Here is a 110,891-nt window from a genome sequence, read left to right on the forward strand (position 1 = left end):
GGCACGCTGGAGGCGTTCCGGGACCAGACCGGCGGGGGCGCGCCGGTGGTGCTGTGCTCCAAGGGCATCGAGCGCGGTTCGCTGAAATTGATGACCGAGGTGCTGGCGGAAGTGCTGCCCGACACGCCGTCGGCGGTGCTGTCCGGCCCCAGTTTCGCCGGCGAGGTGGCGCGCGGCCTGCCCACCGCCGTGACCCTGGCCTGTGAGGACGAGGCGCTGGGCAAGGCCATCGCCGCGGCCATCGCCACCCCGACCTTCCGGCCCTATCTGGCCGACGATCTGGTGGGCGCCGAGATCGGCGGGGCCATCAAGAATGTGCTGGCCATCGCCTGCGGCATCGTCGAGGGCCGCGAGCTGGGCCGCAGCGCCCACGCCGCCCTGATCACCCGGGGCTTCGCCGAGATCACCCGCATCGCCGAGGCTCTGGGCGGGCGGCCCGAGACCGTGCGGGGTCTGTGCGGTCTGGGCGATCTGGTGCTGACCTGCTCCAGCCCCCAATCGCGCAACATGAGTCTGGGCCTGGCGCTGGGCCGGGGCCAGACGGTGACGGAGGCCCTGGCCGGCAAGCGGTCGGTGGCTGAGGGCTATGAGAGCGCCCCGGCCGTGCGCGACCTGTGCGAGAAGCTGGCGGTGGACGCGCCCATCTGCACCGCCACCGCCGAGGTTCTGGCCGGGCGCTGGAGCGTGGACCAGGCCATAGAGGATCTGCTGACCCGCCCGATCCGCGTCGAGGCGGACTAGGTGGCTGAAGCCCGACCGCCCGAACCCCCGACCGAGCGCAAGCGGGTGTGGAAGACGCCGCCCGGCGTGACCCTGTGCGCGGAGGCCGACATCGCCGATCCCGGCTCGCGCGCCTTCGTGCTGCAGATCGGCGAGGCCTATTTTCATGGCTTCGTGGTGCGCAAGGACGACCAGGTGGCCGGCTGGGTTGACCGCTGTCCGCACCAGGGCTTTCCGCTGGCCATCGAGCTGGACCGCTACCTGACCCGGGACGGAGAGTTGATCCTGTGCGGCTGGCACGGGGCGGTGTTCAAACCCCTGACCGGCGAATGCGTGGGCGGTCCCTGCGCCGGAGGGCGGCTGACGCCCTGGCCGGTGGAGGCCTCGGGCGGGGTCATCCGCACGGCCTGACGGCGGCCGGGTCAGCGCAGCCCGTCCTCGATGGCGTCGATGTCGTCGTCAGACAGGCCGAAGTGGTGACCGATCTCGTGGATCAGCACATGGGCGATGATCTCCGACAGGCCCACGTCGCCGCGCTCGCACCACTCGTCCAGAATCGGACGGCGATACAGATAGACCCGCGAGGGCGTCGGAGACGGATCAAAGCCGGTGCGCTGGGACAGATCGACCCCGTGATACAGGCCGGTCAGCTCGAACGGGTCCTGCATGCCCATTTCCGACAGGGTCTCGGAATCGGCGAAATCGAGGATGCGGAACTCCACATCGCCGGCGAAGGCGCGGAACCCCTCGGGCAGGCCGGCGAAGGCAGACTCGGCCAGACGGGCGAAGTCATCCAGGGAGGGGGCGGTCTGGTCGGTCCAGGCGGGTTCGGCATCGGTCATGGGGCTGATATCGGGCGTGCGGGCCGCCAAGGCAACGTGGCGGTCCGCACCGTGATGGATTTGGCCCGTTCCGGGTTATGGTGAACGCCGAATCGGCGGGTGAGGACCATGGCTGAGGCCGACATCGCTTTCGTGGCCGCCGCCGGGGCGGCAGGGCTGGCCCTGTCTGTCAGCGCCTGGGCCTGGCGGCTGAGAAACCGCATGCTGGCGCGCGCGTCGGCGGCGGATGCGCGTCAGACCGCCCTGGAATCGCGCCTGGCCGACCGCGACGCGGGTCTGGGCGCCTTCGGCGAAATCTATCTGGGCCTGACGGCGGATGGCGAAGGCGCGGAGCCCCAGGGCGAACCCGCCGACATCCGGCGGGTGCGCGCCGTGCTGCTGGGCGACGGGGAGGGTGATCTGCTGATGGCTCTGGTCGCCAGCGCGCCGGAGAACGCCGACCGGCTGGCGCGGCTGCAGACCCAGGGCGCGCCCTGCGACTTCCTGGCCCGCACGCCGCGCGGCATTCTCAGGGTCCAGGGCCGGGCCGCGGCGGGCGCCGCCTGGCTGAAGCTGTCCAGCGAAGTGCTTCGCGGCCATGACGGCGCGGACGAGGCTGAGCCCCTGACGGAGCTTTCGCCGGTTCCCTCCTGGCGCGTGGACGGGACCGGGCGGCTGGTCTGGGCCAACCGCGCCTGGCTGGAAGAGGTGAAGGCCGAGAGCGTGGCCGACGCCGTGGACCGGGGCCTGGGCTTTGACCGGGGCGCCGACGCCCTGATCGCCGAGGCCGCGCGGCTGGGCATGAGACAGGAAGGGTTCCGCTGGACCTCCGGCGGCGGCCGGCGGCGGGCGTGGCGCATCATCGCCGAACCGCTGGGCCGGGCGGAAAGCGGCGAGGCCCTGGGCGCGGCGGCCTTCGCCCTGGACGTGACCGAGGCCGAAGAGACCCGCGACACCCTGCGCCGCCATGTGGAGGGGCACGACGAGACCCTGAACCATCTGGCCGACGCGGTGGCCATCTTCGGCCCGTCCAAGCGGCTGGCCTATCACAACACCGCCTTCCAGCAGCTGTTCGGCATCGACCCGGCGTGGCTGGACGACCGCCCGACCCACGCCGAACTGCTGGATCGCCTGCGCCAGCGCCGCCAGCTGCCGGAGCGGGACGACTATCCGGCTTGGAAGGCGCACGAGCTGGAGTTCTACGGGGCCACCGAAGCCGCGCCGGACGACAGCTGGTCCCTGCCCGACGGGCGGACCCTGCGGGTGGTCCGCCAGCCGCATCCGCTGGGCGGGGTGCTGCTGCTGTTCTCGGACATCACCGGCGAGCTGGACCTGCGCAGCCGCTACAACGCCCAGATCCAGGTGCAGCGCGCCACCCTCGACAAGCTGAACGACGCGGTGGCGGTGTTCGGGTCGGACGGACGGCTGCGTCTGCACAACGAGGCCTTCGAGACCTTCTGGGGCGTGACCGCAGACCAGCTGGGCGAGGCCAGTGATTTCGATTCCCTGGCCGAGCTGTGCAAGCGCACCGCGCCCGACGCGGCCCTTTGGCTGGGCCTGAAGGCGCGGGTGGCCGATCCCGATCCCGAGAGCCGCGTGGCGGTGTCGGGCGAAACCCGCACCGAGGACGGCCGGCTGGCCGCCTGGCAGACGCGGCCCCTGCCCGACGGCGCGACCCTGGTGGCCTTCGCCGACGTGACCGCCCGGCGCGAGCTGGAGCAGGCCCTGACCGAGCGGGAGGCGGCCCTGCGCGAGAGTCAGGAGCTGAAACGCCAGTTCGTGGGCAGCGTCTCCTATGAACTGCGCACGCCCCTGACCACCATCGTCGGCTATTCCGAACTGCTGGAGGCGCAAGGCTTGCTGGACGAGCGGACGCGCCAGCACGCGGGGGCGATCCGGGTGGCGGCCAATCAGCTGGCCCGCTCCATCGACGACGTGCTGGACATGGCCCAGATCGACGCGGGCGAGATGGACCTGAGTCTGGGCGACGTGCAGGTCTGCGACGTGCTGGAGCAGTGCGCGGAGCGGGTGCGGGCGCGGGTCGAGGGCCGCGGCGGGGTGGTCGAGGTCGTCTGCCCGGACAAGATCGGCGCGGTGCGGGCGGATCAGAAGCGACTGGTCCAGGCGCTGGATCACCTGCTGGACAACGCCGCCCGCTCCATCAGCGAAGGCGGCCGCGTGACCCTGGAGGCCGCGCGCGGCGTCGGCGAGACGCGGTTCCGCGTCACCGACACGGGCCACGGCATCCCCTATCACCTGCAGGCCCACGTCTTTGACCGCTACATCCAGCGCGAGCGCGGCGGGCCCGGCGTGGCCTTGGCCCTGGTCAAGGCGCTGATCGAACTGCACGGGGGCTGGGCCGAGCTGGAGAGCGAGCCGGGCCGGGGCGCCAGCTTCATCCTGCACCTGCCGCACGACATCCAGCCGGCGGCCGCCCATCCGGAGCTGGGCCTCGAGCTTCAGGAAGGCCGGGCATGACGAAACGCCTCAAGACCGCCCTGATCTACGATTTCGACGGCACCCTGGCGCGGGGAAACATGCAGGAGGTGACCTTCATCCCCTCGGTCGGCATGGGCATCGGCGATTTCTGGGCCGAGGCGGACCGCCTGACCCGCGAGGCCGACGGCGACAACATCCTGATGTACATGCAGCTGATGCTGGCCCGGGCGCGCGAGAACGGCCAGCCGATCACGCGACGGGACCTGCTCGAGCACGGCCATGACGTGAAGCTGTTCGACGGGCTCAAGACCGACCTGACCGGACCCGGCTGGTTCACGCGCATCGACGCCTTCGGCGCCCGTTACGGCCTGGACATCGAGCACTACATCATCTCGGCCGGGCTGGAGGAGATGATCGAGGGCTGTCCCATCCGCGATGCCTTCCGCCACGTGTTCGCGTCCAAATTCGTCTATGATGACAAGGGCGTGGCCGTGTGGCCGGCGGTGGGAGTGAACTACACCACCAAGACCCAGTACCTGTTCCGCATCAACAAGGGCGTGCTGAACCACTACGAGCACGAGCGCATCAACCGCTTCATCCCCGATGACGAGCGGCCGATCCCGTTCGACCGCATGATCTTCCTGGGCGACGGCGACACCGACGTGCCCACCATGAAGATGATGCACACCAAGGGCGGCTTCTCCATCGCCGTCTATGACCCGCGCAATTCCGACCGCGACCAGCAGAAGATCTATTCGCTGATCTCGGAGGACCGGGTGAATTTCGTCGCCGCCGCCGACTATCGCGAGGGCTCGCCCCTCGATCTGATCGTCAAAGGGCTGATCGGCCGCATCGCGGTCAACGCCGGGACCCGTCCGGCGGATCAATAGGCCTGCGGCGCCGGTTCCGGTTGCACCTGTCGGCGGGATCGCTAGGGTTCGTCAGGAACCGCAACACCTGTGGAGACTGAACGCCCGTGCGATCGCTGTCGGCCGTCCTGATCGGTCTGTTTGTCTGGCTGGCGGCCCTGCCCGCCGACGCCCAGGTGCAGCGCACCGAGCGCATCGCCGCCGAACTGGTCCCCATGAGCCAGTGGGCCGCGCCGGGCTCCACCGCCGTGGTGGCCGTGCGGCAGGACATCGAGCCCGGCTGGCACACCTACTGGCGCAATCCGGGCGACTCCGGCGGACCCACCGAACTGGACTGGACCCTGCCCGGCGGGGTGGAGGCGGGCGACATCGTCTGGCCCCTGCCCGAGCGCCAGCGGCTGCAGAGCCTGATGAACTACGGCTATTCGGACCAGATCTATCTGCCGGTCCCCATCGAGATCCCGGCCGATGCGGCGCCGGGCTCGGTGCTGTCGCTGTCGGTGGACGCCCTGTTCATGGTGTGCAGCGACGAGATGTGCGTGCCGGACGAGCTGACCCTGACGCTGGACCTGCGCGTGGACGACGGGGAGGCCCCGCTGGACCGGGCGCACGGCGCGGCCATTTCCCGCATCCTCGAGACCGCCCCACGCCCCGGCGACCTGACCGCGCGGGTGACGCGTCAGGGCGAGACGGTGCTGCTGACCGTCACGGGCGAGGCCCTGTCGGGCGAAGATCTTTCCGACGTCTATTTCTTCCCCTTCGAGGGCGGGGTCATCGACCATCCGGCCGAACAGCCGGGCGAGCGGGGATCCGACGGCCTGTCGCTGACCCTGACGGCCGGTCGGGCCATTCTGACCGGCGGTCTGAACGGCCCGATGGCCGGGGTGCTGTCCACATCGGCGGGCGCCTGGGAGATCACCGCCGAGGTCGGCGAGCCGCTGGCGGGAACCACCGGCGAGGGCGCCCTGGCGGAGCGCGCGGCGCCGACAGGGGTCGGCCTGTTCCTGCAGGCGGCGCTGTTCGCCCTGATCGGCGGACTGATCCTGAACCTGATGCCGTGCGTGTTCCCGATCCTGGCCATGAAGGCGGCGGCGCTGTCGGCCTCGGCCCACGAGCCGGGCGAGGCGCGGCGGGACGGGCTGGCCTTCCTGGCCGGGGTGCTGACCACCTTCCTGATCCTGGCCGTCGCCCTGATCGCCTTGCGGGCCGCGGGGCAGGCCGTGGGCTGGGGCTTCCAGCTGCAGTCGCCCGGCGTGATTGCGGGCCTGGCCCTGCTGATGCTGGCGGTGGGTCTGAACCTGTCGGGCGTGTTCCATGTGGGCATGGCGGCGCAGGGCCTGGCCGAGGGCGGCGCGGGCGGACGCCTGTCGCGCCTGCCGGGCAGCGTGGGGGCCTTCTTCACCGGCGTTCTGGCGGTGGTGGTGGCGGCGCCGTGCACCGCGCCCTTCATGGCCTTTGCCCTCGGCGCCGCGCTCGTCATGCCCGCGCCCATGGCCGTGGCGGTGTTCCTGATGCTGGGGCTGGGTCTGGCCCTGCCCTATGTGGCGGTGAGCCTGTCGCCGGGCCTGCTGAAGCGGTTTCCGCGCCCCGGTCCGTGGATGGACCGGCTCAAGGGCGTGCTGGCCTTTCCCATGTACGGCGCGGCCCTGTGGCTGGTGTGGGTGTTCGCCCGTCAGGCCGGGGCGGAGTCCCTGGCCCTGCTGATGACCGGCGCCCTGATGCTGGCCCTGGGCCTGTTCCTGTGGGGCTGGCGGCAGGCGGCGCGGGCCGAGGGACGCGGCGGGGTGGTCAGCACCGTGGCCGCCGTCCTGTCCATCGTCGCGGCCATGGGGCTGGCGGGCGGCGGCGCCTCGCTGGCCCGCGCCCCTGAGGCAGCCGCCGGCGCAAGCGAAGGCGGGGCCCTGTCCTCCACGCCCTGGTCGCCCGCGGCGGTTCAGGCCGCCCGGGCCGAAGGCCGGGTGGTGTTCGTGAACTTCACCGCCGACTGGTGCGTGACCTGCAAGGTCAATGAGCGCGCCGCCCTGGCGTCGGACCGGGTGCGGAGCGCCGTCGAGACCACCGGCGCGGTCTATATGGTCGCGGACTGGACCCTGCGGGATGACGCCATCGCGCGGGAGCTGGAGCGGCACGGCCGCTCGGGCGTTCCGCTGTATCTGATCTATGGTTCCGGTTCCGACGCGCCGCGCATCCTGCCCCAGCTTCTGACCCCCGGCCTCGTGGCCGAGGCGCTCAACGACGCCGCCTGATCCCTTCGACCAACCAAGGAGCCCATCCCATGAAGATCCGCATCCTGGCCATGGCCGCCGCGTCCGCCCTCGCTCTGGCGGCCTGCAATCAACCGGCCGAGGCGCCCGCCGACGCACCCGAAACCACCGAGACCGCCGAGGCTGACGGCCAGATGGCGCCGGACTTCACCCTGGTCAGCGCCGAGGGCGAACAGGTTTCGTTGTCCGATTTCCGTGGCCGGGTGGTGGTTCTGGAATGGACCAATGAGGACTGCCCCTATGTGCGCAAGCACTACACCGGGCCGATGCAGGCGCTTCAGCAGGAGGCGACCCAGGACGGCGTGGTCTGGTTGACCATCATCTCGTCAGCCCCGGGCACCCAGGGCTATGTGGAGGGCGAGGACGCGCGCGGCTGGCGGGCCGAGTACGACGCGAGCTTCACCCACCTGCTGGCGGACCCCACCGGCGAGACAGGCCGGGCCTATGGCGCGGTCACCACGCCCGACATGCGCGTGATCGACGAGGAGGGCCGCATCATCTTCACCGGCGGCATCGACGACCGGCCCAGCGCCGACGTTGCGACGCTGGACGGCGCGACCAATTATGTGCGCGCAGCTCTGGAGGACCACGGAGCCGGCCGTCCCGTGGCGACTCCGTTCGCCCAGCCGTATGGCTGTTCGATCAAATACGCCGATGAGCTTGAAGAGGGCGCCGAGGCGGCCTGAGTCCTCAGGAGGCCGGTTGCGGCGGGGCGAGGATGACGGCGGCGTTGTCGTCCAGCAGGTGCGACAGCTCGCTGAGCGCCACGCCCCGCTCGCGGTCGTCGGGCGCATTCTGAATCGCGTCCAGACGGCCGGGCATGTCCTCGGCGATGCCGCGCAGGATGCACTTCAGGTCGCCGTCCACATTGCGGTCGCGCAGGGTGATGTGGCCCTGCATGTCCAGCGCGGCCAGGGCCTCGGCGTCCTGGCGGAAGCCGGCGAAGGCGGCGGCGTCGAAGCCGGTCTCGATCCAGCCGTCGACCACCCCTTTCAGGGTCTGTGAACGGGACACGATGTCCAGAAACAGGGACTCGCCCGCCACCGGCGTCTCGGCCGACGGTGTGACTGCAGACGCGGCCGCCACGGTGGGATCGGTCAGCATCAGGGCGGCGGCGATCATCAGTCCGCAGGACATGGCAGGCTCCTTCGGCGGCGATTCGACGGAATGCCGGTTGCCCCGGCTTACGCCTGCCCCGTAAACGATGTGTTGACCCTGTTCGATCGCGCCCGATTGCGAAGGAGCCCGCCATGGATCTCGACGCCGCCTGGACCGCCTTTGACTCCGTCGCCGCCCGGGATCGCGGCGTGCGCATCGTCGATCAGTTCGCCGCCGACCCGGACCGCCTGTCGCGCCTGACGGTGGAGGCCGCGGGCCTGACCATCGACCTGTCCAAGCAGAGCTGGACCCGGGAGGGGATGGAGGCGGCGCTGGGCCTGGCGCACGGGGCCGAGATCGAGGCGGCGCGGGCACGGCTGTTCGGCGGCGAGGCGGTCAATTTCACCGAAGGGCGCGCCGTGCTCCACGCCGCCCTGCGAGCGCGGCCCGGCGCCGACTATCGCGCCCTGGGCGAACCGGTGTCGCGGGAGGTGAAGGCGGTGCGCAAGGCCATGGCCGACTACGCCCGCGCGGTGCGTTCGGGCGATGAGGCAGGCGCCACGGGCAAGCCGTTCCGGACGGTGGTCCATGTGGGCATCGGCGGGTCGGATCTGGGGCCACGGCTGGTCTGGGACGCTTTGGCGCCGCGCACGCCGGATATCGAGGTCCGCTTCGTGGCCAACATCGACCGGGCCGAGATGGACCAGACCCTGACCGGGCTGGACCCCGAAACCACCCTGGTGATCGTGGTCTCCAAGACCTTCACCACCCAGGAGACCCTGGCCAACGCCGAGCTGGCCCGCCGGTGGCTGGCGGCCGCCCTGCCCGTCGACGGTCTGGACCGGCACTTCATCGGCGTCACCGCCGCGCCGCAACTGGCCGAGCGGTTCGGCTGCGGCCGCACCTTCGCCTTCCGGGACTGGGTGGGCGGGCGCTACTCCCTGTGGTCGGCGGTGGGACTGTCCTGCGCCATCGGCCTGGGGCCGGAGCTGTTCCAGCGCATGCTGGACGGGGCGGCGGACATGGACGCCCACTTCCGGGACGCGCCGCTGGAGCGGAACGCGCCGGTGCTGATGGCCGCCGCCGAAATCTGGAACGTCAACGGACTGGGCCGCAGCGCGCGCACGGTGGCGCCCTACGCCCACCGCCTGCGCCGTCTGGCCGCCTTCCTGCAGCAGCTGGAGATGGAGTCCAACGGCAAGCGCATCCGCGATGACGGGTCTCCCGTGCCGCGCCAGACCTGTCCGGTGGTGTTCGGCGAGCCCGGCACCAACGGCCAGCATGCCTTCTTCCAGCAGCTGCATCAGGGGCCGGAGACGGTGCCCGCCGACTTCGTGGTGGTCGCCCGCGACGAGGAGGACCGGCCCCAGCCCGCCCTCTGGGCCAACGCCCTGGCCCAGGCCGAGGCGCTGATGATGGGCAAGTCGCTGAAGGCGGCGCGGGACGAGCTGATCGCCGCCGGTCATGCGCCCGCCGAGGCCGACCGCCTGGCGCCCCACAAGACCTTCCCCGGCAACCGGCCGTCCACCGCCATCCTGATGGAGCGCCTGACGCCCGAGACCCTGGGCGCCCTGATCGCGCTTTACGAGCACAAGGTGTTCGTGGAGGGGGTCATCTGGCGCATCAACAGCTTCGACCAGTGGGGCGTGGAGTTGGGCAAGGCCATGGCTCGCACCATCCTGGGCGAGATCGAAAGCGGTCAGTCCCGCCCCCACGATCCCTCGACCACAGCCCTGATCGATCGCCTGTCCGAGTGACGGCAAGCGAAAGGGGCGGACCCTTCCGGATCCGCCCCTCAGAGAGAGAGAGAGAGAGAGACGATCTAGCGTCGTCCTGAATCCTTACCAGCGGCGGTAATCGCGGCGATCGTCCCGACGGTCGTGGCGCCAGTCGCGGCGGTCCTCACGACGGTCCTGTCGCCAGTCGCGGCGGTCGTCGCGGCGATCATGACGCCAGTCGCGGCGGTCCGCCCGCCGATCATAGCGACGGTCGTAGCGCTGGTTGTACCGGCGCCATTCGTCGGCGTTGCGATAGTAGCGGCCGTCCCGGTAGTAGCGCCCGTTCCTGTAATAGCGGCGGTCGTCATCGTCCGCGCTGGCGTAGCCCAGGGCCGCGCCGGCGATTGCGCCGCCGGCGATATAGCTGCCGTCGCCGTTGCCGATCAGGGCGCCGGCGATGGCGCCGATGCCCGCGCCGATCAGGGCGTCGCGCTCGCGGTCATCGGCCGACACGGGGGCGGCGGAGGCGGCGGTCAGGGCCAGGGCGCCCGCGGCGCCGGCGGCGAGGGTGCGGAAGTTCATCATGATGGGCTCCTTTCAGTCGCATCCGCCGAGATGGGCGGGATGTCTGGTGAGCCTTCATCCTGGCCAGCCGGGCTGAACGTCCCCGGAGGCCTCCGTTCATCCGCCGTTCAGGCTGAGGACGGCCTTGCGGCAGGACCGGCCAGGCCATACCGTCGTTACGGGAGGCGCCCATGGGGTTTCGCGTTCGGTCATTCTGCGTCCTGGCGGCGGCAGGTCTGCTGGCGTTGCCGGGGGCCCGCCCGGCTGTGGCCCAGACCGCAGCCCAGACCGGCGTGGGCTCGCGGGTGACCGTCTCGGCGGACCCGGAGGTTCTGGCCCGTTCGGCGCGGGACAGCCGTGACGCGGGCGACCATGCCGGCGCCGCCGAAGCCTTCGCGGAGGCCGGGCGGGCCCTGGTCCTGAACCATGATGCGGCGGGGGCGGCCGAGGCCTTCACGGATGCCGCCCGGTCCCGTCTGGCCCTGGGCGACGTGGACGGCGCCTATGCGGTGCTGGCCGAGGCTGCCCGGCGGCTGGAAGCCGCGGGGCCCGAAGCCCACGGGGCGGCTGGGCGGGCCACCGCATCCCTGGCGCGCATCCGCACCAATCAGGGCCGTTACGCCGAAGCCCTGGCCCTGCTGGACCGGTCCGAGGCGCTGGGCGGCGACGCCCTGGACGGGCCGGGACAGGCGGCCCTGGCCTATGACCGGGCGCGCATTCTGGACTTTCTGGGCCGGGCCGAAGAGTCCGAGGTCCACGCGCGCCGGGCCCTGACCCTGCGCCGCGAGCATCTGGGGGAGGCCGATTCCCTGACCGGCGACGCCCAGAACCAGCTGGCGGTCAGCCTGCAGGCGCAGGGCCGGTATGACGAGGCGGACCGGGCCTACCGTGGCGCCCTGACGGTCTACGAAGCGGTCAACGGGCCGGATCACCCCCACGTGGCCATCGCCCTGTCGAATCTGGGCAACATCCTGCGCCGCCGGGGTCGCGAACATGCGGCCGAGCCGGTCTATCGCCGCGCCGTGCGCATCGCCGAAAGTTCGGGCGACGATGAGCTTCTGGCCCAGTGCCTGACCAATCTGGGCTGGCACCTGCGCATGACCGGCCGCTCGCCCGAGGCCGATCCCGTCTTCCGCCGCGCCGCCGATCTGCTGGTGACGGTGGCCGGGCCGGATCATCCGTTCACCGGCATCGCCTTCGCCAACCTGGCCCTGATCCTGGGCGATCAGGACAGGCATGCGGAAGCAGAGCCCCTGTTCGTGCAGGCCCTGGCGGCGCTGGAGCCGGCCGTGGGGACGGACAGTCCCGACATTCTCGCCACCCTGGACGGCTACGCCCACACCCTGGCGAAGCTGGACCGCAAGGCGGAGGCGGACGCCGTCTACGGGCGCACCCTGGATATCGCCCGCTCGCGCCTGTCGCCGGGCCATCCCGAGGCCATGCGCCAGACCGTGGCCGTGGCCGACTTCCTGCTGGACGACGGCCGGGCCGCCGAGGCGCGGCGGCATCTGGACGAGGCGGAAGCCGCCCTGTTCCAGCGGATCGGCGCCGCAACCGACCCCCGGGCCGGCGCCCTGCGCCGCACCCAGGCCCTGTTCGAGCGTCAGGTTCGCGCCGACTGGAGCTTGGCCCACCCGGCCCGCGCAGAAAATTCTCTGACGCCAAACCCTTGACCCGCATGGGCCCGGGGCCTATCTCCCGGCTGCATTAGCACTCGGGCAGGGTGGCTGCTAACAGCCATGGCCCGGGCAGGAACTCGATCCTTTAAGGAGATCATACAGATGGCGTTTCGTCCTCTCGGCGATCGCGTGCTGGTCAAGCGCGTGGAAGAAGAATCCAAGACCAAGGGCGGGATCATCATCCCCGACACGGCCAAGGAAAAGCCCCAGGAAGGCGAAGTCGTCTCCGTCGGCCCCGGCGCCCGTGACGACAGCGGCAAGGTCAACGCCCTGGAGCTGAAGGCCGGCGACCGCATCCTGTTCGGCAAGTGGTCGGGCACGGAAGTGAAGATCGATGGCGACGACCTGATCATCATGAAGGAATCCGACGTTCTGGGCGTGCTGTCCTAAGCACCCGCGTCGACCACCTTCTTAAACGAAATCAATAGATAGGAGCTGCCGAACATGGCCGCCAAGATCGTACATTTCAACACCGACGCGCGCGACAAGATGCTGCGCGGCGTCAACGTCCTCGCCAATGCCGTGAAGGTGACCCTGGGGCCCAAGGGCCGCAACGTGGTCATCCAGAAGTCCTTCGGCGCCCCGCGCTCGACCAAGGACGGCGTTTCGGTGGCCAAGGAAATCGAGCTGGAAGACGCCTTCGAGAACATGGGCGCCCAGATGATCCGCGAAGTCGCTTCGAAGACGAACGACAAGGCGGGTGACGGCACCACCACCGCCACGGTTCTGGCCCAGTCCATCGTTCAGGAAGGCCTGAAGTCGGTCGCGGCCGGCATGAACCCGATGGACCTGAAGCGCGGCATCGACAAGGCGGTCACCGCCGTCCTCGCCGAGATCAAGGCCACCTCCAAGAAGGTTTCGGCCAACTCGGAAATCGCCCAGGTCGGCACCATCTCGGCCAACGGCGACGTGGAAGTCGGCGAGATGATCGCCAAGGCCATGGACAAGGTCGGCAACGAAGGCGTCATCACGGTTGAGGAAGCCAAGACCGCCGAGACCGAGCTGGACGTCGTGGAAGGCATGCAGTTCGACCGCGGCTACCTGTCGCCCTACTTCATCACCAACGCCGACAAGATGGAGGCCGATCTCGAGGAGCCCCTGATCCTGCTCCACGAGAAGAAGCTGTCCTCGCTGCAGGCCATGCTGCCGATCCTGGAAGCCGTGGTTCAGTCGGGTCGACCGCTGGTCATCATCGCCGAGGACATCGAGGGCGAGGCCCTGGCCACCCTGGTGGTCAACAAGCTGCGCGGCGGCCTGCGGGTCGCGGCGGTCAAGGCGCCGGGCTTCGGTGACCGCCGCAAGGCCATGCTGGAGGACATCGCCGTCCTGACCGGCGGCCAGGTGATCTCGGAAGACCTGGGCATCAAGCTGGAAAACGTCACCCTGGACATGCTGGGCAAGGCCAAGAAGGTCACCATCACCAAGGACGACACCACCATCGTTGACGGCGTCGGCGAGAAGGACGCGATCGAGGGCCGCATCGCCCAGATCAAGCGCCAGATCGAGGACACCACCTCGGACTACGACAAGGAGAAGCTGCAGGAGCGTCTGGCCAAGCTGGCCGGCGGCGTCGCGGTGATCCGCGTCGGCGGCTCGACCGAGGTCGAGGTCAAGGAGAAGAAGGATCGCGTCGACGACGCCCTGAACGCCACGCGTGCGGCGGTTGAAGAAGGCATCGTCCCCGGCGGCGGCATCGCGCTGCTGAAGGCGACCAAGGCGCTCGAAGGCCTGAAGGGCGACAACGCCGATCAGACCGCGGGCATCGCCATCATCCGCCGCGCCATCCAGGCCCCGATCCGGCAGATCGCCGAGAACGCGGGCGTCGAAGGCTCCATCGTGGTCGGCAAGGTGCTGGAGAACAAGGACGCCTCGTTCGGCTTCAACGCCCAGACCGAGGAGTACGGCGACCTGGTGAAGATGGGCGTGATCGACCCCGCCAAGGTGGTCCGCACCGCCCTGCAGGACGCCGCCTCCGTGGCCGGCATCCTGATCACCACCGAAGCCGCCGTGGCTGACGCTCCCAAGAAGTCCTCGGGCGGCGGCGCCCCGGACATGGGCGGCGGCATGGGCGGCATGGGCGGCATGGACTTTTAAGTCCGTCATCCCGGCCAACGAGCGGGTCGCCTAGCGGCCCGCGACGCCGAGCCGGGACCATTCAGCTCAGACTGAACAGAAGGGCGGGTCCAGCGATGGGCCCGCCCTTTTCCATGACCGATATTGACGCAACGATATGCAATCCTTGGAATACTGATGACATGGAGATGCAGATGTTTGAGATTGGAAAAACTTACAGTTTCACCGTCCACGATGATGGGCAGGTATCGCATTTCGCGGGCGAAATCGTCGATTGGCAGGCACCGCTCCTGAAGCTGACGACTTCGGGGGAGGCGGAAGTGATTCTCAACACATCCTCCTCGGCATTCATTCGGGCCAAGCCGTACGAGCCCTCGGTGTATGAGACGCGTGGGCTGATAACGCTGTAGCTAAATTAGTTGGCTCCTGATTCAGGTCATCTGAACTCCGCCTGATCGTCCCTCCCCGCTTGCCCCTCATGCGCGCCCGCCGTAAGTCGGGGCATGGTGAAAACTCCCCTGATCTGTCCGTCGATCCTGGCCAGCGATTTCGCGAAGCTGGGACAGGAAGTGGCGGCCATCGAGGCCGCGGGCGCCGACTGGGTGCATGTGGATGTGATGGACGGCCATTTCGTGCCGAACCTGACCATCGGCCCGGCGGTGGTGAAGGCCCTGCGGCCCCATTCGACCCTGCCGTTCGACGTGCACCTGATGGTGGCGCCGGTGGACCCGTGGCTGGAGGCCTACCGCGAGGCCGGCGCCGACATTCTGAGCGTCCATCCCGAGAGCGGACCGCACCTGCACCGCACCCTGGGCACGATCCGGGGCCTGGGAGCCAGGGCGGGCATCGTGTTCAACCCGGCCACGCCCCTGAGCATCCTTGAGGAGGTGGTGGATCTGGTGGACCTGGTGCTGATCATGTCGGTCAATCCGGGCTTTGGCGGCCAGAAATTCATCGACAGCGCCCTGACCAAGATCGAACGCGCCCGCGCCATCCTCGATCGCGCCGGCAGTCCCGCGCACCTTCAGGTGGACGGCGGGGTGGTGGCGGCCAATGCGGGCGCCTGCGTCTCCGCCGGCGCGGATGCGCTGGTGGCGGGGTCCTCGGTGTTCAAGGGGGGGGCGGACGCCTACGCCGACAACATAAAGGCTTTGAAGGCCGCCGCGTGAAACTGCCCAGCGCCCCCTTCGCCGATCCCTCGCGCCCCGCCGCGCCCGCGCCGGTGAAGCGCGCGCCCAGCCCCGGCGGCTGGAGCCTGGCCCCGGCCATCGCGGGACGCCTGCTGACCCGCCAGTCCTTCATCGAGCTGTACGGCCTGCCCGGCTATCACCAGACCCTGAAGTGGCCCCGCGCCGAGGGCTTCGCCGCCACGCCGCGCGACTTCCGGCCCAGCGACGCCGAGATCGGCCGCGCGCTGCTGGGCGGACGCATGATGCTGTCCGGCGTGTCCATGGACCTGAGAAGCCCCGAGGACCCCTGGAACCGGCCCAGCCCCAGCCGGTCGTTCGCCGTCGCCCTGCACGAGTTCGCCTGGCTGCCGTCGCTGATGCTGGCCGGAGAGAAGGGCGCGCGCGAGGCGCTGCGCCTGACCCTGGGCTGGCACGCGGTGTTCTCCCACTGGTCGCCGTTCTCATGGCAGCCCGACATTCTGGCCCGGCGGGTGTTCAACCTGGCCTGCGCGGCCCGGCGCATGGCGGCGGTGGCCAATGAGGCGGACCGCGCCCTGCTGGCCGACATCCTGGCCCGGCAGGCGCGGCAGCTTCTGCGCCCCCCCGGCGGACTGGCCGAGAACGCTGCCCAGCGCACGGCGGCGGCCGTGGCCGGGTGTGCACTGGGGGGCAAGGCGGGCGCGTCGCTGCGTCGCCGCGCCCTGAACAAGCTGGCGTCCGCCCTCAAGCACACGGTGCGCGAGGACGGCGCCCACGCCAGCCGCTCGCCCCAGGCGGGCCTGGAGCTGCTGCTGGACCTGCTGACCCTGGACGACGTGCTGCTGCAGCTGGCCGAGACGCCGCCGCCGGAGCTGGCGCTGGCCATCGGGCGGCTGACCATGGGGCTGCGCACCCTGACCCTGCCCGACGGGCGGCTGGCCGCATTCCAGGGCGGCGGGGCGCTGGACCCGGCCCTGGTCGCCGCCGCCCGCGCCCACGACGAGGACGATCCCGGCCCGGTGGAGGGCATGGGCCCCGGCGGCTACGCCCGGGTGCATACCCCGCTGCTGACCCTGATCGCCGATGCGGCGCCGCCCGCCACGGGCCCGTGGAGCGGCACGGCCTGCGCCCAGACCGGGGCCATGGAGATCATCTGCGGGCGGGACCGCATCGTCACCAACTGCGGCTGGACCCCGCGCGCCCATGAGCGGCAGGCCATGCGCCTGACCCCGGCCGGCTCGACCCTGTGTCTGGGCGACGGGGCCATGGCCCAGCCCCTGACCGGGTGGAAGGCGGACCTTCTGGGCACGCGCCTTGTGGGGCCCACGATCCATGTGGACGCCCAGCACCGCGCCGCCGAGGGCGCAGTATGGCTGGAGATCGAGCACGACGGTTGGGCCCCGCGCTTTGGCCTGAAGCATCAGCGCCGGCTGTATCTGGACCAGCGGCTGGACGAACTTCGGGCCGAGGAGCGGCTGTATCCGTGCGACGGGCACAAGGACGCGGCCCGCCCGCTGGCGGCGCCCTATGCGGTGCGCTTCCATCTGGAGCCGGGGGTTCAGGCGTCTCTGGCGCGGGACAAGCGCAGCATTCTGCTGCGCGGCGCTTCGGGCCGGGGCTGGTGGTTCCGGAGCGACGCGCCGGACGTGGACATCGAGCCCTCGGTCCATGTGGCGGACGGCCTGACCCGGCGCTCGCTGCAGCTGGTGCTGCGCGGCTCGGCCCGCACCGACGCCGAGACCAGGATCCGCTGGAAGATGAGCCCGGCCGGCGCCAGCGGCGAGACGGGGTAAGGCGCGCCGAAGGTGGCGGAACCGGGCGGCGCGTGTTAACGGCGCGCCGTTCCCGCCTCCCCCGCCCCAAGCCTGCCAGAACGGATTCCCATGCCCGCCGCGCCCGACTTTCCGCCTGCCCCCGACGCCGTCAAACCCGTCCGGGCGCTGATCTCCCTGTCCGACAAGTCGGGGCTCGAGGATGTGGCCCGCGCCCTGGCCGAGCTGGGGGTGGAGCTGGTGTCCACGGGCGGCACCCGGGCGGCTATCGAGAAAGCCGGCCTGCCGGTGAAGGACGTGGCCGATCTGACCGGCTTCCCGGAGATGATGGACGGGCGGGTCAAGACGCTGCATCCCGTGGTGCACGGCGGCCTGCTGGGCGTGCGCGATGCGCCGGAGCACGCGAAGGCCATGGCCGAGCACGGCATCGGCCCCATCGATCTGGTGTGGATCGACCTTTACCCCTTCGAAGCCACCATCGCGGGCGGGGGCGACTTCGCCTCGGCCGTGGAGAACATCGACATCGGCGGCCCGGCCATGATCCGGTCCTCGGCCAAGAACCACGGCTATGTGGCGGTCTGCGTGGACCGGGAGTCCATCGACGAGGCCGTGGCGGCCCTGAAGGCGGACGGGAGCACCAGCCTTGCCCTGCGCAAGCGACTGGCGGCGCGGGCCTTTGCGCGCACGGCCGCCTATGACGCGGCGGTGTCCGGCTGGTTCGCCGGTCAGGTGGAGGACGCCGCCCCGGCCCGCAAGACCATCGCCGGCAGCCTGGCCCAGACCCTGCGCTACGGCGAGAACCCGCACCAGGCGGGCGCCTTCTACCGCACCTCGGAGACCCGCCCCGGCGTGGCCAACGCCCGCCAGCTGCAGGGCAAGGAGCTCGGTTACAACAACATCGCCGACGCGGACGCGGCCTATGAGCTGGTGGCCGAGTTCGAGGAGCCCGCCTGCGTCATCGTCAAGCACGCCAACCCGTGCGGAGTGGCGGTGGGCAAGGACCTGTCGGAAGCCTACGCCCGGGCGCTGGAGTGCGACGCGGTGTCGGCCTTCGGCGGGGTGGTGGCGGTCAACCGGCCGCTGACGGCAGCCGACGCGACCCTGATCACCGGGATCTTCACCGAGGTGGTGATCGCGCCGGGCGCCGACGAAGCGGCGAAGGCGGTGTTCGCGGCGAAGAAGAACCTGCGCCTGCTGATCACCGACGGCCTGCCCGATCCCCTGCAGCCGGGGCAGGTGTTCCGCTCGGTGGCCGGGGGCCTGCTGGTGCAGTCGCGCGACCTGGCCCGCATCACGCCCGCGGACCTGAAGATCGTGACGAAGCGCCAGCCCACCGACGAGGAGGTGCGCGACATGCTGTTCGCCTTCACCGTGGCCAAGCACGTGAAGTCCAACGCCATCGTCTACGCCAGGGCCGGCCAGACGGCGGGCATCGGCGCGGGCCAGATGAACCGGCGCGACTCCGCCCGCATCGCCGCCATCCGGGCCAAGGAAGCGGGCGAGGCCCATGCCAAGCAATTTGGGGGACTGGCCCACTCGCTGGCGCAGGGCTCGGCCTGTGCGTCGGAGGCCTTCTTCCCCTTCGCCGACGGTCTGCTGGAGGCCGTGGCGGCGGGCGCCACCGCGGTGATCCAGCCCGGGGGCTCGATCCGCGACGACGAGGTCATCGCCGCCGCCGACGACAAGGGCGTGGCCATGGCCTTCACCGGGGTGCGGGTGTTCCGGCACTAGATTTCAGACTCCGGACTCAAAAAAACAGGGTCTGAATTGTCTGAATCGTCTGAAATCGTCCTCCCGCTCCATGTCCACCGGCGCCCAGTGTAAGGGCGCCGGGAGCAGTGGGATCAAAAAGATGCGGACGCAGCCGCATTTGGGAACCTCCGGACCCCGGGGACAAGGCCGGGGATGACGGACTAGGGTGGGCGGCGGCCTGCCGCTGTTGCTGAAGGAGCCCCCATGGACACCACCGCCGAGCGCTGGGCGATGCTGGAGCCGCACACGCAACATGTGGGGCCCGACGACGACCGGGCGCGGCCGGCGGTGCTGTTGTTCCACGGCTGCGGGGGGCTGAGGGCTCACCTGCCCCTGTACGCCGAGGCGGCGAAGGCGGCGGGGATACGCGCCTTCATCATCGACAGTTTCGGCGCGCGCGGATGGAGCCGGGCCTTCGCCCTGGCCACCGTCTGCACCGGGGTGCGCCTGCGCGGCTGGGCGCGGGCTGGGGATGTGATGGCGGCCATCCAGGGCCTGTCGCAACGGCCCGACGTGGATGGGTCCCGGCTGGGCCTGGCGGGCTGGAGCCACGGGGGCTGGGCCATCATGGAGGCCTTGAGCGCGCCGCGGGAGATGGCCGGCGAGATGCTGCTGCGCGATCCGGCGGCGGCCGACCTGTCTGGGGTGAAGGCGGTGTTTCTGGCCTATCCCTATGTGGGGGTGGCGGCGACGGGGCGGTTCCGGCCCTGGCGCCACTGTCCGAAAACCCTGGCCGTCATCGCCGCGCGCGATCACCTGACCACGGTGCGCAACGCCGAGCGAGTGCTGGACGTGGCCTGCGGCCATGTGGAGATCGAACGCTGGACCGTGGACGGCACCCACGCCTTCGACGAACCCACCGGCGCCGGCCCCATGCGCCACGACCAAGCCCTGACCGACGAGGCGCTGAAACGGTTTGCGGGGTTTCTGGGGGAGGCGCTGGGCGCCGAGGTTTGAGGTTCATGGCCCCCAAATCGTCATTCCCGGCCTTGTGCCGGGAATCCATACTCACTTGGCGTTCAGGGCTCGCCCGGACCCGTCCGAGGGTATGGATCGCCGGGACAAGCCCGGCGATGACGAATGGATGGGTTGGGCTGGAGTTCGCCCCGCCTTCACCACCTAGGCTGCTGATCGGCGCTCCTCCGGCCGAAGCGTCAGCACGTGCACGCCGGTTCCGGTGACGGCAACGGTGTGTTCGAACTGGGCGGAGAGCTTGCCGTCGGCGGTGACGACGGTCCAGCCGTCGTCCTCGGTGCAGACCGCCGCACGACCCTGATTGAGCATGGGCTCGATGGTGAAGGTCATGCCCTCCTTCAGGATCAGGCCGGTTCCGGGTTTTCCGAAATGCAGCACCTGGGGCGCCTCGTGCATCTCGCGACCGATGCCGTGGCCGCAGTACTCCCGCACCACCGAATAGCCCGCCCGCCTGGCATGCCGCTCGATGGCGTGGCCGATGTCGCCGAGGCGGGCGCCGGGGCGGACGGCGGAGACGCCCTTCCACAGGGCTTCGTATGTGGTGCGCACCAGCCGCCGGGCCGGGGCGGACACGGTTCCGATCAGGTATGTCTTGCTGGAATCGGCGATGAAGCCGTTCTTCTCCAGGGTGATGTCCAGATTGACGATGTCGCCGTCGCCGAGGACCTCATCGGCGGACGGCACGCCGTGGCAGACCACCGCATTGCGCGAGCTGTTCAGCACAAAGCCGTAGCCGTACTGACCCTTGCTGGCGGGCCGGGCGTTCAACTGATCCACGATGAAGGCCTCGACCCGGTCGTTGATCTCCAGCGTGCTCATGCCCGCCAGCGGCAGGCCGTCCAGATGGGTGAACACAGAGGCGAGCAGGCGGCCGGATTCGGCCATGAGCGCGACCTCGGCCGGGCTCTTGGTCATGCAGCGGCGGTCAGGCCGGGGGCCTCGACGCCCGCCGCCTTCAGCTCGCGCGCCACCAGTTCCTGAAAGGTGAGGCCGGGGTTCAGCTCGCACAGCATGCCCAGCCTGATCCAGAACGCGGCCTGGCCGTTGATTGATCGGCACGACGCCCGGCTGGCCCGGCGCAGCTGCTCGTGCAGCTCATCCTCGATGTTGACGATGCCCATGGGGAGCGCTCCGGAATATATGATTTATATGCGTATCATATATACGGGCTCAGGCTTGAGCAACGCCCCATCCGCCCCCACCTTAAATCCGCTCCGTTTCGTGCTATAGGGGCGGCCTCCCTCCAACGCATGGACCCTTGCCCGTGGGCGTGACCCTCGATCTTTCGCGTGTTTCAGGCGCGGCCGTCGCCGCCCCCGTCAATCTGTCCGGATTGACGCGCGCGGGCCTGCGTCAGGCCCTGATCGACGCCGACATCTGCCCGCCGGAGAAGGCGAAGATGCGCGCGAGCCAGATCTGGGGCTGGATCCACCACTACGGCGTCACCGACTTCGCGGCGATGAGCAATATCGCGAAGGACACCCAGGCCAAGCTGGCCGAGGCCTTCACCCTGGCCCGCCCCGAGATCGTAGAGCGTCAGGTGTCGAAGGACGGCACCCGCAAATGGCTGATCCGCACCGCGCCGGGCATCGAGATCGAGGCTGTCTACATTCCCGACGTGGGCCGGGCCGGGGCCCTGTGCGTCTCGTCGCAGGTCGGCTGCACCCTCAACTGCACCTTCTGCCACACCGGCACCCAGAAGCTGGTGCGCAACCTGACCGCCGCCGAGATCGTGGCCCAGGTGCAGGTGGCGCGGGACGATCTGGACGAATGGCCGTCCCCCAAGGAAGACCGCCGCCTGTCCAACATCGTGTTCATGGGCATGGGCGAGCCGCTCTACAATCTCGACCATGTCGCCGACGCCATCGACATCATCTCGGACAATGAGGGCATCGCCCTGTCGCGGCGCCGGATCACGGTCTCCACCTCCGGCGTCGTGCCGCAGCTGGACGCGCTGGGCACGCGGACCCAGGCCATGCTGGCCATCAGCCTGCACGCCACCAACGACGCCCTGCGCGATGTGCTGGTGCCGCTGAACAAGAAGTACGATCTCGAACAGCTGATGGCGGGCATCCGGGCCTATCCGGGCCTCTCCAACGCGCGGCGGGTGACGTTCGAATACGTCATGCTGAAGGGCGTCAACGACAGCCCCGAGGAGGCCTGGGCCCTGGTCAAGCTGATCCAGGGCATTCCGGCCAAGGTCAATCTGATCCCGTTCAATCCGTGGCCGGGGACCGATTACGAGTGCTCGGACTGGAAGACCATCGAGCGCTTCGCCGCCATCCTGAACAAGGCCGGTTACGCCAGCCCGATCCGCACCCCGCGCGGGCGCGACATCCTGGCCGCCTGCGGCCAGCTGAAGTCCGAAAGCGAGAAGCTGCGGGCCAGCGCGCGGCGCGCGGCCCCGGAGTCCGAAGCCGCGGCCTGAAACCGCGCACCTGACAACCCATCGGCGAATTCCTCGCCGTGTGACCCGTGTGCGCTTGCGGATTGGCCCGGGAGTCGGGCAAGGCTTTCCACACCCTTCGTCCCTATATGAAGCGCCATGGATCCGCAGTCGCTCGTTCCCAGTCTGTCCAGCCCGGAGGTCCAGGCCTTCGCCGCAGGGTTTCCCATCGCCCTGATGCATGCGGCGGTGACGCTCGGCCTGCTGTTCGCCGGGGTCACGGTCTATGCGCTGCTGACGCCGTGGAAGGAGATCGCCCTGATCCGCGAGGGCAATGCGGCCGCGGCCGTGGCCCTGGGCGGGGTGCTGGTGGGCCTGGCCATTCCCCTGTCGGTTTCGCTGTCGGTGTCCACCTCGGTGCGCGACATCGTCATCTGGGGCGTGGCCACCGTCGTCATGCAGCTGCTGGCGTTCCGCGTGGTGGACATGGTCCTGACCGGCCTGCCCCAGCGCATCCAGGACGGCGAGGTCCCCGCGGCGGCGCTGCTGGTCGCCGCCAAGGTCGCCACGGCCCTGATCCTGGCCGCGGCCCTGACCGGCTGAGGGAGGCCAGACCCGCCAAGTGCGCTTTCCCAGGGTTCCAGACTGGCTGATCTACGGGGTTGTCGTGCTGGCCCTGCTGATGGTCGCCACCACCCGGCGCGAGCGGGTCTACAATCCGCCCGCACCGCCTCCTCCGGACGAGGCCGAGGGCGCGTTGCTGGGCCCCGTCACCCCGTTCGATCCGATGGTGATGGTGGAGACCCCGCCCCATTTCCAGCCCTCCATGGGCACCGCCTTCGCCATTTCGTCGGAAGGCCGCTGGCTGACCGCGCGCCATGTGGTGGAGGGCTGCCCCCGGCCCGCCCTGATCATCGGCGGCGGGCGCGCGGTGGCGGCAGACGTGCGTCTGGCGCCGCGCGCGGACGTGGCCCTGCTGATCACCGACGGCGGCCCCACGGCCATGCCCCTGGCGCTGGAGGCGCCCCTGCGTCAGGGCCAGCGGGCGTTCCATCCCGGCTATCCGCAAGGAGGCCCGGGCGAGGTGACCTCGCGCCTTCTGGGCCGCGAGACCCTGCGCATCTCCGGGCGCGGCGCCCGGGACGAACCGGTGCTGGCCTGGGCCGAGGTGGGCCGCACCGACGGCCTGGCGGGCACCCTGTCGGGGTTGTCCGGCGCGCCGGCCATGGACCGGCAGGGCCGGGTGATCGGGGTGACCATCGCCGAGGCGCCGCGCCGGGGCCGCATCTACACCACCGCCCCCGACACCCTGGGCCCGGTGCTGCGCGGCACGGTGCGGGCGGGGGAACAGGCCATGGGCGAGCCGGTCACCATCGACAACTATTACCGCGTCGCCGACCGCCTGCGCCGCGATCTGCGCGTGGCCCAGGTGGTGTGCCTGGAGTGACGGCGGCTCAGGCCCGGTCGGGCTTGCCGTAGCGCGCCAGCACCGCATCCGTGTGTTCGCCCAGGGCGGGCGGCGGGCGGTCGCTGACCAGCGGCGCGCCGTCCATGCGGATAGGGCTGGCCACCGTGCGGACGGGGGCGTTCAGGTCGGGGCGGGTCTGTTCGACGGTCAGGCCCCGCGCCACGGCCTGGGGCTCGGCGAAGACCTGATCCACCGTATTGACGGGACCGCAGGGCACGCCCGCCTGCTCCAGCCGCTGCATCAGGGCGGCCATGGTCAGGGGCGCGGTCAGGGCCGACAGGATGGGGCCCAGCTGGTCGCGGTTGGCCACACGTCCGGCATTGGCGGCGAAGCGGTCGTCGGTCCCCAGATCCGGCTCGCCTAAGGCCTGGCACAGGGCGCGGAACTGGCCGTCATTGCCCACGGCGATCACCACCCTGCCGTCGCTGCAGGGGAACGGCTGATAGGGCGACAGATTGGGGTGGGCGTTGCCCATGCGGGTGGGGGCCGTCCCCGACACGAAATAATTGGTGGCCTGATTGGCCAGCATGGCCGCCTGCACGTCGAACAGGGCGATGTCGATGTGGCGGCCCTGGCCCGACGCGCGCGCTGCATGCAGGGCGGCGAGGATGGCGTTGGAGGCATACAGGCCGGTGAACAGGTCAGCCACCGCCACCCCAACCTTCATGGGCTCGGCGCCCGGCGCGCCGTCCGGCTGGCCGGTGACGGACATCAGCCCGCCCATGGCCTGGATCATGTAGTCATAGCCCGCCTGGCGGGCGCGGGGCCCGGTCTGGCCGAAGCCGGTGATGGAGCAATAGACCAGCTTCGGATTGACCGCTTTCAGGCTGTCGAAATCGAGGCCGTACTTCTTCAGGCCGCCGGTCTTGAAATTCTCGACCAGAACATCGGCGTCGACGGCCATGCGGCGGATGAGGTCCGCGCCCTCGGGGCTGGCGATGTCCAGGGCCACCGACTGCTTGCCCCGGTTGGCGCACAGGAAATAGGCGGCGTCGCCGGGCGCGCCGTCGGTGCGGGTGGTGAAGGGCGGGCCCCAGTGGCGGGTGTCGTCGCCCGCCCCCGGCCGCTCGATCTTGATCACCTCAGCGCCGAGATCGGCCAGCAGCTGCGTGGCCCAGGGTCCGGCCAGGACACGGGACAGGTCGAGGACTCGAACGCCGGCGAGGGGCGCGGAGGGGGCCATGGGATCGGTCATGACCCCGGTCTAGTCCGCGCCCGCTGCGGCGTGAAGGGCTCAGTCCCTGGGCAGGCTGCCGCCGGCGCCGCGAATTTCGCAGACATAGTCGGTGTTGGGCCGTCCGCTCTGGGTGCCGGCGGGGGTGAGGATGCCGCCCCGCTCCTGGCAGGACTGGCTGAGGCGGTCCAGTTCGTCGTTATAGCGGTCCCCGCCGGCGCCGGTGGCGCAGGCCGTCAGGGTGATGGCGGCGAGGGCAAGCAACGCGATGCGCATGTCAGTCTCCCGAGATTGTTCATACGGCTCAAACACGTCGCGGAAGCGGCGGTTCATCCGGAGCCCATGATACCATGTTCCGCGCGCCGGCTCACCGGGTCCGGAACTGCAGATCCGCCAGCCGGGCGTACAGGCCCCGTTGGGCCATCAGCTCGGCATGGGTCCCCTCCTCCACCACCTTGCCCCCGTCCATGACCACGATGCGGTCCGCGCGCAGGACCGTGGCCAAGCGGTGGGCGATGACCAGGGTGGTGCGGCCCTCCATGGCCTGATCGAGGGCGGCCTGGACCAGACGTTCGTTCTCGGCGTCCAGGGCGCTGGTGGCCTCGTCCAGCAGCAGGATAGGGGCGTTCCGGACCAGCGCGCGGGCGATGGCCAGACGCTGGCGCTGGCCGCCGGACAGGGAACGGCCGCGCTCGCCCAGCGGCGTGTCGAAGCCCTCCGGCAAGGCGTCCAGGAAGGTCAGGGCCTGGGCCCGCTCGGCGGCGTCGCGGGCCTCCTCAAGGCGCACGTCCTCGCGGCCGAAGCGGATGTTCTCGATCGCCGATTCCGAGAACAGCGGGGCTTCCTGGGAGACCCAGGCGAAGCGCTCGCGCACGGCGCCGGGATCGGCCTCGCGCACATCAACCCCGTCGACCCGCACGGTCCCGGTCTGGGGATCGTAGAACCGCAGCAGCAGGCGGAACACCGTGGACTTGCCGGCGCCCGAGGGGCCCACCAGGGCCACGGTCTCGCCGGGGCGCACCGTCAGGTCGAAGCCTTCCAGGGCCGGCAGATCCGGCCGTCCCGGATAGGCGAAGGACACGCCGCTCATGGAGACCTCGCCGCGCGGCGGGTCGGGCAGGGGCGAGGGGTGGGGCGGCGTGGCGATGGAGGGCTCGGCCTTCATCAGCTCGTCGATGCGGTCCATGGCCCCGGCGGCCTTCTGAACGTCGCCCCAGCTCTCGCCCAGGGCGCCGACGGCCCCGGCGGCGAACACCGACAGCAGGACGAACTGCAACAGCGCGCCGGGCGTCATAACCCCCGCCACCACGTCGCGCGCGCCGAGCCAGAGGACCAGGCTGACGCCGCCAAACATGACCACGATGACCAGGGCCGTCATCCAGGCGCGGGCGTTCATGCGCCGCAGGGAGGCGGCGAAGGCGGATTCCACGGCGCGATCGAAGCGGGCGCGGGCTGACGCCTCGCGGCCGAACGCCTGGACCGTCTCGATGGCGTCGACGCTCTCGCCCGCGAAGCCCACGGCGCCGGCGAACCGGTCCTGGGACTCCACGGTCAGGGCCCGGACCTTGCGGCCGAACAGGAACAGCGGGCCGAGCAGCAACGGCGTGATCAGCATGACCATGCCGGTCAGCTTGGGACTGACGATGAGCAGCAGGATGGTCGCCCCGATCAGGGTCAGCACGTTCCTGAGCGCATAGGAGACCGAGGTGGTCAGAAGCGAGTCCACCATCTGGATGTCGGTGGTCAGGCGCGACAGCACCTCGCCGGTGCGCATGTGGGTGAAGAAGGCGGGATCCAGCCTCAGGATGCGGCCGAACAGGGCCTGGCGCAGGTCGGCGATCATGCGCTCGCCGGTCTTGGTGACGTAGAAATAGCGCAGGGCCGTGGCCAGCCCCAGACCCACCGCATTGGCGCCCAGCACCAGGAACCAGACGTCCAGGTCCGCGCCGCCCTGGGCGAAGCCGTTGTCGATGGCCCCCCGCGCGGTGATGGTCAGGCCGAGCGAGGCCATGGTGGACACCGCCAGCCAGAATCCGGCGATCAGGGCGCTGCCCTTGTGGCGCACCAGGAACGGCAGAAGCCGCCCCAGGGGACGAACGTCGCGCCGCCGTCCGCGTCGTTCGGCGGCCTCGGTCATGGATTCGGCCAGGACCGCGCCTGGGCTGGGACGGTCGAGGTCGGCGCGGGATGGCGGCGGCGTGGCGGTCATGGCCGCGCCTCTTGCCTCATAAGGCCCATGGGTGTAAACGCCGCCCCTCTCCCGCCGGGGCTTCCGGCGGGTTTCCATTTTTTGCGCGCGGACGGTCGGTATCGTCCCGACCCAGTCACGGGGCGCTAATCAGGACACGCCGGACCGATGAAAAAGGACACCCATCCCGACTATCACTTCATCACCGTGGTGATGACCGACGGGACCACCTACCAGACGCGCTCGACCTACGGCAAGGAAGGCGCGACCCTGAACCTGGACATCGATCCGTCCACCCACCCGGCCTGGACCGGCGGCAACCAGACCCTGCTGGACCGCGGCGGCCGCGTGTCGCGCTTCACCAACAAGTACGGCGGCTTCCTCAAGAAGTAAGGCGCGGCCTTCGGGCCACAGCCGCGACCAACAAGAGCGCCGGTCAGCCGACCGGCGCTTTTTGTTTGGCCGGAACGCCGGTAAGCTTGGGGTGTTGGAATAAATGGGGGCGTCCCGGCGGACGGCGCCGGACTGGACTGGGCTCTTGATGGTTATGAATCGACGGCAATTGACCCTGGCGGCGGCCGCCTCGGCCCTGGCTTCGGCCGTTCAGGCCCAGACGCCCTATACGAGCCAGCCGGGCGTGACGGTTGAGCCTCAGCCGCCGCGCGACCCCGCGGCGCGCGCCTTCTATGACAGCTTCAACAGCCAGCTGACCCGCGCCCCCGCCGCGCTTCAGCCGGAACTGCGCCGGCTTTACGAGATGGCCGGCTGGCGGCCGATCTGGACGGCGCCCCGCCTGCGCACCCTGGGTCAGGTGGCCGAGCGGTCCGAGCGTCACGGCCTGTCCGGCGCGGACCATTTCGACTTCGCCGGTCTGGCCTCCGATCCGGCCAGCGCCGATATCCGCACCTCGATCGCAGCGCTCGGATACGCCCGGGTTCTGGCCGAAGGCGCGGTGCGCCCCGAGACGGTCGAGAACCTCTGGGAGATGCAGAAGAACCGGGTCGATCTGGCCGCAGGCCTGCACGACGCCGTGTCGCGGGACCGGCTTCTGGACTGGTTCGAGGCCCTGGCCCCCACCGACATCGGCTACACCAATCTGTCGGCGGGCTATGTGCGCTATCGCCGCCTGATCCGCGAAACCGGCGGCTGGCCGGCGTTCGCACAAGGAGGCACCATCGAACCGGGCGCCTCGGACCGGCGCATCCCGGCCCTGCGCGCCCGGCTTGTGGCCGAGGGCGACCTGACCGAGGGGCAGGGACGCACCCTGGCCCTGAACGGCGACGTCTACGGCCCCGAACTGGAGGAGGCGGTGCGCGGCTTCCAGCTGCGGCATGGCCTGGGCGTGGACGGGCGCATCGGCCCGGCGACCCAGCGCTCCCTGTCGGCCTCGGCCGAGGACCGGGCCCGCCAGATCGCCCTGAACCTGGAGCGCCGCCGCTGGCTCAAGCGCGAACTGTCGCCCGAGCGCATCGAGGTGAACACCGCGGCCGCCATCATGGTCTACTGGAAGGACGACCGTCCGGTGCACTCCAACCGGGTCGTGGTCGGCACCGCCAACAACCAGACGCCCAGCCTGGAGAAGCCCTTCGCCTCGGTGGTGGCCAATCCGCCCTGGTATGTGCCGGCCTCCATCGCCAGGAACGAAATCCTGCCCCGCGGCCCGGCCTATCTGGCGTCCCAGAACATGTACATCGCCCCGGCGGGCAATGTGGTCCAGCGCGCCGGGCCCAACGCGGCCCTGGGCTATGTGAAGTTCGAGCTGCGCGACAGCCACGCCATCTTCCTGCACGACACCCCGTCCAAGGCCGCCTTCAACAGCGCCTTCCGCCATCGCAGCCACGGCTGCGTGCGGGTCCAGAATGCGGTGGATTTCGCGCGGCTTCTGCTGGCGCCGGATCCCTCGCGCCTGTCGCAGTTCGACACGGCACTGGACAGCCGCCGCACCCAGCGGGTGGAGACGGGCCGCGAGATCAGCGTGCGCCTGCTGTACTGGACCGCCTTCGTGGACGGGCAGGGCCGGGTGGCGTTCCGCGAGGACGTCTACAACCGCGACGCCCGTCTGGCCGAGGCCCTGGGCATCCACCTCAGCCTGCCGCAGCCGGTCTCCGCCGCCCAGCCGGATGAAGAGGACGTGGGTCCGTAAGACCGGGGTTCAGCCGCCGAAGGCTGCGGCCAGCCGGTCGATCTGGCTCTGGACGGGATTGGGGCCGGCGGTGACGGCGTCTTCGCCGTACATGCGCCGGTCCAGATACAGCACCCGGTCGTACAGCTTCTCGGACCGGACCAGATACTCCACCAGGGCGATGGGCAGCTCCGCGTGGGTGGGGGTGCTCTCGATCCTGCGCTCGGCCAGCCGGTGCCGGCGCTCGCCCGCCGCCTGGGGCGTCATGTCGCCCTCGCGCACCGCCCGCTGGACCAGCAGCCAGGACGCGACCTGCATCAGACGCGTGGTCAGCTTCATGCTCTCGGCCGCATAGGCCAGAGCCGCCGCGCGGGACAGGAGCTTGGATTCACGCCGCCCGTCCCCATCCAGATAGGCGGCGGTGTCCTCCACCAGCTCCATGCCTTCCTGGAAGGTGCGGTCGAACAGCTCCGAGCGCGAAAAATCGCCCCCGGATCCGCCCTGTACGGCGACGCCCGTCATGGAGTCCTCGGCGGTCAACTCAGACATGCACAATTCCCGGACGGCGCCCGATTACGGCGCCCATGCTGGCGCCCTCATGGCCTGCTTTGCAACCCATGTGCCAATAAAGCCCACACAGGCGGTCCGATTTCAGGATTTGAAGCTGAACAGGGCGTCGGCGGCGCTCTTTTGCGACTGCTTGCCTTCGCGCGCCCGCTCACAGCGTGCGATCTCGACTTTCAGCCCCTCGATGCGCTCATCGAGCTCCTCGACGGAATAGAGGTCCAGGTCCTCGCGGCCCAGGGCGGCCACAGCCGCGCCACGGGCCGGCCGGGGGTCCAGATCATCGAAAACCATCGCCGTCTCCCTCGCCTTGCGCTCATCCCCTGACCCCCTATGAAAGCGCCGGGGCGCTCGGGATTGCAAGGGAGCATGCATGCGCGTGATCGAGATCAGGGGCGGCGCGGGCGAGGCCGAAGCGCTGGTCGTCGGCGAGCGGCCGACGCCCGAACCGGGGCCGGGACAGGTCCGGATCCGTGTGCGGGCGGCCGGGGTGAACCGTCCCGACATCCTGCAGCGCAAGGGTCTGTATCCGCCGCCCGAGGGCGCGTCCGACATCCTCGGGCTGGAAGTCGCCGGCGAGATCGAGGCCGTGGGGGCGGATGTGACCCGCTGGCGGCCCGGCGACCGGGTCTGCGCCCTTCTGGGCGGCGGCGGCTATGCGGACCATGCGGTGGTCGATGCGCGCCATGTGCTGCCCGTTCCGGCGGGTCTGGATTTCATCCAGGCCGCGGCCCTGCCCGAAACCGCCTTCACCGTCTTCACCAATGTGTTCGAGGACGGACGCCTGACGGCGGGCGAGACCCTGCTGGTGCACGGCGCCACCTCGGGCATCGGGGTCATGGCGATCCAGGCGGCCCGGGCGGCGGGCGCGCGGGTCATCGCCACCTCGCGCGGCGCCGACAAGGCGAGGGCGTCCCGGGATCTGGGCGCCGATGTCTCCATCGACGCCTCGGACGGCCGGTTCCTCGAGGCGGTCCAGGAGGCGGGCGGGGCGGACGTGGTGCTGGACATGGTGGGCGCCGCCTATGCGGAGCAGAACCTGAAGGCGCTGAAGCCGGGCGGCCGCTGGGTGGTCATCGCCTTCCAGTCGGGGAATCTGGCCCAGGTGGACCTGTCCCGCCTGATGCGGAGCCGTCTGACCCTGACCGGGTCCACGCTCAGGGCGCGCGCCGCGGACGAGAAGGCCCGCCTGGCCGAGGCGGTCGAGGCCACGCTCTGGCCGTGGGTCGCGGACGGGCGGATCAAGCCGATCGTGGACAGGGTCTTTCCGCTGGAGGAGGCGGCGGCGGCGCACCGGCGCCTGGAGTCCGGCTCGCACACCGGCAAGGTGGTTCTGACGACCTGACGGCCTAGAATTCCCACCAGCTTTCGCCGGGGTCCTGCTCGCCCGGCTCGGCGTACTGCTGGCCCCAGGTCATCATCATCAGCAGGCGGTGGCTGCGGATCGTGTACTGGCCGATCATGGGGGCCACGGCGGCGATGGGGGCCCCGTCCTCGGCTCGGTAGACGAAGCCGGAGAACTCCGCCACGCCGGTGCGGTCCCGGCGGCTGTAGAGCGACAGCTCCGGGAAGGACACCACCCGGTAGTCGGACAGGGGCACGCTCATGGCCGGAACGCCCAGAAGCCGCCGCATCTGCTCCAGCGACAGTGCGCCGGCGCGGATCTCGAAGATCACATCGGCCTGGTCGCGGTTGCGGGCCAGGGCGTAGCCGGCCTCCGACAGGGCGGCGCGAATGGCGCTGACGGCGTAGGGGGCCGCCTCGGCGCGGAAATAGGTTTCGTCCACGAACACCACGGCGCCGTCGGGGATCGGCAGTGTCAGATTGTCCACCGCCCGGTCCGTCGCCCGCGCCACCAGAAGCTGCTCGGTCGCCGTGCGCGAGGGATTGGTCTCGGTGGTGGAGGCGCAGGCGGCCGTCAGCGCCGCCCCGAGGACGGCGGCGAGGATCGGCGCTGTGCGGTTGGGGAGGACCGTTCGCGTCATTGCGGGCAGGGTATCACCAGCTGCCCGTATTGGACATGGAGGCCCACGGTTCGGCTGGGGCGAGGGGTTCGCCCTCCTGCAGCAGCTCGATGGAGATGCCGTCCGGGGAGCGGACGAAGGCCATGTTGCCGTCGCGCGGGGGGCGATTGATGACGACGCCGCCGTCCATGAGCCGCCGGCAGGCCGCATAGACGTCGTCGACCTTGTAGGCCAGGTGGCCGAAATTGCGGCCGCCGGCGTACTCCTCGGGATCCCAGTTGAACGTCAGCTCCAGTTCGGGCGCGCGTTCGGCGGCCGAGCGCGTCTTGTCCCTGGGTGCGGACAGGAACACCAGGGTGAAGCGGCCCTTCTCATTGTCCATGCGTCGCACCTCCTCGAGGCCCAGCAGGTCGCAGTAGAAGCGCAGCGAGGCGTCGAGATCCTTCACCCGGACCATGGTGTGCAGATAGCGCATGCTCAGTGCGCCTCGTCGTGGCGCGGCGCCGGATCCAGATATTCGTTCTCAGGCGCCGGATGGGCGCTGAGCACGAAGCGGCGGTCGCAATAGCCGCATTCCACGAAGTTTTCGTCGCCCATGTCCATATAGACCAGCGGGTGGCCGAGCGCCCCGCCCCCGCCGTCACAGGCCACGCGCCTGGTGCTGACCACGATCTGTTCGGGCGGCGGAACGGCGATGTCGGGGTGGCGCGGGGGCATAATCGGGCTCATGACCTTGGCGTGGGGAGGAAGGCGGCATACCTACGGCCCACGCCTTAAGCCGTCAATTTTACGCGAACGCTAACGATTTCCCTCTCGCGACCGAGCCGACACCGCCCATGACCCGATCCGACGCCCCCCTGCCCGACAACGCCATCGAGGTCCGGGGGCTTGAGAAGACCTACGCCGGCAACCGCAAATCGCCGCCCAAGACGGCGCTGCACGGCGTGGACCTGGTGGTGCCGCGCGGCGCCATGTTCGGCCTGCTGGGCCCGAACGGGGCGGGCAAATCGACCCTGATCAACATCCTGGCCGGGGTGGTGAAGAAATCCGGCGGGACCGTCGCCATCTGGGGCCGCGACATCGACGAGCGCCCCCGCGACGCCCGCGCGGCCCTGGGCGTGGTGCCGCAGGAGATCGTGGCGGACGTGTTCTTCACGCCCCGGGAGGCGCTGGAGGTGCAGGCTGGATTCTACGGCGTGCCGGCGAATGAGCGGCGCTCGGACGAGCTGCTGGCGGCGCTGGGCCTGTCGGACAAGGCCAATGCCTATGTACGCGCGCTGTCGGGCGGCATGAAGCGGCGGCTGATGGTGGCCAAGGCCCTGGTGCACAATCCGCCGATCCTGATCCTGGACGAACCCACCGCCGGGGTGGACGTGGAGCTGCGCCGCCAGCTCTGGGAATATGTCCGCAGAATCAACGCCGAGGGCGTGACCATCCTGCTGACCACCCACTATCTGGAGGAGGCCCAGGAGCTTTGCGACACCATCGCCATCGTCAATCGGGGCCGGGTGGTGGCGTGCGAGCCGACGGCGCAGCTGCTGACCCGGCTGGACACCCGCAATGTGGTGGTGACGCCGGTGGATCCTTCGGCCACGGCGCCGACGCTCAAGGGCTTTGAGGTGAAGGGGCGGCCCAACGGCGCCTTCGCCGTCACCTACCGCACCGGCGAATCCAGCGTCGAGCAGGTGCTGGCGGCGGTGAGGAAGGCGGGCGTGGCCATCCGCGACATCGCCACCGAGGATCCGGATCTGGAGGACGTCTTCCTGTCCCTGACCTACGGCGACGCCGACCAGCCCGACCCCACCCGGGACTAGGTTCGAGCGCCTGAATCACGGCCTCGTTGAATCGCTTCGGGATTCGGTCCCGGCCGATCAGGCTCTGACCGATCACTGATCACCCTGTCCCGATTCCGCACAGCCTCTTGTGACGCAATCGCGACCGTGCTCGTTATGCGCCTTCGCGCGCCATGTCGGCGCGAGGCTTAGGGAGCTACGCCGTTGAGCACGACGGATGGGGGAGGCGCGCTTTCGGCGCCCCGTAAAGAATTCCTGGGACACCCGCGGGGGCTGGTGATCCTTTTCCTGACCGAGATGTGGGAGCGCTTCTCCTTCTACGGAATGCGCGCAATGCTGACCATCTACCTGGTCCAGCATTTCCTTTTCGGACCGGCCGAAGCCGCGGGCATCTACGCCGCCTACGGCGCTCTGGTCTATTTGATGCCGGTCGTCGGCGGCATGATCGCCGATAAATATCTGGGCCAGCGCAAGGCCGTGATGATCGGCGCCGTGCTTCTGGTGCTCGGCCACTTCACCATGGCCTTCGAGGGCCAGGGAGGTCGTGACCGGATCATCATCGGCGACCAATCCTATCAGGTGGAAGTTGAGGGCCGTGACACCGACCGACGCCAGTTCGTCGTCGTCGGCGACGAGCGCGTCGAAATCAGCATCACGGCCGAAGGCATTTCCACCGTGGGGGCGGAACCCGCGGCGGCCGCGGCCGCCGATGTCGCCGTCCCGACGGTGGGAGAGAGCCTCGGCACGCCGCCGGCCGCCGCCGCCGACTCTCCGGTTCCGGCTACGCCCCAGGCGGCCGCCGCCGGTTTCCCGGCCTTCGTCGCTTCGGGCGACTACAGTCTGGAGACGACCCGCGACACCGGGTTCGGCGAGCCGACGCTCTTTCTGGCCCTTTCGCTGATCATCGTCGGCGTCGGGTTCCTGAAGGCGAACATCTCGACGGTCGTGGGCTCGCTCTATGAAAAGAACGATCCCCGTCGTGACGCGGGCTTCACGCTTTTCTACGTCGGCATCAACCTTGGCGCCGTTCTGGCCACGGGCCTGTGCTCGTACCTCGGGTTCACCTATGGCTGGGCATACGGTTTCGGCCTCGCCGGCTTCGGCATGTTGCTGGGTCTGGCCACCTTCATCCTCGGCAAGCCCTGGCTCGAGGGCCGGGGCGGCCCGCCGAACCCGGAGAAACTGGCCGGCACGCGCGTCCTGGGCGTTCCCCTTGAAGCGGTGTTCTGGATCGGGGGCCTGATCGCCGTGTTCCCGACCTGGCTCCTGCTGCAGCGCCATGAACTGATCTCGGCCGTCCTGCCCTGGGCCGCAGGCCTGATCTTCGTGGCCGTGGTCGGTTACACCGTCGTGAAGTTGAACGGCGCTGAACGCAGCCGCATGCTGGTCGCCCAGGTGCTGATCTTCTTCTCGGTGCTGTTCTGGGCGCTGTTTGAACAGGCGGGCTCGTCCCTCACCCTGTTTGCGGACCAGTCGACGGAGATGCCGGGCTGGTTCAACGTCGGTTACACGCAGATGTTCAACCCGGCGATCATTGTCATCTTCGGACCGATTTTCGCGGGGCTGTGGGTGTGGCTGGCCCGGCGCAACATGGAGCCGTCGACCCCGGTCAAGTTCTCCATGGGCCTGATGCTGGTCGGCGCGGGCTTCCTGTTGCTGGCATGGGCTGCGGCCAACGCCTTCAACATGGACTTCCGGGTCCCGCTGATGTTCCTGTTCTTCACCTATTTCCTGCACACCATGGGCGAGCTCTGCCTGTCCCCGGTGGGCCTGTCGATGATCACCAAGCTGTCGGTCGACCGGGTTGTGGGCCTGATGATGGGCGTCTGGTTCCTGTCGTCCTCGGTTGCGCACATCGTGGCCGGCATGATCGCCCAGGCGACTGCGACCGACACTGTCGCCGGGGTGGTGACCAACCGCGCCCTCGCTCTCGAGACCTATGGCTCCATCTTCGGGACCATCGGCTGGACCGGCGTCGGAGTGGGGGTGCTGCTGCTGCTTGCTTCGCCCCTTCTCAAGAAGGGCATGGCCGGAGTCCGGTAGGGCTCGGCCAGGTTCAGAAAGACGAAGGCCCCGGGATCGCTCCCGGGGCCTTTTCTCTTGCGGGCGGCAGGGACGGACGCGCCCGCCAGAGGTTCGCTCGGCTCAGAAGGTCTTCCTCAGCCGGATCGACATGAAGGTGCGCGGGTCGATGTCGCGGGTCTCGACGAAGTCGATCGGCCGGGGCGGGGCGCGGTCGGCGTAGACCGTGCGCTCCACCAGGAAGTCGTTCCAGATGTTCACCTGGGCCCGGATCGACAGGGTGGCGGTCGGCTTGTACTCGGCCGCCAGTTCGAAATAGTCCTCGCCGCGCCAGGCGAAGGTCTGGTCCGGATCAAAGGTGGACTGGCCCAGGCGCGGGATCCACGCCACGCTCCAGTTCAGCCGCCATGAGGGGATGTCCTGCTCGAAGGACACCACCGCCTGGCGGGCGCGCACCCCCGAGATGGGACGGGTTTCGCCGGTGGTGGGATCGGTGACCTCGGTCGAGTTCCAGTCATTGCGGAAGCTGAACTGGCCGCCGGCGACGCCCAGCCGGTCGGTGGGGATGGTCAGGTTGACCGACAGCTGGTCCAGGGTGGCGTCGCCGATGTTGCCCACCGCCGACAGACCGCCATCCAGCGGGATGCGGTCGATGACGTTGGCGATCTCGTCGTGGCGATAGCCGATGCTGACCACGCCGTCGCCCCAGAAGCGGCGCTCATAGGTGATCTCGCTGATCCAGCGGTCCTCCGGCTCCAGGTCGACGTTGCCGCCCAGCACGTTCTGGTCGCTGAGCTCGGCGCTGGCGGCGAAATCGCCGAAATCCAGCTGGCCCACCTCCCGCTCGAAACGCAGGCGCAGCTGATTGTCGGCCATGGGGGTCCAGGTCAGCTGCAGGCGCGGCTTGGCGAAGTAGAAGGATTCCTCGTGCTGCGCATCGCCGGACTGGCTGATGGTGGAGGCCTCCAGCCGCAGGCCGCCTTCCAGCGACAGGTCGGGCGTCATGCGCCAGGTGGTCTTGCCGAACAGCTCGCCGCGCGTCTCCTCCACCGTCACCGAGGCCGAGGGCAGGGGCACGGGCGCGCCGCCGACGGAGAACGCCTGGGTGGTGTCGAGGCGATTGTAGGCGACCTCGCCGCCGCCCTCGAAGGTCAGGGTCTCGCTGCGCTCCCAGCGAAGCAGACTGCGCAGGATGGTCTCCGAGGCGTCGCCCACGGACTCGAACCTCTGTTCGGGCGCGGGGCCGGAGCCCGTGTCGGCGTTGTAGGTCGAGACGCTGTCGAAGTCGGAAAACTCGTGGATGAAGCGGCTTTCGACGCTCAGGCCCTCGCCGAGGGGGCGGGTGTAGACCACCCCGAACTCGCCCGATGAGCCGTCATTGTCATAGCGGCTTTCACGGCGCGACCCGGGCGCGGTGAGCAGGGTGATGGAATGCCAGTCATTGACCCCGTAGCGGGCGGTCAGATCGATCTTTCCGCCCAGCATCGGCGTCGCGTAGTTGCCGCGGATGGAGGTGCCGCCGCCATAGCCGTCATTGTAGAAATCCTCGGCCCTCAGCACGGTCCCGTCAGGCGCGCGGCTCACGGACGGGCCGATCCCGTTGGAATCGCTCATGCCGATGCCGTCTGAAAGGGTCACGCCCCAGGTCCTTTCGCCTTCGCGCGCCGTGAACTGGTAGCTGCCGCCGAAGACGTTCTGGCCGCCGTCGAACAGGGTGGCGTTGGCGCTCAGGATGTGTTCGCGGCTGCTTTCGCGTGAGGTGATGACGTTCACCACCACCGGATAGCCCTGCATGTCGATGCCCGGCGCGCCGCCCCGGATCAGCTCGATGCGCACCACCTGCGTGGCCAGGGTGCGCGACAGGACGGACGAGCCCAGGTCGTTCTTGGAGGCGGGCCGCGAGCCGTTGATGAGCACATTGCCCACCGCGCCCTCGAAGCCGCGGCTGCCGTCGCCGTCATCCAGGCTGAAGCCCGGAACGCGGTTGACCATGTCCAGGGCGGTGTTGGGGTTCTGGTCGGCGAAGAAGTCGGGCGTGAAGGTCAGCACCTGTCGACCGTTCCCCGCCTGGGGCGCCGGGGCCGCCTCGGCCTCCTGGGCAAGGGCGGGCGACACGGCCGTCAGGGCCAGGGCGAAGGCGAAGGCGGAAGTGGCCGCCAGAAGCGTGGAACGCATGATATCCTCCCGAAACTCTCGGGAGGAGGTGTGCCTGACCCACACCTGAATGGACCAGTTACATCGTTGAAATGTAGATTAAATTACGGACACATGATTACAGCGACGTAATCAGCCGGCTAAGGGTTCGACAAGATGATCCGAGCGTTTCTTGTGTTGATGCTGGCGATTTCGATCGTCCCGTCAAAGGCTGCGGCCCAGGCCGGCGAAGCGTCGGTGGTCGAGGAGATCGTGATCACCGCCCGGCGCGCCGATGCACCCATCTGGGAGATCACGGTCGGCGACGGCTCCCTGATCCTGGTCGGCGCGATCAGCGGCGTGCCGCGCGACCTGCCCTGGCGGCCCGAGGCCCTGGAGGCCGCCACACGGCGTTCGGACCGCATCCTGTTCCCACAGATCGGACAGGCGTCTCCGGCCGACGTGATGCGGCTGATCTGGCGGTCGCGGACCATTACGCGCCTGCCGGACGGAACCACCACGGCGGACTATCTCCCGCCCGAGGTCCAGGAGCGTCTGGAGGTGGTGATGGAGGGCGACAGCGACCGGTGGCGGAGAGAAAGCCTGGTGATGCTCGGCCTGAACCTGATCACCGACAAGACCGGGCATCAGCGCCGCCGCACGCGCGGCGCGGTCGAGGTCATCGAGGACGCAGCGCGCCAGGCGGACGTGCCGGTGCGGCGGGTGGGGGTCCTGCGCGGCGACGCCCTGGTGGAGAATCTGATCACCCAGCCGCCCGAGACCTATCTGGCCTGCATCGAGGCGGCCGTCTCGGCGGCGGAGGCCGGGCCGGAGGGCGCGGCGCGCCGGATCGAGGCCTGGCGGGGACGGCGGGTTCCCGACGTGCTGGCCGAGCCCCTGGATGAGGCGCTCAACCTGTGCTGGCCCTCCGGCGACCCGGACGTCGCCCCGTTGCTGCGGGCCCAGTGGGCCGAGGCCATCGAGGCCGCGCTGGACGAGCCGGGGGTCACCCTGGCGGTCGCCCAATTGCGTCTGCTGGCCGAACCGGGCGGCGTTCTGGACATGCTGGAGGCCCGGGGCTTCGACATCGTCGGGCCGCGGTGGCGGGCGGAGTGATCAGACCGCCGTGCCGCCGACCGTCAGGCCGCTGATCTTCAGGCTGGGCTGGCCGATGCCCACGGGCACGCCCTGACCGGCCTTGCCGCAGGTGCCGACGCCCGGATCGAAGGCGAAGTCGTTTCCGATCATGGTGATGTTCTGCATCACCGTGGCGCCGTCGCCGATCAGGGTGGCGCCGCGCACGGGGGCGGTGACCTTGCCGTCCTCGATCAGATAGGCCTCGGTGCACTGGAACACGAACTTGCCGTTGGTGATGTCCACCTGGCCGCCGCCGAAGTTCACGGCGTAGAGACCGCGTTTCGTTGAGGCGATCATCTCCGCCAGGGTGTGGGAGCCCCCCTCCATGAAGGTGTTGGTCATGCGCGGCATGGGGGTGTGGGCGTAGGACTGGCGCCGCCCGTTGCCGGTGGCCGCCATGCCCAGCTGGCGCGCCGACAGCCGGTCCTGCATCAGCCCGACCATGATGCCGTCCTCGATCAGGACCGTGCGCCCCGTGGGCGTGCCTTCATCGTCGATGCTGAGGGAGCCGCGCCGTCCGGCGATGGCGCCGTCGTCCACCACGGTCACCCCGGGCGCCGCCACGCGCCGGCCCATCATGCCGTTGAAGACCGAGGATCCCTTGCGGTGGAAATCGCCCTCGAAGCCGTGGCCCACCGCCTCGTGCAGCAGGACGCCGGGCCAGCCGGGGCCGAGCACCACGTCCATCTCGCCGGCCGGGCAATCCACCGCGTCCAGATTGACCAGGGCCTGGCGCAGGGCCTCGTCGGTCTGGGCGCGCCAGCGGTCGGGCGTGATCCAGGTCTCGAAACCGGTGCGGCCGCCCGCGCCCGCGCCCGCCGACTCGCGCCTGCCGTCCCGCTCGACGGTGACGGAGACGTTCAGGCGCACCAGGGGCCGCACGTCGCGCAGCAGACGGCCGTCGGCCCGCAGGATCTCGATGTCGCGGCGCTCGCCGGACAGGGAGGCCGAGACCTGCACCACACGCGGGTCGGCGGCGCGGGCGTAGGCGTCGATCTCCTGCAGCAGGGCGATCTTTTCGGCGAAGGCGGGCGAGGCGAGGGGATCATCCTCGCCATAGAGCTTCTGATTGGTGGCGCGGGGCGCCTCGGCCGTCACGCCCGCATGGCCGCGCTTGGCCAGGGCGGCGCTGTCGGCCGCGCGCCGCAGGGCCGCGTCGGAGATTTCATTGGCGTGGCTGTAGCCGGCGGTCTCGCCCGCCACGACGCGCAGGCCGAACCCCTCGCCCGCATCGTAGGACGCGCCCTTGAGCCGCCCGTCGTCGAACACCAGGCTTTCGCTTTCAGTCCGCTCCAGGAACAGCTCGCCGTCGTCGGCCCCGCTCAGGGCCTCGCCCAGGATGGTCCGCGCGCGCTCGGCGCCAACGCCGGACTGGTCGAGCAGGGACGGAATGGCGGGGGCGACGGTCATGGGCGGTCCTTCGAGAGCATCTTGCGCCCTAGATAGGGCTTCGGACCGCCCCTTGGAACCGTCAGTCCGCCTGGCGGACCCGGCCAGACCCCATGACCTGGCTGTTCAGCCGGGCGGGGCGGGTGGTCAGCTCCACGTCGCCCGAGCCGCGGATGGTCACATCGGCCTGGCCGGACGGCGCGGCCTCCACGTCCCCGGAGCCGTTGATCTCGATGACCGCGTCGGTGGACGGCAGGCCCTCGAGGTCCACGTCGCCCGATCCGTCGATGGTGACGGTCAGGGCGTCGGTGCGGCCATAGCCTTCGATGTCGCCGCTGCCCGACACGGCCAGGGCGAGCGTCGGCTGGTCATAGTCGCGGATCTCCAGATCCTGGGACCCGTTCAGGGTGAAGCGGGTCACCGCCGGGGCGACGATGGTGATGCGCGGCCGGGAATGGCGGCCTGTGCGGGTTCCTTCCTCCATGTCGAAGCGGCCGTCGGCGAAGGTGACGCGGTCCACGACCTCGGCGGGGCCGGCCACCGTGATCGAGGGTTCGTCCCCCTGGGCGTAGATCACCCGGGCCGACAGGTCGAAGGTCAGGGCCTCGCCGCCCTCCCAGGCGATCTCGCGGGTGACGATGTTCTCGTCGGTCGATTCCCATTCGAAATCGCTCTGGACGATGGTCCAGCCGTCGCCGGTGATATTCCAGCCGTCGCGGCTGATCTCCCGCCCGCCGATCGCGGCGGCGCCGGCCAGGCAGACGATGGTCAGCACCAGGCTGGCCGCGGCGATGATGAACAGTGAGCGGATCATGACAGCCCCCTTTCGCTGTAGTCGGGTTCAGGCTGGATGGCGGGCTTGATCAGGCGGTAGTGAAGACGCCCGAACCAGACCAGGCCGTTGACCAGCCAGATGGTGATGATGGTCAGAAGGGCTGCGCCGGTCACCGAGGCGCCCATCAGGCCGAGGCCCAGCAGGACCGGGAACAGGGGCCCGCCCGGCGGGTCGAAGAACGGTCCGGCCACCAGTATCCCGCCGCCCGAAATGAAGACGGCGATGACCGCGACATAAAGACCCGCGATGGCGCTGACCACGCCGGTCAGCAACGGCAGAAGGATCAGGATGTCGATGGCGCCCAGGCCCACCAGGGCCATGACCGCGCCGGCGGCGGAGGACGGATTGCGCGCCTCCTCCCACCGCTTGAGACCGGCCTCGAGCCTCAGTTCGCGGGCCAGCCGTCCCGGATCGCCCAGGGCGGCGGCCACTTCGGCCTCGCTGCGGCCCTCCGCGGCGCCGTCGGCGAAGTGGGTGTCGTAGTCGGCCAGGATCTCCTCCTGCGCCGCCGGCGGCAACCCGGCCAGCCCGCGGCGCAGGCGGCCCATGAATTCGACGCGCGTCATGCCGTCTCTCCCGTTTCGGCTTGAGGTGGGGCCTCACGCTCCAGAATGCCGTTCACGGCCCGCACGAAGGCGTCCCATTCGGTCTTCTGCGAGGCCAGGCTGGCGCGCCCGGCGTCGGTGAGGCGATAGTATTTGCGCGAGGGGCCGGAGGCGGATTCGACCATGTAGGTCTCCACCAGCCCGTCGGACTGCATCCGGCGCATCAGGGGATAGACCGTGCCCTCGCCCATATCGACCGCCTCGGCCATGTGGCTGGCGATCTCGTAGGCGTAGGAGTCTCCCCGCTCCAGGAGGGCGAGCACGCACAGCGCCAGCACCCCCTTCTTCAACTGTATTTCGATGGCTTCAGGCACCGTGGGCCCTCCGTGTGACAGAGATTGTCTATCGCAAGGTATCTGTCATCACAAGGTAGCTGTCGTAACATGACAGCGATTTAATCGTCCGGCGCCGAGGCCCTGCGACCCTGTGTTGCGCTCCACATGCTTGGCAAGCGCGAGGGGAGCCGATATGGACCGGCCTGAACACCGCGACGCCCTCGGGCCCGCGACTTCTGTTTGCGAACGGCTCGCAACAGGTTGCTGCAGAACGGATTATGAGGATTTCTGGAATGGGGATGGGCAAGCGGGCCAGGGCGATGATCGCCTCTACGGTTCTCGCCTCCACGGCGCTGTTCGCCGCCGCGCCGGGCTGGGCGCAGGAGCTGGTGGGACAGCCGACGCCGGGAGGTCTCGGGCTTCAACAGTCGGCGTCGCCGCTGAAGGTCGAAGCCACGATGTTCCACGACGCCATCCTGATGCCGATCATCACGGCCATCTGCCTGCTGGTGCTGGGCCTGCTGCTGTGGATCGTGTTCCGCTACAACAAGCGCCGCAATCCGGTGCCGGCCAAGTGGAGCCACAACACCACCATCGAGATCATCTGGACCGTGGTGCCGGTGCTGATCCTGATGGTGATCGCCCTGTTCTCGTTCCGCCTGCTGTTCAACTACCATGACATGCCCGAGCCGGACGTGACCGTTAAGGTGACGGGCAACCAGTGGAACTGGACCTATGAATACCCCGACCACGGCGTCGGCGAGTACGTCTCGAACATGATGCCGGAAGACGAAGCCCGGGGTCAGGGCCTGCCGTATCTGCTCGCCGCTGACGAGCCCATGGTCGTGCCGGTGGGCCAGACCGTTCAACTGCTGGTGACGGCCTCGGACGTGATCCACTCGGTCGCCCTGCCCGCCTTCGGCCTGAAGACCGACGCCATCCCCGGCCGGGTCAACGAGACCTGGTTCCGCGCAGACCGCACCGGCGTCTTCTACGGCCAGTGCTCGGAGCTGTGCGGCGTCGATCACGCCTTCATGCCCCTGCAGATCAATGTGGTGACCCAGGCCGAGTTCGAGGCGTGGATCGCAGAGCGCGGCGGGGCCATGCCGGGCGCCGAGTCCGCTGAAGACGCCGCGACCGAGGCCTCGACCGCCGAAGCCGAAGTCACTGAAACCGAAGACGCTCCGGCCGCCGACGCGGCCGAAGCGGTCCAGTAAGAGAACGCGAGCCCGACACTCATGGCCACCGCAACCGCTCATCACGACGATCATGACCACAAGCCGGGCTTCTTCGCCCGCTGGTTCCTGTCCACCAATCACAAGGACATCGGCACGCTCTACATCCTGTTCGCCATCATGGCGGGCGTGGTGGGCGGCGCCCTGTCCGGCCTGATCCGCTGGGAGCTGGCCGAGCCGGGCATCCAGGTGTTCACCGAAGGCACCCTGGTGCACCAGCTGGGCATCATCGAAGCCTCCAAGCACGGCTACAACGTCACCGTCACCGCCCACGCCCTGATCATGATCTTCTTCATGGTCATGCCGGCCATGATCGGCGGCTTCGGCAACTGGTTCGTGCCTATCATGATCGGTGCGCCGGACATGGCGTTCCCGCGCATGAACAACGTCTCGTTCTGGCTGCTGGTGGCGGCCTGGGTGCTGCTGTGCATCTCCATGTTCGTGGACGGCGGACCGGGCAAGGGCTTCGGCGGCGGCTGGACCATCTATCCGCCCCTGTCGACCATGGGCCACACGGGTCCATCCATGGATCTGGCCATCTTCTCGCTGCACGTGGCCGGCGCCTCCTCGATCCTCGGCGCCATCAACTTCATCACCACCATCTTCAACATGCGCGCGCCGGGCATGACCCTGCACCGCATGCCGCTGTTCGCCTGGTCGGTGCTGGTGACCGCCTTCCTGCTGCTGCTGTCGCTGCCGGTCCTGGCCGCGGCCATCACCATGCTGCTGACCGACCGCAACTTCGGCACCGCCTTCTTCGATCCGGCGGGCGGCGGCGACCCGGTGATGTTCCAGCACCTGTTCTGGTTCTTCGGTCACCCCGAGGTGTACATCCTGATCCTGCCGGGCTTCGGCATCATCAGCCACATCGTCTCGACCTTCTCGAAGAAGCCCATCTTCGGCTATCTGGCCATGGCCTACGCCATGGTGGCCATCGGCTTCATCGGCTTCGTGGTGTGGGCCCACCACATGTACACCGTGGGCATGCCGATCAATCTGCGCGCCTATTTCGTGGCCGCGACCATGATCATCGCGGTGCCCACGGGCATCAAGATCTTCAGCTGGATCGCCACCATGTGGGGCGGCTCCATCGACTTCAAGACGCCCATGCTGTGGGCCATCGGCTTCATCTTCCTGTTCACCGTCGGCGGCGTGACCGGCGTGGTCCTGTCCAACGCGGGCATCGATTACAGCCTGCACGACACCTACTATGTGGTGGCGCACTTCCACTATGTGCTGTCGCTGGGCGCCGTGTTCGCCATCTTCGCGGGCTTCTACTACTGGTTCGAGAAGATGTGGGGCGTGAAGTACAACGAGTTCCTGGGCGCGACCCACTTCTGGATCATGTTCGTCGGCGTGAACGTGATCTTCTTCCCCCAGCACTTCCTGGGCCTGCAGGGCATGCCGCGTCGCTACATCGACTATCCGGACGCCTACACCCTGTGGAACCAGGTCTCCACGGTGGGCTATCTCATCACCCTGGTGGGCGTGGTCGTGTTCTTCATCGTCCTGATCGAGGCCGCCGTGCGTCGCCGCAAGGCCGAGGCCAACCCCTGGGGCGAAGGCGCCACGACGCTGGAGTGGACCCTGTCCTCGCCCCCGCCGCACCACCAGTTCAACGAGCTGCCGGTGGTGAAGGAAGACGACCATCACTGATCCGGTCCACACCGGACCTCAAACAGACTAGGATGGGGGGCCGCCGATCACGCGGCCCCCTTTTCGCATCATGACCGACCATTCAGAGATCAAGGCCGCGCCGTCCCCGACCGTCGCCCAGCCGGAAGACTACTTCCAGCTGCTGAAGCCGCGCGTCATGTCGCTGGTGGTGTTCACGGCCATCACCGGCCTGGTGGCGGCGCCGGGCGACATCAACCCCTTCCTGGCCGCCATCGCCGTGCTGTGCATCGCCGTGGGCGCCGGCGCGGCGGGGGCCCTGAACATGGCGCTGGAGGGCGAGACCGACGCCCTGATGCGGCGCACGCGCGGCCGCCCCGTGGCGGCGGGCCGGGTCAGCGCCAATGACGCCATGACCTATGGCGTGGTGCTGTCGCTGTTCTCGGTCATGCTGCTGGGCATGGCGGTGAACTGGTTCGCCGCCGGCCTGCTGGCCCTGACCATCGTCTATTACGCGGGCTTCTACACCCTGCTGCTGAAGCGGCGGACGCCCCAGAACATCGTCATCGGCGGCGCGGCGGGCGCCCTTCCCCCGGTGATCGGCTGGGCGGCGGTGACCGGCGACGCCCCGTGGCAGGCGTGGCTGCTGTTCCTGATCATTTTCCTGTGGACCCCGCCGCACAGCTGGGCCCTGGCGCTGTATTCGGCCGGGGACTACGCCCGGGCGGGCATTCCCATGATGCCGGTGGCCAGGGGCGCGAAGTCCACCCGCCTGCAGATCCTGATCTACAGCCTGATCTTCGTGCCCGTGGCCATCGCGCCGGCGCTGCTGGGCATGGCGGGAACGGCCTATCTGGTCGTCTCGACCCTCGGCGGCCTGTTCTTCATCGCCCTGGCGGTGCGTCTGTGGCGCTCGCGCGCGGGCGATCAGCCCGACAAGGCCGAGGCGGTGGGGCGAGAGGCCGCATTGTATGATGTGCGCGCCGAGGCCAAACCAGCACGGAACCTGTTCGCCTACTCGATCCTGTATCTGATGGCCCTGTTCGCCGTCCTGCTGGTCGAGAACGCGCCCGTCATCGGAGCCTGCCCCTCATGCGCCTGACGCCCGAAGAACTGAAGGCCAGAAAACGCCGCAACATCGCCATCGCCCTCGGGCTGGTGGCCTTCATGGTGCTGGTGTTCGTCACCACCCTGCTTCGGCTTCAGGCCAACGTGGGGGGCTGACCGGCATGGCCATGAACCGGAACACGAAAGTCGCCCTGATCTGCGTCGGCGCCCTGTCGCTGATGACCGGCGCCGCCTTCGCCGCCGTGCCGCTGTATCAGCTGTTCTGCCAGGTCACCGGTTTCAACGGCACGGTGATGCGCGCCGACGCCGCGCCGGACACGGTTCTGGACGAGACCGTCCGGGTCCGCTTCGACACCAATGTGCGGGGCCTGCCCTGGGACTTCGAGGCCGAGGAGACCCGCCAGACGGTGCGCATCGGCGATACGGGCATCGCCTATTTCCGCGTCACCAACACCTCGGACCGGCCGATCAGCGGCACCGCCGCCTACAATGTGGTTCCCGAGCGCGCCGGCCCCTATTTCCAGAAGCTGCAGTGCTTCTGCTTCGAGGCCCAGACGGTCCAGCCCGGCGAGACCGTCGAGTTCCCGATCCAGTATTTCATCGCCCCCGAAATGGCCACCGATCCCGAGGGCCGGGGCGTGCACGACATCACCCTGTCCTACACCTTCTATCCCACCGACCGCTTCGAACAGCGCGCAGCTATTGGCGGACAGGGGTAGCGAGGCTATAGCCCCTTCAACGACCACGCGCTGACGCATTCAAGAGACGCATCCATGGCCGACCACGCCGTCCACCACGACTATCACATCCTTCCGCCCAGCCCGTGGCCGCTGGTGGCCTCGGTCGCCGCCACAATCATGATGATCGGCGCGGTCATGTGGATGAAGGGCCTGTTCGGCCTGCCCGCGGGCACCAGCTGGGTGTTCTTCGCGGGTCTGGCCGGGGTGCTGTTCTCCATGGTCGGCTGGTGGGCCGATGTGATCAAGGAGAGCCATGCGGGCGATCACACCCCCGTGGTGTCGCTGGGCCTGCGCTACGGCATGGTCCTGTTCATCGCCTCGGAGATCATGTTCTTCGCCGGATTCTTCTGGATGTTCTTCGAAATGGCCATCTTCAACGAGGCCAGGACGCTGATCCCGGAATTCGGCAACTGGACCGACACGGCCGCGGCCTGGTCCACCTGGCCCCCGCGCGGCATCGAGGTTCTGGACGCCTGGCAGCTGCCGCTGCTGAACACCGTGATCCTGCTGCTGTCGGGCACCACCGTGACCTGGGCGCACCACGCCCTGCAGGTGGGCGACCGCAAGGCCGCCAAGATCGGCCTGGGCCTCACCATCGCCTTGGGCGCCCTGTTCACCGCCGTGCAAGCCTATGAATATTATCACATTCTGCACGAGAACCTGTTCTTCAACGAAGAGGCCCTGAACTCGACGCTGTACGGCTCGATCTTCTTCATGGCCACGGGTTTCCACGGCTTCCACGTGCTGGTGGGCACCATCTTCCTGGCCGTCTGCCTGATCCGCCTGATGGTGGGCCAGATGTCGGCCCAGAAGCATTTCGGCTTCGAGGCGGCGGCCTGGTACTGGCACTTCGTGGACGTGGTGTGGCTGTTCCTGTTCGCCTTCGTCTACGTCGTCTTCGGCTGATCTTGGTCGATCATCCCCAGCCTTCTGAGCCCGCCCGGATCAACCCGATCCGGGCGGGTTTGCTTTGCCGGTGCCCCAACTGCGGCAAGGGCCCCCTGTTCGAGGGCTTTCTGAAGATCCGGCCGGTCTGCGAGACGTGCGGCTATGATCTGGCCTCGGTGGCCACCGGCGACGGGGCGGCCAGCTTCATCATGCAGATCGCCGGCGCCCTGGTCGGGTTTTCCGCCCTCTATGTTGAAATCGTCTTCAGCCCGCCCATGTGGCTGCATCTGATCGTGTGGCTGCCGCTGGTGGCCGCTCTGTCGCTGGGCCTGATGCGGCCGGGCAAGGGACTGATGACGGCCCTGCACATGAAAAACATGGCGCGCGAGGTGCGCAATGACGAGCTCTGAACGCCGCTTTCCCTGGATTCTGACCGTGCTGTCGGCGGCCCTGCTGGCGGTGCTGATCGGCCTGGGCGTCTGGCAGGTCCAGCGGATGGCCTGGAAGCACGGCCTGATCGATCAGGCCGAGGCCGCCGTCGCCATGGCGCCGGTCCCGGCGTCCGAGGTGCTGACCCAGCCGGGCGGCGAGTTCCGGCGGGTGATCCTGGATTGCCCGGGCCTCAACGCCGCGCCCTATGTCGAGCTTCAGTCCATCCATGACGGCGACGCGGGCGTCCGCCTGATCTCGCCCTGTCGGCCCGCCGGCGTCGAGGCGGCCTTCCTGATCGATCGCGGCTTCGTGGCCGACGAGATCTCCGCCCGGCCACCCGTCGATCCGGCGGCCGCCGGGTCGGTCCGCGTCACCGCCGTGGTGCGCGCGGCGCCGGAGCCCAACTGGATGAGCCCGCCGCCCCAGAACGGCCGCTTCTACGCCCGCGACCATGAAGCCATGGCCCAGGCGCTGGAGGTCGCAGGCCCGGTGGATTCCCGGGTCCTGTTCGCGGAGACCTCGACCAATCCCGAATGGGGCGTCCTCACCCCGGCGGTTCCGCCCGCCGCCTTCTCCAACAACCACCTGGGCTACGCCATCACCTGGTTCGGCCTCGCCGCGGCCCTGATGGTCTTCTATGGCCTGATGCTGAAACGGCGGCTGCGCCCGCCTCCGACACAGGGCTCCGCAACGAGCCAGGATCACGATTGACCCGCGTCCACACCCTTTCCAACGGCGTCCGCGTCGTGGCCGACCCCCTGCCGGGCCTCAAGACCTTCGCCCTGACCGTGGCCGTGCGCGGCGGCGCGCGCTGGGAGGACGAGCACCGCTCGGGCTGGTCGCACCTGCTTGAGCATCTGGTGTTCAAGGGCGCCGGCGAGATGAGCGCCCGCGACATCGTCCAGCGCATCGAGGCCGAGGGCGGCTCCATCAACGCCGCCACCGGCCAGGAGCGCACCAGCTTCGAGGTGCGGGCCATGGAGCGCTCGCTGCCCCTGGCCATGCAGGTGGTCTCGGATCTGGTGTTCCGCCCGACCCTGAGCGAGGCGGAGATCACCCGCGAGAAGGATGTGGTGGCCCAGGAGATCGCCGAGGCCTTCGACACCCCCGACGACCATGTGTTCGAAATGGCCGGCGAGCAGGCCTTTTCCGGTCAGCCGCTGGGACGGCCCATTCTCGGGTCGGTCGACAGCATCGGCCGCGCGGACCGGGCGGGCATGGAGGCCTGGCGCGCGACCCTTTATGCGCCCGAGCGCATGGTGGTGGCGGTGTCCGGCGCTGTGGACGAGGCGCGGCTGATCGATCTGGCCGAGGCCTGGTTCGGCCTGGCGACGTCTGCGCCCGGCCAGGAGCCCGAGCCGGCCGCCTTCGTCGGCGGAAACGCGGCCCTGACCCGCCGCATCGAACAGGCCAATCTGGTGTTCGAGATCCCCGGCCTGTCCGCCCACGACGTCGACACCCCCGCGCTGCGGCTGTTCGCCGAGATCCTCGGCGGCGGCATGGCCTCGCGCCTGTTCCAGAGCGCGCGCGAGGAGCGGGGCCTGGCCTATGCCGTGGACGCCTGGTTCGAGGGCTATGAGGACACGGGCGTGCTGGGCATCTATGCGGGCGCCGCCCCGGGCCGGTCCGAGGAGCTGGCCCGCGTGGCCGCCGCCGAACTGCGGACCCTGGCCCGGGACGGCCCGACCGAAGAGGAGCTGGCGCGGGCCAAGGCGATCCTGAGCGCCAGCCTGTGGATGGCGGACGAGAGCCTCGTGTCCCGGGCGGGACGCAATGCGGCCCAGACCCTGTTGTTCGGCGCGCCGATCCCGTCCGAAACCCTGACCGCCCGCGTCGAGGCGGTGACGGCGGAAGACATGCGCCGTCTGGGTGCGCGTCTGCTGACCCCCGCCCGAAGCGCCACCGCCGTGCTGGGGCCGAAGGCCGCAGGGGCGGCGGGGCGCGTCTTCGCCGACGCGCTTCACGCCTGACGGCGCGCGGCGGACGCGGTATAAGCCCCCCATGGCCCTTCTGGACTGGATGTCGGAACCGGTCGGCCCCGTGCTGCGGGGCCAGGGGGTGATCCTGCGCTCGCCCCATGCCTCGGACTACGCCGCCTGGTCGGCCCTGCGGGGCCTGTCCCGCGGCCATCTCCAGCCCTGGGAGCCCGCCTGGCCCGAGGACGACCTGACCCGGGCCGCCTTTCGCCGCCGGCTGTCGATCTATGAGCGCGAGCGCGAGCTGGGCAACGCCTGGCCGTTCTTCATCTTCGATCATCAGGACCGGCTGGCGGGGGGGATCACCCTGTCCAACATCCGACGCGGCGTGGCCGAGACCGGGACCGTGGGCTACTGGATCGGCCTGCCCCACGCGGGCCAGGGGCTGGCCACGGCCTCGGTGCGGGCCCTGACGACCCACGCCTTCGGCGCCCTGAGGCTTCATCGGCTGGAGGCGGCCTGCGTGCCGCACAACCACGCCTCGCGCCGGGTGCTGGAGAAATCGGGCTTTCGACAAGAGGGTCAGGCGCGGGCTTATTTGAAAATTAACGGGAGTTGGGCAGACCATCTGCTGTTCGGCCTTCTTGCTGAGGAAGCCGATGCAGGCGGACGCCCGACGTCCTGACCGGAGGGCGAGAAGCCTTGAACAGCCGATCCAGAGCCCTGGCGTGGGACCCCACCACCGCGATCGAGGCGCTCGCCGCCGCCGATGCGGCGCTGTGGGTGTGGACGCCGGCGCTTGATCAGCTTCAGTTCACCGGTTCGACCCGCTCCCTGGGTCTGGGGCCGCTGGCGCCGGAATGCACCGCTGCGGCCTTCACCGCCCTGGCCATGCCCCAGGACCGCGCCCTGGCCGAACGCATCCTCAAACCCCAGGACGAAGGCGGCGAGATCGCCGTCCGTCTGCGCATGCGCGGCGGCGACCTGGGCATCTGGCGCGGCGTCTGGCTCGAGGACGGGCTGCGCGCCGCCGGGGTCGTGGCGCTTGAAAGCAAATTCACCGGCTCGTCGGCCGACGCCCTGACCGGGCTGCTGGACCGCCGGGCCTTCCTGTCGCGGGTCAGGGACGCCCTGACGGCGCCGGGCGACTATGATCTGGTGGTGGCCGACGTGGACCGTCTGCGCCGCCTGAACGAGGCCCTGGGCCACGAACGGGCCGACATGGTCCTGTCGGCGCTGGGCTCGCGCCTTGCCGCCGCCTTCTCCGGCGATGCGGCCCCCGCGCGCATCGGCGAGGACGAGTTCGCCATCTTCGTCCGCGCCGAGGAGGGCGACGCCTGCGGCCGCGTGCGTCAGGCGCTGGAGCAGCCCCTGCGGGTCGCCGGCTTCGACATCTATCCCACCGTCTCCATCGGCGCCGTGCGCGCCGAGGGCGGTCCGGACGCCGCCGACGCGGCCGAGCTGCTGCGTCGCGCCGAACTGGCCGTGGAATCCGCCAAGGGCGCGGGGCGCGGGGGCATGGCCGCCTATGGCCGCACCCTGGAATCCGACAGCCTGTCGCGTCTGGCGCTGGAGAGCGATCTCAGGAACGCCTTCGTGCGCGGCGAGATCGAGCCCTTCTATCAGCCCATCGTGAACCTGGAGACCGGCGCCGTGGCCGGGTTCGAGGCGCTGGCGCGCTGGCGCCACCCCCGCCGCGGCCTGGTGCCGCCCGACGAATTCCTGGGCCTGGCCGACGAGATGGGCCTGATGAACGACCTGGGCCTGATGATGATGCGGCAGGCGGCGTCACAGCTGGCGGAATGGCTCAAGCGCCACCCGTCGGCGGGCAAGCTGTTCTGCAGCGTGAACCTATCCACCAACGAGCTGGAGCGGGACGGCCTGGTGGAGGACGTGCGCCGCATCCGCGCCGAGACGGGCCTGCCCGTGGGCGCCCTGAAGCTGGAAGTCACCGAGAGCGACATCATGCGCGACCCCGAGCGGGCCGCCGAGGTGCTGAAGTCCCTGCGCGAAGCGGGCGCCAGCCTGGCGCTGGACGATTTCGGCACCGGGTTCTCGTCCCTGTCCTATCTGGCGCGCCTGCCCTTCGACACCCTGAAGATCGACCGCTATTTCGTTCTCACCATGGGTCAGGACGAGGGCTCGGCCAAGATCGTCAAGTCGGTGGTCAATCTGGGCCGCGATCTGTCGCTGGAGGTTGTGGCCGAAGGCGTCGAGAACGCCGACCTGGCGCGCCTGCTGCTGGCGGCCAACTGCCACTACGGCCAGGGCTTCGGCTATGCCCCCGCCCTGCCGGCCCAGGAGGCCGAGGTCTATCTCAACGAATCCCTCGCCGACGGATCCGCCCCCATCAAGGCCCGTTCGGCCTGACCTTGCGGGGCGTTAAGCCTGTCGCCATGCTTTGGGCTGAAACATCGCGCAGGTTCGCGTCTTTGACGTGGGGCGTTTCGCCGGTCCGTTTCGCGGGCTATGAGCGACATCGAACGGGCTAGAGGATTTCCATGGCGGGTCCATCATCGGGACGCGGCGCGTCCGGCGCCGGCGCGGGCGGCGGACGCACCCTGCTGCAGCGGCTGATCTACTGGACGGCGGTGCTGGCCGTGTGGGGCCTGATCTTCCTCACGGTGTTCTTCCTGGTGTTCGCCCGGGGCCTGCCCGACACCTCGGCGCTCTACGATGTGGAGCGCCAGCCCTCCATCACCTATCTGGACCGGTCCGGCGCCCTGATTGCGGTGCGCGGCAGCCAGCACGCCCCGCCGGTGGAGCTGGACACCCTGCCCGATTATGTGCCCGCCGCCTTCATCGCCATCGAGGACCGGCGCTTCTATCACCACCCCGGCTTCGACCCCATCGGCATGATGCGCGCGGCCCTGGCCAACATGCGCGCCGGGCGGGTTGTCCAGGGCGGTTCGACCCTGACCCAGCAGCTGGCCAAGAACCTGTTCCTGACCCCGGACCAGAACGTCCGCCGCAAGGTGCAGGAGCTGATGCTGGCGGTGTGGCTGGAGATGAAATTCTCCAAGGACGAGATCCTCGCCCTGTATCTGAACCGGGTCTATTTCGGCGCCGGCGCCTACGGTATCGAGGCGGCGTCCCAGCGCTATTTCGACAAGTCGGCCGATGAGCTGACCGTGGGCGAGGCGGCCCTGCTGGCGGGCCTGCTCAAGGCGCCGTCCCGCTACAGCCCGCTGGGCGAGAGCGAGCGGGCGGCCGGACGCGCCACCGTGGTGCTGGACGAGATGGAGGAGTCCGGCGTCATCACCGCCGAGCAGCGCAACGCCGCCGTGCTCGAGCCCGTGCGCGTGTCGCGCACCCTGGCCACCCAGCACGCCCAGTATTTCGTCGACTGGCTGGACAAGGACATCCGCCGTCTGGTGGGCGAGCCCACCGAGGACATGATCGTCGAGACGACCCTGGATCTGACCCTGCAGACCGCCGCCGAGCGGTCCACGCGCCAGATCCTGGACCGGGACGCCTCGCGGGGCGTCGAACAGGCCGCCCTGGTGGCCGTGGACGGCGAGGGCCGCGTGCGGGCCATGATCGGCGGGGCGTCCTACGCCGACAGCCAGTTCAACCGCGCGGTGGACGCGCGTCGTCAGGCGGGTTCGGCCTGGAAGCCGTTCGTCTATCTGGCGGCGCTGGAGGCGGGCTACACCCCCGACACCCCGGTGATCGACCAGCCCATCACCATCGGCAACTGGTCGCCGCGCAACTATTCCGGCAACCACATCGGCCAGACGACCCTGGCCAATGCGGTGGCCCAGTCCACCAACACCATCGCCGCAGGCATCGCCGACCAGATCGGCCGCGACAGCGTGGCCCGCGCCGCGCGGCGGCTGGGCATCACCTCGCGCGTCGGCCTGGAGCCCGCCATGGCCCTGGGCGCCGTCGAGGTCAGCCCGCTTGAGATGGCCCAGGCCTATGCGGCCTTTTCCAATGGCGGCCGCCGCGCCGAGGCCCACGGCATCACCCGCATCCGCACGCCCGAGGGCCGCGTGATCTATCAGCGCCAGGCCGAGGACCGCCGCGCCGATCAGGTGATCCAGAACCCGTCGCTCTACTACCTGAACCAGATGCTGCGCGGGGTCATCACCTCGGGCACGGCGCGCTCGGTGGCCATTTCGGGCCGCGATCTGGCGGGGAAGACCGGCACCACCTCGGACTACAAGGACGCCTGGTTCGCGGGCTACACCGGCGGCTTCGTCACCGTGGTCTGGGTCGGCAAGGACGACAACACCGCCATGCGCGGCGTCACCGGCGGCTCGTCACCCGCCGCCATCTGGCGCGGCTTCATGCAGGCGGCCCTGCCGCGGCTGAACGTTCAGGACATCCCCAACGGCCCGCCCCTGCCCGAGGGCTGGATGCCCCCGGCCCCTCCGGGGGCCGACCCGGCGGGCGATCTGCTGGGCGGTCTGGGCGACCTGTTCGGCGACGGCGATCTGCCGCCGCTGGGAGACGACCCTCTGGGCGCCGGCCCCGCGCCCACGCGCCCGTCCGAACCGCGCCCAGCGCCCCAGCAGCCGGCCGTTCGCCCGCCCGAGCCCATCCGCACCGAGCCCCCGGCCCAGAATCCCGAGCCGGACCGCGAAGCGGACCGACGTCCGGACCCGCTGTTCTTCTAGAGCCTAGACCCGCCCCGCGGCGTGTAACGCCGGGCCGTGGTCGCGCAGCCATTTGCGGAACGGCCGATGGTCACCCACCAGTCCGTGCACCACGGACCAGTAGGCCGGGCTGTGGTCCGCGTGGACCAGATGCGCCACCTCGTGGGCGGCCAGATAGTCCAGCACCTCGGGCGGGGCCATGACCACGCGCCAGGAATAGCGGATCGAGCGATTGTGCGGGCTGCATGAGCCCCAGCGCGAGGCCGGATCGCCGATGCTGACGCGGACGGGCTTGAGGTCCAGACGCTCCAGATGGACCTGGGTGCGCGCGGTCAGGGCCGCCTTGGCCTCGGCGCGCAGCAGGCGCTCGACCCGGCGATGGAAGGCGTCATCCTCGCCGCCGGAGATGATCGCGGGGCCGTCCGGGTGTTCCGGGACCAGCCGCGCGGCGGCGGCGTTGCCCGACGCAATCAGACGGACCGGGCGGCCGCCGAACAGGATTTCGGCGCCCGGGGCGAAGGGGGCGCTGTCGGTGCGTTTCGCCAGATGCTCGGCGATCCAGGTGCGGCGGCTGAGCGCGAAGTCGATGGCCTGGGGCATGGCCCGCTCGCTGGGGGCGGTGACCACCGCCTCGCCGGCGCGGGCGTCGATGCGGACGCTGACCCGCCGCGCCCGCCGGTTGACCGACAGACGTAGGCGAAGGCCGTCAATCTCCAGCTTTTCGCCGTGCCTTGGGCGCGGTTTTGCGAACAACGCGGTCCTCGTTGGCGGCGATGAAGTCGCGGGCCCGGGTGTAGATCTCGTCCCGGAACCGGCGGCCGTTGAAGACCCCGTAGTGCCCCACCTGCGGCTGGACGTAAAGCAGGCGCTGGTCGTCGGGGATGTTGGGGCACAGGCCGTGGGCGGCCTGGGTCTGGCCGACGCCGGAGATGTCGTCGTTCTCGCCCTCCACCGTCATCAGGCCGATGTCGGTGATGGCCTCGGGCCGCACCAGCCGGTCGCCGTGCTTGAGCAGGCCGCGCGGCAGCAGATGGCTCTGGAACACGATGTCGATGGTCTGGAGATAGAACTCCTCGGTCAGGTCCAGCACCGACAGATACTCGTCGTAGAATTCCTGGTGTTTCTGGATGCTGTCCCCGTCGCCCTCGACCAGATGCTCGAAATAGCGGCGATGGGCGTCCATGTGCCGTTCCTCGTTCATGGACATGAAGGAGTACAGCTGCACGAAGCCCGGATAGACCCGCCGCCCGGCGCCCGGATAGGGCAGGGGCGTGGTGTGGATCATGTTGGAGCGGAACCAGGCGAAGGGCTTTTCCTCGGCCAGCTGGTTGGTGACCGTGGGCGACAGGCGCGCGTCGATGGGCGAGCCCATGTGGATCATGGAGGCGGGGCGGGCCGGGTCCTCGTCCTCGGCCATCAGGGCGGCGGCGGCCAGAACTGGCGGGCCGGGCTGGCACACGGCGACCACGTGGGCGCGCGGGCCGATCTGGCCCAGCATGGCGCGCACGTGGTCCATGTAGTCGAAGAAGTCGAAACGGCCTTCCAGCACCGGGGTCTGGCGGGCGTTGGTCCAGTCGGTGACGTGGACGTCGAAGTCCTGCAGGAAGGTCTCCACGGTGCCGCGCAGCAGGGTGGCGTAGTGGCCGGACAGGGGCGCCACGATCATCACGGCGGGCGCCTTGACGGGCTTTCCGGCGCGCTTGAGATCGGTCTCGTTGCGGGTGAAGCGGATCAGGCGGCACCAGGGCGAGGACCAGACCACCTCCTGCACCGTGCGGACCGGATGGCCGTCCACATTGATCACGTCCAGGTTCCAGTCCGGCTTGCCGTAGCGCCGCGTCAGGCTCTCGAACATCTCGGCCGAGGCGTAGGCGGTGCGGCCCATGGCCGTCTGGGACGCCGGATTGAAGGGCGAGGACCAGAACTCCCGCATCATCTGGGCCCCCAGACGCATGGGGGCGGCGGACTGATAGGCGAGTTCGTGAAGCGTATAGAGCATGGACTCGAACAGGTGGCGGCCGGATCAGGCCAGACAGGTCAGCGGAGCATTAAACGCGCTGCACTGCAAAAAGATTATCAGTGATCAGGAATCGTTCCCGCGCGCCTCATACGGCGCCCCGGCCGCCTGGCGCGGAACCAGCCGCCACATGCGCAGGGGATGCCGCACGGTCCCCGCCTCCTCGCCCGCCTCGTCGCCGCGACCCATGTAGAAATCCGCGCGAACCCGGCCCCGGATGGCGCTGCCGGTGTCCAGGGCGGACATCAGGCCGAAATAGCTGTCGCGGGCGCCGATCAGCCCGGCGCCGTTGGCCGCGATCCAGACCGGCTCGCCATAGCGCCAGTGGGCCGGGTCCACGGCGATGGCGCGGCGCTCGGGCAGGGGAATTCCCGCCGCCCCGGCCGGACCCTTGCCGTCGTCGGGCTCCAGCCGGAAGAAGATGTAGCGCGGGTTCAGGCGCATGACCCGGTCCGCCTCCGGCCCCCGGTTGTCCGCCAGCCAGCGGCGGATGGCCTCGCCGGAGGTGCCGTCGCGGGGCAGCAGGCCCTCGTCAGCCATGGGCCGGGCGATGCCCAGGAATCTCAGCCCATTGTCGGCCGCATAGGCCGCCCGCGCCGTGCTGCCGTCCAGGAAGGTCAGATAGCCCGAGCCCTGGATCTGCAGGAAGAACAGGTCCTCCGGCTTCAGCCAGGCCATCACCAGGGCAGGATCATGAGACGTCTCGATGGCGGCCCGGTCGGGATAGTCCCTGACCGTGCCGTCCGGCAGGCGTTGGCGGTACAAGGCCCGTCCGTCGGGCCCTTGCGTCCGCGTCAGGTCCGGCGGGGGCGCCAGCAACGGGGCCGAGAATTCCGCGTCCCGCACGGCGCGGGCCTCGTACTCGGGGGCGAAATAGGCGGTCAGCAGGCCCGTTTCGTCACCGCCCTCGGGGCGGAAGCGGGTCTCGAAGAACAGGCGGGCGTTCTCGCCGGTCACGCCGGGTGAGGCCGCCAGCAGCCTGGCCGCCTCACACACGCCCCAGGCGCGGCTGTCGGCGTCGCAGCCCTCGGCATAGCCGCGCAGGGCCGCCAGATGGTCCTCCTCGGCCCAGCCGGGCAGGGCGGCGAAGGCGGGATCGGACGGCCCCGGCGTCCAAGGCGCCGGCTCGCCGGGGACCGGCGGGGCAGGCTGGGGTTGGGGCGTCGGCTCCGTCACGGGCGCCGGCGACGGGGCGGTGGCGCAGGCGGCGGCCGTCAGGGCCAGGACCGCGGCCAGGAGGACGCCCCGCATCAGGCGCTGGCCGCCTCGACCCGGGTCAGCACCCAGTTGGGGTCGCTGGCCCCGATAGAGCGCTCGAAAGTCCACAGCTCGGCGGTGCGGCGCTCGTCCACGGTCTCCTCGCCCGAACCGCTGGTGGCGGTGCTGCGCAACTCGGCCAGGAACAGCACCTTGGCCCGGGCCCGGTCGCCCTCGGCCGTGGCCAGCTCCAGATCGGCGCGGGGCGGGTGCACGAATTCGACCGTTTCGCGCTCCCCCCGGCCCTCGCGGGCGGTGATGCCGGCTTCGAACGAGGTCAGCACGGTGGGGGCCAGCAAGGGCTTGAGCGCCTCGCGGTCGCCGGAGGCGTAGGCCCGCACGATGGTCTCATAGGCCCCGCGCGCCCCGTCCAGGAACCTGACGGCGTCGAACGAGGGGTCGCGCGCCTTCAGCCCTGCGGCGGCGGCGGCGGTGGCGGCGTCCACGGGAGTCTCCGGACGCGCATCCGGTTCGGGTGCGGCCGGGGCGCCGGGGATGCGGGGCGGCTTCTTGACCCCGTCCTCGGGCTGGCGGCCCACCTTCTTGCCCAGCACATTGTAGAGCTGGAACAGGACGAAGGCGGCGATGGCCGCCATCAGAAGGAGTTCGTAGGGAAAGGAGGACACGGCGTTTTCCTGAAAGGCGTCGTTCGGGCTTAAGGGCTCATATAGGGACGCGCAAGGCGAGCGCGAGCCTCTCCTGCGCGGCGACGGGCGTTGCGGGCGGCGTCCGCCGATGCTAGCAGCCCCGCGAACGTCCTTTCGGGCGAAACCTTGGCGTTTGCCCCAAACCGGAACCTTTCCTGCTCATGACCGACACCAACCCCGACAACGGCGCGTCCAATCCCGTCCCCCAGGGCGCCCAGCCGCCCGCCGGCCCGCACTTCCGCGTCCTGACCCAGTACGTGCGCGATTTCTCGTTCGAGAACCCCAAGGCGCCGGAAAGCCTGCGCTTCGAGGGCAAGCCCCAGATCGACATGGGCGTGGAGATGAACGCCCAGGGCCGCGCCGACGGCCTGTTCGAGATCGATCTGAAGCTGTCGGTCAAGGCCGCCTCGGGCGACCAGCCCATGTTCCAGATCGAGCTGCTCTACGGCGGCCTGTTCCAGATCGGCGGCGTCGAGGAGAAAGACATCGAGAAGATGCTCCTGATCGAGTGCCCGCGCTATCTGTTCCCCTTCGCGCGCCAGATCATCGCCACAGCCACCAGCGACGGCGGCTTCTATCCGCCCTTCCTGCTGGAGCCGCTGGACTTCGCCGCCATCTACGCCGCCCGCAAGGCCCAGCAGAACGGCGCCCCGGCCATCCCGCCGGCCCAGGGCCAGGCCTGAACTGAGTCAGGAGGCGGCTGAAGCCGCCGCCTCCAGCCCATAGCCGCGCCACAGGGACAGGTCCTTGAACTGGCTCTGCAGGAAGGCGGCGTGGGCCGCCGCCTCCTCGGGCGAGACGCGGTCGGGCAGGGGGCGGGGCCGTTCGCCGTGGCTGACCGGCTTGAACCCCGGCGCCATGGGGCCGCGCGCGGCGCTGAGATCCAGCACCCGCTCCTTGCCGCCCTTCAGCTCGAGATAGACCGAGGCCAGCAGGCGGGCGTCGATCAGGGCCCCGTGCAGGGTGCGCTCGGCAAGGGAGATCTTGAAGCGCTTGCACAGGGCGTCCAGCGAATTGGCCATGCCCGGGAACCGCGTCTGGGCCAGGCCCAGGGTGTCGATCCAGCGCACTTCCTCCACCAGCAGCCGGCCGCACAGGCCCAGCTCGTGGTTGATGAAGGCCCGGTCAAAGGCGGCGTTGTGGGCGATCACCGGCGCGTCGCCGATGAATTCCAGCAGTTCGTCCGCCATCTCGGCGAATTTGGGCGCGCCGCGCACCTTGTCGTCGGTGATGCCGTGCACGCGGATGGCGTCGGGCGGGATCAGCCGCTCGGGATTGACCAGCCGGTGATAGGTGCGCCCGGTGGGCAGCAGGTCGTCGATCTCGATGCAGCCCACCTCGATCAACCGGTCGCCCGTCTTCGGATCAAAGCCGGTGGTTTCGGTGTCGAGGACGATTTCGCGGGCCATGGCCCACTATTGCGGGGTTTCGGCGCCCTTTGGAATCCCCCGGCGGCCCGCCCAGCCGGGTTTCAGCACCGTATCCACAACCGCGCGCACCTGATCCCGGGCATGATCCAGCCCCTTGTGGCTTTCGATGATGAAATCGGCCCGGGCGCGCTTGTCCGCATCGGGCGTCTGGCGTGCCAGAATCTCGGCGAAGCGCTCCGGGGTCATGCCCGGCCGCGACAGGACCCGTTCGCGCTGCACCTCGGCCGGCGCCGTGACCACCACCACCGCGTCCACCTCCGCGTCGCCCCCGGTCTCCATCAACAGGGGAATGTCCAGCACCAGTAACCGCGCCCCGGCGGCGCGGGCCTCGGCCATCAGGTCCGCCCGGTGTTCGCGCACCAGCGGATGGACGATGGCCTCCAGACGGGCGTAGCCGTCCGCGTCTTCGCGCAGGGCCGCGGCCAGTTTCGTCCGGTCGATCCCTTCCGGCCCCGTGACCCCCGGAAAGGCCGCCTCCACCGCCGCGACCGCCGCCCCGCCCCAGGCGTAGAGATCATGCACCGCCGCGTCCGCGTCCCACACGAGCGCGCCTTCCTCGGCGAACAGGGCCGCAGTGGTGGACTTGCCCATGCCGATGGAGCCGGTCAGGCCCAACACAATCACGGCTCAAGCCCCTGAAGGTGCGCCAGCACCACCGCGCGTGGGTCCAGAGTCGGCGGCGGGCGATCAAAAATAAACGCGAACGAGGGCCCGGCCTGTCCGGTCAGCATGCCCAGCCCGTCCACACCGATCAGGCCCCCCGCGCGCGCCGCCATCAGAAACGGCGTCTCCAGCGGCTTGTAGGTCATGTCCAGAGCCGCCTCGGCGTTCGGCGTGCGCCCGAAATCGAACGTCATGGGCCCCGCCACCGCATTGATCACCAGCCGCGCCCCGGCGATCTCGCCCGGATCGTCTCCCGCGACCCGCACCCGGTCGTCGAAGGTCTCCGCCAGCGCCTGCGCCCGGTCCCGGGTCCGGTTCAGGATCACCACCTCCGGCGCGCCCCCGGCCAGCAGGGCGGCCACCGACGCCCGCGCCGCGCCGCCCGCACCCAGAAACAGCACCGGCCCCGCCGTCAGGTCGACGTCGGGCGCCTGTTCAGCCAGCGCCTTCAGCAGCCCCTCCCCATCGGTGCTTTGCGCCCGCACCCGGCCGTCCCGGAAGGCCAGAACATTGGCCGAGCCGCAGGCCCGCGCGGTGTCACTGGCCTCGTCAGCCCGGGCCAGCGCCTGGCCCTTGAAGGGGGCGGTGACGTTCAGCCCGTGGATCATGCCCGCCCGGCCCGCCTCGATCAGCAGGTCGAAGGCCGCCTCGTCGGGCGGGGCGAAGGCGGCGTAGACCGCATCCATGCCCGCCGCTTCGATCCACGCGTTGTGGATGACCGGGCTGAGCGAATGGGCCACGGGCCGCCCCACGATCCCGGCCAGCAAGGCCGCGCCGGTGATGGTCATGACGCCAGAATCCCCCGCGTCCGCAGTTCCGCCAGCACCGGCCACAGGGGCATGCCCAGCACGGTGAAATAGTCCCCCTCGATGCGCTCGAACAGCTGGGCGCCCAGACCCTCCAGCCGGTAACAGCCCACGCTGGACAGGATTCCCTCGCCCTCCGCCGCCAGATAGGCGTCCAGAAAGGCGTCGGAGAACGCCCGCACCTGCATGCGCGCCGAAGCCGCCGCGCTCCACACGGTCTCCCCGCCCACCGCCAGGGCGGCGGCGGAATGCAGCACATGGCCCTTGCCGCGGAAGGCGCGCAGCCGCGCCCGGGCCTCGTCCAGGCTGTCGGCCTTGTCGATCAGGGCCCCGTCCAGATCCAGCGTCTGGTCCGATCCCAGCACCAGCCCGGCATGCTCCCGCGAGGCCGCCTCCGCCTTGGCCCGGGCCAGCGCCAGCGCCACGCCCGCCGGGTCCGCGCCCTCGGCCAGCAGGCCGACCTTCAACGCCCCTTCGTCCACATCCGCCGATGTGGCCTGGTGGGGCACCCCCGCGCCGGTCAGCATGGCGCGCCGCGCCGCGCTCTTTGACGCCAGGATCAGGGTTCCGGTCATGACTGCGCCCCGCCCGCGTCCGGCTCGCCGGTCTTCGCCCGGCGCTCATTCAGCAGATTGATGACCTGGGCCGCCGTCTCCTCGATGGAACGACGGGTCACGTCGATAGTGGGCCAGCCGCGCCGTTCGAACATGCGGCGGGCCTTCACGGTCTCGTCGCGCACCGCCTCATGATCCACATAGGTGGAGCCGCGCACCTCCCCCAGACCCTCCAGCCGGTTGCGGCGGATCTGCACCAGACGGTCCGGAGACACGGTCAGGCCCACGACCAGCGGGTGTTTCAGCCCGTCCAGACGCTCGGGCGCCTCCTGGCCCGGCACCAGAGGCACATTGGCCGCCCGCACGCCCCGATGGGCCAGATAGATGCAGGTGGGCGTCTTGGAGGTGCGGCTGACCCCCACCAGCACCACGTCGGCGTTCTCCAGATCGTTCTGGCTCTGCCCGTCATCGTGGGAAATGGCGTAGTCCAGCGCCCCGATGCGGTTGAAATAGTCGGTGTCCAGGGCGTGCTGGGCGCCCACCCGGGTCGAGATGGCGGCGCCCAGATAGCGCGACAGGGCCCCCACCAGCGGGTCCAGCGCCCCGATCTGGGGCATGCCCATGCGCCGGCAGCCGTCCTCCAGCGCGGTGCGCAGCTCCCGGTCCACAATGGTGTGCAGCACCACCCCCGGCGAGGCGTCGATGGACTCCAGCACCTTGTCCAGCTGCTTGTGGGAGCGCACCAGGGCGTAGATGTGCTCGATGGGGATGACACCGTCGAAACGGGCCACCACGGCCTTGGCCATGGCGTTCAGGGTCTCGCCGGTGGAGTCCGACACCAGGTGCACATGGAAATAGGTGGCCAGACGGCCCGGCTTGGCGATCATCGGGGGGCGAACCTGTGGGCGGCGCCCCGAATGGCTGGGGACGGTTTCATGACTTTTCCATAGCGTCTCGAGCGGCCGGGCGCATCCTTCGGGATTACGGGGACGATCCCGAGAGTTGGGGTCATTCCGTCCCGCGTGTGTGATCCGACGGCGCCCAGCATGGGGATGGACAGGTGAAGACCCCACTTATCCCCGCCGCCCCGGAGTCCGCGACGGCCGTTCCGCAAAGGGTTGGTAAGGTTTTGTTAACACTATCCCGCCTGATCATCCCCACGGGCCCGCCCGGTGGATGATCGGCGACCGGCGGGGGAGGAACCCGGCGCCGTCTGGCGGGGACCTCAAAACTGTCCCCGTCGTCCCCCGTCCAAGACTCTACTCCCATCCCTCAAGACTCTAATTCATGAGTAAGGATTGAGTGGGACGGTCTGGCCCCGTAAACGCTCGGCATGGCCAGTCCCGACCCCGTTTTCCTTCGCGCCCTTCGGGGAGAGACCCTCGAGCGCCCCCCGGTATGGTTCATGCGTCAGGCCGGGCGCTACCTGCCGGAGTACCGGGCCTTGCGGGCCCGGTCGCCCGATTTCATCGCCTTCTGCCTGAATCCCGAGATGGCCGCCGAAGTGACCCTGCAGCCCATGCGGCGGTTCGGCTTCGATGCGGCCATCGTCTTCGCGGACATCCTGTTGATCCCCCGCGCCCTGGGCCAGGAGGTCTGGTTCGAGGCTGGCGAGGGACCCCGCCTGGGCGCCCTGCCGGATGTGGCGTCCATGCGCGATCTGGCCGAAGGAGCGGGCGCGGCCCTGTCCGAGGTGGGCGAGACCCTGTCCCGGGTCCGCGACGCCCTGGAGCCCGAGCGCGCCCTCATCGGCTTTGCGGGGGCTCCCTGGACCGTGGCCACCTACATGCTGGACGGCGAGGCCCGCACCATCGGCAAGGGCGAGCGGGCCCAGGCGCGCACCTATGCCTATGCGGAGCCGGAGAAGGTGGACGCCCTTCTGGACGTGCTGGTGGAATCCAGCGCCTGGTATCTGAAGATGCAGGCGGACGCCGGCGCCCAGGCCCTGAAGATCTTCGAGAGCTGGGCCGAGGGCCTGCCCGACGACCTGTTCGATCGTCTGGTCCTGAAGCCGCATCAGAAGCTTGTTGCCCGCCTGCGCGAGCTGGGCGTCACCGTACCCCTGATCGGCTTTCCGCGGGGTTCGGCGGCGCTTGCGGAGGGCTATGCGCGGGATGTGGACGTCCAAGCCGTGGCGCTGGACACCGCCTGTCCGCTGGCCGTCGGCCGCCGGGTCCAGACCATCAAGCCCATCCAGGGCGCGCTGGACCCCCTCCTGCTTCGGGCGGGGGGTGCGGCGCTGGATCGCAGGGTGGATCAGCTGATGGAAGCCTGGGGGCAGGGCCCCTGGGTCTTCAATCTGGGTCACGGCATCCTACCTGATGTGCCCATCGCCCATGTGGAGCAGGTGCTCCGACGGATCGGAGCCCAATGACCGACGCCTCCACACCTCGCCGCATCGCCGTGGTCCTGATGAATCTGGGCGGGCCCGATGGTCAGGAGTCCGTCAGGCCGTTCCTGTTCAACCTGTTCAACGACCCGGCCATCATCGGCCTGCCCGGCATCGTTCGCACGCCGCTGGCGAAATTCATCTCCTCCAAGCGCGAGGAGGAAGCCAAGGCCAACTATGCGATGATGGGCGGCGGCTCGCCCCTGCTGCCCGAGACCGAAAAACAGGCCGCGGCCCTGACCGAACGTCTGCGGCGGGACTGGCCCGGCGACGATGTGCGGGTGTTCATCGCCATGCGGTACTGGAACCCCCTGACGCCTGAGACGGCAAAGGCGGTCGAGGCGTTCGGCCCCGATCAGGTGGTGCTGCTGCCGCTATATCCGCAGTTCTCCACCACCACCACCCAGTCGTCCCTGAAGGCCTGGCGCGAGCATTATCGCGGGTCGGGCCGGATCAGCGCCGTGTGTTGCTATCCCGAGGCCACCGGCTGGATCGAGGCCCAGGCGGCCCTGATCACCGCGCAGCTGGAGAAGGCCGGGGACAAGCCTGTCCGGGTGCTGTTCTCCGCCCACGGCATCCCCGAAAACCTGGTCCACAGGAAGGGCGATCCCTATCAGGAGCAGGTGGAGCGCACCGTCTTCGCCGTGGTCGAGCGCCTCGGCCTGCAGGACTGGACCATCTGTTATCAGAGCCGGGTCGGGCCGCTGAAATGGCTGGGCCCGTCCACGCCGGACGCCATCGAACAAGCCGGTCGTGACGGCGTCGGGGCCGTGCTGGTGCCCATCGCCTTCGTCTCCGAACACGTGGAGACCCTCGTGGAGCTGGACGTGGAGTACGGCCATCTGGCCGAAGAGAAGGGTGTGAGTCCCTATCTGCGCGCCCCGGCCGTGGGCGTGACGGATGCGTTCATCGAGGCCCTGTCGGAAGCGGTGGGCTCGGCCGTGGACCGCACCGGCATCGCGCCCTACGGCCCCGGCTGTCAGGGCGACTGGAAGGCCTGTCCCTGCCGCGGGATCGCCGCATGAACGCCTATGATCTGGCGCGCGCCCTGCACATCCTGGCGGTGATCGCCTGGATGGCGGGCCTGCTCTATCTGCCGCGCCTCTACATCTACCACGTCAAGGCGGCGCCGGGCGGCGAGATGGACCTGACGTTCCAGACCATGGAACGCAAGTTGCTGAAATTGATCATGAATCCGTCCATGATCGCGGCCTGGGTCTTCGGTCTGTGGCTGTTCTGGCTGCGCAGCGGCTCCGGTGCGGACTGGTCCTTCGCCCACCAGCCCTGGATGATCGCCAAGATCGCCGGCATCCTGTTCCTGACCGGCTGGCATCACTATCTGGGCGTGGCCCGCAAGCGGTTCGCCGCCGGGACCAACCAGAGGTCCGAGCGCTACTGGCGCATGACCAACGAACTGCCCTTCATCGCCGCCATCGTCATGGTCCTGTCCGTGACTCTGGAATGGGCCTTCTGAGCCGTTCCGCTTGACGTCGCCGCCGGCCTGTGGTGTCGCTGGCGACGAGGCGCAGAAATGCGCTGCCCTTCTCTCAAGACGACCCGACCGTTCCGCTTGACGCCCGGGTGCCCGTCTTTCCCCTCCGGCCTTGCGGCCAGACATCGCCTTTTCCTCCCCCGTCCGCCCGGCCCTCGCCGCGCGGCCTCTTCGCGATACGCTCATGACCGACACCGAAAACCAGACCCCCGCCGACGACGCCACGGTCGAGGATCAGACCGCCGACACCCCGTCCGACGCCGATGGGGATTCCGACAGTGAGTCCGAAAACGGCGATGACGAGCGCGGCGCCGGTCTCGGCGAGCGCATCTCGCTTGAGGAGCTGAAGGAGAAGTCGGCCGCCGACCTGGTCGCCTTCGCCGAGGGTCTGGAGATCGAGAACGCCTCGAACCTGCGCAAGCAGGATCTGCTGTTCGCCATCCTCAAGGTTCTGGCCGACGAGGAGGTGGAGATCTCCGCCGACGGCGTGCTTGAGGTTCTACCCGACGGCTTCGGCTTCCTGCGCAGCCCCGACGCCAACTATCTGCCCGGTCCCGACGATATCTATGTCAGCCCGTCCCAGATCCGCCGCTTCGGCCTGCGCTCGGGCGACACGGTCCACGGCACGGTGCGCGGCCCCCGGGAGGGCGAGCGCTATTTCGCCCTGCTCAAGGTCGACACCATCAATTTCGAGGACCCGGAGACGGTCCGCACCAAGGTCAATTTCGACAACCTGACGCCGCTCTATCCCGACTCCCGCCTGAACATGGAGATCGAGGATCCGACGCTGAAGGACCGCTCGGGCCGGGTCATCGACATCGTCGCGCCCCTGGGCAAGGGCCAGCGCTGCCTGATCGTCGCCCCGCCGCGGGTCGGCAAGACGGTGATGCTGCAGAACATCGCCAAGTCCATCGAGCAGAACCACCCCGAGGTCTATCTGATCGTCCTGCTGATCGACGAGCGCCCCGAGGAAGTCACCGACATGCAGCGCACGGTGAAGGGCGAGGTGGTGGCCTCCACCTTCGACGAGCCCTCGACCCGTCACGTGGCGGTGGCCGAAATGGTCATCGAAAAGGCCAAGCGCCTGGTCGAGCACAAGCGCGACGTGGTCATCCTGCTGGACTCCGTCACCCGCCTGGGCCGCGCCTACAACGCCACGGTGCCGTCGTCGGGCAAGGTCCTGACCGGCGGCGTGGACGCCAACGCCCTGCAGAAGCCCAAGCGCTTCTTCGGCGCCGCGCGCAATGTGGAGGAGGGCGGCAGCCTGACCATCATCGCCACGGCCCTGATCGACACCGGCAGCCGCATGGACGAGGTGATCTTCGAAGAGTTCAAGGGCACCGGCAACTCCGAGATCGTGCTGGACCGCAAGGTGGCCGACAAGCGCATCTTCCCGGCCATCGACGTGCTGAAGTCCGGCACCCGCAAGGAAGACCTGATCGTGCCCAAGGATCAGCTGGCCAAGACCTATGTGCTGCGCCGTATCCTCAACCCCATGGGCCCCCAGGACGCCATCGAGTTCCTGCTGGACAAGCTGCGCCAGTCCAAGAACAACGGCGACTTCTTCCAGTCCATGAACACATAATCCGGCCCTAACGCCTCGCACGCGGTGCGAGGCTGCTTGAGGGCTGTTTCACGTGAAACACGGGAGCCTGCGATGAAGGTCAAGATCGAGATCGATTGCGAACCGGCCGAGGCCCGGGCCTTCCTCGGCCTGCCCAATGTGGAGCCGCTCAACGAGCACATGGTGGCCGAGATGCAGCGCCGCATGGACGAGAACATCGCCGCCATGCAGCCGGACGAACTGATGAAAACCTGGACCAGCTTCGGCCTCCAGGCCCAGGACCATTTCCGCCGCCTCATGGAAAGCGCGACGAAGCCATGATGTTTCTCCTCCCCCATCGGGGGAGGGGGACCGCGAAGCGGTGGAGGGGGCCCGTCCGCTTCGCCGTCGCTTGCCTTTCCGATCCCGAGACTAAACCGCCCCCTCCACCATGCTTCGCATGGTCCCCCTCCCCCGGTGGGGGAGGATTTCCATGACCGACACCCTCTACGCCCTCGCCACCCCGCCCGGCCGCGGCGCCATAGCGGTGGTCCGGCTGTCCGGCCCGGCCACCGAGGCGACTCTGACAGCCCTCGGCGCCGGCGGCCTCGAGCCCCGCCGCGCCTCGCTCCGCACCCTGTGGGACCCCTCGGGCGAAGCCTTCGACCAGGCCCTGGTCCTGTGGATGCCCGGCCCCGCCAGCTTCACCGGCGAGGACTGCGCCGAGCTGCACCTGCATGGCGGCCGGGCGGTGTTCGAGGCCTGCGCCCGCGCCCTGTCCGATCTGGGCCTGCGCCCCGCCGAGCCCGGCGAATTCTCCCGCCGCGCCTTCCAGAACGGCCGCATGGACCTGACCCAGGCCGAGGCGGTGGCCGATCTGGTGGACGCCGAATCTGACGCCCAGCGCCGTCAGGCCCTCGGCCAGCTGGGCGGCGCCCTGTCAGAGCGCTACGCCGGGTTCCGCGCGTCCCTGTTGTCCATCCTCGCCCTGCTGGAGGCCGAGATCGACTTCCCCGACGAGGAGGGCGTGCCCGGCGGGCTGTCGGACCGCGTCGGCCCCATGATCGCCGCCCTGTCCGCCGACATTGACGCGGCCCTCGGCCAAGCCCGGCGTGGGGAACGTATCCGCGAGGGCTACCGCATCGTCCTGATCGGCGACACCAATGCGGGCAAGTCGACCCTGTTCAACCGGCTGGCGGGCCGTGAGGCCGCCATCGTCACCCCGACGCCCGGCACCACCCGCGACGTGCTGGAGGCCCATCTGACTCTCGGCGGCTATGCGGTCACCCTGATGGACACCGCCGGCCTGCGCGACACCGCCGACCCCATCGAGGCCGAGGGCGTGCGCCGCGCCCGCGCCCGGGCCGCCGAAGCCGAGTTGCGCCTGTGGGTCCGCGCCCCCGGCTTCGACGGCGCCGCCGTTGCCGATCTGGTCCAGCCGGGCGATCTGGCGGTGCTGAACAAGGCCGACCTCGAGGCCCAGACGCCGCCCGAGGGCATGGCGCATCTGGCGATCAGCGCCGGGCGGGGGGAGGGGCTGGAGGCTCTGGAAGCCCGGCTGGCCCGTCGCATCGCCGACGATCTGTCCGGCGCCGACTTCCCCGCCGTGACCCGGGAGCGGCACCGCATCCGGCTGGAGCGGGCGCGGGATCATCTGGCCTCGGCCCGGACCGCCATGGCTATCGGTCCCGAGGTGGCGGCCGAGGATGTGCGGCAGGCCGCCAACGCCCTGGCCGAGATCGTGGGCGAGGTGGGGGTCGAGGATGTGCTGGGCGAGGTCTTCGCCAGCTTCTGCATCGGCAAATAGGCCTGTTTCACGTGAAACATCGCCCGCCTGCCCACCGACCCTCGCGCAAGGATGACCGGGCGCCCATCTGATGCTATAGGCCCCGCCCCGAGTTCAGAGTCTCCACCCGTGACCCAATCGCCTGAAAACACAGTCTGGGACGTCATCGTCGTCGGCGGCGGCCACGCGGGCTGCGAGGCGGCGACGGCGGCTGCGCGCATGGGGGCGGCCACCCTGCTGCTGACCCACAAGCTCGATACCATCGGCGAGATGTCGTGCAACCCGGCCATCGGCGGCCTGGGCAAGGGTCATCTAGTGCGCGAGATCGACGCCCTGGCCGGGGTCATGGGCCGTCTGGCCGACCGCTCGGGCATCCAGTTCCGTCTGCTGAACCGCTCCAAGGGCGCCGCCGTGCGCGGCCCGCGCGCCCAGATCGACCGCAGGCTCTATCGCGAGGCCATGCAGGCTGAACTGGCCGAGACCCCGAACCTGACGATCGTCGCTGCGGCGGTGGAGGATCTGGTCATAGAGCACGGCCGGGTGGTCGGCGCCGTGGCCGACGATGGCCGGCTGTTCCGCGCCGCCGCCGTGGTCCTGACCACGGGCACCTTCCTGAACGGCGTCATCCACCGGGGCGACGAGCGCATCCCCGCCGGCCGCCACGGCGACCAGCCCGCCATCGGCCTGTCGCAGCGCCTCTACGGGCTGGACCTGAACATGGGTCGCCTCAAGACCGGCACCCCTGCGCGTCTGGACGGGCGCACCATCGCCTGGGAGCGGCTGGAGATGCAGCAGGCCGACGAGACCCCGGTCCCGTTCTCCTTCCTCACCGACCGGATCACCGTTCCCCAGATCGCCTGCGGCATCACCGCCACCAACGCCCGCACCCACGAGATCATCGCCGCCAATCTGGGCCAGTCCGCCGTCTATGGCGGTCACCTGTCCGGGCGCGGCCCCCGCTATTGCCCGTCCATCGAGGACAAGGTGGTGCGCTTCGCCGACAAGGACAGCCACCAGGTCTTCCTTGAGCCCGAAGGGCTCGACGACCCCACGGTCTATCCCAACGGCATCTCCACCTCGGTGGCGCCGGACACCCAGCTGGCCTTCCTGCGCACCATGGCCGGGCTCGAGGCTGTGGAGGTGATCCGCTACGGCTACGCCATCGAATATGACTACATCGACCCGCGCGAGCTGGACCCGTCGCTGCAGATGAAGCGCCTGCCGGGCCTGTGGTGCGCCGGACAGATCAACGGCACCACGGGATACGAGGAGGCGGGGGCCCAGGGCCTCGTGGCCGGGCTGAACGCCGCTCGCGCGGCGTCCGGCGCAGACGCCGTGACCTTCGGCCGGGACGAAGCCTATATCGGCGTCATGATCGACGACCTGGTGACGCGCGGTGTGACCGAGCCCTACCGCATGTTCACCAGCCGGGCCGAGTACAGATTGACTCTGCGGGCCGACAACGCCGATCAACGCTTGACTGGCCGGGGTGTGGAGCTGGGTCTGGTGGGCCCCGAGCGGGCCGCCGCTTTTGCCCACAAGGCTCTCCTGCTGAAGGCTGCGGACGAGGTGGTCCGCACGGTCACCTTCACCCCCAATGAGGCCAAGGCTCTGGGCGTCACGGTCAATGCGGATGGCCAGCGCCGGTCCATCCGCGACCTGCTGGCCTACCCGGGTGTGACTCTGGACGCCTTCGCTGCGGTCGTCCCCGCCATGGCCGACTGGCCCGAGGTGGTGCGGGAGCAGGTGGTGATCGACGCGGGCTATGCCGGCTATATCGACCGCCAGCGCATCGAGGCCGAGTCCCTGCAACGGGAAGAGGCCCTGATCCTGCCCGCCGAGCTTGACTACGCCACGGTCGGCGGCCTCTCCAACGAGGTGCGTGAGAAGCTGGAGCGCATCCGCCCCCGCACCCTCGGTCAGGCCGGGCGCATCGAGGGTATGACCCCCGGCGCCCTGACGGCCCTGCTGTTTCACGTGAAACATCGCCGGACCGTGGCGGCGTGAGCCTTACCGCGGCGCAGTTTCAGGCCCTCAGCGGCGCGACCGACGCCCAGATCGCGGATCTGGAGCGCTTCCGCGTCCTGCTGACCGAAGCCAATCAGGTCATGAACCTGGTCGGACCCTCCACCTTGCCCGATTACTGGTCCCGGCATGTGCTGGACAGCTGGCAGCTGATCGACCACGCGCCCGACGCCCTGACCTGGGCCGATCTGGGGGCGGGGGCGGGCGTGCCCGGCGTGGTTCTGGCCATCTTCCTGAAAGGCCGTCCGGGCGCCCACGTCCATCTGATCGACAGCCTCGGCAAGCGCTGCCGCTTTCTGGAACAGGTGAAGACCGAACTGGATCTGCCCGCCACCGTCATCAATGGCCGGGCCGAGGAGCAGGCGATCACCGTCGATGTGGTCACCGCCCGCGCCGTAGCCCCCATGGACAAGCTGCTCGGTTATGCACAGCCCTACATGGATCGCGGTGCACAAGGTCTGTTCCTCAAGGGAGAAAAGGCCCCCGACGAGTTGAAGTCGGCGCGCTTATCCTGGCATTTCAAGGCTCAGCTCCATCCGTCGCGTCTCACCGACGGCCGGGGCCATGTTGTTCAAGTCCGGGGATTGCGCCGTGCCCGCTGATCGTCACCAGACCCGCGTCCTCGCGGTCTCCAACCAGAAGGGCGGGGTGGGCAAGACCACCACGGCCATCAATCTGGGCACCGCCCTGGCCGCCATCGGCCAGCGTTGCCTGATCGTGGACATGGATCCCCAGGGCAACGCCTCCACCGGTCTGGGCGTGGCGCGGGAATCCCGCACCGTCACCATCTATGACGTGGTGGTGGACGGCCGCTCCATCGACGACGCGGCGGTGAAGACTGCCGTGCCCGGCCTCGACATCGTGCCCGCCGATGCGGACATGTCCGGGGTCGAGATCGAGCTCAGCCAGGCCGATCGCCGCGCCTATCGCCTGCGCGACGCCCTTCGTGCGCAAGGCGAGGGCGGCCATACCCGGTATGACTATGTGCTCATCGACTGCCCGCCGTCCCTGAACCTGCTGACCCTCAACGCCATGAGCGCGGCGGACGCGGTGCTGGTGCCGCTGCAGTGCGAATTCTTCGCCCTGGAAGGCCTGACCCAGCTCATGAAGACCGTTGAGATGGTCCGCCAAAGCCTTAATCCGGCTCTGGAAATTCAGGGACTGGTGCTGACCATGTACGATCGGCGCAACAGCCTGTCGTCCCAGGTGGAGGCCGATGTGCGGTCCCATTTCGGCGACAAGGTCTATGACGCCGTGATCCCCCGCAACGTCCGGGTGTCCGAGGCGCCGTCCTTCGGCAAGCCGGCCCTGATTTATGACCTGAAGTGTGCGGGCAGCCAGGCGTATCTGCGTCTGGCGCGCGAACTGGTGGCCCGGGAGAAGTCCCGCCGCCAGGCCATCGCTGCCTGATTAGTGTAACGGAATCAAACAAGTGGCTGAACGTCAAAGAGGATTGGGCCGGGGTCTGTCGGCCCTGATCGGGGACACCGCCGAGGCCGTGGCCGCCGACATCGAGGCGCGGGTGGGCGTGCGCGACATCCCCATCGAGCAGCTGCATCCCAACCCGGACCAGCCCCGCACCCATTTCTCGGACGACGAGATCGCCGAGCTGTCCGCCTCCATCCGCGACAAAGGCGTGCTCCAGCCCCTGCTGGTGCGCCCGGCGCCCGGCGGCGACGGCTGGCAGATCATCGCCGGCGAGCGCCGCTGGCGCGCCTCCCAGAAGGCGGGCCTGAAGACCATTCCCGTGCTGGTGCGCGAGCTGGACGACGCCCAGGTGCTGGAAATCGCCATCGTCGAGAACGTCCAGCGCGAGGACCTGAACCCGGTGGAGGAGGCGCGCGCCTACCGCACCCTGATGGAGCGCTTCAACCGCACCCAGGACGTGGTGGCCGGGGTGGTGGGCAAGAGCCGCAGCCATGTGGCCAACACCCTGCGCCTGCTGGCCCTGCCGGACCCGGTGCTGGACCATGTGCTGGCCGGACGCCTGTCCGCCGGCCACGCCCGCGCCCTGATCACCGCGCCCAACCCGGACGAACTGGCCGACACCATCATCAAGAGCGGCCTGTCGGTGCGCCAGACCGAGGCCCTGGCCCGTCAGGCGGCCGACGGGCCCAAACCGGCGAAGGCGAAGCCCGCCATCGACCGCTCCGCCGACACGGTGGCCCTTGAACAGGATCTGGGCGACGCCCTGGGCCTCAAGGTCGAGGTCCGCGACAAGGGCGGCAAGGGCGAACTGGTCATCCGCTACGGCGCCCTCGAGCAGCTGGACGACCTCTGCCGCCGCCTGACCCGGTCCTAGAGCCCCAGACGCCGGGCCCGGCCCGCCACCTCGAGCAGCAGGCGCTCGGCCAGCAGGGCGTCGGGAGAGCCCGCGGTCTTGCAGGCCTTCTCACATTCCAGAGTATTATCAAGGACTTGCGACAAATCCTCGTGCCGCCAGGCGCGCATCTGGCGCAGCACCTCGGCTTCCTGCTTCCAGAACACGCCCGCGGCCTTGGTCGCTTCCTTGGGCCCGGCGCCGTTGTCGGTCAGGGCGCGGATCTTCCTCAGACGGTTCAGGTGGCCGCTGACCGCGCGCACGGCGGCCACCGGGCTCTCGCCCTCCGCAAAGGCGCGGCGCACATTGGCCTGGGCCTGCGCCGCCCGTCCGCCGAAGGCCTGCAGCGCCGCCTCGAACAGGGACGCGTCCGGCTCCACCCCCAGATGCAGCTCCAGTTCGTCGGGACCCAGGGTCCGGTCGCTGCCGGGGCCGATGAACAGGGCCAGCCGCTCGATCTCCTGCCGCATCAGGCCCCGTTCGCGGGGCAGGCGGGCGGTGAATTGGGCCAGGGCGTCCGACGTCAGGCCCACCCGGTCTTTCGCGAGGGCCTCGCGCACCATCCGGGCCACGTCGCCCACCTCGTCCTCGTAACAGGCGATGCTGACTGCCGCTTTCGAGGCTTCGGCCGCCTTCCGCAGCGCGGAATCGCGGCCCAGCGCCCCGGCCTCCACCACGAACATGGCGTCGGGGTTGAAGCCGCCGTCGGTGTGGGTCTTGAGCGCCGCGGCCACGGCCTTGTCGGTGGACGCCTTGTCGGTGGACAGCCGCAGCCGCACCAGCCGCCGGCCGCCGGTCATGGACTGGGCCGACAGGGCGTCGTCCAGCGCCGCGCCGTCAGCCTCCACATCGCTGTCGGTCAGCAGGGTGACGTCGAAGGGGTCGTTCAGGTCGGGCACGATCTTCAGGCACAGGGCCTGGCCCCGCTCGCCGACGCCGCCCCGGTCCTTGCCGTGGATCACCACCGCCCGCACCGCCGGGTCCGGCGCGGCCAGGAACCGCTCGACCTCGGGGCGCTTGGCCAGAATCATTGGAAAAGGATCATGCGGGACGCCCGGCCGAGCCGGTCAGTCCCAGCGGGTGAAGACGCCGCCGCCCTCGTCCCATTCGCCGCCGGCGTCAAAGGCGTCGTCGAAATTCAGCAGCCGGTCCAGCACCACCCCGGCGATCAGTCCCAGCCCCGCCACGGCGATCAGGGTCGCGGCCGACCCGATGCCCGCCTTCTGAAGCCCGGTCAGAGGCTTGCGCACGGCGCGGACGGCCTTGCGACGGGCGTTGGCGCGGGCCATCAGGCCGCCACCCGCTCGCGCATGACCTTCTTGACCCGGGTCATGGCCCGGTCCCGGCGCAGCCGGGACAGGTGGTCGATGAACAGCACCCCGTTGAGGTGGTCGATCTCGTGCTGGACGCAGACGGCGTAAAGGCCCTCGGCCTCTTCCTCCACCGTCTCGCCATCACGGTTCAGATAGCGCAGCCTGATCCGCGCCGGGCGCTGGACCTCGTCGAAATACTCGGGGATCGACAGGCAGCCTTCCTCGTAGGGCGCGGTCTCTTCCGAGGCCCACAGGATCTCCGGATTGATGAAGAAGCGGGGGTTGGGCTTGCGCGCGTCCTCGCTCTCCGGGGCCTCGCCGTCCTCGCCGCCGTCGCCCAGATCCATGACCACGATCCGGCGCGTGTCGCCGACCTGAACGGCGGCCAGGCCGATGCCCGGGGCGTCGTACATGGTCTCCAGCATGTCATCCATCAGGGCGCGCACGTCGTCGGTCACAGCCTCCACGGGGGTGCAGACGGTCTTGAGCACCGCCAGGTCGGCGGGATTGTTCACGGTCAGGATGCGACGAATGGCCATGTCCCGGAGGTAGGCGCAAAGGCCCCTCCGGTCAAGAATTCCGACCGCCGGGCGGGGTCAGTCGCGGTCGGGCAGGGGCCGGGGCTTCCGGTCCTGATCGATGGCCACATAGGTGAACACGCCCTCGGTCACCCGCACCATCTCATCCTGACCGCGGCCCCGCTTCCACGCCTCGACCCGCACGCCGATGGAGGTGCGGCCGGTGCGGATCACCGTCGCATAGATGCTGACCTCGTCGCCCACGGACACCGGCTGGTGAAACACCATGGAGTCCACCGCCACCGTGGCGCAGCGGCCGCGCGCCAGATTGAAGGCCGGCGAGGACCCGGCCAGGTCCATCTGGGCCAGCAGCCAGCCGCCGAAGATGTCGCCCTCGGGATTGGCGTCGGCGGGCATGGCGATCATGCGGCCCACGGGCTGGTCGTCGGGCGGGCAGGGGGACAGGGCGTCGGTCATGGGCGCCGATTAGCCGCCGATGCGGCGCAAGTCTATTGCGCCTTGTCGCCGTCCGGCGCGCTGTCGATCAGTTCGGGCCGGCTCAGGGTGCGCGTGGATTGCTCCACCGGCGCCAGTTCGGGCAGATCCTTGCCCTCGTGGTCCACCTGCAGGTCCTCGAAGCGGCGGGCCTGCACCATCACCTGGCTCTCCAGCGAGCCCACGAACTGGTTGTAGCGCTTCACCGCCCGGTCCAGGTCCGCCCCCAGCGAGGAGGCGTATCCGCCCATGGTGGCCAGGCGCTTGTAGAGCTCCTTGCCCAGCCGGGCCACGTGTTCGGCGTTGGCGCTCTGCTCCTCGGCCCGCCAGCCGTAGGCCACCGCCTTGCACAGGGCGAACAGGGTGGTGGGGGTGACGATGACCACCCGGCAATCCATGGCGTGGGTCATGATGTCCGGCGCATGGTCCAGGGCCGAGGACAGGAAGGCGTCGCCGGGCACGAACAGGGCCACGAAATCGGGGCTGGGCTTGAACTGGTCCTGATAGGCCTTGGACGCCAGCTGGCGCACATGGGTCTTCAGACTGGCGGCGATCCTCAGCGAGCGAGCCTGGGCCCGGCTGTCCTCGTCGCCCTCCTCGTCGGCGTCGAAGGCCAGCGGCACCTTGGCGTCGATCACGAACATGCCGCCGCCGGGCAGGCGCACGATGAAATCCGGCCGGGACTGGCGGCCCTCGTCGTCGGCCTGCGACGTCTGCTCCTGAAAATCGAAGCGGCCCGCCATGCCGGCGGCCTCCAGCACATTGCGGCAGGTCTGTTCGCCCCAGCGGCCGCGCCGCCCGGTGTTGCCGCGCAGGGCCTCGGTCAGCTTGCGGGTCTCGTCCCGGGTCGAGGTGTGGGCGGTCATCAGCAGGGCCAGCTGCTCCTTGAGCCCGCCGGTCTCCTCGGACCGCACCTTCTCCAGCGCCTGCACATGCTCCTGAAACTTGGCCAGGGTCTCGCTGACCGGCTTCAGCTGGGCCTCCATGCGCTCGCGGGCCACCCGGTCCTGGGCCTGAAAGGTCTCGGTGGCGCGGGCCACCATCTGGTTGGCCACCGATTGGGCCGATTCCGCCGCCTGGGCGCGCAGATAGTCGGCCATGGAGGCGCGGGCGTCCTCGATCACCTCGATCTTGTGATGGGCGGCGTCGGCGGCGGATTTCGCCTTCTGCCAGCCCATGAAGGCCCAGACAAAGGCGGCCGAGGCCGCCACGAAAAGCCCGGCGAAGACGAGGATCAAGGTGTTCATGCTCCGTTCCTAGCCGGAGTCGCCCAGGCTGGCAAAAGCCGTGTGGGTCCATCCCTTGGGATACCTACGCGCCTTGGAAGTCGTGCTCAGCGCGCTGGGGTCGATGACGAGTCCGCGGCTGAGGATGGGGGGACGAGGACTAGCCGTCCCAGTCCTCGTAAATGGGCGGTCCGAGGCGGTGATAATGAAACCGCGCGTCACGGCCGTTGTAGGATGTGATGAAGTGGCGGAGAAATGATCGACCGAGAAGCACCCTGTTGCTCGGGTGTTCCATTTCGATGGCCGCCACGCGTTCCCAGTCATTGAATCCAAGTTCGGGTATGGTCACGCGCGCGGCATAAATGGTCGATGGAATGCGCGATCCATCAGCCACCTCCATCGTTGTCTGATCGACTGATTGCAGCCCCAGGCGCAGAGCCACCCTCCGATCAATGCAGATGGTGGAGGCTCCGGTGTCTATGAGCGCTTCGAGACTTTCGGAGGCTTCACCAGGGCCAGACATGCCGATTTGTATGATCGGCCCCGAAACCCAGATTTCCGGCCCCACCTAGCGGCAAACCGCCAGAAACGGGGCGCTGTCCACCACGCCTTCCGTATGCCGGATGAGAACCTGTTCTCCACGATGGTGGCTATCGGCGTAGCGAGCGGCTTCGCTGAAATCGGTGAACATTTTTACGAACTGCTCGTGGACCATCAGCACCCAACCGGAACCATGCTGTTCCCGAAGTTGCGAGGCTATCCCCTCATAAGCGACAATCTCACGCTCTAGACTGGCATTGGTCATGGCGATGTTACCGGCTTGAGTCACAGCGAATCGTAACACACTGAGATTCACGCCGGAAGGTTAACCGGCCCTTTCGATGGGCCTACGCCCCCGCATCGGCGCCCTAGTCCTTCAGCCGCCAGGTGGCGCCCGTGGGGCCGTCCATGACCACCACCTTCAGCTCGGTCAGGCGGTCGCGGATGCGGTCGGCCTCGGGCCAGTTCTTTTCGGTGCGGGCCTGCAGCCGCTGCTCCAGCAGGGCCTCCACCTCGGCCTTCAGGGCGTCGTCGGCCCCGCCCTCGAACCAGGCGTCGGGATCAGCCTGCAGCACCCCCAGCAGGGCCCCGCCCGCCAGCAGCCGGCCCTTGGCGGCGGCCACGGCGCCCTCGTCGCCGGCGGTCATGGCCCGCTCGATCTCGCTGGACAGGGCGAACAGGGCGGCGGCGGCGCCGGGGGTGTTCAGGTCGTCCTCGATCGCAGTCAGGAAGTCCTCGGACGGCTCATCGTCCGCCGCCGGAATGGCCGAGGCGCGGCGCAGGGCCTGATACAGACGGTCCAGATTCTTGCGCGACTGGTCCAGCAGCGCCTGGTTCCAGTCCAGCGGCTGGCGGTAGTGGGCGCTCAGCAGGGCCCAGCGCACCACCTCCCCCGGCACATGCTGCACCAGATCGTGCAGCAGCAGCACATTGCCGACCGACTTGGACATCTTCTCCGCGTCCACGGTCAGGAAGCCGTTGTGCATCCAGTATCGGGCGTATTCCTCATGGGCGTCCGGGCCATGGGCATGGCCGTGGGCGCAGACTCCCTGGGCGATCTCGTTCTCGTGGTGGGGAAACACCAGATCGATGCCCCCGCCATGGATGTCGATGGGCAGGCCCAGATTGGCCTCGATCATGGCCGAGCATTCGATGTGCCAGCCGGGACGCCCCGCGCCCCAGGGCGACTCCCAGGACGGCTCGCCCTCTTTCGACGGCTTCCACAGCACGAAATCGTGGGGATTGCGCTTGTAGGGGGCCACCTCGACCCGGGCCCCGGCCACCATCTCGTCCAGATCCCGGCCGGACAGGCGGCCATAGTTCTCATAGGCCGAGACGTCGAACAGCACATGGCCCTCGGCGGCGTAGGCGCAGCCCTTGTCCATGATGGCCCCGATCTGGGCGATGATGGCGTCCATGTGGGCGGTGACGTGGGGGGCCATCGTCGGCGCCAGCACGTTCAGGGCCGCCATGTCCTCCAGATAGGCCGCCTCGTAGCGGGCCGTGACCTCGCCGATGGGCGTGCCTTCCTTCGTCGCCTTCGCATTGATCTTGTCGTCCACGTCGGTGACGTTGCGGGCGTAGATCACCGCCCCGTCGCCGTACGCGCGGCGCAGCAGGCGGAACAGCACGTCGAACACCACCGGCGGGCGCGCATTGCCGATATGGGCGAAGTCATAGACCGTCGGCCCGCACACATAGAGCGTCACCCGGTTCGGATCGCGGGGCTCGAAGGGCCGCTTCTTGCGGGCCAGGGTGTCGTGCAGGTGGAGCGTCATGGGGTCGCGTGGTATCCGTTTTCTTGCGGGACGCACCGGTCGTCCCATATAGGCGTGACGCGGTGCAATAAACCGTCGGCGTCACGATTGGGAGCGTCTTGGGCTCCCGCCCTTTAGAAAGCGTGTCATGGACCTCCAAGCCAAGCCCGTCCTGGTCAGCAACGACGGCGACATCAAGCGCCCCAGCCGCGAGCAGGCCATGGACGCCGTGCGCACCCTTATCGCCTGGGCCGGCGACAATCCCGAGCGCGAGGGCCTGATCGACACGCCGAAACGTGTGGTGGACGCCTATGGCGACTGGTTCCAGGGCTATGACGCCGACGCCGCGAAGGAGCTGAGCCGCACCTTCGAGGACGTGCAGGGCTATGACGACATGGTCCTGCTGCGCGATATCGAGGTGGAGAGCCACTGCGAGCACCACATGGCCCCGTTCCTGGGCAAGGCCTATGTGGCCTATGTGCCGGCCGAGAAGGTGGTGGGCATCTCCAAGCTGGCGCGGGTGGTGGAGATCTTCTCCAAACGCCTGCAGACCCAGGAGACCCTGACCCAGCTGATCGCCCAGGCCATCGAGGACAACCTCCTGCCCGCCGGGACAGCCGTGCTGATCGACGCCGAGCACCAGTGCATGACCACCCGCGGCGTGCACCACCGCCATGTCTCCACCATCACCACCCGCTTCACCGGCGTGTTCAAGTCCGACCCGACACTGCAGGACCGCTTCCTGAAACTGGCCCGCGGCTGATCCATCCTTCTCCCATTGGGAGAAGGTGGCCGCGCAGCGGCCGGATGAGGGTCGGGCCGTCCGCCCCCGGCGCGAACATTAAATTTGCGCCCACCCCTTCCGGCCGCCCGTATGATGGACCTCCATCACCAGACGACGGAGGGGCGATTTCGGACAATTCGCACTATTCAGACCCTGTTTTTTTCGGCTCGGGGTCTGGATTTCGTACAATTCGCATTATTCGCACCCTGTTTTTTGTCCCGCCGGAGTCTGAAATCCGTCCTCAGTAGCCCCCCGCCCGGGCCACCCGGTTGGCGTGGAAGCCATGGTCGCCCATGAGCTCGTTCAGGACGCGGACCCGCTTCATGTACAGGCCCACGTCGTACTCGTCGGTCATGCCGACGCCGCCGTGCATCTGCACCGCCTCCTGCACGCACAGCTCGGCCACGCGCCCGGCCTTGGCCTTGGCCACCGACACGGCGAAGGCGGCGTCCTCGTCGCCCGCGTCCAGCTTCTGCAGGGCGGCCAGGGTCGCGGCGCGCACGATCTCCAGCTCGGTGAAGACATGGGCGGCGCGGTGCTGCAGGGCCTGGAACTCGCCGATCAGCTTGCCGAACTGCTTGCGGGTCTTCAGGTACTCGGCGGTGATCTTGAACGCCTGATCCCCCGCTCCCAGCAGGGACGAGGCGGCGCAGGCTCGCCCCAGGTTCAGGACGCGCTCGAGGATCTCGCCGCCCCCGTCCACCGGCCCCAGCACGGCGTCGGCGGTGACCTCCACGTCGGTCAGGGTCACCCGGGCGGCGTTGTGGGCGTCCACCATGGCGGTGCGCTCGATCTGAAGCCCTGCGGTCTTGGGGTCGATCAGGAACAGGGTCAGGCCGTCCATGCCCTCTCCCGATGTGCGGGCCGCCACGATCACGGCGTCAGCCACATGGCCGTCCAGCACGAAGCCCTTGTTTCCATTCAGTTTGAAGCCGTTGCCGGAGCGCTCGGCGGTGGTCCGGATGCGGTGCGGGGCGTGCTTGCCGGCCTCGTCCACGGCCAGCGAAACCATGGCCTCGCCCGCCGCGATCCTCGGCAGCCAGGCCGCCTGCTGCTCGCCCGATCCGGCCTTCAGGGCCGTGGCCGCCAGCACGCCGGACGACAGGAAGGGCGAGGGCGTCAGGGTCCGCCCCAGCGCCTCGGCCACCACCCCGGCCTCCACCGCGCCCAGGCCCGACCCGCCCTGGTCCTCGGGGATCAGCACGCCGGAGAAGCCCATCTCGCCGAAGGATCGCCACAGGTCCCGCGAGACCCCGTCGGCGTCATGGCTGTCGCGCAGCTTGCGCAGGTGGGCGATGGGCGCGTGCTCGTTGAGGAAGCCGTCGGCGGCCTCCGCCAGCATCTGCTGTTCGTCGGAAAGGATCAGGGGCATGGGTCAGGCTCCCGGCAGCTGAAGCAGATGCTTGGCGATGATGTTGAGCTGGATCTCGGAGGTCCCGCCCTCGATGGAATTGGCCTTGGTGCGCAGCCAGTCGCGGGCCGCGGCGCCGTCGCGGGACCGCTCGCCTTCCCACTCCAGCGCATCGGCCCCGCCTGCGGCCATCAGCAGCTCGTGGCGGCGCTTGTTCAGCTCCGAGCCGTAATACTTCAGCACCGAGGACAGGGCCGGATGGGCGCGCCCCGCCTTGGCCAGATCGCCGGTGCGCTCCAGCGCCAGACGGAAGGCCGCGCCGTCCACGTCCAGCTCGGCGATGCGGGCGCGCAGCATGGGGTCGTCCAGCCGCCCGGCCTCGTCCAGTCCCACCGCCTTGGCCGCCGTCCGGCCCAGGGCGGCCCCACCCATGACCTCGCCCATGGCGCCGATCATGGTCCGTTCGTGGGCCAGCAGATATTTGGCCACGTCCCAGCCCCGGTTCAGCTCGCCAACGAGGTTCGCCTTCTCCACCCGCACGTCGTCGAAGAAGGTCTCGCAGAAGGGCGACTTGCCCGAAATCAGGGTGATGGGCCGGGTCGAGACGCCCGGCGTGGTCATGTCGAACAGCACGAAGGAGATGCCCTTGTGCTTGGGCGCCTCGGGGTCGGTGCGCACCAGGCAGAAGATCCAGTCCGCCTTGTCGGCGTAGGAGGTCCACACCTTCTGCCCGTTGACGATCCAGTGGTCGCCCCGGTCCTCCGCCCGCGTCTGGATCCCCGCCAGGTCCGACCCGGCGCCCGGCTCCGAATACCCCTGGCACCAGCGGATCTCGCCGCGCACGATCTCGGGCAGGAAGCGCTTCTTCTGCTCCTCCGTGCCGAAGGCCAGCAGGGCCGGGCCCAGCATCCAGACGCCGAAGCTGTTCAGGGCCGGCTGGGCCTTGATGCGGCGCAGCTCCGAGGCCAGCACCTTGGCCTGCTCACGGCTCAGCCCGCCGCCGCCGTATTCGCGGGGCCACTCCGGCGCCGTCCAGCCGCGCTCGCCCATGGTCCGCATCCAGCGCTCGTGGGCCGGGGTGGCGAAGACGGCGTTGCGGCCGCCCCAGATCATGTCCGCCTCGGACGGCATGGGTTCGCGCACCTCGGCCGGGCAGTTCGCCTCCAGCCAGGCGCGGGTCTCGGCGCGGAATGTCTCCAGATCGGATGCGGGTTCGCTCATGGGGTCCTCCGTGACCGCTCGACCGGCGGCCTTCGTCCTGAAGCCTAGCGGGTCGGTGGTCAAAAGCTACCCTCTACGAATGATCGGGAGAAACGCGGTGTGATCCATCGGTGCTTGACGCAACCGTTCAATCCGGCGACCTGATCCCGCCACAGAACAAGGAAACCGGTCCCATGCGTCACGATCGTCTGAGCGTCCTGCAGCAGCTTGAGCGCCAGGGCGTGGTGCCGGTGTTCTATCACCCGGACGTGGAGACCTGCATCGCGGTCATCGAGGCCTGCGCCAAGGGCGGCGCCCCGGCCGTGGAGTTCACCAACCGCGGAGACTTCGCGGCTCACGTGTTCCTCGAGGTCAGCCGTCATTTCGCCAAGGCGAACCCCGATGTGATCATGGGCGTAGGCTCCATCGTCGACGCCCCCACCGCCGGGCTCTACATCGCCGGCGGCGCGCGCTTCATCGTCGGGCCGATGCTGAACCCCGAGGTGGCGCGCCTGTGCAACCGTCGCATGATCGCCTATTCGCCCGGCTGCGGCTCGGCCACCGAGATCTCCGACGCCCAGGAGTTGGGCTGCGACATCGTCAAGGTGTTCCCCGGCTCGTCCGTGGGCGGCCCGGACTTCGTCAAGGCGGTGCGCGGCCCCATGCCCTGGACCAAGATCATGCCCACCGGCGGCGTGGACCCGGACGCGGCCTCCATCGAAAAATGGTTCGGCGCCGGCATCGTGGCGGCGGGCATGGGCTCCAAGCTGATCACCGACGCCGCCGTGAAGTCCGGCGACTGGGCCGGCATCGAGGCCAAGGTGCGCGAGACCGTCACCGCCATCGCCGACTTCCGCCGCAAGGCCTGAAACAAGCCGCGTGACAGAGGGCCCGTTTGGCGCATATTGGCGCAATCTCCCCCAGGATTGCGTTCATGACCGCCCAACGAATCGAAGCCGGTCGACAGCCCTTGCTGATCACGCGTTGCTGTCCGCTGTGCGGCCGCGACAACGCAGACCAACCGACCCTGGACATCGCGCCGGACGAGTGGCGCATGAAGACCTGTCCGGACTGCGACATGACCTATCTGGAGGTCGCCCCGGACATCTCGGAGCTGTTCGAGACCTTCGCCTGGGAGAAGCAACACCACATCGAAAACGCGCGCCGTCACGCGGGCCTGGGTCCGGTCGCGCTCAAGACCCGCAACGCCTGGCGCAAATTCCGGCCCCTGCCGCGCAAGAACGTGGCGGCCCTGCTGGACCACTATGCCGAGCCGGGCGCCGTGGTGGACGTGGGCTGCGGCGGCGGCAAGCAGCTGGCCGAGCTGGGGCCGCAGTTCTCCCCCGTCGGCATCGAGATTTCACCCGCCATCTGCCGCGAGGCCGAGGAACGGCTGGCGGACCGCGACGTGCGCATTGTCAACGCCGACGCCCTTAACGGCCTCAAGCAGATCGAGGAACAGTCGCTGACCGGAGTGGTGATGCGCTCGTTCCTGGAGCACGACGTCACCCCCGTGCCGGTGCTGGAACAGACCTTCCGGGTGCTGAAGCCCGGCGGCGTGGCCATCCTCAAGGTGCCCAACTTCGCCAGCTGGAACGCCAAGGTGCGCGGCGCCAAATGGTGCGGCCTGCGCTTCCCCGATCACGTCAACTACTTCACCCCCGAGACCCTGTCCCGGGCCGTGGAGCAGGCCGGCCTGACCATCCGCGCCTTCGGCCCCAGCTACCGCCTTCCCACCAGCGACAACATGTGGATGGTGGCGGTCCGTCCGGCCTGAACCGCATCCTTCGCGGATTTGAACCGTTCGAGCGCCACGCCTAAGACAGACCATCACGACGCCCTGAAGGGCGCGCCGTTCAGGAACTCCACATGATCCGCCCCTCCGCCCTCGCCATCGCGGCCGCCCTGGCCCTGTCCGGCGGCCTGTCCGCCTGCGCCAACATGCCCATGACCGAGGTCGCCGGGCCGCAGGTCCCCACACAGGTGCAATACGTGGCCGACGCCCACTCCCACGCCCGGCCCGAGATCGCGCGCGTCCATCACGTGGACCTGAACCTGACGGCGGACTTCGACCGGCGCATGCTGGCGGGCACAGCCAGCCTCGACATCACGGCCGAACCGGGCGCGGGCGAGATCATCCTGGACATCCGCGACCTGGACATCCACGGCGTGCGCTCCGACGACGGCCCGCTGGACTACACCATCGGCGACGAAAGCCCCTTCATGGGCAAACCGCTGACCATCGCGATCCCCTTCACCGAAGGGCGCATCCACATCGATTACTCCACCCGGCCCGAGGCGGCGGCCCTGCAATGGCTGACGCCGCAACAGACCGCGGGCGGCCAGCTGCCCTATCTGTTCAGCCAGGGCCAGGCGATCCTGACCCGCACCTGGATCCCGACCCAGGACAGCCCCGGCATCCGCCAGACCTATTCCGCCCGCATCACCGTGCCCGAGGACATGAAGGCGGTGATGAGCGCCGAGATGCTGACGCCCGGGGGCGAGAGGACGCCGGACGGCCGCCGCGCCTTCCGCTTCCGCCTGGACAACCCGGTGCCGCCCTATCTGATCGCCATCGGCGTGGGCGACATCGCCTTCCAGCCGCTGGGCGCGCGCACCGGCGTCTACACCGAGCCCTCCATGCTGGAGCGCTCCGCCGCCGAGTTCCCCGAGGTCGAGGCCATGGTCGAGGCGGCCGAGGAACTCTACGGTCCCTACATCTGGGGCCGTTATGACCTGCTGGTGCTGCCGCCCAGCTTCCCGTTCGGCGGCATGGAGAACCCGCGCCTGACCTTCGCCACCCCGACCATCATCGCGGGCGACCGCTCGCTGGTGTCGCTGGTGGCGCACGAGCTGGCCCACAGCTGGTCCGGCAATCTGGTCACCAACGCCACCTGGGACGATTTCTGGCTCAACGAGGGCTTCACGGTCTATTTCGAGAACCGGATCATGGAGGCCATCTACGGTCCCGAGAGGGCCGAGATGCTGCGGGCGCTGGAGTGGACCTCGCTGCAGGCCGAGATGGCCGAACTGCCGCCCGAGGATCAGAGCCTGCACCTGAACCTGGCCGGCCGCGACCCGGACGAGGGCATGACCGCCATCGCCTATGACAAGGGCGCCTTCTTCCTGCGCACCATCGAGCGGACCGTGGGTCGTGACCGGTTCGACGGCTGGCTGCGCGGCTATTTCGACCGCAACGCCTACCGCCCCATGACCACGGCCATGTTCTTGGCCGACATCCGCGAGCATCTGATCGCCGGAGATGCCGCGCTGGAGGCCGCGCTTCAGATGGACGCCTGGATCTATGGTCCCGGCCTGCCGTCCAACGCGGTCCAGCCCGCCTCGAACGCCTTCACCGAGGTCGAGGCCCAGGTCCAGGCCTTCGTGAATGGAACCCCGGCGGCGCAGCTGAACACCGGCGACTGGGTCACGCAGGAGTGGCAGCACTTCCTGGGCACCCTGCCCGAGATCATGACCGACGCCCAGCTGGCCGATCTGGACCGCGCCTTCGGCCTGTCGGAAGCGGGCAACAGCGAGATCCTGTTCGCCTGGCTGATGATCGCGGTGCGCCATCAGTACGACCCGGCGGTTCCCGCGCTGGAGCAGTTCCTGACCGGCATGGGACGCCGTAAATTCACCCAGCCGCTGTACGTGGCCCTGATGGCGGAGGGCGACTGGGGCCGTCCGCTGGCCCAGCGCATCTACGAAGAAGCCCGCTCCGGCTACCACCCCATCACCACCGGTTCGGCCGATCCGGTGGTCCGGGCGGAATAACTCTAGAGGTTCACCACCTCGAAGCCGTCCTCGCGCGCCAGCCGCTCGGCCAGAACCGAGCGGTGGCAACCCGCGTGGTCCGCCTCGAAGCACAGCAGGGCGACGGGCCGCTCGCGCGCCAGATCGCGTAGCTGCTCGAACGCCAGCTGGCTGTCCGGCTCGGCCATGTGATCGGCGAAGATGGCGCGCATCTCGCCGATCCGGCCCTTGCGGGCGGCGTCGCGGCCCGACTTGGGCGTGCCCAGGGCGCGCAGGTGGACATAGTCGATGCCCGCCGCCCTCAGGCTCTCGTCCAGCACGGTCTTGGAAAACCCGGCCCGTCGCGAGGCGGCCACGGCCCGCACGTCGATCAGACGCTGGACCCCGGCCGCCTTCAGCCGCTCGATCACGGCGGCCTGGGGCTCGCCCTCATATCCGATGGTGAACAGTTGCATGCCGTCAATATGGAGGGTTCCGCGCTTGACGCCAGCGGCGCCGAGGGCTCCCCTGCGCCGAAAGGGAGGCTCTTCATGAAACCCATCATCCTCGCCGGCGCGCTGGCGCTGATGGCGCAGGCCGCCGCCGCCCAGGACATGATGATCCACGGCGGGCCGATCCACACGGGCGTGGAGGACGCCCCCGCCGCCGAGGCGGTGATCGTGCGCGACGGCCGCATCGCCTGGGTCGGCCGCCGCGCCGACGCGCCCCCGACCCCGGCGGACATGGCGGTGATCGACCTGAGGGGCGCCAGCCTCTATCCGGGCTTCACCGACGGCCACGGCCATCTGGCGGGCATCGGCGCGCGCGAACTGACCCTGAACCTGGAGGGGGCTGCCTCCATCGCCGAGGCCATGGCGCGCCTGTCGGCCTGGGCCGAGGCCAACCCGGAGGGCCCCATCACCGGGCGCGGCTGGATCGAGACCCACTGGCCCGAGGGCCGGATGCTGGAGCGGACCGATCTGGACGCCGCCGCTCCGGGCCGCGTCGTGCTGCTGGGCCGGTCCGACGGCCACGCCCTGGTCGCCTCCACCGCCGCCCTGGAGGCCGCCGGGATTACGGCCGACACCGAGGCGCCCTTCGGCGGCGACATCCTGACCGACGCGGCCGGGACGCCCAACGGCCTGCTCATCGACGCGGCCATGGCGTTGGTGGATGATCTGCGCCCGGCCGACAGCGAGGCGTTCCGCCGCCAGGCCTATGAGGCGGGGTTCGAGGTCTACGCCCGCTACGGCTGGACCGGCATCCATTCCATGAGCGTGCCCATCGCGGACATCCCCTTGATGGAGGCCATGGCCGGGGCGGGCGAGGCCCCCTTGCGGGTCTACAACTCGATTACCCCGGAGGGCGCCGAGGCCCTTTTCGTCCATGGCCCGCGCGCCGTGGCCGACGGAAGGATCATCACCCGCGCCATCAAGCTCTACGCCGACGGCGCGCTGGGCTCTCGCGGCGCGGCCCTGTTCCAGCCCTATGCGGATGCAGCCCACACCTCCGGCCTGATGCAGATGACCGATGAGGACGCCCTGCCGCTGTATCGCGCCGCGCTCCGGAACGGCGTCCAGATCACCACCCACGCCATCGGAGACCGGGGCAACGCCCAGGTGCTGGACTGGTACGCCGAGGTGCTGGGCGAGGCGGAGGCGGGCGCCGACCCGCGCTGGCGCATCGAGCACGCCCAGGTGCTGCGCCCGGCCGACTTCACGCGATTCCACGACATCCCTGTCATCGCCTCCATGCAGCCCAGCCACGCCATCGGCGACCTGCACTTCGCGCCGGACCGTCTGGGCGACGCCCGGCTGGACGGCGCCTACGCCTGGCGCTCGCTGATGGACGCGGGCGTGACGGTGGTGGGCGGGACCGACGCGCCGGTGGAGCGGGGCGATCCCCTGATCGAATTCTACGCCGCTGTGGCCCGCCGCGACCTGAACGGTTTCCAGGGCCCGGACTGGCGGCCGGACGAGGCCTTGGATCGGGCCGACGCCCTTCGGATGTTCACCCTCGGCCCGGCCTACGCCTCGTTCCGCGAGGACGAGCTGGGGACCATCGAGGTGGGCAAGCGCGCCGATTTCACCGTCTTCGACATCAATCTGATGACCGTCCCGGCCGAGGACATCCCCGGGGGCCGCGCCCTGATGACCGTGCTGGACGGCGAGATCGCCTGGCGCGCGGACGGCTGGTGAGAACTCCGCCCTTTCACCAAGCTGATCAGGCCGCCATATAGGCCCCATGGCGATGCGTGGTGAGCGCTCGGGCCGTCGACGCGCCGACCCGGAGGTCCGCGCGCAGCTGGCCGGGGTCGAGACGAGGACAGAAGGACCGGGGACGCTGGGCGCGCTCATGGATCTGGCGCGTCTGGTGAGCCGTTCGCGAGCGCCCTGGCTCAGGACCCGCCTGACCGGCGCCATTCTTCTGACCCTGATCGGCAAGGCGTTGGGCGTGCTGGCGCCCCTGGCCCTGGGCGCGGCGGTCAACCGTCTGGCGGCCGATCAGGGCGCCGCCGTCGGTGTGGCGGCGGGCTTTGTGGCTTTTGCGCTGGGCTGGGCGGTGATCCGGTTTCTGTCCTCCGCCGCGCCCCAGCTTTCGGACATGGTGTTCGCCCCGGTGCGTCAGGCGGCCCAGCGGACCACGGCGGCCGAGACCTTCGCCCACGCCCTGAACCTGTCGCTGGACTTCCATCAGACCAAGCGGTCCGGCTCCCTGTCGCGCACGGTCGAGCGGGGCTCGCGCGCCGTGGACTTTCTGCTGCGCATCCTGGCCTTCAACCTGATCCCCACCGGGCTTGAGCTGATCCTGGCGGCCGGCGTGCTGGCGGGCGCCTATGACTGGCGTTTCGGGGCCGTGGCCGTGGCGGTGGTGGTGATCTATGCGGTGATCACCTTCGCCATCTCCAACTGGCGGCTGGAGCATCGCCGCATCATGAACGCGGCGGATTCCGAGGCCGCGGGTCAGGCGGTGGACGCCCTGCTCAACTACGAGACGGTCAAGGCCTTCGGGGCCGAGGCCCGCGCCGCCGACAGCTATGAGCGTGCGCTGGGCGTCTATGGCGACGCGGCGGTCAAGGCCAACAACTCCCTGGCGGTCCTGAACATGACCCAGGGCCTGATCATGAACGTCGGCCTCGGCGTCATGGCGGTCATGGCCGGGTTCGAGGCGGCGGCCGGGCGCATGGGGCCGGGCGACGTGACCGCCGCGGTCCTGATCCTGATTTCCCTCTACGCCCCCCTGAACATCCTGGGCTTCGCCTATCGGGAGATCCGCCAGTCCTTCATCGACATGGAGGAGATGCTGAAGGTCACGCGCCAGTCCCCCCAGGTGGCCGATGCGCCGGACGCCCTGGACCTGCCACCCCCCGCTGACGACCGGGGCGGGGCCGTGGCCTTTGAGGGCGTAGGCTTCCAGCACTCCTCGCGCGCCACGGGTCTGGACGACATCAGCTTCATCGCCGCGCCGGGAACGACTACAGCGCTGGTAGGTCCGTCGGGGGCGGGCAAGTCCACCATCGTCAAATTGGCCCTGCGCCTGCTCGACCCCCAGGTCGGCCGGGTGCTGATCGACGGGCTGGATGCCCGGGCGGTGACCCAGGCGTCCCTGCGCCGCGCCGTCGCCCTCGTTCCCCAGGACGTGGCCCTGTTCAACGACAGCCTCGCGGTCAACATCGCCTTTGCCCGCCCGGGCGCGTCGGAGGCCGAGGTCTGGGCCGCCGCCGACGCCGCCGAGCTGGGCGACTTCATCCGGGGCCTGCCCGAGGGCATGGAGACGCGGGTCGGTGAACGCGGCCTGAAGCTGTCCGGCGGCGAGCGCCAGCGGGTGGGCATCGCCCGCGCCCTGCTGGCCGACCCGCGCATTCTGATCCTGGACGAGGCCACCAGCGCCCTGGACAGCCGCACCGAACAGGCCATCCAGAAGACCCTGCGCAAGGCCCGCGCCGGGCGGACAACGCTGGTGGTCGCCCACCGCCTGTCCACCATCGCCGACGCCGACCAGATTCTGGTGCTGAAGGACGGCCGCATCGTCGAGCGCGGAACCCATATGGAGCTGGTCGCCCGTCAGGGCGGCGAATACGCCTCCCTGTGGCGCAAACAGACCCGCGGCGCCCGCAACCCGGCCTGACCGCGTCTGCTACGCTAGGCCTGCAAGTCCTCCAGCGCGCGGCTGTGTTGCGCGATCCGCTGTGTGCAGCGGTGCTGGTGGCGGAGATAGAAAGCCAGTCCGCCGAACACGAACAATGCCCCGACCGTATACAGGACCGTCAGATCGCCCTCGTCCGGGTATGCGGCCATGGCGAGCCCGAGGAACACGGCGGCGCCAAGGGTGATTGCGATTCCCGCCCAGGCCCAGCGGCGGCCGGCTTCGGCTTGACGGATGGCGGCGGTCAGCGCCTGTTCCGGGGTCTCCAGATCATCGGTCGTCCGCGTTCCGCGCGCCCACACGGTCATGGCGGCGGAGAACAGGCCGAAGATGACGGCCGCCGACCCCAGCAGCCACTGGTCCGACGGCCCTGTCGCCAGCACCCATGCGCCGAGGCCCGCGGCAATCATGCACGCGGTCAGCTCGAACATATAATTCAACCGCCCGAGCCGGCTGCGGCGGCGCACCTGCCGGGCCATTTGGGCCAGCGCCTGATCGTCACGGGCAGGCGCGGTCCAGGCGTCGCTCAGGTCGGTCCAGTCTTCGTTGGGCGTCATGACGAGGCCTCCGGGTTCATCAGATCTTTCAGGGCCGCCTTGGCGCGGGTCAGGCGGATGGAGACGGCGTTGGCGTTCAGCCCCAGCATGGGGCCGATCTCGGCGGGGCTGAATCCCTCCAGCGTCAGGACGGCGGGCTGGCGCAGCGACAGGGGCAGGGCCCGCACCGCCTCGGTCAGCCGCGCCCGCAGATCCTCGGCCTCCACCTGATCGTGGGGCGTGGGATCGTCGGACGGCATGGCCTCGTCCAGCGGCGCGCGGCGCGGCTGGACAGCCTCTTTCGAGACGTGGGTCACGGCCCGGTTGTGGGCCACCCGCGCCAGGAACGCCTTGACCGGCGCCTCGCCCCGAAAGCGCGGCAGGGCGCGCCAGACGGCCAGCAGGATGTCCTGCTCCAGCTCGCGCCGCCGCTCGCGATCGGCTTCATAGCTGCCGGCGATGCGGCGCAGCATCGGGCCGTGCTGGGCCAGCAGCGTCTCGAAGTCCCGGTCTCGTCCCAATCCCATGCCCCCGACCATCGGCGATACGATTTCCGCCGTCACCTCTGAAAGACTCCCGACGCGGGCGAGACTTTCATTTCCGAGGGCGGATTTCCGCCGATTGAATGAGGAGACCCGCCATGACCATCGAAAACGCCGCCCCCGCTCCCGCCGCGCCGGAAAAGACCAGCGTCCTGAAGAAAGGCCGCGGCTTCCTGATCGCGCTCAGCATCGCCGTGGGCGTCGCCGCCGTCGCCGCGTGGATCGCCCTGGGCGTGGGGCTCTATATGGATGTGTCGCGCCAGACCCGTCTGATCCTGGTCGTGGTCGCCGCCGTGGCCACCGAGGCCCTGTTCTGGAGCATCGCCGCGACCCTGGGCCTGTCGGTGCTGGAGGCGCGCAAGCGCATCTGGCGCAAGATCACGGGCCGGGGCCGCGCCGAGGCCTGATCAACGCCGCCCGAACAGCTTCTCCAGGTCGTGCAGCTTCAGCTCCACATAGGTGGGGCGGCCGTGGTTGCACTGCCCGGAGTGGGGGGTGGCCTCCATCTGGCGCAGCAGGGCGTTCATCTCGGGCGCCGACAGCACCCGCCCCGAGCGCACCGAGCCGTGGCAGGCCATGGTGCCGCACACCTCGCCCAGCCGCTCGGTGAGGGCCAGGGCCGAGCCGTGTTCGGACAGGTCGTCGGCGATGTCGCGGATCAGCCCCTGCACGTCGCAGTCGCCGAGCAGGGCCGGGGTCTCGCGCACCAGCACGGCGCCGGCGCCGAACGCCTCGACGATCAGGCCCAGCGCGGCCAGTTCGTCGGCGCGGTCCGCCACCCGCTCGGCCTCGGCCGGGTCCAGCTCGACCACCTCGGGCGTCAGCAGGGCCTGTCGCGTCACCGCGCCCTCGGCCATCTGGGTCTTCATGCGCTCATAGACCAGCCGTTCGTGGGCGGCGTGCTGGTCCACGACGACCAGGCCGTCACGGGTCTGGGCCACGATGTAATTGGCGTGCAGCTGCGCCCGCGCCGCCCCCAGCGGGTAATCCAGCGGGTCGATGAACCCTGCGGCCTCACCCGACGGCGGTCGGTCCGACGGCACGGGCCAGGCCGTCTCCACCCGGGCCGAGCGTTCGTTCAGGCCGGGAATGACCTGGGCGGCGGCCTCGGGCCGGCTCCATCCGGTCCAGCCGCTCCAGCCCTCGGCGGCCGGGCCGGAAGGGCTGTAGGGTCCTCCCACACCCATATGGGGCTGGAACCCGGACAGGGCGTCCGCCGCCACGGTGGTGGAGGCCCGGTGCCCCGCCGCCGCCAGGGCGTGGCGCAGGGCGCCGACGATCAGGCCGCGCACCATCGCCGGGTCGCGAAACCGCACCTCCGCCTTGGCCGGGTGCACGTTGACGTCAACGGAAAGCGGATCGATGTCCAGGAACAGGGCTGCCGCCGGATGCCGGTCCCGCGCCAGAAAGTCGGCATAGGCGCCGCGGAGCGCCCCCTGCAACAGGCGGTCCTTCACCGGCCGCCCGTTGACGAACAGGAACTGGTGCGCCGCATTGCCCCGCGAATAGGTGGGCAGGCCCGCATAGCCAGAAAGGCGGATGCCGTCGCGGGACTGGTCGATCAGCAGGGCGTTGTCCTCAAAGTCCCGCCCCAGCAACGCCGCCAGCCGCTTCAGCCGCCCTTCGTCGCCGGGATGTTCGGCGGGCAGGCGCAGGGTGGTCTTGCCGTCCAGGGTCAGGGTGAAGGCGGTCGCCTCATGGGCCATGGCCTGCCGCTTGATCTCGTCGGAGATGGCCATGGCCTCGGCCCGCGCCGACTTCATGAATTTCAGCCGTGCGGGGGTGGCGTAGAACAGGTCGCGCACCTCCACCCGCGCCCCGTGGTCGCCGGGGAAAGCGCCGGGCGCGATGGGCCGCTGGTCCCCGCCCTCCACCGATACGGCCCAGGCCTCCGGCGCGCCCATGGCCCGGCTGGTGATGGTCAGCCGCGCCACCGAGCCGATGGACGGCAGGGCCTCGCCGCGAAAGCCGAGGGTGAAGATGCGCAGCAGGTCCACGTCGCCCGCGTCGTCCGCTTCCAGCTTGGAGGTGGCGTGGCGTTCCACCGCCAGCGGCAGCTCGTCCCTGGGAATGCCCTTTCCGTCGTCGGCGATCAGGATGCGCGACAGGCCGCCGCCGTCGGCCTGGATGTCGACGCGCGCGGCCCCGGCGTCGAGCGCGTTCTCGACCAACTCCTTGACGGCGCTGGCCGGGCGCTCGACCACCTCGCCGGCGGCGATGCGGTTGACGGTTTCGGGGGGGAGGCGACGGATCGGCATGCGAACAGCCAGTCTAGAACGAAACCGGCCCGGGTGCGATCGCGCCCGGGCCGGAAATGTCTGGCTTGAAGGGCCGGCGGATCAGAGGCCGGGCAGCTTGATGCCGCCGCCGCCGCGCTGGATCACCACGTCACGTCCGCCGGTCAGGGCCTGAAGGCGCGCAGCCTCGGTGGCCGGGTCGATGGTGGTCACGCCGTCAGGCGTGCGGACCTGGGTGGCGCCCTGGGAGGCGGCGTCGCCCCGTCGCCAGAACAGGACGCGGTTGGCCCAACCCTCTTCCTTGTGGGCCAGGTCGCCGAACTCATCGTCGATGACATAGCGCGCCAGCGGGTCGGCCTGGGCGGCGCCGGCGGCGCTGACCAGGGATTCCTCGCCCGCCGAGCGGGTGATGGCCTGGCGCTGACCCAGCAGGATCTGTCGGGCCGAGCTTTCCGGCGCCAGTTCGGCCGGGCGCGGCTGGCCGGGCGCCGGCGGACGCAGGCCGTACTCCGGCGGCACGCTGAGCGGGGCCTGGGAGATGACGCGGAACTCGTCGGGGGTCACACGCTCCAGTCCGAGGCCCTGACGGACACTGTTGCAGCCGGTCAGGACGACGGCCGTGGCGGCGATGGCGCCGAGGGTCAGGGTGGAATTCAGTCGCATGGTCAGCTGCTCTTTCAGACGGTCGTGCGTTCGCGCTCGCGATTAACCGGGGTGATTACGACTTTTCATGGGCCGCGCCAACCTTGGCGGCCCGCTCGGAGATGAAGCTGTCCGCGATCAGCAGCACCACCCCGATGGAGATGGCGCTGTCGGCCACATTGAAGACCCAGGGAAAAATGGACCCTCCGTGGGGAATGAGCCATCCGAGACCAATGCTGCTCACAAAGTCCTGGATAGCCTGCGGATAGCGCGGACCCGAGAAGTCCAGGAAATCCACCACGCCGCCGAAGCGGATGCGGTCGATGGCGTTGCCCAGCGCCCCGCCCATGATCAGGCCGAGGGCGGTGATCAGCAGGCGCCGGTCCGCCCGCGTGGCCCAGAAGGCCAGCAGCCCGGCCACCACGATGGAGAACACCGTCAGCAGCCAGCGCCCCGTCTCCCCGCCGGTCAGCAGGCCGAAGGACACGCCCCGGTTCAGCACGAAGGTGAGGTTGAAGATGGGCTCCAGCACCGGGATCTGGCCCACTTCGCGCAGATGCAGGCCGTACAGGATCCAGGCCTTGGTGATCTGGTCCAGCACGATCACGGCGGCGGCGAAGGCGTAGGCGGCCCAGGCGATGCGGGGAATGGTCATGCGCGTTCCGTACGGATGGGAACGGCGTCGTTAGCAGGCGACGAAGCCGGGGTGAAGGGCGCTTTCGTCAGGCGTCAAGCCTGGCGGCTTTGGGCCGGAACAGCGCGGCACAGGATTTCGCCCACGCCGTTGAACACCACCCGCGAGGACTGACCCGCGACGATGTCATGGATGCCCGTGGCCGCGCCGGTGGAGATCAGGTCGCCGGCCTTCAACGGCCGGCCGCGCCGGGCGTTCAGCTCCAGCAGGAAGGCCAGGGCCCCCAGCGGACCGCCCGGAATGGTCGCGGCGCCGCCCTTGCCGACGCTTTGGCCGTCGATGAAGGTCTCGCAGGTCAGGTCCATCAGACGCTCGCGCCAGTCCGGCACCTCGTGGCCCAGGATCAGCCCGGCGTTGTTGCCGAAGTCCGACGCCACGACGGGCGGGCCCAGAACATTGATGGTGGCCAGCGGGCTGCCCGCCGGTTCCACGCCGACGATCAGGGTCTCGACCATGTCTGCGGCCTGTTCGGCGGTCCAGTCGGTGCGGTCTGCGGGAGCGTCCTTGGCCAGCTTCAGGATGAATTCGGCCTCTACGGCGGCGAATCCGCCCTCGAAGACCGGAAAGTCCATCGTCTCGCCCTCGACCGCCGTCCATACGGCGCGGCGGAAGATGGGTCCGGCCAGGCGGGGCGCCTTGAGTCGCTCCAGCCAGGCGTCGGGGATGCGGCCGATCTTCCAGCCGACGACCTGATCGTCCCACAGGCCGATAGCCTCGTCCTGAATGGCGTAAGCCGCGTCCATGCCGCCCGGAACGTCTCCGGGATAGTCGGGCAGGGCGCGCGCCTCGCTGCGCGCCGCCACGAAGGCGCGTGCGATCGCCGGTCCGGAATCGTTGCTGGTATCGGCCCCGCCAAGGGGTCTGGTATCGGCCCCGCCAAGGGGTTTGGTCGCCATGGTCACGCTGTTCTTGTCCGTCTGTTTCACGCTGTCGGGATCGTCGTCCCGCGACCCGGGCGTTCATTTGCGCCGGTGTCTGCACTCCCCATCGCCCCAACATTGCGCCATGGGAAACCGGTGTCAATTTCATTTCGCCACCGGTGGACATTTGCTGGACGCCTCGCAGGTGGCGCGGGGCGTCCCACGCGGCTATGCAAGGGCAGGGAGCCGCGAGAGGACGGGACTGCAGTTGAGCACGATCGAAGACGAAGGCGACGACGCCGGCCCGACCGACCACGGGCTTACGCCAGGGCGCGCCGCGACCATCAACGACATCGCCCGCATCGCCGGGGTGTCCAAGAAGACCGTGTCGCGGGTCATCAACCAGTCACCCTTCGTCAAGGCGGACACGCGCGAGAAGGTCGAGGCGGTGATCGCCGAGCTGGGGTTCTCGCCGGATCCGCAGGCCCGGGGCCTGGCGTTCCGCCGCTCGTTCCTGATCGGCATGATCTACGACAATCCCAGCCCCAACTACGTGGTGAACATGCAGCAGGGGATCCTGGACGCGGTGCGCGGCTCAGGTCTCGAGCTTGTGGTGCATCCCTGCGACCGGACCAGCGACGATTTCATGGCCAATGTGCGCGGCTTCGCCGTGCGCCAGAAGCTGTTCGGCGCGGTCCTGCCGCCGTCGGTGTCGGAAGACGAGCGCGTCACCGGCATGCTGACCGAGGTGGGCTGTCCCTATGTGCGCATCGCCTCGGTCTCGCTGGACGCGCCCGAGCGGATGGTGGTCACCAACGACAGCCGGGGTGCGGCCGAGGCGGCGCGGCATCTGGTCGGACTGGGGCACAAGCGCATCGCCATGATCACCGGCCCGGACCTGTTCCGCTCGACCCATGAACGGGGTGAGGGTTTCCGTAGCGGTCTGGCCGAGGCCGGCATCACGCTTGAGGACGCCATGGTCGTTCGGGGCGCCTACACCTTCGATTCCGGCGTGGCGGCGGCCCGCGAACTGCTGTCGCGCAAGACCCGGCCCACCGCCATCTTCGCCGGCAATGACGAAATGGCCATCGGCGTCTATCAGGCGGCTCGCGACGCCGGGCTGGACGTGCCGTTCGACCTGTCCATCGTCGGCTTTGACGATGCGCCCATGTCGTCGCGCATCTGGCCGACCCTGACGACGGTCAAGCTGCCCATCCGGGACATGGGGCGCATGGCGGCGGAAAAGCTTCTGGCCAGGAGCCGGGGTCTGGATCCCGCGAAGCTGGAGCAGCCCGAGGTCATTCCCACCCTGATCGCGCGGGACTCCAGCGCCCCGCCCCGCCGGTGACGGCGGGCGGAGCCTGCGGCATTCAGCGCCCGACGACGCCCTCGATATAGGCGCGGATGTCCTGATCCTTGGCGTTGGCGAAGAAGTATTCAGAGAAGCGCTCGCCGGCGACGGCGGCCTTGAGCAGGTCCTGGTCGACGGCCTTCAGGACCGTCAGCATGTCGTTGCAGGTTACGGCCTTCAGGTCCTTCAGGATGCCGCGGTTCTTCGCCATGATCTCGGCCCGCTCCTTGGGGTAGCCGAGGCCGCGCTCGCCTTCGAACAGCTTGCGGTAGACGTCCTGGAGGTTCAGCTCCGCCGCCCAGCCGAAGCCCTTGGCGTAGGGCATGGCGATGGCGTTGCCGTCGTTGATCTGGCCGAACAGGAAGGCGTCCGTGGGGTCGATGATCAGACCGCAGAAAACGCCCGGCATGGCGTTGGCGGCCAGCATGGAGCCGGTCCCCGTGCCGCAGCCGGTGACAACGAAATCGGCCGCGCCCGAATTGATCAGGATGCCCGTCAGAAGCCCGTTCATGACGTAGGTCAGCGAGGCCTTATCCTCGGGCGCGTACATGCCGTAGTGAAAGACCTCGTGGCCCAGCGGCTCGGCGACCGCGGTCAGGGCGTCGTGGACGATCTGGCTCTTGGCGGCCTGGCTGTTCTCGATGATCAGGGCGATTTTCATGGAAGTCCTTCAAGGCAATTGGGATGGAGGCGACTGGCCGGGCGCTCCGGCGCCGGAGCGCGTCCATCGGTTGCATCACAGTATGACACCGGTTACCACTTGAGACAAATCCGCAATACGATGGCTTATGGGGAAACGTTGAAATGCCCGTTTCGTTCGATCTTTCGGGGCGCACTGCCCTGATCACCGGCGCCAACACCGGCATCGGCCAGGGCATGGCCGTGGGCCTGGCCGAGGCCGGCGCCGACATCGTCGCCGTGGGGCGCTCCGATGCCGACGAGACCGGAGAGAAGGTGCGCGCCCTTGGCCGCAACTTTCACTTCATCAAGGCGGATCTGAGCTCCATCGCCCCCATCGAGGCGGTGGTGGCCGAGGCCTGGGACAAGGCGGGCGGCGTCGACATTCTGGTCAATAACGCCGGCATTATCCGTCGCGCCGACAGCCTGGACTTCTCGGAAGAAGACTGGGACGCGGTGATGGACACCAATCTTAAGGTCCTGTTCTTCCTGAGCCAGCAGGTCGCCCGCCGCTGGGTGGCCGACAGCCGCAAGGGCAAGATCATCAACATCGCCTCCATGCTCAGCTTCCAGGGCGGCATCCGCGTGCCGTCCTACACCGCGTCCAAGTCGGGCGTGGCGGGGCTGACCAGGCTGATGGCCTGCGAGTGGGCGTCGAAAGGCATCAACGCCAACGCCATCGCGCCGGGCTACATCGCCACCAACAACACCGAGGCCCTGCGCAACGACGAGACCCGCAACCGGGACATTCTGGCCCGCATCCCGGCCGCGCGCTGGGGCGATCCGTCCGACATGGCGGGCGCGGCGGTGTTCCTGGCGTCGTCGGCGTCGGACTACATGCACGGCGCCATCGTGCCCGTGGACGGGGGTTGGCTGGCCCGCTGAGGCTGTCCTTGAACGCCGCACTTGCGCCGCATTCGGTTTTGGAGTTAGTGTCCCGCATTGATACCGGTGTCAGAAATGCTCCGCGCATCCATGACACCGGTGTCAAACGATCAAGTCAAATGACCGGGGGGCGATGATCCTTCCGGCGGTGGCCCGAAAAGGCCGTACATGGGAGGAGGATTGGATGACCCATAACCATCCGCGCCGCCGCGCGCACAACATCGGGGTGTCTCTGGGCGCCATGACCGTGGCTCTGATGACCGCCGGGGCCGCCATGGCCCAGGAAGGGCCCGAAGCGACCGAAGTCGAAGAAATCGTCGTCACCGGCTTCCGCGCCAGTCTGGCCAATGCGCTGAACATCAAGCGCAACGAGGCCGGTGTCGTGGACGCCATCAGCGCCGAGGACATCGCCGATTTCCCGGACAGCAATCTGGCCGAATCGATCCAGCGGATTCCCGGCGTATCCATCGACCGTGACGCGGGCGAAGGCCGCTCGCTGACGGTCCGTGGCCTGAGCTCGGAATTCACCCGCACCCGCATCAACGGCATCGAGGCCCAGGCGACCACGGGCGCCACGGACTCCTCGGGCGGCGTCAACCGCGGCCGGGGCTTCGATTTCAACGTCTTCGCCTCCGAGCTGTTCAACAACATCACGGTCCGCAAGACCGCCGCCGCCGAGACCGAAGAAGGCTCTCTGGGCGCCACGGTGGATCTGCGCACCAGCCGCCCGTTCGATTATCCCGGCTTCACCGCCGGCGGTTCGCTGCAGTACGGCTACAACGACATGGCCGAGGACTGGGCCCCGCGCGGCGCATTCCTGGTCAGCAACACCTGGATGGACGGCCAGGTCGGCGCCCTGCTGTCGGTGGCCTACAGCGAGCGCAGCCTGTTCGAAGAAGGCTTCAGCTCGGTGCGTTGGGGTCCGGCCAGCGGCGACAACGGCTTCGCCAACCCGGAAGCTCTTCCGGGCGGGGCGGCCAATGCGCCGAATCTGTTCCACCCGCGGATCCCGCGCTACGGCCGCCTGGTCCACGAACAGGAGCGCACCGGCGCCACCCTGTCGTTGCAGGCGCGTCCCGGTCACGGCCCCACGACCTTCACCTATGACCTGCTCTACTCGAACCTGGACTCCACCCGTCAGGAGAATTTCCTTGAGGCGTGGTCGCTCAGCCGGAATGCCTCCCAGGGCGGCAAGCCGGAAGTGGTCATCGTCGATGCGGTCGCCGAGGGCGCCGAGCTGGTCTACCTTGAGCTCGACAACATGGACATGCGGACCGAGCAGCGCTTCGACCGCCTGAACACCGAGTTCACCCAGCACACCTTCAACATCGACCACGATTTCAGCGACACCTTCCGCATGAACGTGCTCGTGGGACGCTCGGAATCGGTCTTCGACAACGGCGAGCAGACCACGGTCATCATCGACCGCCAGAACACCGACGGCTATTCGATCGACTTCCGTGGCAATCGCAACCTGCCGCTGATCAACTATGGCTTCGATGTCACCGATCCCAACGCCTGGACCATCGTCGGTCCGTCGGGCGTGGCGCCGCGCTCGGAAATCCGGATGAATCCGAACGGGCAGACCAACGTCTTCGATACGGCCCAGATGAACTTCACTTGGGACATCAACCCCACCTTCACCCTGCGCACCGGCGTCCACTACAAGAACTTCGACTCCGAGGGCTGGGGTCTGCGCCGCGCCGCGTCCAACGACACCATGCCGGAACTGCCGGCCGGCGTGTCCATGGCCGACCTGACCATGCTGCTGACGGGTTTCGGCGGCAACCTCGACCTGCCCACGGGCAACGCCACGTCCTGGATCGTGCCGGACCTGCAGGCCTTCGCCGAGCTGTTCAATATCTACTGCAACTGCGACACCGGCGTGCCGGGCGGCGACTTCCGCCTGACGGGCCTGAGCAACTCGCGTGCCTTGGGCAACTTCCGCAATGTCACCGAAGAGGCCCGCGGCGCCTATGTCCAGCTGGACTGGGACAGCTTCATCGGCTCCATGCCGTTCCGCGGCAACGTCGGCGTGCGCCATGTGCGCACCGATGTGGAGGCCACAGGCTATTCCACCTCGTCCGGCGCCACGCCGATCACGGGTGAGAACACCTACGACGACACCCTGCCGTCCCTGAATATGGCCATCGAGCCGATGCAGGATGTGATCGTCCGCTTCGGCGCCGCCCAGGTGATGTCGCGTCCGCCGGTCGGCAGCCTGATCCCGGTGTTCAATCTCAGCGCCGACGGGGCGCCGAACCCCAGCGCCAGCCTGGGCAACGTGGACCTGGAGCCTTATCGGGCCGACACCTTCGACCTGAGTGTTGAGTGGTATTTCGCCCCGGAATCGCTGCTGTCGTTCGCCTTCTTCTACAAGGACATCTCGTCCTTCGTGCAGACGACCCAGCAGACCCTGACCTACGCCGAACTGACCGCCCTGAATCCGACGGCTTTCCCGGCCGGAGCGCGTCCTGCGGGTCTGGAGCACGTGTTCTCCACCCCGACCAATACGGCCGGCGGCCCGCTGTCAGGCTTCGAAATCAGCTACCAGCAGCCGTTCTACTTCCTGCCGGGACCGCTGGAGAACCTGGGCACGATCCTGAACTACACCTTCGTGGAGTCCGAGATCGACTACTGCCAGAGCTCGGCGTGCACGGCCATCGTGAGCGAGGACCTGGTCAACCTGTCACCGGAAGCCTGGAACGCCACGCTCTACTATGACGACGGCCGCTTCAACGCCCGGGTTTCCGCCGCTTATCGCGACGGCTACTTCCAGCAGATCCCTGCCGGCAACGCTGGCGGCCTGGGCATCGTGGCCATCGGCAAGTCCGAGAGCCTGACCTGGGACGCCTCGGCGTCGTATGAAGTGACCGAGAACATCGTGGTCACCTTCGAAGGGTTGAACCTGACCGACGAGCCGAACCGTCAATGGCACGGCGAAGTGGGCGGGGGCCGCGACAGCGCCTATGTCTATCACCAGACCGGTCGTCAGTTTTACGCGGGCGTCCGCTACCGGTTCTGATCGAACAACTTCCTGAGCAGACTGGGCGTCGGACCTTCGGGTCCGGCGCCCTCTTTTTTGCGTTGACACCGGTGTCATAATCCAGTTTCCTACCCTCAACGAGAGCCCCGCTCGAACGGCGGCTTCGCAGGGACGGTTGAAGACTCCGAACCACGCCTGTGCTGAATGCACCCGATGGGCGCCGCCCGGCGCGCCTGTCGCATCCTGACGGCCGGGCCCGAAACACGAGGGACCCGCCGTGGCCGAGAACATCCTGAACATCCGCCCCGCCAGCGAGACGCGCTGGGACTGCGCGTCGTTCGGCGAGGTCATGCTGCGCTTCGATCCCGGCTTCGGCCGCGTGCGCAACGCCCGCACCTTCCAGGTCTGGGAAGGCGGCGGCGAGTACAATGTGGCCCGCGCCATGCGCAAATGCTGGGGCAAGCGCTCCACCGTCGTCACCGCCCTGCCCGTCAACGACCTGGGCTGGCTGGTGGAGGACTGCATCATGCAGGGCGGCGTGGACATGAGCCATGTGGTCTGGCGCGAGTTCGACGGTCTGGGCCGCAACACCCGCGTCGGCCTGAACTTCACCGAAAAGGGCTTCGGCGTCCGCCCGGCCCTGGGCTGCTCCGACCGGGGCCATTCGGCGGCCTCGCAGATCCGCCCCGGCGAAGTGAACTGGGAAAAGCTGTTCGGCGAGGAAGGCGTGCGCTGGTTCCACACCGGCGGCATCTTCGCGGCCCTGGGCTCCAACACCGCCGAGGCGGTGATCGAGGCGGTGGAGATCGCCCGCAAGCACGGCACCATCGTGTCCTATGACCTGAACTACCGCCCCTCCCTGTGGAAGTCGCAGGGCGGCAAGGAGGGGGCCCGGAAGATCAACCGCAACATCGCCCAGTATGTGGATGTGATGATCGGCAACGAGGAGGACTTCACCGCCTGCCTCGGCTTCGAGGTCGAGGGTCTGGACGAGCACATTTCCTCCATCGACCCGGCCAATTTCAAGAAGATGATCCAGACGGCGGTGAAGGAATTCCCCAATTTCAAGGTGGCCGCCACCACCCTGCGCAACGCCAAGACCGCCAGCGTCAACGACTGGTCCGCCATCATCTATGCAGGCGGCGAGTTCTATGAATCCATGATACGCGAGGATCTGGAGATCTACGACCGCGTCGGCGGCGGCGACGGCTTCGCCTCCGGGCTCGCCTACGGCTTCATGGAGGGCAAGGGTCCCCAGGCGGCGGTGGACTACGGCGCGGCCCACGGCGCCCTGGCCATGACCACCCCCGGCGACACCTCCATGGTCAAGGCCGCCGAGGTCGAGGCGGTGATGAAGGGCAAGGGGGCCCGCGTCATCCGCTGATCTTCTTTCCCGAAACCCGCCCGCGCATCGTCCTCTCCCAAGGCGCGCGGGCGGCGCCGGAACCGGTCCTTTGTCCTCCCCGAAGGCCGGTCGCCCCGACGCCCGCTCTCCGTCACCCGGGGGGCGGGCGTTGTTGCATTCAGCTTCAGTCTGTCCGCGGCGTGGCCATGTGCGCCGTCATCATCTCCGCAAGGTCGGCCATGGCGTCCAGCAGCACGTCGCGCCGGTCCGGCGGCAGGGCGGCGAAGGCGTCCTCGAATCCCCGGCTGAGCAGACCCGGCGCCTGGCCCAGCGCCGCCTGCCCCGACGGCGTCAGGCGGGTGTGCACCACCCGCCGGTCCACCTCCGAGCGATAGCGTTCGATCAGCCCCTTGGCCTCGAGCTTGTCCATCACCGCGACCACCGTGGCGGGGGACATTGAGGCCTCTCTGGAAACCGCCTGCGTCGTCACCTGACCCAGCGTCCTGATCGACTGCATGACGATCAATTGGGGGATGGTCAGGCCGCTGGTGCGGGCGATCTCGCGGGACCGCACCTCGATGGCCTGGGCGATCCGACGCATCGATTTCAGCACAGCCGCGTTGGGGTCTGCGTTCCGGGAATTCTGCGGCGTATCGGTCAGCTTGACCATGCGGGTTGAAATCCTTTGTGTGCAAACTATTTGTGCACACTGTTTCTACAATGCAAGACGACCTCTGGGGGTGCCCATGTGCGGCCTGAATGGCGAGATCAATTTCGACGGCAAGCCGGCTGACGCCGGCGCCCTGCAGCGCATGTGCGACGCCCTGGCCCCGCGCGGGCCCGATGGATCCGGCGTGGTGCTGCGCGGCAACGTGGGCCTCGGCCACCGCCGCCTGAAGATCATCGACCTGTCCGAAAAGGCGCAGCAGCCCATGGTCGATTCCGACCTGGGCCTGTCCATCGCCTTCAACGGCTGCATCTACAACTACCCTGAACTGCGTGGCGAGCTGGAGGCCGCGGGCCACCGGTTCTTCTCCCACGGCGACACCGAGGTGATCCTCAAGGCCTGGCGCCAGTGGGGCATCGAATGCGTGGACCGCTTCAAGGGCATGTTCGCCTTCGTGATCCACGAGCGGGATACGGGCCGGGTGGTGATCGCCCGCGACCGCTTCGGCATCAAGCCGCTGTATCTGGCGGAAAAGGGCAAGCGCCTGCGCTTCGCCTCGACCCTGCCCGCCCTGCTCGCGGCGGGCGACGTGGACACCGCCATCGATCCGGTGGGCCTGCACCACTACATGACCTTCCACGCGGTGGTCCCGCCGCCGCACACCATCATCAAGGGCGTGACCAAATTCCCGCCGGCCACCATCCGGGTGATCGAGCCGGACGGCACGTCCAGGGACCGCCTGTACTGGACCCCGGTGCTGGAGCGCGGCCCGGGCGACGCCGAACGCTCCGCCGAGGAGTGGCGCGATCTGGTGCTGGACAGCCTGCGCACCGCCGTGAAGCGCCGCATGGTGGCGGACGTGCCGGTGGGCGTGCTGCTGTCGGGCGGGGTGGATTCCAGCGTCATCGTCGGCCTGCTGGCCGAAATGGGTCAGAAAGACCTGATGACCTTCTCCGTCGGCTTCGAGGAGGCCCACGGCGAGAAGGGCGACGAGTTCGTCTATTCCGACCTGATCGCGAAGCATTTCGGCACGAAGCACCACAAGATCTTCGTGCCCCACGACCGGCTGCTGGACGCCCTGCCGGGCGCCATCGGCGCCATGTCCGAGCCCATGGTCAGCTACGACAATGTGGGCTTCTACCTGCTGAGCCAGGAAGTCTCGAAACACATCAAGGTGGTGCAGTCCGGCCAGGGCGCCGACGAGGTGTTCGGCGGCTATCACTGGTACCCGCCCATGCAGGGCGCGAACGATCCGGTCGACACCTACGCCAGGGCCTTCTTCGACCGCAGCCACGACAAACTGAAGACTCACCTGAACCCCGAATGGATGGCCGACACGGACGTCAGCCGCGCCCTGGTGGAGGAGCACTTCGCGCGCGACGGCGCCGCGACGCCGGTGGATCAGGCCCTGCGGCTGGACAGCCAGGTCATGCTGGTGGACGATCCGGTCAAGCGCGTGGACAACATGACCATGGCTTTCGGCCTGGAGGCGCGGGTGCCGTTCCTGGATCACGAACTGGTCGAGCTGGCCGCCCGCATCCCGCCCGAACACAAGCTCAGCCAGAACGGCAAGGGCGTGCTGAAGGAGGCCGCGCGTCTGGTGGTCCCCCACGAGGTGATCGACCGCAAGAAGGGCTACTTCCCCGTGCCCGCCCTGAAATACATCCAGGGCCCCTATCTGGACATGGTCCGCGACGCCCTGGGCTCGCAGGCGGCGCGGGAGCGCGGCCTGTTCCAGCAGGGCTATCTGGATCAGCTGTTCGACAAGCCCACCGACCACATCACCCCGCTGCAGGGCTCCGAGCTGTGGCAGGTCGCCCTGCTGGAAATGTGGCTGCAGAACCATGGCGTCTGACCCCCGGCCGCGCTTCAAGGGGCACCGCCTCAAGCGCCTTCGCGACGAAGGCCTGAAGCCGGTGGTGGGCGGTCAGGACGGACCGGCCATCACCGAAAACGCCATCCTCGACTGCGGTTGGGGCCGGCTGCTGTTCGCCCAGACCTATCCCGAGGCCGGACCGCTGATTGAGGCCCTGCGCGCCGAGGGGCCGGACCGGCGCGACATCGCCTTCTATGTGCGCAACCCGCACGTCCTGTTGGCCCACGCGCCGCAGGAGGTGTTCCTCGACCCCTCCCACACCTACCGGCTGGACCTGTCGGTGTACCGCGCCGCTCGTCGTCAGCCGCGCGGCTTCACCGTGCGTCGTCTGGCCTCGCAGGCCGACGCCGAGGCCATCAATCGCATCTATGCGGCGCGCAAGATGGTGCAGGCCCGCCCCGACTTTATGTGGTCCCAGCGCGAGGGTTCGGCCCTGACCTATCTGGTGGCCGAGGACAGCACGACCGGTCAGGTCATGGGCACGGTCACGGGCGTGAACCACCAGCGCGCCTTCAATGACCCGGAGAACGGCTCGTCCCTGTGGTGCCTGGCGGTGGACCCGCAGGCCACCCAGCCGGGCATTGGCGAGACGCTGGTGCGCCGGCTGGCCGAGCATTTTCAGGCGCGAGGGCTGGCCTACATGGACCTGTCGGTCATGCACGACAACGAGCAGGCCATCGCCCTGTACGAGAAGCTGGGCTTTCGCCGGGTCTCCTTCTTCGGGGTCAAGCGCAAGAACCCCATCAATGAGTCCCTGTTCACCGGCCCGGCCGCCGACGAGGCGCTGAACCCCTACGCCCGGATCATCGTGGACGAGGCGCGCCGGCGCGGCATCCAGACCGACATCATCGACGCGGAAGGCGGCCTGTTCCGCCTGACCCACGGCGGCCGCTCCATCCGCTGCCGCGAGAGTTTGTCGGAGCTGACCTCGGCGGTGGCCCTCAGCATCTGCGACGACAAACGCATGACCCGCCGCATCGTCGAGCAGGCGGGCGTGGTGGTCCCCGAGCGCATCGACGCCGAGGACCCCGAGGCGACCCGGGCGGCGCTGAAGCGCCTGGGCGCCCTGGTGGTCAAGCCCGCGCGCGGCGAACAGGGCAAGGGCGTGGCGGTGGGCCTCAAGGACATGGACGCCGTCGAAAAGGCCGTCGCCGCCGCCCGCAAGATCTGCGCGGAAGTGCTGATCGAAGAGCATGTCCAGGGCGAGGACCTGCGGCTGGTGGTGATCGACTTCAAGGTTGTGGCCGCCGCCATCCGCCGTCCGCCCCGGGTGGTGGGCGACGGCCGCTCCACCTTCCGCGCCCTGATCGAGCGCCAGAGCCGCCGCCGCGCCGCCGCCACGGGCGGGGAGTCCCGGATCCCGCTGGACGGCGAGACGAAACGCTGCCTCGCTGAGTCGGGCTATCAGCTTGATGACGTCGCCCCCGAAGGACTGGAGGTGGAGGTGCGCAAGGCCGCCAACCTGCATACCGGCGGAACCATCCACGACGTGACCGAAGAGGTTCACCCCGCCCTGATCCGCGCGGCCACGGCGTCGGCGCGGGCCATCGACATCTCGGTCACCGGCATCGATCTGATGGTGAAATCCTGGCGCGAACCGGACTATGCCTTCATCGAGGCCAACGAACGCCCCGGTCTGGCCAATCATGAGCCGCAGCCTACGGCCGAACGCTTCGTGGACCTGTTGTTCCCCCTGTCCATGCCCGCCGCAGCCGCCCGGGTCGCGCGCGCCCCCAAAGACCACTGAACGGAGGCTTCCCCTGGCCCGCCTGACCATCGACACCGAATATCTCATCGACCGCCTTCAACGGTTGCTGGGGATCGCCAGCCCCACCGGCTACACCGACGAGGTGGTCTGGGAGGTGTGCCGCGAGCTGGGCCGGCTGGGCGTGGACTACGAGTTGACCCGCCGCGGCGCCATCCGCGCCCGCATCCCGGGCGACGAGCCCCGGCCCGCCCGGGCCGTGGTCGCCCACGTGGACACCCTCGGCGCCCAGGTGAAGGCGGTGAAGGACAACGGTCGGCTTGAGGTCGTGCCCATCGGCCACTGGTCCTCACGCTTCGCCGAGGGCGCGCGCGGCACGGTGTTTTCGGAAAAGGGCGGCTGGCGCGGCACCATCCTGCCGCTCAAGGCCTCCGGCCACACCTTCAACGAGGAGGTGGACGAGCAGCCCGTCAGCTGGCGCCAGGTGGAGATGCGCATCGACGCCCGGGTTCGAAACCGCCACGACGTGCTCAAGCTGGGCATCGACGTGGGCGACATCATCGCCATCGACCCCCAGCCGGAGTTCCTGGACAACGGCTTCATCGTCTCGCGCCACCTGGACGACAAGGCGGGCGTGGCGGTCATGCTGGCGGCCATGAAGGCCATCATGGAGGACCCGCAGACGCCCACGGTGGACACCTACTGGCTGTTCACCATCGCCGAGGAGGTGGGCTCCGGCGCCTCGTCGGTGCTGGTGCCCGACGTGGCCTCCATGATCACCGTGGACAACGGCACCACGGCGCCGGGCCAGAACTCCGACGAGTTCGGCGTCACCATCGCCATGGCCGACCAGACCGGCCCGTTCGACTTCCATCTGACCCGCAAGCTGGTGAAGCTGGCGCGTGAGGAGGACATCCGCTTCCAGAAGGACGTGTTCCGCTACTACCGCTCGGATTCCGCCTCGGCGCTGGAGGCGGGGGCCGACATCCGCACTGCCCTGGTCACCTTCGGCGTGGACGCCAGCCACGGCTATGAGCGCATCCATGTGCACGCCCTGCGCTCGCTGGCCGAGCTGCTGACCGCCTATGTGCTGAGCCCGGTGGAGATCGAGCGGGACGCCAGCCCCATGGCCGGGGTCGAGGGCTTCACCCATCAGGACCACAAGGAAGCCCACGAAAGGGCCGGTCGCGAAAAACCGGCGCCCGAGCGGGACGACCGCGAGCCTCGTTGACGGAACAGGGCCGCTTCGCCGTCCGTTGCCCTTTCACACCCTGAAAGGAAACCGACATGCTGACTTGGGAACTGATCTTTCCGCTGGGCGCCCTGGCCCTGGGCGTGATGCTCGCGGTGATGCTGTGGCGCAACAAGCACCGCAACAAGCGCGTGGACGCCGTCACCCAGGCCGCGACCCGCGAGGAATACGACCACCCGGATCGCTACGACAACAAGACTCACGACCAGTTCGAGGCCGAGGCCGACCGTCGCAAATAGGCGCCGCCCTGCTATAGGGCGCGGATGAAGACCGAAGAGTTCGATGTCCTGATCGTCGGCGCGGGCGCCGCGGGCATGATGTGCGCCATTGAGGCGGGCAAGCGCGGGCGTCGCGTTCTGATCGTCGACCATGCCTCCGCCCCGGGCGAGAAGATCCGCATCTCCGGCGGCGGACGCTGCAATTTCACCAACCTGGGGACGGGTCCGGCCAATTTCCTGTCGGAGAACCCCCGCTTCGCCACCTCGGCCCTGCGCCGCTACAGCCAGCACGACTTCATCGCCCTGATGAATCGCCACGGCGTCGCCTGGCATGAGAAGACCCTCGGGCAGCTGTTCTGCGACGACAGCGCAAAGCAGATCATAAGACTGCTGACCGGCGAGATGCGCCAGGCGGGCGCAACCCTGCGGCTGAGCACCGGTGTCGAGGCCGTGGCGCACCAGGGCGACGGTTTCCAGTGCCGCCTCTCGGACGGCGGCACGGTGCGCGCCGCCTCGCTGGTCGCCGCCACCGGCGGCAAGTCGATCCCGAAGATGGGCGCCACCGGCTGGGCCTATGATCTGGCGGCGCAGTTCGGGGTGCGGGTGGTCCCGACCCGCCCGGCGCTGGTGCCCCTGACCTTCGAGCCCGGCCTGCTGGAGCAGCTGAAGCCCCTGGCAGGCATCTCGGTGGACGCCGTGGTGGCCCACGGCCGCACGCGCTTTTCCGAGGGCCTGCTGTTCACCCACCGGGGCCTCTCCGGCCCCTCCATCCTGCAGATCAGCTCCTACTGGCGCGAAGGCGACGAGGTCACGGTCGCCATGGCCCCGGGCGCGGAGGTGTTCGAGACGCTGAAGGCCGCGCGCGCCGAAAACGGCCGCCAGGCCGTGCACACGGCGCTGGGCCGCATCATCCCCGCCCGTCTGGCCGAGAGCATCGCCCTGCGCGAAGGCCTCGCCGGCAATCTGGCCGACCAGCCGGACAAGGCCTTGAGACGGCTGGATCAGGCGGTCAACGCCTGGACCGTCAAGCCGGTGGGCTCCGAGGGCTACCGCACCGCCGAGGTCACCCTGGGCGGGGTCGACACCGCAGCCCTGGACCAGCGAACAATGGCGGTGAAAGCCGTTCCGGGCCTGTATGTCATCGGCGAGGCGGTGGACGTCACCGGCTGGCTGGGCGGCTATAATTTCCAGTGGGCCTGGTCGTCCGGCTGGTGCACGGGCCAGGCCTGCTGAAGATCAGCGCTCCATTCCGACCTGCGGGCCGTCGGCGGTCTCCACCAGCACATAGCGCGGACTGGCTCCCCGGCCCCGGCCGCTGGCCACCGTCACCACCTCGTCCAGGGGCGCGACGCGTATGTCCGCCTCCGGGCGCGACACATACAGTTCAGCCTGCAACAGGCCGTCGGCCTCCAGACCTGTGATGTCCAGTTCCATGGTGGTCAGGGCCGCCAGGGTCTGCTGGAACTCCGCCGTGTCGCGGAACCGACGCTGCACGAAGGTGGCGCCCGCCAGCTTCTCGGTCACCAGACCGCGCTCGGCCATGGCCTCTGCGATGCGGTCATACGGGAACATGCGCAGCACGAACGACACCACCCACGGCTTTCGGTCCGCCGCAGCGTCCACGATCTGGCCCAGGGTGGTTTCTGTGACATAGCCCACCGCTCCGGTGGACAGGATCATGTCGGCCTGGCTCACCACCGCGCGCTGGTCGTCGGTCAGGGCGTTGGTTTCCAGATCGGCGACAATGCCCTGTTCGATCAGGCCCACGGCCTGGGCGTAATCCAGGGCCGGGGCTGAAATATCCAGGCCCAGCCAGCGAGAGGCGTCCATCTCGGGCCATCCGGCCAGAAACATCCGGTCCAGCACGCGCAGCTGATCGGGCGTCAGGGGCATCATCTCGCGCCGGGCGTAGCGCCGGTGCAGGTCCCCAAAGCTCAGGGGTCGCCGGTTGACGGCGGCGTTGACGCCGTAGGAGCAGCCCACGT

The 110,891-nt window shown here is 69.2% G+C and carries 110 protein-coding genes (2 of these 110 cut by a window edge); 63 read left to right on the forward strand and 47 right to left on the reverse strand.

From position 1 onward, the window contains the following. Positions 1-741, forward strand: the 3' portion of a protein-coding gene (locus tag IWC96_RS13400; RefSeq protein WP_196839083.1) for an NAD(P)H-dependent glycerol-3-phosphate dehydrogenase. Its footprint begins 261 nt before the window's first position; only the last 741 of its 1,002 coding nucleotides appear in the window; its start codon lies off the left edge, out of view; it ends in the stop codon at positions 739-741. Further along, positions 742-1,131 carry a Rieske (2Fe-2S) protein gene (locus tag IWC96_RS13405; protein WP_021698356.1) on the forward strand — a complete coding sequence of 130 codons (390 nt, stop codon included), beginning with the start codon at positions 742-744 and terminating at the stop codon, positions 1,129-1,131. Positions 1,132-1,142: 11 nt separating this feature from the next. Here the strand turns inward: IWC96_RS13405 and IWC96_RS13410 are convergent, their stop codons facing one another. Beyond that, entirely contained in the window at positions 1,143-1,562 is a 420-nt protein-coding gene (locus IWC96_RS13410) for a metallopeptidase family protein (RefSeq protein WP_196839084.1), read from the reverse strand. A gap of 108 nt (positions 1,563-1,670) precedes the next feature. Between IWC96_RS13410 and IWC96_RS13415 the strand changes: the two genes are divergently transcribed. From IWC96_RS13415 to IWC96_RS13430, 4 genes are all read left to right on the forward strand, one after another. Then, entirely contained in the window at positions 1,671-4,019 is a 2,349-nt protein-coding gene (locus IWC96_RS13415) for an ATP-binding protein (protein WP_196839085.1), read from the forward strand. Beyond that, positions 4,016-4,870, forward strand: a complete 855-nt coding sequence (locus IWC96_RS13420; RefSeq protein ID WP_196839086.1) for an HAD family hydrolase — start codon at positions 4,016-4,018, stop codon at positions 4,868-4,870. The genes IWC96_RS13415 and IWC96_RS13420 overlap by 4 nt, the downstream gene beginning before the upstream one ends. A gap of 86 nt (positions 4,871-4,956) precedes the next feature. Further along, a complete protein-coding gene (locus tag IWC96_RS13425; RefSeq protein ID WP_370541144.1) occupies positions 4,957-7,095 on the forward strand; it encodes a protein-disulfide reductase DsbD family protein in 2,139 nt (712 codons plus the stop codon). 29 nt (positions 7,096-7,124) lie between these two features. After that, entirely contained in the window at positions 7,125-7,799 is a 675-nt protein-coding gene (locus IWC96_RS13430; protein ID WP_196839087.1) for a thioredoxin family protein, read from the forward strand. 4 nt (positions 7,800-7,803) lie between these two features. Here the strand turns inward: IWC96_RS13430 and IWC96_RS13435 are convergent, their stop codons facing one another. Continuing rightward, on the reverse strand, positions 7,804-8,250 hold the full coding sequence (locus IWC96_RS13435) for a hypothetical protein (protein WP_196839088.1): 447 nt from the start codon (positions 8,248-8,250) through the stop codon (positions 7,804-7,806). Between the two features lie 113 nt (positions 8,251-8,363). Between IWC96_RS13435 and pgi the strand changes: the two genes are divergently transcribed. After that, on the forward strand, positions 8,364-9,968 hold the full coding sequence (pgi, locus tag IWC96_RS13440; protein ID WP_196839089.1) for a glucose-6-phosphate isomerase: 1,605 nt from the start codon (positions 8,364-8,366) through the stop codon (positions 9,966-9,968). Between the two features lie 84 nt (positions 9,969-10,052). On the opposite strand, the gene IWC96_RS13445 is transcribed toward pgi, so the two are convergent. Beyond that, on the reverse strand, positions 10,053-10,514 hold the full coding sequence (locus IWC96_RS13445; RefSeq protein WP_196839090.1) for a hypothetical protein: 462 nt from the start codon (positions 10,512-10,514) through the stop codon (positions 10,053-10,055). Positions 10,515-10,684: 170 nt separating this feature from the next. On the opposite strand from IWC96_RS13445, the gene IWC96_RS13450 reads away from it, so the two are divergent. The 8 genes from IWC96_RS13450 to IWC96_RS13485 all read left to right on the forward strand — a co-directional run bounded on the left by IWC96_RS13450 (position 10,685) and on the right by IWC96_RS13485 (position 19,874). After that, complete coding sequence (locus IWC96_RS13450; RefSeq protein ID WP_021698724.1) at positions 10,685-12,166, forward strand: tetratricopeptide repeat protein; 1,482 nt, start codon at positions 10,685-10,687, stop codon at positions 12,164-12,166. 108 nt (positions 12,167-12,274) lie between these two features. Beyond that, positions 12,275-12,562 carry a co-chaperone GroES gene (gene groES / locus IWC96_RS13455; RefSeq protein ID WP_021698725.1) on the forward strand — a complete coding sequence of 96 codons (288 nt, stop codon included), beginning with the start codon at positions 12,275-12,277 and terminating at the stop codon, positions 12,560-12,562. A gap of 54 nt (positions 12,563-12,616) precedes the next feature. Continuing rightward, a complete protein-coding gene (gene groL, locus IWC96_RS13460; RefSeq protein WP_196839091.1) occupies positions 12,617-14,266 on the forward strand; it encodes a chaperonin GroEL in 1,650 nt (549 codons plus the stop codon). A gap of 113 nt (positions 14,267-14,379) precedes the next feature. After that, positions 14,380-14,655 carry a hypothetical protein gene (locus tag IWC96_RS13465; protein ID WP_148291447.1) on the forward strand — a complete coding sequence of 92 codons (276 nt, stop codon included), beginning with the start codon at positions 14,380-14,382 and terminating at the stop codon, positions 14,653-14,655. 96 nt (positions 14,656-14,751) lie between these two features. Next, entirely contained in the window at positions 14,752-15,414 is a 663-nt protein-coding gene (gene rpe / locus IWC96_RS13470) for a ribulose-phosphate 3-epimerase (protein WP_242397097.1), read from the forward strand. Continuing rightward, a complete protein-coding gene (locus IWC96_RS13475; RefSeq protein ID WP_021696929.1) occupies positions 15,411-17,186 on the forward strand; it encodes a heparinase II/III family protein in 1,776 nt (591 codons plus the stop codon). Before rpe ends, IWC96_RS13475 begins: the two co-directional genes overlap by 4 nt. 90 nt (positions 17,187-17,276) lie before the next feature. After that, on the forward strand, positions 17,277-18,896 hold the full coding sequence (gene purH, locus IWC96_RS13480; protein WP_021696930.1) for a bifunctional phosphoribosylaminoimidazolecarboxamide formyltransferase/IMP cyclohydrolase: 1,620 nt from the start codon (positions 17,277-17,279) through the stop codon (positions 18,894-18,896). 225 nt (positions 18,897-19,121) lie between these two features. After that, entirely contained in the window at positions 19,122-19,874 is a 753-nt protein-coding gene (locus IWC96_RS13485; RefSeq protein WP_196839092.1) for a dienelactone hydrolase family protein, read from the forward strand. A gap of 162 nt (positions 19,875-20,036) precedes the next feature. On the opposite strand, the gene map is transcribed toward IWC96_RS13485, so the two are convergent. Together map and IWC96_RS13495 are read right to left on the reverse strand one after the other, a co-directional pair. Next, a complete protein-coding gene (gene map, locus IWC96_RS13490) occupies positions 20,037-20,807 on the reverse strand; it encodes a type I methionyl aminopeptidase (RefSeq protein WP_196839093.1) in 771 nt (256 codons plus the stop codon). Further along, entirely contained in the window at positions 20,804-21,013 is a 210-nt protein-coding gene (locus tag IWC96_RS13495) for a ParD-like family protein (RefSeq protein WP_021696933.1), read from the reverse strand. The genes map and IWC96_RS13495 overlap by 4 nt, the downstream gene beginning before the upstream one ends. 143 nt (positions 21,014-21,156) lie before the next feature. Here IWC96_RS13495 and rlmN point away from each other — a divergent pair, with 143 nt between their 5' ends. The 3 genes from rlmN to IWC96_RS13510 all read left to right on the forward strand — a co-directional run bounded on the left by rlmN (position 21,157) and on the right by IWC96_RS13510 (position 23,725). After that, positions 21,157-22,320 carry a 23S rRNA (adenine(2503)-C(2))-methyltransferase RlmN gene (gene rlmN, locus IWC96_RS13500; protein WP_021696934.1) on the forward strand — a complete coding sequence of 388 codons (1,164 nt, stop codon included), beginning with the start codon at positions 21,157-21,159 and terminating at the stop codon, positions 22,318-22,320. A 117-nt stretch (positions 22,321-22,437) separates the two neighbouring features. Then, positions 22,438-22,881, forward strand: a complete 444-nt coding sequence (locus IWC96_RS13505) for a DUF350 domain-containing protein (protein ID WP_021696935.1) — start codon at positions 22,438-22,440, stop codon at positions 22,879-22,881. Positions 22,882-22,900: 19 nt separating this feature from the next. Continuing rightward, positions 22,901-23,725, forward strand: coding sequence for a serine protease (locus tag IWC96_RS13510; RefSeq protein ID WP_021696936.1), 825 nt, complete (start codon positions 22,901-22,903; stop codon positions 23,723-23,725). Between the two features lie 7 nt (positions 23,726-23,732). Here IWC96_RS13510 and IWC96_RS13515 read toward each other — a convergent pair whose 3' ends face one another. The 3 genes from IWC96_RS13515 to IWC96_RS13525 form a co-directional block, all read right to left on the reverse strand. After that, positions 23,733-24,941 (reverse strand): CaiB/BaiF CoA-transferase family protein, encoded by a 1,209-nt coding sequence (locus tag IWC96_RS13515; protein WP_231379078.1) that lies wholly within the window; start codon positions 24,939-24,941, stop codon positions 23,733-23,735. Between the two features lie 39 nt (positions 24,942-24,980). Next, positions 24,981-25,196, reverse strand: coding sequence for a hypothetical protein (locus IWC96_RS13520; protein ID WP_021696938.1), 216 nt, complete (start codon positions 25,194-25,196; stop codon positions 24,981-24,983). A 91-nt stretch (positions 25,197-25,287) separates the two neighbouring features. Next, positions 25,288-27,129, reverse strand: a complete 1,842-nt coding sequence (locus IWC96_RS13525) for an ABC transporter transmembrane domain-containing protein (RefSeq protein WP_196839094.1) — start codon at positions 27,127-27,129, stop codon at positions 25,288-25,290. Between the two features lie 147 nt (positions 27,130-27,276). On the opposite strand from IWC96_RS13525, the gene rpmE reads away from it, so the two are divergent. Then, a complete protein-coding gene (gene rpmE / locus IWC96_RS13530; protein ID WP_021696940.1) occupies positions 27,277-27,501 on the forward strand; it encodes a 50S ribosomal protein L31 in 225 nt (74 codons plus the stop codon). 148 nt (positions 27,502-27,649) lie between these two features. Beyond that, the gene (locus IWC96_RS13535; RefSeq protein ID WP_021696942.1) at positions 27,650-29,251 is read left to right on the forward strand and encodes a murein L,D-transpeptidase; all 1,602 of its coding nucleotides are present in this window, start codon (positions 27,650-27,652) and stop codon (positions 29,249-29,251) included. A 9-nt stretch (positions 29,252-29,260) separates the two neighbouring features. On the opposite strand, the gene IWC96_RS13540 is transcribed toward IWC96_RS13535, so the two are convergent. Together IWC96_RS13540 and IWC96_RS13545 are read right to left on the reverse strand one after the other, a co-directional pair. Further along, positions 29,261-29,752: a DUF1465 family protein gene (locus IWC96_RS13540; protein ID WP_045318920.1), complete on the reverse strand. Its 492-nt coding sequence runs from the start codon at positions 29,750-29,752 to the stop codon at positions 29,261-29,263. Positions 29,753-29,881: 129 nt separating this feature from the next. Continuing rightward, the gene (locus IWC96_RS13545) at positions 29,882-30,088 is read right to left on the reverse strand and encodes a DUF1192 domain-containing protein (RefSeq protein ID WP_021696944.1); all 207 of its coding nucleotides are present in this window, start codon (positions 30,086-30,088) and stop codon (positions 29,882-29,884) included. 79 nt (positions 30,089-30,167) lie between these two features. Here IWC96_RS13545 and IWC96_RS13550 point away from each other — a divergent pair, with 79 nt between their 5' ends. After that, positions 30,168-31,139, forward strand: a complete 972-nt coding sequence (locus tag IWC96_RS13550; RefSeq protein ID WP_021696945.1) for an NAD(P)H-quinone oxidoreductase — start codon at positions 30,168-30,170, stop codon at positions 31,137-31,139. A 4-nt stretch (positions 31,140-31,143) separates the two neighbouring features. Here the strand turns inward: IWC96_RS13550 and IWC96_RS13555 are convergent, their stop codons facing one another. The 3 genes from IWC96_RS13555 to IWC96_RS13565 are packed head-to-tail and all read right to left on the reverse strand — an operon-like array spanning position 31,144 to position 32,475. Continuing rightward, entirely contained in the window at positions 31,144-31,779 is a 636-nt protein-coding gene (locus IWC96_RS13555) for a DUF6655 family protein (RefSeq protein ID WP_196839095.1), read from the reverse strand. Between the two features lie 13 nt (positions 31,780-31,792). Beyond that, on the reverse strand, positions 31,793-32,233 hold the full coding sequence (locus IWC96_RS13560; protein ID WP_021696947.1) for a VOC family protein: 441 nt from the start codon (positions 32,231-32,233) through the stop codon (positions 31,793-31,795). Positions 32,234-32,235: 2 nt separating this feature from the next. After that, a complete protein-coding gene (locus IWC96_RS13565; protein ID WP_021696948.1) occupies positions 32,236-32,475 on the reverse strand; it encodes a zinc-finger domain-containing protein in 240 nt (79 codons plus the stop codon). Positions 32,476-32,594: 119 nt separating this feature from the next. Between IWC96_RS13565 and IWC96_RS13570 the strand changes: the two genes are divergently transcribed. Both IWC96_RS13570 and IWC96_RS13575 read left to right on the forward strand, forming a co-directional pair. Then, on the forward strand, positions 32,595-33,572 hold the full coding sequence (locus tag IWC96_RS13570; RefSeq protein WP_021696949.1) for an ABC transporter ATP-binding protein: 978 nt from the start codon (positions 32,595-32,597) through the stop codon (positions 33,570-33,572). 255 nt (positions 33,573-33,827) lie between these two features. Next, on the forward strand, positions 33,828-35,594 hold the full coding sequence (locus IWC96_RS13575; protein ID WP_196839096.1) for a peptide MFS transporter: 1,767 nt from the start codon (positions 33,828-33,830) through the stop codon (positions 35,592-35,594). Positions 35,595-35,696: 102 nt separating this feature from the next. Here IWC96_RS13575 and IWC96_RS13580 read toward each other — a convergent pair whose 3' ends face one another. Beyond that, positions 35,697-37,748, reverse strand: a complete 2,052-nt coding sequence (locus IWC96_RS13580) for a TonB-dependent siderophore receptor (RefSeq protein ID WP_021696951.1) — start codon at positions 37,746-37,748, stop codon at positions 35,697-35,699. A gap of 135 nt (positions 37,749-37,883) precedes the next feature. Between IWC96_RS13580 and IWC96_RS13585 the strand changes: the two genes are divergently transcribed. Beyond that, the gene (locus tag IWC96_RS13585) at positions 37,884-38,822 is read left to right on the forward strand and encodes a TraB/GumN family protein (RefSeq protein ID WP_021696952.1); all 939 of its coding nucleotides are present in this window, start codon (positions 37,884-37,886) and stop codon (positions 38,820-38,822) included. Here IWC96_RS13585 and tldD read toward each other — a convergent pair whose 3' ends face one another. From tldD to IWC96_RS13605, 4 genes are all read right to left on the reverse strand, one after another. Beyond that, positions 38,823-40,253 (reverse strand): metalloprotease TldD, encoded by a 1,431-nt coding sequence (gene tldD / locus IWC96_RS13590; RefSeq protein WP_021696953.1) that lies wholly within the window; start codon positions 40,251-40,253, stop codon positions 38,823-38,825. 61 nt (positions 40,254-40,314) lie between these two features. After that, positions 40,315-41,046, reverse strand: coding sequence for a GIN domain-containing protein (locus IWC96_RS13595; protein WP_021696954.1), 732 nt, complete (start codon positions 41,044-41,046; stop codon positions 40,315-40,317). Continuing rightward, positions 41,043-41,633, reverse strand: a complete 591-nt coding sequence (locus IWC96_RS13600; RefSeq protein ID WP_021696955.1) for a DUF1700 domain-containing protein — start codon at positions 41,631-41,633, stop codon at positions 41,043-41,045. Before IWC96_RS13600 ends, IWC96_RS13595 begins: the two co-directional genes overlap by 4 nt. Then, positions 41,630-41,986, reverse strand: coding sequence for a PadR family transcriptional regulator (locus IWC96_RS13605; RefSeq protein WP_021696956.1), 357 nt, complete (start codon positions 41,984-41,986; stop codon positions 41,630-41,632). Before IWC96_RS13605 ends, IWC96_RS13600 begins: the two co-directional genes overlap by 4 nt. A 254-nt stretch (positions 41,987-42,240) precedes the next feature. On the opposite strand from IWC96_RS13605, the gene coxB reads away from it, so the two are divergent. The 12 genes from coxB to IWC96_RS13660 all read left to right on the forward strand — a co-directional run bounded on the left by coxB (position 42,241) and on the right by IWC96_RS13660 (position 54,462). Continuing rightward, complete coding sequence (gene coxB, locus IWC96_RS13610) at positions 42,241-43,164, forward strand: cytochrome c oxidase subunit II (RefSeq protein ID WP_021696958.1); 924 nt, start codon at positions 42,241-42,243, stop codon at positions 43,162-43,164. A 21-nt stretch (positions 43,165-43,185) separates the two neighbouring features. After that, positions 43,186-44,838 carry a cytochrome c oxidase subunit I gene (gene ctaD, locus IWC96_RS13615; protein ID WP_021696959.1) on the forward strand — a complete coding sequence of 551 codons (1,653 nt, stop codon included), beginning with the start codon at positions 43,186-43,188 and terminating at the stop codon, positions 44,836-44,838. A gap of 70 nt (positions 44,839-44,908) precedes the next feature. Next, positions 44,909-45,898 carry a heme o synthase gene (locus tag IWC96_RS13620; RefSeq protein ID WP_196839097.1) on the forward strand — a complete coding sequence of 330 codons (990 nt, stop codon included), beginning with the start codon at positions 44,909-44,911 and terminating at the stop codon, positions 45,896-45,898. After that, positions 45,889-46,020, forward strand: coding sequence for a hypothetical protein (locus IWC96_RS16030; RefSeq protein ID WP_021696961.1), 132 nt, complete (start codon positions 45,889-45,891; stop codon positions 46,018-46,020). Before IWC96_RS13620 ends, IWC96_RS16030 begins: the two co-directional genes overlap by 10 nt. A gap of 11 nt (positions 46,021-46,031) precedes the next feature. Next, complete coding sequence (locus IWC96_RS13625) at positions 46,032-46,583, forward strand: cytochrome c oxidase assembly protein (RefSeq protein ID WP_045318923.1); 552 nt, start codon at positions 46,032-46,034, stop codon at positions 46,581-46,583. A 54-nt stretch (positions 46,584-46,637) separates the two neighbouring features. Next, on the forward strand, positions 46,638-47,510 hold the full coding sequence (locus tag IWC96_RS13630) for a cytochrome c oxidase subunit 3 (RefSeq protein WP_021696963.1): 873 nt from the start codon (positions 46,638-46,640) through the stop codon (positions 47,508-47,510). A gap of 2 nt (positions 47,511-47,512) precedes the next feature. Continuing rightward, the gene (locus tag IWC96_RS13635; protein WP_196839098.1) at positions 47,513-47,902 is read left to right on the forward strand and encodes a DUF983 domain-containing protein; all 390 of its coding nucleotides are present in this window, start codon (positions 47,513-47,515) and stop codon (positions 47,900-47,902) included. Then, a complete protein-coding gene (locus IWC96_RS13640) occupies positions 47,889-48,635 on the forward strand; it encodes an SURF1 family protein (RefSeq protein WP_196839099.1) in 747 nt (248 codons plus the stop codon). The genes IWC96_RS13635 and IWC96_RS13640 overlap by 14 nt, the downstream gene beginning before the upstream one ends. Continuing rightward, complete coding sequence (locus IWC96_RS13645; RefSeq protein ID WP_231379079.1) at positions 48,632-49,894, forward strand: pitrilysin family protein; 1,263 nt, start codon at positions 48,632-48,634, stop codon at positions 49,892-49,894. The genes IWC96_RS13640 and IWC96_RS13645 overlap by 4 nt, the downstream gene beginning before the upstream one ends. Positions 49,895-49,925: 31 nt before the next feature. After that, positions 49,926-50,525: a GNAT family N-acetyltransferase gene (locus IWC96_RS13650; protein WP_021696968.1), complete on the forward strand. Its 600-nt coding sequence runs from the start codon at positions 49,926-49,928 to the stop codon at positions 50,523-50,525. A gap of 17 nt (positions 50,526-50,542) precedes the next feature. Continuing rightward, complete coding sequence (locus IWC96_RS13655) at positions 50,543-52,210, forward strand: bifunctional diguanylate cyclase/phosphodiesterase (protein WP_021696969.1); 1,668 nt, start codon at positions 50,543-50,545, stop codon at positions 52,208-52,210. Between the two features lie 131 nt (positions 52,211-52,341). Beyond that, a complete protein-coding gene (locus IWC96_RS13660; RefSeq protein ID WP_196839100.1) occupies positions 52,342-54,462 on the forward strand; it encodes a PBP1A family penicillin-binding protein in 2,121 nt (706 codons plus the stop codon). A 3-nt stretch (positions 54,463-54,465) separates the two neighbouring features. Here IWC96_RS13660 and IWC96_RS13665 read toward each other — a convergent pair whose 3' ends face one another. The 4 genes from IWC96_RS13665 to timA all read right to left on the reverse strand — a co-directional run bounded on the left by IWC96_RS13665 (position 54,466) and on the right by timA (position 58,311). Then, the gene (locus IWC96_RS13665; protein WP_052516750.1) at positions 54,466-55,194 is read right to left on the reverse strand and encodes a M48 family metallopeptidase; all 729 of its coding nucleotides are present in this window, start codon (positions 55,192-55,194) and stop codon (positions 54,466-54,468) included. After that, positions 55,148-56,440, reverse strand: coding sequence for a polyhydroxyalkanoate depolymerase (locus IWC96_RS13670; RefSeq protein ID WP_021696972.1), 1,293 nt, complete (start codon positions 56,438-56,440; stop codon positions 55,148-55,150). Before IWC96_RS13670 ends, IWC96_RS13665 begins: the two co-directional genes overlap by 47 nt. 84 nt (positions 56,441-56,524) lie before the next feature. Beyond that, the gene (locus IWC96_RS13675) at positions 56,525-57,709 is read right to left on the reverse strand and encodes an MltA domain-containing protein (protein WP_196839101.1); all 1,185 of its coding nucleotides are present in this window, start codon (positions 57,707-57,709) and stop codon (positions 56,525-56,527) included. Next, positions 57,709-58,311: a TIM44-related membrane protein TimA gene (gene timA / locus IWC96_RS13680; protein ID WP_045318925.1), complete on the reverse strand. Its 603-nt coding sequence runs from the start codon at positions 58,309-58,311 to the stop codon at positions 57,709-57,711. The genes IWC96_RS13675 and timA overlap by 1 nt, the downstream gene beginning before the upstream one ends. Before the next feature lie 212 nt (positions 58,312-58,523). Here timA and secB point away from each other — a divergent pair, with 212 nt between their 5' ends. Beyond that, positions 58,524-59,045: a protein-export chaperone SecB gene (secB, locus tag IWC96_RS13685; protein WP_196839102.1), complete on the forward strand. Its 522-nt coding sequence runs from the start codon at positions 58,524-58,526 to the stop codon at positions 59,043-59,045. Positions 59,046-59,051: 6 nt separating this feature from the next. Here secB and dnaQ read toward each other — a convergent pair whose 3' ends face one another. The 5 genes from dnaQ to IWC96_RS13710 are packed head-to-tail and all read right to left on the reverse strand — an operon-like array spanning position 59,052 to position 62,702. Then, positions 59,052-59,771, reverse strand: coding sequence for a DNA polymerase III subunit epsilon (gene dnaQ, locus IWC96_RS13690; RefSeq protein ID WP_021696976.1), 720 nt, complete (start codon positions 59,769-59,771; stop codon positions 59,052-59,054). A gap of 6 nt (positions 59,772-59,777) precedes the next feature. Next, positions 59,778-60,416 carry a dephospho-CoA kinase gene (gene coaE, locus IWC96_RS13695; protein WP_045318918.1) on the reverse strand — a complete coding sequence of 213 codons (639 nt, stop codon included), beginning with the start codon at positions 60,414-60,416 and terminating at the stop codon, positions 59,778-59,780. Further along, positions 60,413-61,243 carry a shikimate dehydrogenase gene (locus tag IWC96_RS13700; RefSeq protein ID WP_021696978.1) on the reverse strand — a complete coding sequence of 277 codons (831 nt, stop codon included), beginning with the start codon at positions 61,241-61,243 and terminating at the stop codon, positions 60,413-60,415. Before IWC96_RS13700 ends, coaE begins: the two co-directional genes overlap by 4 nt. Then, a complete protein-coding gene (locus IWC96_RS13705) occupies positions 61,240-61,836 on the reverse strand; it encodes a Maf family protein (RefSeq protein ID WP_196839103.1) in 597 nt (198 codons plus the stop codon). Before IWC96_RS13705 ends, IWC96_RS13700 begins: the two co-directional genes overlap by 4 nt. Further along, complete coding sequence (locus IWC96_RS13710; RefSeq protein ID WP_021696980.1) at positions 61,833-62,702, reverse strand: pyruvate, water dikinase regulatory protein; 870 nt, start codon at positions 62,700-62,702, stop codon at positions 61,833-61,835. The genes IWC96_RS13705 and IWC96_RS13710 overlap by 4 nt, the downstream gene beginning before the upstream one ends. Positions 62,703-63,148: 446 nt before the next feature. Between IWC96_RS13710 and hemE the strand changes: the two genes are divergently transcribed. The 10 genes from hemE to IWC96_RS13760 all read left to right on the forward strand — a co-directional run bounded on the left by hemE (position 63,149) and on the right by IWC96_RS13760 (position 73,352). Continuing rightward, positions 63,149-64,189 (forward strand): uroporphyrinogen decarboxylase, encoded by a 1,041-nt coding sequence (hemE, locus tag IWC96_RS13715; protein ID WP_196839104.1) that lies wholly within the window; start codon positions 63,149-63,151, stop codon positions 64,187-64,189. Next, positions 64,186-65,229 (forward strand): ferrochelatase, encoded by a 1,044-nt coding sequence (gene hemH / locus IWC96_RS13720; protein ID WP_021696982.1) that lies wholly within the window; start codon positions 64,186-64,188, stop codon positions 65,227-65,229. The genes hemE and hemH overlap by 4 nt, the downstream gene beginning before the upstream one ends. Then, entirely contained in the window at positions 65,226-65,678 is a 453-nt protein-coding gene (locus IWC96_RS13725) for a CopD family protein (RefSeq protein ID WP_021696983.1), read from the forward strand. Before hemH ends, IWC96_RS13725 begins: the two co-directional genes overlap by 4 nt. Positions 65,679-65,880: 202 nt before the next feature. Beyond that, a complete protein-coding gene (gene rho / locus IWC96_RS13730; RefSeq protein WP_021696984.1) occupies positions 65,881-67,281 on the forward strand; it encodes a transcription termination factor Rho in 1,401 nt (466 codons plus the stop codon). A 72-nt stretch (positions 67,282-67,353) separates the two neighbouring features. Next, entirely contained in the window at positions 67,354-67,581 is a 228-nt protein-coding gene (locus IWC96_RS13735; RefSeq protein ID WP_021696985.1) for a DUF6489 family protein, read from the forward strand. A gap of 151 nt (positions 67,582-67,732) precedes the next feature. After that, on the forward strand, positions 67,733-69,046 hold the full coding sequence (gene mnmE, locus IWC96_RS13740) for a tRNA uridine-5-carboxymethylaminomethyl(34) synthesis GTPase MnmE (protein ID WP_196839105.1): 1,314 nt from the start codon (positions 67,733-67,735) through the stop codon (positions 69,044-69,046). A 51-nt stretch (positions 69,047-69,097) separates the two neighbouring features. Next, entirely contained in the window at positions 69,098-71,032 is a 1,935-nt protein-coding gene (gene mnmG, locus IWC96_RS13745; protein WP_196839106.1) for a tRNA uridine-5-carboxymethylaminomethyl(34) synthesis enzyme MnmG, read from the forward strand. Next, complete coding sequence (gene rsmG, locus IWC96_RS13750; RefSeq protein WP_021696395.1) at positions 71,029-71,652, forward strand: 16S rRNA (guanine(527)-N(7))-methyltransferase RsmG; 624 nt, start codon at positions 71,029-71,031, stop codon at positions 71,650-71,652. The genes mnmG and rsmG overlap by 4 nt, the downstream gene beginning before the upstream one ends. Next, positions 71,615-72,460 (forward strand): ParA family protein, encoded by an 846-nt coding sequence (locus IWC96_RS13755; protein ID WP_021696396.1) that lies wholly within the window; start codon positions 71,615-71,617, stop codon positions 72,458-72,460. The genes rsmG and IWC96_RS13755 overlap by 38 nt, the downstream gene beginning before the upstream one ends. Before the next feature lie 22 nt (positions 72,461-72,482). Beyond that, positions 72,483-73,352, forward strand: a complete 870-nt coding sequence (locus tag IWC96_RS13760; RefSeq protein WP_021696397.1) for a ParB/RepB/Spo0J family partition protein — start codon at positions 72,483-72,485, stop codon at positions 73,350-73,352. On the opposite strand, the gene holA is transcribed toward IWC96_RS13760, so the two are convergent. The 8 genes from holA to cysS form a co-directional block, all read right to left on the reverse strand. Further along, a complete protein-coding gene (gene holA / locus IWC96_RS13765; protein ID WP_196839107.1) occupies positions 73,349-74,401 on the reverse strand; it encodes a DNA polymerase III subunit delta in 1,053 nt (350 codons plus the stop codon). The two genes, IWC96_RS13760 and holA, sit on opposite strands and share 4 nt — an antisense overlap. Before the next feature lie 36 nt (positions 74,402-74,437). Beyond that, entirely contained in the window at positions 74,438-74,659 is a 222-nt protein-coding gene (locus tag IWC96_RS13770) for a hypothetical protein (RefSeq protein ID WP_021696399.1), read from the reverse strand. Continuing rightward, positions 74,659-75,222 (reverse strand): peptide deformylase, encoded by a 564-nt coding sequence (def, locus tag IWC96_RS13775; RefSeq protein WP_021696400.1) that lies wholly within the window; start codon positions 75,220-75,222, stop codon positions 74,659-74,661. Before def ends, IWC96_RS13770 begins: the two co-directional genes overlap by 1 nt. A 57-nt stretch (positions 75,223-75,279) precedes the next feature. After that, positions 75,280-75,678, reverse strand: coding sequence for an acyl-CoA thioesterase (locus IWC96_RS13780; protein ID WP_021696401.1), 399 nt, complete (start codon positions 75,676-75,678; stop codon positions 75,280-75,282). A gap of 32 nt (positions 75,679-75,710) precedes the next feature. After that, positions 75,711-76,943, reverse strand: a complete 1,233-nt coding sequence (locus IWC96_RS13785; protein WP_021696402.1) for a DNA recombination protein RmuC — start codon at positions 76,941-76,943, stop codon at positions 75,711-75,713. Positions 76,944-77,082: 139 nt separating this feature from the next. Continuing rightward, entirely contained in the window at positions 77,083-77,445 is a 363-nt protein-coding gene (locus IWC96_RS13790) for a retropepsin-like aspartic protease (protein ID WP_255552790.1), read from the reverse strand. A gap of 45 nt (positions 77,446-77,490) precedes the next feature. After that, complete coding sequence (locus tag IWC96_RS13795; protein WP_148291417.1) at positions 77,491-77,727, reverse strand: hypothetical protein; 237 nt, start codon at positions 77,725-77,727, stop codon at positions 77,491-77,493. A gap of 103 nt (positions 77,728-77,830) precedes the next feature. Further along, positions 77,831-79,240 (reverse strand): cysteine--tRNA ligase, encoded by a 1,410-nt coding sequence (gene cysS, locus IWC96_RS13800; RefSeq protein ID WP_021696405.1) that lies wholly within the window; start codon positions 79,238-79,240, stop codon positions 77,831-77,833. 127 nt (positions 79,241-79,367) lie between these two features. Here cysS and folE point away from each other — a divergent pair, with 127 nt between their 5' ends. After that, positions 79,368-79,982 (forward strand): GTP cyclohydrolase I FolE, encoded by a 615-nt coding sequence (gene folE / locus IWC96_RS13805; protein WP_196839108.1) that lies wholly within the window; start codon positions 79,368-79,370, stop codon positions 79,980-79,982. A gap of 262 nt (positions 79,983-80,244) precedes the next feature. Here folE and IWC96_RS13810 read toward each other — a convergent pair whose 3' ends face one another. Further along, a complete protein-coding gene (locus IWC96_RS13810; RefSeq protein ID WP_021696408.1) occupies positions 80,245-81,375 on the reverse strand; it encodes an acyl-CoA dehydrogenase family protein in 1,131 nt (376 codons plus the stop codon). A 3-nt stretch (positions 81,376-81,378) separates the two neighbouring features. Beyond that, positions 81,379-82,575, reverse strand: coding sequence for an acyl-CoA dehydrogenase family protein (locus IWC96_RS13815; protein ID WP_196839109.1), 1,197 nt, complete (start codon positions 82,573-82,575; stop codon positions 81,379-81,381). A gap of 173 nt (positions 82,576-82,748) precedes the next feature. Here IWC96_RS13815 and IWC96_RS13820 point away from each other — a divergent pair, with 173 nt between their 5' ends. The 3 genes from IWC96_RS13820 (at position 82,749) to IWC96_RS13830 (ending at position 86,328) form a co-directional block, all read left to right on the forward strand. Continuing rightward, on the forward strand, positions 82,749-83,423 hold the full coding sequence (locus IWC96_RS13820; RefSeq protein ID WP_045318740.1) for a bifunctional 4-hydroxy-2-oxoglutarate aldolase/2-dehydro-3-deoxy-phosphogluconate aldolase: 675 nt from the start codon (positions 82,749-82,751) through the stop codon (positions 83,421-83,423). A 65-nt stretch (positions 83,424-83,488) separates the two neighbouring features. Next, a complete protein-coding gene (locus IWC96_RS13825) occupies positions 83,489-84,331 on the forward strand; it encodes a bifunctional 2-polyprenyl-6-hydroxyphenol methylase/3-demethylubiquinol 3-O-methyltransferase UbiG (protein WP_081703391.1) in 843 nt (280 codons plus the stop codon). 92 nt (positions 84,332-84,423) lie between these two features. Beyond that, a complete protein-coding gene (locus IWC96_RS13830) occupies positions 84,424-86,328 on the forward strand; it encodes a M1 family metallopeptidase (protein WP_021696412.1) in 1,905 nt (634 codons plus the stop codon). A gap of 2 nt (positions 86,329-86,330) precedes the next feature. Here IWC96_RS13830 and IWC96_RS13835 read toward each other — a convergent pair whose 3' ends face one another. Then, positions 86,331-86,762: a DUF488 family protein gene (locus tag IWC96_RS13835; protein WP_021696413.1), complete on the reverse strand. Its 432-nt coding sequence runs from the start codon at positions 86,760-86,762 to the stop codon at positions 86,331-86,333. A gap of 75 nt (positions 86,763-86,837) precedes the next feature. Here IWC96_RS13835 and IWC96_RS13840 point away from each other — a divergent pair, with 75 nt between their 5' ends. Both IWC96_RS13840 and IWC96_RS13845 read left to right on the forward strand, forming a co-directional pair. Continuing rightward, positions 86,838-88,484: an amidohydrolase gene (locus IWC96_RS13840; protein WP_196839110.1), complete on the forward strand. Its 1,647-nt coding sequence runs from the start codon at positions 86,838-86,840 to the stop codon at positions 88,482-88,484. A gap of 52 nt (positions 88,485-88,536) precedes the next feature. Beyond that, complete coding sequence (locus tag IWC96_RS13845; protein ID WP_081703394.1) at positions 88,537-90,414, forward strand: ABC transporter ATP-binding protein/permease; 1,878 nt, start codon at positions 88,537-88,539, stop codon at positions 90,412-90,414. 14 nt (positions 90,415-90,428) lie between these two features. Here IWC96_RS13845 and IWC96_RS13850 read toward each other — a convergent pair whose 3' ends face one another. Both IWC96_RS13850 and IWC96_RS13855 read right to left on the reverse strand, forming a co-directional pair. Then, positions 90,429-90,989: a hypothetical protein gene (locus IWC96_RS13850; RefSeq protein ID WP_021696416.1), complete on the reverse strand. Its 561-nt coding sequence runs from the start codon at positions 90,987-90,989 to the stop codon at positions 90,429-90,431. After that, positions 90,986-91,495, reverse strand: a complete 510-nt coding sequence (locus tag IWC96_RS13855) for an RNA polymerase sigma factor (protein WP_045318742.1) — start codon at positions 91,493-91,495, stop codon at positions 90,986-90,988. The genes IWC96_RS13850 and IWC96_RS13855 overlap by 4 nt, the downstream gene beginning before the upstream one ends. Before the next feature lie 113 nt (positions 91,496-91,608). Between IWC96_RS13855 and IWC96_RS13860 the strand changes: the two genes are divergently transcribed. Continuing rightward, complete coding sequence (locus tag IWC96_RS13860) at positions 91,609-91,917, forward strand: hypothetical protein (protein ID WP_021696418.1); 309 nt, start codon at positions 91,609-91,611, stop codon at positions 91,915-91,917. Here the strand turns inward: IWC96_RS13860 and mutL are convergent, their stop codons facing one another. The 4 genes from mutL to IWC96_RS13880 form a co-directional block, all read right to left on the reverse strand. After that, positions 91,918-93,768, reverse strand: coding sequence for a DNA mismatch repair endonuclease MutL (gene mutL, locus IWC96_RS13865; protein WP_021696419.1), 1,851 nt, complete (start codon positions 93,766-93,768; stop codon positions 91,918-91,920). An 81-nt stretch (positions 93,769-93,849) separates the two neighbouring features. Next, positions 93,850-94,410, reverse strand: a complete 561-nt coding sequence (locus IWC96_RS13870; RefSeq protein WP_021696420.1) for a DUF3035 domain-containing protein — start codon at positions 94,408-94,410, stop codon at positions 93,850-93,852. 55 nt (positions 94,411-94,465) lie between these two features. Further along, entirely contained in the window at positions 94,466-95,044 is a 579-nt protein-coding gene (lspA, locus tag IWC96_RS13875) for a signal peptidase II (RefSeq protein WP_021696421.1), read from the reverse strand. Between the two features lie 74 nt (positions 95,045-95,118). Next, the gene (locus IWC96_RS13880; RefSeq protein WP_045318743.1) at positions 95,119-95,979 is read right to left on the reverse strand and encodes a 2-keto-4-pentenoate hydratase; all 861 of its coding nucleotides are present in this window, start codon (positions 95,977-95,979) and stop codon (positions 95,119-95,121) included. Between the two features lie 232 nt (positions 95,980-96,211). Here IWC96_RS13880 and IWC96_RS13885 point away from each other — a divergent pair, with 232 nt between their 5' ends. Beyond that, a complete protein-coding gene (locus IWC96_RS13885) occupies positions 96,212-97,291 on the forward strand; it encodes a LacI family DNA-binding transcriptional regulator (protein ID WP_021696423.1) in 1,080 nt (359 codons plus the stop codon). A gap of 22 nt (positions 97,292-97,313) precedes the next feature. Here the strand turns inward: IWC96_RS13885 and IWC96_RS13890 are convergent, their stop codons facing one another. Then, positions 97,314-97,955 carry an RpiB/LacA/LacB family sugar-phosphate isomerase gene (locus IWC96_RS13890; protein ID WP_021696424.1) on the reverse strand — a complete coding sequence of 214 codons (642 nt, stop codon included), beginning with the start codon at positions 97,953-97,955 and terminating at the stop codon, positions 97,314-97,316. Between the two features lie 143 nt (positions 97,956-98,098). On the opposite strand from IWC96_RS13890, the gene kduD reads away from it, so the two are divergent. From kduD to IWC96_RS13905, 3 genes are all read left to right on the forward strand, one after another. Continuing rightward, positions 98,099-98,857, forward strand: a complete 759-nt coding sequence (kduD, locus tag IWC96_RS13895; RefSeq protein ID WP_021696425.1) for a 2-dehydro-3-deoxy-D-gluconate 5-dehydrogenase KduD — start codon at positions 98,099-98,101, stop codon at positions 98,855-98,857. A 184-nt stretch (positions 98,858-99,041) separates the two neighbouring features. Beyond that, positions 99,042-101,882 (forward strand): TonB-dependent receptor, encoded by a 2,841-nt coding sequence (locus IWC96_RS13900; protein WP_021696426.1) that lies wholly within the window; start codon positions 99,042-99,044, stop codon positions 101,880-101,882. A gap of 238 nt (positions 101,883-102,120) precedes the next feature. Further along, on the forward strand, positions 102,121-103,227 hold the full coding sequence (locus IWC96_RS13905) for a sugar kinase (RefSeq protein WP_021696427.1): 1,107 nt from the start codon (positions 102,121-102,123) through the stop codon (positions 103,225-103,227). Positions 103,228-103,372: 145 nt separating this feature from the next. Here IWC96_RS13905 and IWC96_RS13910 read toward each other — a convergent pair whose 3' ends face one another. Continuing rightward, positions 103,373-103,858, reverse strand: a complete 486-nt coding sequence (locus IWC96_RS13910) for a MarR family winged helix-turn-helix transcriptional regulator (RefSeq protein WP_021696428.1) — start codon at positions 103,856-103,858, stop codon at positions 103,373-103,375. Positions 103,859-103,934: 76 nt separating this feature from the next. On the opposite strand from IWC96_RS13910, the gene IWC96_RS13915 reads away from it, so the two are divergent. The 5 genes from IWC96_RS13915 to IWC96_RS13935 are packed head-to-tail and all read left to right on the forward strand — an operon-like array spanning position 103,935 to position 110,139. Further along, positions 103,935-105,710, forward strand: a complete 1,776-nt coding sequence (locus IWC96_RS13915) for an N-acetylglutaminylglutamine amidotransferase (protein WP_045318734.1) — start codon at positions 103,935-103,937, stop codon at positions 105,708-105,710. Then, positions 105,700-107,478, forward strand: a complete 1,779-nt coding sequence (gene ngg / locus IWC96_RS13920; protein ID WP_021696430.1) for an N-acetylglutaminylglutamine synthetase — start codon at positions 105,700-105,702, stop codon at positions 107,476-107,478. Before IWC96_RS13915 ends, ngg begins: the two co-directional genes overlap by 11 nt. A 28-nt stretch (positions 107,479-107,506) precedes the next feature. Continuing rightward, positions 107,507-108,667, forward strand: a complete 1,161-nt coding sequence (locus tag IWC96_RS13925) for an osmoprotectant NAGGN system M42 family peptidase (RefSeq protein WP_277905831.1) — start codon at positions 107,507-107,509, stop codon at positions 108,665-108,667. Positions 108,668-108,723: 56 nt separating this feature from the next. Then, on the forward strand, positions 108,724-108,927 hold the full coding sequence (locus IWC96_RS13930) for a hypothetical protein (RefSeq protein ID WP_021696432.1): 204 nt from the start codon (positions 108,724-108,726) through the stop codon (positions 108,925-108,927). A 24-nt stretch (positions 108,928-108,951) separates the two neighbouring features. Continuing rightward, positions 108,952-110,139 carry an NAD(P)/FAD-dependent oxidoreductase gene (locus tag IWC96_RS13935; RefSeq protein ID WP_021696433.1) on the forward strand — a complete coding sequence of 396 codons (1,188 nt, stop codon included), beginning with the start codon at positions 108,952-108,954 and terminating at the stop codon, positions 110,137-110,139. Positions 110,140-110,142: 3 nt separating this feature from the next. Here IWC96_RS13935 and IWC96_RS13940 read toward each other — a convergent pair whose 3' ends face one another. Then, on the reverse strand, positions 110,143-110,891 hold the 3' portion of the coding sequence (locus IWC96_RS13940) for a hypothetical protein (protein ID WP_021696434.1). Its footprint extends 193 nt past the window's final position; the window shows 749 of its 942 coding nt (coding positions 194-942); its start codon lies beyond the right edge, outside the window — the gene reads right to left on this strand; it ends in the stop codon at positions 110,143-110,145.

Origin of the sequence: Brevundimonas sp. BAL450, from assembly GCF_015767455.1 — a bacterium.
In the GTDB taxonomy this organism is placed as follows: Bacteria; Pseudomonadota; Alphaproteobacteria; order Caulobacterales; family Caulobacteraceae; genus Brevundimonas; species Brevundimonas abyssalis.

What these genes read in the sequence shown, in the direction of transcription:
- IWC96_RS13410 (WP_196839084.1), bottom strand. Translation starts at nt 1,562, where the DNA reads ATGACCGATGCCGAACCCGCCTGGACCGACCAGACCGCCCCCTCCCTG.
- IWC96_RS13415 (WP_196839085.1), top strand. Translation starts at nt 1,671, where the DNA reads ATGGCTGAGGCCGACATCGCTTTCGTGGCCGCCGCCGGGGCGGCAGGG.
- IWC96_RS13420 (WP_196839086.1), top strand. Translation starts at nt 4,016, where the DNA reads ATGACGAAACGCCTCAAGACCGCCCTGATCTACGATTTCGACGGCACC.
- IWC96_RS13430 (WP_196839087.1), top strand. Translation starts at nt 7,125, where the DNA reads ATGAAGATCCGCATCCTGGCCATGGCCGCCGCGTCCGCCCTCGCTCTG.
- IWC96_RS13435 (WP_196839088.1), bottom strand. Translation starts at nt 8,250, where the DNA reads ATGTCCTGCGGACTGATGATCGCCGCCGCCCTGATGCTGACCGATCCC.
- pgi (WP_196839089.1), top strand. Translation starts at nt 8,364, where the DNA reads ATGGATCTCGACGCCGCCTGGACCGCCTTTGACTCCGTCGCCGCCCGG.
- IWC96_RS13445 (WP_196839090.1), bottom strand. Translation starts at nt 10,514, where the DNA reads ATGATGAACTTCCGCACCCTCGCCGCCGGCGCCGCGGGCGCCCTGGCC.
- IWC96_RS13450 (WP_021698724.1), top strand. Translation starts at nt 10,685, where the DNA reads ATGGGGTTTCGCGTTCGGTCATTCTGCGTCCTGGCGGCGGCAGGTCTG.
- groES (WP_021698725.1), top strand. Translation starts at nt 12,275, where the DNA reads ATGGCGTTTCGTCCTCTCGGCGATCGCGTGCTGGTCAAGCGCGTGGAA.
- groL (WP_196839091.1), top strand. Translation starts at nt 12,617, where the DNA reads ATGGCCGCCAAGATCGTACATTTCAACACCGACGCGCGCGACAAGATG.
- IWC96_RS13465 (WP_148291447.1), top strand. Translation starts at nt 14,380, where the DNA reads ATGACCGATATTGACGCAACGATATGCAATCCTTGGAATACTGATGAC.
- purH (WP_021696930.1), top strand. Translation starts at nt 17,277, where the DNA reads ATGCCCGCCGCGCCCGACTTTCCGCCTGCCCCCGACGCCGTCAAACCC.
- IWC96_RS13485 (WP_196839092.1), top strand. Translation starts at nt 19,122, where the DNA reads ATGGACACCACCGCCGAGCGCTGGGCGATGCTGGAGCCGCACACGCAA.
- map (WP_196839093.1), bottom strand. Translation starts at nt 20,807, where the DNA reads ATGACCAAGAGCCCGGCCGAGGTCGCGCTCATGGCCGAATCCGGCCGC.
- IWC96_RS13495 (WP_021696933.1), bottom strand. Translation starts at nt 21,013, where the DNA reads ATGGGCATCGTCAACATCGAGGATGAGCTGCACGAGCAGCTGCGCCGG.
- IWC96_RS13505 (WP_021696935.1), top strand. Translation starts at nt 22,438, where the DNA reads ATGGATCCGCAGTCGCTCGTTCCCAGTCTGTCCAGCCCGGAGGTCCAG.
- IWC96_RS13515 (WP_231379078.1), bottom strand. Translation starts at nt 24,941, where the DNA reads ATGACCGATCCCATGGCCCCCTCCGCGCCCCTCGCCGGCGTTCGAGTC.
- IWC96_RS13520 (WP_021696938.1), bottom strand. Translation starts at nt 25,196, where the DNA reads ATGCGCATCGCGTTGCTTGCCCTCGCCGCCATCACCCTGACGGCCTGC.
- IWC96_RS13525 (WP_196839094.1), bottom strand. Translation starts at nt 27,129, where the DNA reads ATGACCGCCACGCCGCCGCCATCCCGCGCCGACCTCGACCGTCCCAGC.
- rpmE (WP_021696940.1), top strand. Translation starts at nt 27,277, where the DNA reads ATGAAAAAGGACACCCATCCCGACTATCACTTCATCACCGTGGTGATG.
- IWC96_RS13535 (WP_021696942.1), top strand. Translation starts at nt 27,650, where the DNA reads ATGGTTATGAATCGACGGCAATTGACCCTGGCGGCGGCCGCCTCGGCC.
- IWC96_RS13540 (WP_045318920.1), bottom strand. Translation starts at nt 29,752, where the DNA reads ATGACGGGCGTCGCCGTACAGGGCGGATCCGGGGGCGATTTTTCGCGC.
- IWC96_RS13545 (WP_021696944.1), bottom strand. Translation starts at nt 30,088, where the DNA reads ATGGTTTTCGATGATCTGGACCCCCGGCCGGCCCGTGGCGCGGCTGTG.
- IWC96_RS13550 (WP_021696945.1), top strand. Translation starts at nt 30,168, where the DNA reads ATGCGCGTGATCGAGATCAGGGGCGGCGCGGGCGAGGCCGAAGCGCTG.
- IWC96_RS13555 (WP_196839095.1), bottom strand. Translation starts at nt 31,779, where the DNA reads ATGACGCGAACGGTCCTCCCCAACCGCACAGCGCCGATCCTCGCCGCC.
- IWC96_RS13560 (WP_021696947.1), bottom strand. Translation starts at nt 32,233, where the DNA reads ATGCGCTATCTGCACACCATGGTCCGGGTGAAGGATCTCGACGCCTCG.
- IWC96_RS13565 (WP_021696948.1), bottom strand. Translation starts at nt 32,475, where the DNA reads ATGCCCCCGCGCCACCCCGACATCGCCGTTCCGCCGCCCGAACAGATC.
- IWC96_RS13570 (WP_021696949.1), top strand. Translation starts at nt 32,595, where the DNA reads ATGACCCGATCCGACGCCCCCCTGCCCGACAACGCCATCGAGGTCCGG.
- IWC96_RS13580 (WP_021696951.1), bottom strand. Translation starts at nt 37,748, where the DNA reads ATGCGTTCCACGCTTCTGGCGGCCACTTCCGCCTTCGCCTTCGCCCTG.
- IWC96_RS13585 (WP_021696952.1), top strand. Translation starts at nt 37,884, where the DNA reads ATGATCCGAGCGTTTCTTGTGTTGATGCTGGCGATTTCGATCGTCCCG.
- tldD (WP_021696953.1), bottom strand. Translation starts at nt 40,253, where the DNA reads ATGACCGTCGCCCCCGCCATTCCGTCCCTGCTCGACCAGTCCGGCGTT.
- IWC96_RS13595 (WP_021696954.1), bottom strand. Translation starts at nt 41,046, where the DNA reads ATGATCCGCTCACTGTTCATCATCGCCGCGGCCAGCCTGGTGCTGACC.
- IWC96_RS13600 (WP_021696955.1), bottom strand. Translation starts at nt 41,633, where the DNA reads ATGACGCGCGTCGAATTCATGGGCCGCCTGCGCCGCGGGCTGGCCGGG.
- coxB (WP_021696958.1), top strand. Translation starts at nt 42,241, where the DNA reads ATGGGGATGGGCAAGCGGGCCAGGGCGATGATCGCCTCTACGGTTCTC.
- ctaD (WP_021696959.1), top strand. Translation starts at nt 43,186, where the DNA reads ATGGCCACCGCAACCGCTCATCACGACGATCATGACCACAAGCCGGGC.
- IWC96_RS13620 (WP_196839097.1), top strand. Translation starts at nt 44,909, where the DNA reads ATGACCGACCATTCAGAGATCAAGGCCGCGCCGTCCCCGACCGTCGCC.
- IWC96_RS16030 (WP_021696961.1), top strand. Translation starts at nt 45,889, where the DNA reads ATGCGCCTGACGCCCGAAGAACTGAAGGCCAGAAAACGCCGCAACATC.
- IWC96_RS13625 (WP_045318923.1), top strand. Translation starts at nt 46,032, where the DNA reads ATGAACCGGAACACGAAAGTCGCCCTGATCTGCGTCGGCGCCCTGTCG.
- IWC96_RS13630 (WP_021696963.1), top strand. Translation starts at nt 46,638, where the DNA reads ATGGCCGACCACGCCGTCCACCACGACTATCACATCCTTCCGCCCAGC.
- IWC96_RS13640 (WP_196839099.1), top strand. Translation starts at nt 47,889, where the DNA reads ATGACGAGCTCTGAACGCCGCTTTCCCTGGATTCTGACCGTGCTGTCG.
- IWC96_RS13650 (WP_021696968.1), top strand. Translation starts at nt 49,926, where the DNA reads ATGGCCCTTCTGGACTGGATGTCGGAACCGGTCGGCCCCGTGCTGCGG.
- IWC96_RS13660 (WP_196839100.1), top strand. Translation starts at nt 52,342, where the DNA reads ATGGCGGGTCCATCATCGGGACGCGGCGCGTCCGGCGCCGGCGCGGGC.
- IWC96_RS13670 (WP_021696972.1), bottom strand. Translation starts at nt 56,440, where the DNA reads ATGCTCTATACGCTTCACGAACTCGCCTATCAGTCCGCCGCCCCCATG.
- IWC96_RS13675 (WP_196839101.1), bottom strand. Translation starts at nt 57,709, where the DNA reads ATGCGGGGCGTCCTCCTGGCCGCGGTCCTGGCCCTGACGGCCGCCGCC.
- timA (WP_045318925.1), bottom strand. Translation starts at nt 58,311, where the DNA reads ATGGCGGCCATCGCCGCCTTCGTCCTGTTCCAGCTCTACAATGTGCTG.
- secB (WP_196839102.1), top strand. Translation starts at nt 58,524, where the DNA reads ATGACCGACACCAACCCCGACAACGGCGCGTCCAATCCCGTCCCCCAG.
- dnaQ (WP_021696976.1), bottom strand. Translation starts at nt 59,771, where the DNA reads ATGGCCCGCGAAATCGTCCTCGACACCGAAACCACCGGCTTTGATCCG.
- IWC96_RS13700 (WP_021696978.1), bottom strand. Translation starts at nt 61,243, where the DNA reads ATGACCATCACCGGCGCGGCCTTGCTGGCCGGGATCGTGGGGCGGCCC.
- IWC96_RS13705 (WP_196839103.1), bottom strand. Translation starts at nt 61,836, where the DNA reads ATGACCGGAACCCTGATCCTGGCGTCAAAGAGCGCGGCGCGGCGCGCC.
- IWC96_RS13710 (WP_021696980.1), bottom strand. Translation starts at nt 62,702, where the DNA reads ATGATCGCCAAGCCGGGCCGTCTGGCCACCTATTTCCATGTGCACCTG.
- hemE (WP_196839104.1), top strand. Translation starts at nt 63,149, where the DNA reads ATGGCCAGTCCCGACCCCGTTTTCCTTCGCGCCCTTCGGGGAGAGACC.
- hemH (WP_021696982.1), top strand. Translation starts at nt 64,186, where the DNA reads ATGACCGACGCCTCCACACCTCGCCGCATCGCCGTGGTCCTGATGAAT.
- IWC96_RS13725 (WP_021696983.1), top strand. Translation starts at nt 65,226, where the DNA reads ATGAACGCCTATGATCTGGCGCGCGCCCTGCACATCCTGGCGGTGATC.
- rho (WP_021696984.1), top strand. Translation starts at nt 65,881, where the DNA reads ATGACCGACACCGAAAACCAGACCCCCGCCGACGACGCCACGGTCGAG.
- IWC96_RS13735 (WP_021696985.1), top strand. Translation starts at nt 67,354, where the DNA reads ATGAAGGTCAAGATCGAGATCGATTGCGAACCGGCCGAGGCCCGGGCC.
- mnmE (WP_196839105.1), top strand. Translation starts at nt 67,733, where the DNA reads ATGACCGACACCCTCTACGCCCTCGCCACCCCGCCCGGCCGCGGCGCC.
- mnmG (WP_196839106.1), top strand. Translation starts at nt 69,098, where the DNA reads ATGACCGGGCGCCCATCTGATGCTATAGGCCCCGCCCCGAGTTCAGAG.
- IWC96_RS13755 (WP_021696396.1), top strand. Translation starts at nt 71,615, where the DNA reads ATGTTGTTCAAGTCCGGGGATTGCGCCGTGCCCGCTGATCGTCACCAG.
- holA (WP_196839107.1), bottom strand. Translation starts at nt 74,401, where the DNA reads ATGATTCTGGCCAAGCGCCCCGAGGTCGAGCGGTTCCTGGCCGCGCCG.
- IWC96_RS13770 (WP_021696399.1), bottom strand. Translation starts at nt 74,659, where the DNA reads ATGGCCCGCGCCAACGCCCGTCGCAAGGCCGTCCGCGCCGTGCGCAAG.
- def (WP_021696400.1), bottom strand. Translation starts at nt 75,222, where the DNA reads ATGGCCATTCGTCGCATCCTGACCGTGAACAATCCCGCCGACCTGGCG.
- IWC96_RS13780 (WP_021696401.1), bottom strand. Translation starts at nt 75,678, where the DNA reads ATGACCGACGCCCTGTCCCCCTGCCCGCCCGACGACCAGCCCGTGGGC.
- IWC96_RS13785 (WP_021696402.1), bottom strand. Translation starts at nt 76,943, where the DNA reads ATGAACACCTTGATCCTCGTCTTCGCCGGGCTTTTCGTGGCGGCCTCG.
- IWC96_RS13790 (WP_255552790.1), bottom strand. Translation starts at nt 77,445, where the DNA reads ATGTCTGGCCCTGGTGAAGCCTCCGAAAGTCTCGAAGCGCTCATAGAC.
- IWC96_RS13795 (WP_148291417.1), bottom strand. Translation starts at nt 77,727, where the DNA reads ATGACCAATGCCAGTCTAGAGCGTGAGATTGTCGCTTATGAGGGGATA.
- cysS (WP_021696405.1), bottom strand. Translation starts at nt 79,240, where the DNA reads ATGACGCTCCACCTGCACGACACCCTGGCCCGCAAGAAGCGGCCCTTC.
- folE (WP_196839108.1), top strand. Translation starts at nt 79,368, where the DNA reads ATGGACCTCCAAGCCAAGCCCGTCCTGGTCAGCAACGACGGCGACATC.
- IWC96_RS13810 (WP_021696408.1), bottom strand. Translation starts at nt 81,375, where the DNA reads ATGCCCCTGATCCTTTCCGACGAACAGCAGATGCTGGCGGAGGCCGCC.
- IWC96_RS13815 (WP_196839109.1), bottom strand. Translation starts at nt 82,575, where the DNA reads ATGAGCGAACCCGCATCCGATCTGGAGACATTCCGCGCCGAGACCCGC.
- IWC96_RS13820 (WP_045318740.1), top strand. Translation starts at nt 82,749, where the DNA reads ATGCGTCACGATCGTCTGAGCGTCCTGCAGCAGCTTGAGCGCCAGGGC.
- IWC96_RS13825 (WP_081703391.1), top strand. Translation starts at nt 83,489, where the DNA reads ATGACCGCCCAACGAATCGAAGCCGGTCGACAGCCCTTGCTGATCACG.
- IWC96_RS13830 (WP_021696412.1), top strand. Translation starts at nt 84,424, where the DNA reads ATGATCCGCCCCTCCGCCCTCGCCATCGCGGCCGCCCTGGCCCTGTCC.
- IWC96_RS13835 (WP_021696413.1), bottom strand. Translation starts at nt 86,762, where the DNA reads ATGCAACTGTTCACCATCGGATATGAGGGCGAGCCCCAGGCCGCCGTG.
- IWC96_RS13840 (WP_196839110.1), top strand. Translation starts at nt 86,838, where the DNA reads ATGAAACCCATCATCCTCGCCGGCGCGCTGGCGCTGATGGCGCAGGCC.
- IWC96_RS13845 (WP_081703394.1), top strand. Translation starts at nt 88,537, where the DNA reads ATGCGTGGTGAGCGCTCGGGCCGTCGACGCGCCGACCCGGAGGTCCGC.
- IWC96_RS13850 (WP_021696416.1), bottom strand. Translation starts at nt 90,989, where the DNA reads ATGACGCCCAACGAAGACTGGACCGACCTGAGCGACGCCTGGACCGCG.
- IWC96_RS13855 (WP_045318742.1), bottom strand. Translation starts at nt 91,495, where the DNA reads ATGGGATTGGGACGAGACCGGGACTTCGAGACGCTGCTGGCCCAGCAC.
- IWC96_RS13860 (WP_021696418.1), top strand. Translation starts at nt 91,609, where the DNA reads ATGACCATCGAAAACGCCGCCCCCGCTCCCGCCGCGCCGGAAAAGACC.
- mutL (WP_021696419.1), bottom strand. Translation starts at nt 93,768, where the DNA reads ATGCCGATCCGTCGCCTCCCCCCCGAAACCGTCAACCGCATCGCCGCC.
- IWC96_RS13870 (WP_021696420.1), bottom strand. Translation starts at nt 94,410, where the DNA reads ATGCGACTGAATTCCACCCTGACCCTCGGCGCCATCGCCGCCACGGCC.
- lspA (WP_021696421.1), bottom strand. Translation starts at nt 95,044, where the DNA reads ATGACCATTCCCCGCATCGCCTGGGCCGCCTACGCCTTCGCCGCCGCC.
- IWC96_RS13880 (WP_045318743.1), bottom strand. Translation starts at nt 95,979, where the DNA reads ATGGCGACCAAACCCCTTGGCGGGGCCGATACCAGACCCCTTGGCGGG.
- IWC96_RS13890 (WP_021696424.1), bottom strand. Translation starts at nt 97,955, where the DNA reads ATGAAAATCGCCCTGATCATCGAGAACAGCCAGGCCGCCAAGAGCCAG.
- kduD (WP_021696425.1), top strand. Translation starts at nt 98,099, where the DNA reads ATGCCCGTTTCGTTCGATCTTTCGGGGCGCACTGCCCTGATCACCGGC.
- IWC96_RS13900 (WP_021696426.1), top strand. Translation starts at nt 99,042, where the DNA reads ATGACCCATAACCATCCGCGCCGCCGCGCGCACAACATCGGGGTGTCT.
- IWC96_RS13910 (WP_021696428.1), bottom strand. Translation starts at nt 103,858, where the DNA reads ATGGTCAAGCTGACCGATACGCCGCAGAATTCCCGGAACGCAGACCCC.
- IWC96_RS13915 (WP_045318734.1), top strand. Translation starts at nt 103,935, where the DNA reads ATGTGCGGCCTGAATGGCGAGATCAATTTCGACGGCAAGCCGGCTGAC.
- ngg (WP_021696430.1), top strand. Translation starts at nt 105,700, where the DNA reads ATGGCGTCTGACCCCCGGCCGCGCTTCAAGGGGCACCGCCTCAAGCGC.
- IWC96_RS13930 (WP_021696432.1), top strand. Translation starts at nt 108,724, where the DNA reads ATGCTGACTTGGGAACTGATCTTTCCGCTGGGCGCCCTGGCCCTGGGC.
- IWC96_RS13935 (WP_021696433.1), top strand. Translation starts at nt 108,952, where the DNA reads ATGAAGACCGAAGAGTTCGATGTCCTGATCGTCGGCGCGGGCGCCGCG.